The sequence below is a fragment of the Bacillus sp. T33-2 genome (assembly GCF_002860205.1).
In the GTDB taxonomy this organism is placed as follows: domain Bacteria; phylum Bacillota; class Bacilli; order Bacillales; family Cytobacillaceae; genus T33-2.
Map to the genome: position 1 here is coordinate 1 of NZ_PGVB01000025.1, position 115,343 is coordinate 115,343.

General features: G+C 40.3%; 96 protein-coding genes and 12 pseudogenes (1 of these 108 running past the window's edge). 26 read left to right on the top strand and 82 right to left on the bottom strand.

Translation table 11 applies throughout. The annotated features are described in order from the left end of the window. Nucleotides 1-149: 149 nt before the first annotated feature. The 4 genes and pseudogenes from CVD19_RS16540 to CVD19_RS16555 form a co-directional block, all read right to left on the bottom strand. Entirely contained in the window at nucleotides 150-1,220 is a 1,071-nt protein-coding gene (locus CVD19_RS16540; RefSeq protein WP_101583488.1) for a hypothetical protein, read from the bottom strand. Nucleotides 1,221-1,462: 242 nt separating this feature from the next. Then, nucleotides 1,463-3,413, bottom strand: a pseudogene (locus CVD19_RS16545) (DNA/RNA helicase domain-containing protein). A 6-nt stretch (nucleotides 3,414-3,419) separates the two neighbouring features. Next, on the bottom strand, nucleotides 3,420-3,719 hold the full coding sequence (locus CVD19_RS16550; protein WP_101583490.1) for a nucleotide pyrophosphohydrolase: 300 nt from the start codon (nucleotides 3,717-3,719) through the stop codon (nucleotides 3,420-3,422). 213 nt (nucleotides 3,720-3,932) lie between these two features. Continuing rightward, nucleotides 3,933-5,840 (bottom strand): RNA-directed DNA polymerase, encoded by a 1,908-nt coding sequence (locus CVD19_RS16555; RefSeq protein ID WP_101583492.1) that lies wholly within the window; start codon nucleotides 5,838-5,840, stop codon nucleotides 3,933-3,935. A 233-nt stretch (nucleotides 5,841-6,073) separates the two neighbouring features. On the opposite strand from CVD19_RS16555, the gene CVD19_RS16560 reads away from it, so the two are divergent. Next, entirely contained in the window at nucleotides 6,074-7,414 is a 1,341-nt protein-coding gene (locus CVD19_RS16560) for a reverse transcriptase domain-containing protein (RefSeq protein ID WP_101583493.1), read from the top strand. 664 nt (nucleotides 7,415-8,078) lie between these two features. On the opposite strand, the gene CVD19_RS16565 is transcribed toward CVD19_RS16560, so the two are convergent. The 10 genes and pseudogenes from CVD19_RS16565 to CVD19_RS25945 form a co-directional block, all read right to left on the bottom strand. Continuing rightward, a complete protein-coding gene (locus tag CVD19_RS16565; RefSeq protein WP_101583494.1) occupies nucleotides 8,079-9,668 on the bottom strand; it encodes a hypothetical protein in 1,590 nt (529 codons plus the stop codon). Then, nucleotides 9,637-10,236 (bottom strand): hypothetical protein, encoded by a 600-nt coding sequence (locus CVD19_RS16570; RefSeq protein ID WP_142383542.1) that lies wholly within the window; start codon nucleotides 10,234-10,236, stop codon nucleotides 9,637-9,639. The genes CVD19_RS16565 and CVD19_RS16570 overlap by 32 nt, the downstream gene beginning before the upstream one ends. Nucleotides 10,237-10,348: 112 nt before the next feature. Further along, complete coding sequence (locus tag CVD19_RS16575; protein WP_101583496.1) at nucleotides 10,349-11,008, bottom strand: nuclease-related domain-containing protein; 660 nt, start codon at nucleotides 11,006-11,008, stop codon at nucleotides 10,349-10,351. Further along, nucleotides 10,950-11,429, bottom strand: a complete 480-nt coding sequence (locus CVD19_RS16580; protein WP_101583497.1) for a hypothetical protein — start codon at nucleotides 11,427-11,429, stop codon at nucleotides 10,950-10,952. Before CVD19_RS16580 ends, CVD19_RS16575 begins: the two co-directional genes overlap by 59 nt. A gap of 448 nt (nucleotides 11,430-11,877) precedes the next feature. Continuing rightward, a complete protein-coding gene (locus CVD19_RS16585; RefSeq protein WP_101583498.1) occupies nucleotides 11,878-12,852 on the bottom strand; it encodes an ornithine cyclodeaminase family protein in 975 nt (324 codons plus the stop codon). Between the two features lie 36 nt (nucleotides 12,853-12,888). Then, nucleotides 12,889-14,049: pseudogene (locus CVD19_RS16590) on the bottom strand (MFS transporter); the annotation flags it as partial. A gap of 184 nt (nucleotides 14,050-14,233) precedes the next feature. Then, nucleotides 14,234-15,228, bottom strand: a pseudogene (locus CVD19_RS25940) (DUF4003 family protein). A gap of 320 nt (nucleotides 15,229-15,548) precedes the next feature. Next, nucleotides 15,549-15,767: a hypothetical protein gene (locus CVD19_RS16605; protein ID WP_101583501.1), complete on the bottom strand. Its 219-nt coding sequence runs from the start codon at nucleotides 15,765-15,767 to the stop codon at nucleotides 15,549-15,551. Nucleotides 15,768-16,070: 303 nt separating this feature from the next. Next, nucleotides 16,071-17,324 carry an MFS transporter gene (locus tag CVD19_RS16610; protein WP_101583502.1) on the bottom strand — a complete coding sequence of 418 codons (1,254 nt, stop codon included), beginning with the start codon at nucleotides 17,322-17,324 and terminating at the stop codon, nucleotides 16,071-16,073. A 202-nt stretch (nucleotides 17,325-17,526) separates the two neighbouring features. After that, entirely contained in the window at nucleotides 17,527-17,877 is a 351-nt protein-coding gene (locus CVD19_RS25945) for a transposase (RefSeq protein ID WP_180953673.1), read from the bottom strand. 216 nt (nucleotides 17,878-18,093) lie between these two features. Between CVD19_RS25945 and CVD19_RS16620 the strand changes: the two genes are divergently transcribed. Then, the gene (locus CVD19_RS16620; RefSeq protein WP_101583504.1) at nucleotides 18,094-19,311 is read left to right on the top strand and encodes an IS256 family transposase; all 1,218 of its coding nucleotides are present in this window, start codon (nucleotides 18,094-18,096) and stop codon (nucleotides 19,309-19,311) included. Between the two features lie 214 nt (nucleotides 19,312-19,525). Here CVD19_RS16620 and CVD19_RS16625 read toward each other — a convergent pair whose 3' ends face one another. The 7 genes and pseudogenes from CVD19_RS16625 to CVD19_RS16655 all read right to left on the bottom strand — a co-directional run bounded on the left by CVD19_RS16625 (nucleotide 19,526) and on the right by CVD19_RS16655 (nucleotide 26,433). Further along, nucleotides 19,526-20,950, bottom strand: coding sequence for an amidohydrolase family protein (locus CVD19_RS16625; protein WP_101583505.1), 1,425 nt, complete (start codon nucleotides 20,948-20,950; stop codon nucleotides 19,526-19,528). A 16-nt stretch (nucleotides 20,951-20,966) separates the two neighbouring features. Further along, a complete protein-coding gene (locus CVD19_RS16630) occupies nucleotides 20,967-22,505 on the bottom strand; it encodes a Na+/H+ antiporter NhaC family protein (protein ID WP_101583506.1) in 1,539 nt (512 codons plus the stop codon). Nucleotides 22,506-22,833: 328 nt separating this feature from the next. Next, the gene (locus tag CVD19_RS16635) at nucleotides 22,834-23,412 is read right to left on the bottom strand and encodes a helix-turn-helix domain-containing protein (RefSeq protein ID WP_101583508.1); all 579 of its coding nucleotides are present in this window, start codon (nucleotides 23,410-23,412) and stop codon (nucleotides 22,834-22,836) included. A gap of 290 nt (nucleotides 23,413-23,702) precedes the next feature. Then, the gene (locus tag CVD19_RS16640) at nucleotides 23,703-23,903 is read right to left on the bottom strand and encodes a cold-shock protein (protein ID WP_101583509.1); all 201 of its coding nucleotides are present in this window, start codon (nucleotides 23,901-23,903) and stop codon (nucleotides 23,703-23,705) included. Between the two features lie 174 nt (nucleotides 23,904-24,077). After that, nucleotides 24,078-25,068: pseudogene (locus CVD19_RS16645) on the bottom strand (LLM class flavin-dependent oxidoreductase). Between the two features lie 321 nt (nucleotides 25,069-25,389). Further along, entirely contained in the window at nucleotides 25,390-26,097 is a 708-nt protein-coding gene (locus tag CVD19_RS16650) for a M48 family metallopeptidase (protein ID WP_101583511.1), read from the bottom strand. A gap of 15 nt (nucleotides 26,098-26,112) precedes the next feature. Further along, a complete protein-coding gene (locus CVD19_RS16655) occupies nucleotides 26,113-26,433 on the bottom strand; it encodes a ribonuclease E inhibitor RraB (protein ID WP_101583514.1) in 321 nt (106 codons plus the stop codon). 24 nt (nucleotides 26,434-26,457) lie between these two features. Between CVD19_RS16655 and CVD19_RS16660 the strand changes: the two genes are divergently transcribed. After that, entirely contained in the window at nucleotides 26,458-26,946 is a 489-nt protein-coding gene (locus CVD19_RS16660; protein ID WP_101583515.1) for a helix-turn-helix domain-containing protein, read from the top strand. Between the two features lie 196 nt (nucleotides 26,947-27,142). On the opposite strand, the pseudogene CVD19_RS16665 reads toward CVD19_RS16660, so the two are convergent. The 13 genes and pseudogenes from CVD19_RS16665 to CVD19_RS16735 form a co-directional block, all read right to left on the bottom strand. Continuing rightward, nucleotides 27,143-27,532: pseudogene (locus CVD19_RS16665) on the bottom strand (MFS transporter); the annotation flags it as partial. Nucleotides 27,533-27,605: 73 nt separating this feature from the next. Then, nucleotides 27,606-28,493 carry a GNAT family N-acetyltransferase gene (locus CVD19_RS16670; protein WP_101583518.1) on the bottom strand — a complete coding sequence of 296 codons (888 nt, stop codon included), beginning with the start codon at nucleotides 28,491-28,493 and terminating at the stop codon, nucleotides 27,606-27,608. Between the two features lie 720 nt (nucleotides 28,494-29,213). Next, complete coding sequence (locus tag CVD19_RS16680) at nucleotides 29,214-29,399, bottom strand: hypothetical protein (RefSeq protein WP_101583524.1); 186 nt, start codon at nucleotides 29,397-29,399, stop codon at nucleotides 29,214-29,216. 246 nt (nucleotides 29,400-29,645) lie between these two features. Beyond that, the gene (locus tag CVD19_RS16685) at nucleotides 29,646-29,921 is read right to left on the bottom strand and encodes a hypothetical protein (RefSeq protein WP_101583526.1); all 276 of its coding nucleotides are present in this window, start codon (nucleotides 29,919-29,921) and stop codon (nucleotides 29,646-29,648) included. 9 nt (nucleotides 29,922-29,930) lie between these two features. Then, the gene (locus CVD19_RS25550; protein ID WP_257985176.1) at nucleotides 29,931-30,488 is read right to left on the bottom strand and encodes a hypothetical protein; all 558 of its coding nucleotides are present in this window, start codon (nucleotides 30,486-30,488) and stop codon (nucleotides 29,931-29,933) included. A gap of 323 nt (nucleotides 30,489-30,811) precedes the next feature. Continuing rightward, nucleotides 30,812-31,099 carry a hypothetical protein gene (locus CVD19_RS16695; protein ID WP_101583528.1) on the bottom strand — a complete coding sequence of 96 codons (288 nt, stop codon included), beginning with the start codon at nucleotides 31,097-31,099 and terminating at the stop codon, nucleotides 30,812-30,814. Continuing rightward, a complete protein-coding gene (locus CVD19_RS16700; RefSeq protein WP_219620105.1) occupies nucleotides 31,060-31,371 on the bottom strand; it encodes a hypothetical protein in 312 nt (103 codons plus the stop codon). The genes CVD19_RS16695 and CVD19_RS16700 overlap by 40 nt, the downstream gene beginning before the upstream one ends. 5 nt (nucleotides 31,372-31,376) lie before the next feature. After that, a pseudogene (locus CVD19_RS16705) lies at nucleotides 31,377-32,510 on the bottom strand (IS110 family transposase); the annotation flags it as partial. A 157-nt stretch (nucleotides 32,511-32,667) separates the two neighbouring features. Then, entirely contained in the window at nucleotides 32,668-33,444 is a 777-nt protein-coding gene (locus CVD19_RS16710; protein WP_101583532.1) for a recombinase family protein, read from the bottom strand. 663 nt (nucleotides 33,445-34,107) lie between these two features. Then, the gene (locus CVD19_RS16715) at nucleotides 34,108-34,503 is read right to left on the bottom strand and encodes an immunity 22 family protein (RefSeq protein ID WP_078989703.1); all 396 of its coding nucleotides are present in this window, start codon (nucleotides 34,501-34,503) and stop codon (nucleotides 34,108-34,110) included. A gap of 19 nt (nucleotides 34,504-34,522) precedes the next feature. Beyond that, nucleotides 34,523-36,631, bottom strand: coding sequence for a ribonuclease YeeF family protein (locus CVD19_RS16720; RefSeq protein WP_101583533.1), 2,109 nt, complete (start codon nucleotides 36,629-36,631; stop codon nucleotides 34,523-34,525). A gap of 322 nt (nucleotides 36,632-36,953) precedes the next feature. After that, nucleotides 36,954-37,307: a DUF5082 domain-containing protein gene (locus CVD19_RS16725; protein WP_101583536.1), complete on the bottom strand. Its 354-nt coding sequence runs from the start codon at nucleotides 37,305-37,307 to the stop codon at nucleotides 36,954-36,956. A 1,258-nt stretch (nucleotides 37,308-38,565) separates the two neighbouring features. Continuing rightward, complete coding sequence (locus CVD19_RS16735) at nucleotides 38,566-38,823, bottom strand: hypothetical protein (RefSeq protein ID WP_101583540.1); 258 nt, start codon at nucleotides 38,821-38,823, stop codon at nucleotides 38,566-38,568. A gap of 195 nt (nucleotides 38,824-39,018) precedes the next feature. Between CVD19_RS16735 and CVD19_RS16740 the strand changes: the two genes are divergently transcribed. Next, nucleotides 39,019-39,768, top strand: a complete 750-nt coding sequence (locus tag CVD19_RS16740) for a hypothetical protein (protein ID WP_101583542.1) — start codon at nucleotides 39,019-39,021, stop codon at nucleotides 39,766-39,768. Between the two features lie 158 nt (nucleotides 39,769-39,926). Here CVD19_RS16740 and CVD19_RS16745 read toward each other — a convergent pair. The 4 genes and pseudogenes from CVD19_RS16745 to CVD19_RS16760 form a co-directional block, all read right to left on the bottom strand. Beyond that, a pseudogene (locus tag CVD19_RS16745) lies at nucleotides 39,927-40,147 on the bottom strand (DEAD/DEAH box helicase family protein); the annotation flags it as partial. Between the two features lie 200 nt (nucleotides 40,148-40,347). Beyond that, nucleotides 40,348-40,743 carry a VOC family protein gene (locus CVD19_RS16750; protein WP_101583544.1) on the bottom strand — a complete coding sequence of 132 codons (396 nt, stop codon included), beginning with the start codon at nucleotides 40,741-40,743 and terminating at the stop codon, nucleotides 40,348-40,350. A gap of 238 nt (nucleotides 40,744-40,981) precedes the next feature. Further along, nucleotides 40,982-42,079, bottom strand: a complete 1,098-nt coding sequence (locus tag CVD19_RS16755; protein ID WP_101583546.1) for an L-dopachrome tautomerase-related protein — start codon at nucleotides 42,077-42,079, stop codon at nucleotides 40,982-40,984. A gap of 229 nt (nucleotides 42,080-42,308) precedes the next feature. Continuing rightward, complete coding sequence (locus CVD19_RS16760; RefSeq protein ID WP_142383543.1) at nucleotides 42,309-42,569, bottom strand: hypothetical protein; 261 nt, start codon at nucleotides 42,567-42,569, stop codon at nucleotides 42,309-42,311. A 271-nt stretch (nucleotides 42,570-42,840) separates the two neighbouring features. Here CVD19_RS16760 and CVD19_RS16765 point away from each other — a divergent pair, with 271 nt between their 5' ends. Next, a complete protein-coding gene (locus tag CVD19_RS16765; RefSeq protein WP_101583550.1) occupies nucleotides 42,841-44,286 on the top strand; it encodes a DEAD/DEAH box helicase in 1,446 nt (481 codons plus the stop codon). A gap of 76 nt (nucleotides 44,287-44,362) precedes the next feature. Here the strand turns inward: CVD19_RS16765 and CVD19_RS16770 are convergent, their stop codons facing one another. Beyond that, complete coding sequence (locus tag CVD19_RS16770; protein ID WP_180953674.1) at nucleotides 44,363-44,530, bottom strand: hypothetical protein; 168 nt, start codon at nucleotides 44,528-44,530, stop codon at nucleotides 44,363-44,365. A gap of 463 nt (nucleotides 44,531-44,993) precedes the next feature. On the opposite strand from CVD19_RS16770, the gene ahpC reads away from it, so the two are divergent. Together ahpC and ahpF are read left to right on the top strand one after the other, a co-directional pair. Further along, nucleotides 44,994-45,557 (top strand): alkyl hydroperoxide reductase subunit C, encoded by a 564-nt coding sequence (gene ahpC, locus CVD19_RS16775; protein ID WP_101583552.1) that lies wholly within the window; start codon nucleotides 44,994-44,996, stop codon nucleotides 45,555-45,557. 12 nt (nucleotides 45,558-45,569) lie between these two features. Next, entirely contained in the window at nucleotides 45,570-47,099 is a 1,530-nt protein-coding gene (gene ahpF / locus CVD19_RS16780; RefSeq protein WP_101583554.1) for an alkyl hydroperoxide reductase subunit F, read from the top strand. A gap of 320 nt (nucleotides 47,100-47,419) precedes the next feature. Here the strand turns inward: ahpF and CVD19_RS25555 are convergent. After that, a pseudogene (locus CVD19_RS25555) lies at nucleotides 47,420-47,575 on the bottom strand (AraC family transcriptional regulator); the annotation flags it as partial. 152 nt (nucleotides 47,576-47,727) lie between these two features. Here CVD19_RS25555 and CVD19_RS16790 point away from each other — a divergent pair. Beyond that, nucleotides 47,728-47,967 (top strand): hypothetical protein, encoded by a 240-nt coding sequence (locus CVD19_RS16790; protein WP_101583557.1) that lies wholly within the window; start codon nucleotides 47,728-47,730, stop codon nucleotides 47,965-47,967. Further along, nucleotides 47,954-48,523 carry a DUF6036 family nucleotidyltransferase gene (locus CVD19_RS16795; protein WP_101583559.1) on the top strand — a complete coding sequence of 190 codons (570 nt, stop codon included), beginning with the start codon at nucleotides 47,954-47,956 and terminating at the stop codon, nucleotides 48,521-48,523. Before CVD19_RS16790 ends, CVD19_RS16795 begins: the two co-directional genes overlap by 14 nt. Before the next feature lie 232 nt (nucleotides 48,524-48,755). On the opposite strand, the gene CVD19_RS16800 is transcribed toward CVD19_RS16795, so the two are convergent. From CVD19_RS16800 to CVD19_RS16810, 3 genes are all read right to left on the bottom strand, one after another. After that, on the bottom strand, nucleotides 48,756-49,241 hold the full coding sequence (locus CVD19_RS16800; protein ID WP_101583561.1) for a hypothetical protein: 486 nt from the start codon (nucleotides 49,239-49,241) through the stop codon (nucleotides 48,756-48,758). A 316-nt stretch (nucleotides 49,242-49,557) separates the two neighbouring features. Next, nucleotides 49,558-49,959: an NUDIX hydrolase gene (locus CVD19_RS16805; RefSeq protein ID WP_101583563.1), complete on the bottom strand. Its 402-nt coding sequence runs from the start codon at nucleotides 49,957-49,959 to the stop codon at nucleotides 49,558-49,560. A gap of 194 nt (nucleotides 49,960-50,153) precedes the next feature. After that, entirely contained in the window at nucleotides 50,154-51,668 is a 1,515-nt protein-coding gene (locus tag CVD19_RS16810; protein WP_142383544.1) for an insertion element protein, read from the bottom strand. A gap of 237 nt (nucleotides 51,669-51,905) precedes the next feature. Between CVD19_RS16810 and CVD19_RS16815 the strand changes: the two genes are divergently transcribed. Further along, nucleotides 51,906-53,141, top strand: coding sequence for an IS701 family transposase (locus tag CVD19_RS16815; RefSeq protein WP_101583569.1), 1,236 nt, complete (start codon nucleotides 51,906-51,908; stop codon nucleotides 53,139-53,141). Nucleotides 53,142-53,209: 68 nt separating this feature from the next. Here the strand turns inward: CVD19_RS16815 and CVD19_RS16820 are convergent, their stop codons facing one another. Next, on the bottom strand, nucleotides 53,210-53,416 hold the full coding sequence (locus CVD19_RS16820) for a hypothetical protein (RefSeq protein ID WP_101583571.1): 207 nt from the start codon (nucleotides 53,414-53,416) through the stop codon (nucleotides 53,210-53,212). A gap of 563 nt (nucleotides 53,417-53,979) precedes the next feature. On the opposite strand from CVD19_RS16820, the gene CVD19_RS16830 reads away from it, so the two are divergent. Together CVD19_RS16830 and CVD19_RS25950 are read left to right on the top strand one after the other, a co-directional pair. Then, a complete protein-coding gene (locus CVD19_RS16830) occupies nucleotides 53,980-54,216 on the top strand; it encodes a hypothetical protein (protein ID WP_101583575.1) in 237 nt (78 codons plus the stop codon). A 538-nt stretch (nucleotides 54,217-54,754) separates the two neighbouring features. Further along, nucleotides 54,755-54,853: pseudogene (locus CVD19_RS25950) on the top strand (hypothetical protein); the annotation flags it as partial. 307 nt (nucleotides 54,854-55,160) lie between these two features. Here CVD19_RS25950 and CVD19_RS16835 read toward each other — a convergent pair. Continuing rightward, nucleotides 55,161-56,084: an AraC family transcriptional regulator gene (locus CVD19_RS16835; protein ID WP_101583577.1), complete on the bottom strand. Its 924-nt coding sequence runs from the start codon at nucleotides 56,082-56,084 to the stop codon at nucleotides 55,161-55,163. A gap of 165 nt (nucleotides 56,085-56,249) precedes the next feature. Between CVD19_RS16835 and CVD19_RS16840 the strand changes: the two genes are divergently transcribed. Further along, complete coding sequence (locus CVD19_RS16840) at nucleotides 56,250-56,507, top strand: Atu4866 domain-containing protein (protein WP_101583579.1); 258 nt, start codon at nucleotides 56,250-56,252, stop codon at nucleotides 56,505-56,507. Between the two features lie 595 nt (nucleotides 56,508-57,102). Then, a pseudogene (locus tag CVD19_RS16845) lies at nucleotides 57,103-58,412 on the top strand (short-chain fatty acid transporter). 174 nt (nucleotides 58,413-58,586) lie between these two features. Here CVD19_RS16845 and CVD19_RS16850 read toward each other — a convergent pair. Next, nucleotides 58,587-58,949, bottom strand: coding sequence for a hypothetical protein (locus tag CVD19_RS16850; RefSeq protein WP_101583581.1), 363 nt, complete (start codon nucleotides 58,947-58,949; stop codon nucleotides 58,587-58,589). Between the two features lie 285 nt (nucleotides 58,950-59,234). Between CVD19_RS16850 and CVD19_RS16855 the strand changes: the two genes are divergently transcribed. The 3 genes and pseudogenes from CVD19_RS16855 to CVD19_RS25560 all read left to right on the top strand — a co-directional run. Continuing rightward, on the top strand, nucleotides 59,235-59,603 hold the full coding sequence (locus CVD19_RS16855) for a YciI family protein (protein ID WP_101583583.1): 369 nt from the start codon (nucleotides 59,235-59,237) through the stop codon (nucleotides 59,601-59,603). 338 nt (nucleotides 59,604-59,941) lie between these two features. Beyond that, complete coding sequence (locus CVD19_RS16860; protein ID WP_101583585.1) at nucleotides 59,942-61,630, top strand: S9 family peptidase; 1,689 nt, start codon at nucleotides 59,942-59,944, stop codon at nucleotides 61,628-61,630. A 358-nt stretch (nucleotides 61,631-61,988) separates the two neighbouring features. After that, nucleotides 61,989-62,272, top strand: a pseudogene (locus tag CVD19_RS25560) (alkyl hydroperoxide reductase subunit F); the annotation flags it as partial. A gap of 139 nt (nucleotides 62,273-62,411) precedes the next feature. Here the strand turns inward: CVD19_RS25560 and yeiL are convergent. Then, nucleotides 62,412-63,083 (bottom strand): transcriptional regulator YeiL, encoded by a 672-nt coding sequence (gene yeiL, locus CVD19_RS16870; protein ID WP_101583587.1) that lies wholly within the window; start codon nucleotides 63,081-63,083, stop codon nucleotides 62,412-62,414. An 80-nt stretch (nucleotides 63,084-63,163) separates the two neighbouring features. On the opposite strand from yeiL, the gene CVD19_RS16875 reads away from it, so the two are divergent. Further along, entirely contained in the window at nucleotides 63,164-64,339 is a 1,176-nt protein-coding gene (locus CVD19_RS16875; RefSeq protein WP_101583589.1) for an MFS transporter, read from the top strand. 612 nt (nucleotides 64,340-64,951) lie between these two features. On the opposite strand, the gene CVD19_RS16880 is transcribed toward CVD19_RS16875, so the two are convergent. The 8 genes from CVD19_RS16880 to CVD19_RS16910 form a co-directional block, all read right to left on the bottom strand. Continuing rightward, nucleotides 64,952-65,863, bottom strand: a complete 912-nt coding sequence (locus CVD19_RS16880; RefSeq protein WP_257985177.1) for an alpha/beta fold hydrolase — start codon at nucleotides 65,861-65,863, stop codon at nucleotides 64,952-64,954. Between the two features lie 743 nt (nucleotides 65,864-66,606). Next, nucleotides 66,607-67,596 carry an ornithine cyclodeaminase family protein gene (locus tag CVD19_RS16885; RefSeq protein ID WP_101583592.1) on the bottom strand — a complete coding sequence of 330 codons (990 nt, stop codon included), beginning with the start codon at nucleotides 67,594-67,596 and terminating at the stop codon, nucleotides 66,607-66,609. A gap of 49 nt (nucleotides 67,597-67,645) precedes the next feature. Beyond that, the gene (locus CVD19_RS16890) at nucleotides 67,646-68,932 is read right to left on the bottom strand and encodes an MFS transporter (RefSeq protein WP_101583594.1); all 1,287 of its coding nucleotides are present in this window, start codon (nucleotides 68,930-68,932) and stop codon (nucleotides 67,646-67,648) included. 284 nt (nucleotides 68,933-69,216) lie between these two features. Then, nucleotides 69,217-73,374 (bottom strand): phosphodiester glycosidase family protein, encoded by a 4,158-nt coding sequence (locus CVD19_RS16895; protein ID WP_101583596.1) that lies wholly within the window; start codon nucleotides 73,372-73,374, stop codon nucleotides 69,217-69,219. A gap of 739 nt (nucleotides 73,375-74,113) precedes the next feature. Next, nucleotides 74,114-74,392, bottom strand: a complete 279-nt coding sequence (locus CVD19_RS16900; RefSeq protein WP_101583598.1) for a hypothetical protein — start codon at nucleotides 74,390-74,392, stop codon at nucleotides 74,114-74,116. 485 nt (nucleotides 74,393-74,877) lie between these two features. Beyond that, complete coding sequence (locus CVD19_RS24895) at nucleotides 74,878-75,018, bottom strand: hypothetical protein (RefSeq protein ID WP_180953675.1); 141 nt, start codon at nucleotides 75,016-75,018, stop codon at nucleotides 74,878-74,880. Between the two features lie 312 nt (nucleotides 75,019-75,330). Further along, the gene (locus CVD19_RS24900) at nucleotides 75,331-75,909 is read right to left on the bottom strand and encodes a hypothetical protein (protein ID WP_180953676.1); all 579 of its coding nucleotides are present in this window, start codon (nucleotides 75,907-75,909) and stop codon (nucleotides 75,331-75,333) included. Between the two features lie 302 nt (nucleotides 75,910-76,211). Further along, nucleotides 76,212-77,117: a LysR family transcriptional regulator gene (locus tag CVD19_RS16910; RefSeq protein ID WP_101583602.1), complete on the bottom strand. Its 906-nt coding sequence runs from the start codon at nucleotides 77,115-77,117 to the stop codon at nucleotides 76,212-76,214. Between the two features lie 183 nt (nucleotides 77,118-77,300). Here CVD19_RS16910 and gdhA point away from each other — a divergent pair, with 183 nt between their 5' ends. Continuing rightward, entirely contained in the window at nucleotides 77,301-78,683 is a 1,383-nt protein-coding gene (gene gdhA / locus CVD19_RS16915; RefSeq protein ID WP_101583604.1) for an NADP-specific glutamate dehydrogenase, read from the top strand. Between the two features lie 106 nt (nucleotides 78,684-78,789). Here gdhA and CVD19_RS16920 read toward each other — a convergent pair whose 3' ends face one another. Then, complete coding sequence (locus tag CVD19_RS16920) at nucleotides 78,790-79,458, bottom strand: YdeI/OmpD-associated family protein (protein ID WP_257985178.1); 669 nt, start codon at nucleotides 79,456-79,458, stop codon at nucleotides 78,790-78,792. 249 nt (nucleotides 79,459-79,707) lie between these two features. On the opposite strand from CVD19_RS16920, the gene CVD19_RS16925 reads away from it, so the two are divergent. The 3 genes from CVD19_RS16925 (at nucleotide 79,708) to nspC (ending at nucleotide 83,309) form a co-directional block, all read left to right on the top strand. Beyond that, nucleotides 79,708-79,899 carry a DUF4177 domain-containing protein gene (locus CVD19_RS16925; protein WP_101583610.1) on the top strand — a complete coding sequence of 64 codons (192 nt, stop codon included), beginning with the start codon at nucleotides 79,708-79,710 and terminating at the stop codon, nucleotides 79,897-79,899. Between the two features lie 1,042 nt (nucleotides 79,900-80,941). Beyond that, nucleotides 80,942-82,180 carry a saccharopine dehydrogenase family protein gene (locus CVD19_RS16930; RefSeq protein WP_101583613.1) on the top strand — a complete coding sequence of 413 codons (1,239 nt, stop codon included), beginning with the start codon at nucleotides 80,942-80,944 and terminating at the stop codon, nucleotides 82,178-82,180. A gap of 1 nt (nucleotide 82,181) precedes the next feature. Beyond that, entirely contained in the window at nucleotides 82,182-83,309 is a 1,128-nt protein-coding gene (nspC, locus tag CVD19_RS16935) for a carboxynorspermidine decarboxylase (RefSeq protein WP_101583615.1), read from the top strand. 211 nt (nucleotides 83,310-83,520) lie between these two features. Here the strand turns inward: nspC and CVD19_RS16940 are convergent, their stop codons facing one another. The 4 genes from CVD19_RS16940 to CVD19_RS16960 all read right to left on the bottom strand — a co-directional run bounded on the left by CVD19_RS16940 (nucleotide 83,521) and on the right by CVD19_RS16960 (nucleotide 89,233). Continuing rightward, entirely contained in the window at nucleotides 83,521-84,729 is a 1,209-nt protein-coding gene (locus CVD19_RS16940; protein ID WP_101583618.1) for an MFS transporter, read from the bottom strand. Between the two features lie 15 nt (nucleotides 84,730-84,744). After that, nucleotides 84,745-85,158: a MarR family winged helix-turn-helix transcriptional regulator gene (locus CVD19_RS16945; RefSeq protein ID WP_101583621.1), complete on the bottom strand. Its 414-nt coding sequence runs from the start codon at nucleotides 85,156-85,158 to the stop codon at nucleotides 84,745-84,747. Between the two features lie 234 nt (nucleotides 85,159-85,392). Then, nucleotides 85,393-87,798, bottom strand: coding sequence for a M14 family metallopeptidase (locus tag CVD19_RS16950; protein WP_101583624.1), 2,406 nt, complete (start codon nucleotides 87,796-87,798; stop codon nucleotides 85,393-85,395). Between the two features lie 472 nt (nucleotides 87,799-88,270). After that, entirely contained in the window at nucleotides 88,271-89,233 is a 963-nt protein-coding gene (locus tag CVD19_RS16960; protein WP_101583629.1) for an alpha/beta hydrolase, read from the bottom strand. A gap of 380 nt (nucleotides 89,234-89,613) precedes the next feature. Here CVD19_RS16960 and CVD19_RS16965 point away from each other — a divergent pair, with 380 nt between their 5' ends. Both CVD19_RS16965 and CVD19_RS16970 read left to right on the top strand, forming a co-directional pair. Further along, a complete protein-coding gene (locus tag CVD19_RS16965) occupies nucleotides 89,614-91,053 on the top strand; it encodes an alkaline phosphatase PhoX (RefSeq protein ID WP_101583631.1) in 1,440 nt (479 codons plus the stop codon). A gap of 18 nt (nucleotides 91,054-91,071) precedes the next feature. Next, nucleotides 91,072-91,287 (top strand): twin-arginine translocase TatA/TatE family subunit, encoded by a 216-nt coding sequence (locus CVD19_RS16970; RefSeq protein ID WP_101583633.1) that lies wholly within the window; start codon nucleotides 91,072-91,074, stop codon nucleotides 91,285-91,287. A 163-nt stretch (nucleotides 91,288-91,450) separates the two neighbouring features. Here CVD19_RS16970 and CVD19_RS16975 read toward each other — a convergent pair whose 3' ends face one another. Then, complete coding sequence (locus CVD19_RS16975; RefSeq protein ID WP_101583635.1) at nucleotides 91,451-91,834, bottom strand: IDEAL domain-containing protein; 384 nt, start codon at nucleotides 91,832-91,834, stop codon at nucleotides 91,451-91,453. A gap of 221 nt (nucleotides 91,835-92,055) precedes the next feature. Here CVD19_RS16975 and CVD19_RS16980 point away from each other — a divergent pair, with 221 nt between their 5' ends. After that, on the top strand, nucleotides 92,056-92,682 hold the full coding sequence (locus CVD19_RS16980) for a nitroreductase family protein (RefSeq protein WP_101583638.1): 627 nt from the start codon (nucleotides 92,056-92,058) through the stop codon (nucleotides 92,680-92,682). A 372-nt stretch (nucleotides 92,683-93,054) separates the two neighbouring features. Next, complete coding sequence (locus CVD19_RS16990) at nucleotides 93,055-93,735, top strand: HoxN/HupN/NixA family nickel/cobalt transporter (protein ID WP_101583642.1); 681 nt, start codon at nucleotides 93,055-93,057, stop codon at nucleotides 93,733-93,735. 189 nt (nucleotides 93,736-93,924) lie between these two features. Here CVD19_RS16990 and CVD19_RS16995 read toward each other — a convergent pair whose 3' ends face one another. From CVD19_RS16995 to CVD19_RS17095, 21 genes and pseudogenes are all read right to left on the bottom strand, one after another. After that, the gene (locus CVD19_RS16995) at nucleotides 93,925-94,794 is read right to left on the bottom strand and encodes an ROK family protein (protein WP_101583644.1); all 870 of its coding nucleotides are present in this window, start codon (nucleotides 94,792-94,794) and stop codon (nucleotides 93,925-93,927) included. Between the two features lie 388 nt (nucleotides 94,795-95,182). After that, nucleotides 95,183-96,455 (bottom strand): annotated as a pseudogene (locus CVD19_RS17000) (IS110 family transposase). 213 nt (nucleotides 96,456-96,668) lie between these two features. Beyond that, on the bottom strand, nucleotides 96,669-97,145 hold the full coding sequence (locus CVD19_RS17005; RefSeq protein ID WP_257985179.1) for a LarC family nickel insertion protein: 477 nt from the start codon (nucleotides 97,143-97,145) through the stop codon (nucleotides 96,669-96,671). Nucleotides 97,146-97,161: 16 nt separating this feature from the next. Then, nucleotides 97,162-98,115, bottom strand: a complete 954-nt coding sequence (locus CVD19_RS17010) for a LarC family nickel insertion protein (RefSeq protein WP_101583646.1) — start codon at nucleotides 98,113-98,115, stop codon at nucleotides 97,162-97,164. Beyond that, entirely contained in the window at nucleotides 98,096-98,887 is a 792-nt protein-coding gene (larB, locus tag CVD19_RS17015; RefSeq protein ID WP_219620107.1) for a nickel pincer cofactor biosynthesis protein LarB, read from the bottom strand. Before larB ends, CVD19_RS17010 begins: the two co-directional genes overlap by 20 nt. Next, nucleotides 98,874-99,728, bottom strand: a complete 855-nt coding sequence (gene larE / locus CVD19_RS17020) for an ATP-dependent sacrificial sulfur transferase LarE (protein WP_101583651.1) — start codon at nucleotides 99,726-99,728, stop codon at nucleotides 98,874-98,876. The genes larB and larE overlap by 14 nt, the downstream gene beginning before the upstream one ends. Nucleotides 99,729-99,741: 13 nt before the next feature. Next, on the bottom strand, nucleotides 99,742-100,782 hold the full coding sequence (locus tag CVD19_RS17025; RefSeq protein WP_101583653.1) for a zinc-dependent alcohol dehydrogenase: 1,041 nt from the start codon (nucleotides 100,780-100,782) through the stop codon (nucleotides 99,742-99,744). A gap of 20 nt (nucleotides 100,783-100,802) precedes the next feature. Further along, nucleotides 100,803-101,627 (bottom strand): carbohydrate ABC transporter permease, encoded by an 825-nt coding sequence (locus CVD19_RS17030; RefSeq protein WP_101583655.1) that lies wholly within the window; start codon nucleotides 101,625-101,627, stop codon nucleotides 100,803-100,805. Continuing rightward, entirely contained in the window at nucleotides 101,624-102,601 is a 978-nt protein-coding gene (locus tag CVD19_RS17035; RefSeq protein ID WP_101583658.1) for a carbohydrate ABC transporter permease, read from the bottom strand. The genes CVD19_RS17030 and CVD19_RS17035 overlap by 4 nt, the downstream gene beginning before the upstream one ends. 147 nt (nucleotides 102,602-102,748) lie before the next feature. Next, nucleotides 102,749-104,038, bottom strand: a complete 1,290-nt coding sequence (locus tag CVD19_RS17040) for an ABC transporter substrate-binding protein (protein WP_101583712.1) — start codon at nucleotides 104,036-104,038, stop codon at nucleotides 102,749-102,751. 172 nt (nucleotides 104,039-104,210) lie between these two features. After that, nucleotides 104,211-105,113 carry a sugar phosphate isomerase/epimerase family protein gene (locus CVD19_RS17045; protein WP_101583660.1) on the bottom strand — a complete coding sequence of 301 codons (903 nt, stop codon included), beginning with the start codon at nucleotides 105,111-105,113 and terminating at the stop codon, nucleotides 104,211-104,213. A 22-nt stretch (nucleotides 105,114-105,135) separates the two neighbouring features. Next, nucleotides 105,136-105,819, bottom strand: a complete 684-nt coding sequence (locus CVD19_RS17050) for an orotidine 5'-phosphate decarboxylase / HUMPS family protein (RefSeq protein ID WP_101583663.1) — start codon at nucleotides 105,817-105,819, stop codon at nucleotides 105,136-105,138. A gap of 17 nt (nucleotides 105,820-105,836) precedes the next feature. After that, nucleotides 105,837-106,874, bottom strand: coding sequence for a zinc-binding dehydrogenase (locus CVD19_RS17055; RefSeq protein WP_101583665.1), 1,038 nt, complete (start codon nucleotides 106,872-106,874; stop codon nucleotides 105,837-105,839). 38 nt (nucleotides 106,875-106,912) lie between these two features. Next, nucleotides 106,913-107,977: a bifunctional heptose 7-phosphate kinase/heptose 1-phosphate adenyltransferase gene (locus tag CVD19_RS17060; protein WP_180953677.1), complete on the bottom strand. Its 1,065-nt coding sequence runs from the start codon at nucleotides 107,975-107,977 to the stop codon at nucleotides 106,913-106,915. Nucleotides 107,978-107,981: 4 nt separating this feature from the next. After that, the gene (locus CVD19_RS24905) at nucleotides 107,982-109,958 is read right to left on the bottom strand and encodes a hypothetical protein (protein WP_180953678.1); all 1,977 of its coding nucleotides are present in this window, start codon (nucleotides 109,956-109,958) and stop codon (nucleotides 107,982-107,984) included. Nucleotides 109,959-109,975: 17 nt separating this feature from the next. Continuing rightward, nucleotides 109,976-110,764, bottom strand: coding sequence for an HAD family hydrolase (locus CVD19_RS17070; protein WP_101583669.1), 789 nt, complete (start codon nucleotides 110,762-110,764; stop codon nucleotides 109,976-109,978). A gap of 52 nt (nucleotides 110,765-110,816) precedes the next feature. Next, nucleotides 110,817-112,004 (bottom strand): ROK family protein, encoded by a 1,188-nt coding sequence (locus CVD19_RS17075; protein ID WP_101583672.1) that lies wholly within the window; start codon nucleotides 112,002-112,004, stop codon nucleotides 110,817-110,819. Between the two features lie 104 nt (nucleotides 112,005-112,108). Beyond that, entirely contained in the window at nucleotides 112,109-112,951 is an 843-nt protein-coding gene (locus CVD19_RS17080; protein WP_180953679.1) for an MBL fold metallo-hydrolase, read from the bottom strand. Next, nucleotides 112,941-113,930, bottom strand: a complete 990-nt coding sequence (locus tag CVD19_RS17085; RefSeq protein WP_101583677.1) for an ROK family protein — start codon at nucleotides 113,928-113,930, stop codon at nucleotides 112,941-112,943. The genes CVD19_RS17080 and CVD19_RS17085 overlap by 11 nt, the downstream gene beginning before the upstream one ends. Continuing rightward, nucleotides 113,927-114,562, bottom strand: a complete 636-nt coding sequence (locus CVD19_RS17090; protein WP_101583679.1) for a D-sedoheptulose-7-phosphate isomerase — start codon at nucleotides 114,560-114,562, stop codon at nucleotides 113,927-113,929. The genes CVD19_RS17085 and CVD19_RS17090 overlap by 4 nt, the downstream gene beginning before the upstream one ends. A 206-nt stretch (nucleotides 114,563-114,768) precedes the next feature. Then, on the bottom strand, nucleotides 114,769-115,343 hold the 3' portion of the coding sequence (locus tag CVD19_RS17095) for an ABC transporter permease (protein ID WP_101583681.1). The gene runs 553 nt beyond the window's last position; 575 of the gene's 1,128 nt are visible here — the last part of the coding sequence; the start codon falls outside the window, past its right edge — the gene reads right to left on this strand; its stop codon occupies nucleotides 114,769-114,771.

Below are 115,343 nucleotides of genomic sequence, written 5' to 3' on the forward strand. Positions count from 1 at the left end.
AGTAAAATTTAGAGTCGGGGAAGTCTCAACTTTTTAAGAAAGAGCAATTATGAAATTGATTCACCTATATAATTTATTATATTAATGTTCCTAAAAGAAAACAGCTCATAATCAATTGTTATGAGCGTTAAGTTAAAATTAAGCTGATTCTATTTCCCCTTTGAATCCGGAGTATTTTTTAATATATGATATAACGTGTTAGTAATTTCTCTCATTGGCTCTATAAAGCTTTCATAATCTTTTATATCATTAGGTAATTCACCTTCATGAACCACATAATTACTGGCTCTATAAACTGCTTTTATTTCATTTGCAAAACCTATTGATATTACTTCGTTTTCTATTAGTATATGAATTATTCTTTGAACTGGTAATTTGGTATGTTCATTTTTTAATTTAAAATATAATTTACGTAATATGGTCTCTAGTAAAATTCTCTGCTCGTAAGTTGCTCTGATCTCATCTTTTTTTTCAAAATAATCATCAAATAATATTGGATCGTTTGTTTCGGTATTATCCTTATACTCTTTAATTAAAACATTATTACTACCATGTGATAAAATTTCTTTATTCCTAGTGACTTTATCTTTTCTTAGAATTTCTAATAAAGTCCATACTTTACTATCTAAAATCGGTTTAATTACTAATAGCAAAAATATCGATAATGCTATTATTAATATTGTTATTCCATTGTTAATGTTTAATTTAATTTTAGTAAACTCAGCAAATTGTGTAATTAAAATGTATGTAATTAAAGTAATTATTAGGGATATACGAGTGAATAGTGTAGATGAAATAAGATTTTCTTTAGTAATTTCTCCACTTTTTAAATCATACTCATATGTACTAATTAATTCGTCAATTTGTTTTAATAACTCTAATCTGGTTTCTTTTGTAATGTGCTCGTTTTCATAGACCCTTGCATATACCATTTTTGCAATGTCAACTGCATTAACATTTATATTGCAATTTTTAACTTTCTCAAACCCATTTATAAATGTATCAAAATCAATATGAGCAATTGGTACCCCACTATTAACATGATTTCTTATTACTAAGTTAGTTATTTCATCCTTTAGTCTTAGTATCTCTTTTCTTTGTTCCCTTCTGTGCTTTATTTCTTGATAAGAAAAGAAAATCACAGCTAATATTAAAGACAATATTGTGGCTGTATTAACTATTTCACTTGAGTTTACAATCCCATCTATAAATTTTTTCATTTAACATCTCCATTCTAATACCATCAATTCTTTTACATTATATTACAATGTATAATATAAAAAAACGAATGTTTTTTATTTTTTCAACTAACAAATCATTATAAGCACACCCTTTATTAATTTTATATCATTTGCTATTTTACAAATCGCTGTATAGTTTAAGTTGATTTAGCTTACCTGAAAATATATTCAATATGCGGAATAAAAAAAGGAAGGCTCTTTTCAAATAAGAGCCTTCCTCCTCAATTCTTATATTCCTCTTTCTCCTCCGCCACCCGCGGCATCTCCCTAAAAAACTCATTCTCCGCATATTCCTGCTGAATATCCCTAACCCGCTCGATAAAATAACCCTCTAACTCCTTATCCGTACAATAAACAAAGCAGCCCTTCTGTCCACGGGTCATCAATGTACGATAAGTATTACGGATAATCTGGTCAGCAAGCTTTTCTGCTTCCTCAGGATTTTCCTTCAGCATTTTCTTCAAACCTTTTAAGGAGTTGTCTGTTTTCGCGCGTTTGGAATGGTCGGTTAACACCTCTCCATCCCTGTAAACCAGATCGTCCCCGATGATGGCACCGACGTAATCGAATTCGAGTCCCTGGCAGGTATGAATACAGCCGATTTCATTGACCGAATTTTCATCAATGGCCCATGTCGCGGAGTTATCGAGATTCCAGCTCATGCTGAATTTATGCTCAGGCAGCTCTATGTCATGGATATTCGTGTTCGACTTCCCTTCTTTCAGCCAGTTCCAGCAGTAACCTGCTACCATCCGGGATTTGTTGTTCTTTTTATTCAATCTAGCAATCTCTTCCCGCATTTCATTTGGGTTTGTGAAGATCCGGAAATCATAATTAGTCCCGATATAATTGGAATTCGCCGTTTCGCGAATCTGCAGGACATCGTCAATCCAGCTTAAATAGCCATCAGAACCATTACAGCGGAACTGCGAATCAAGCTTCATCCTAGTCACATTCGCTCCCAATTCCTTCGCGAACTTTTTAATCGCCCCAATACTTCCGATATCCTTGAGAGTAACCCGCTGCCGTTCATCGATAAAAAAGACAGACAGCTTGGATGCATTCATGATTTCTTTTACCTGATTTTCACCAAGGTTGCTAAAAAGGCCAGACTTCTCATTAAGGCGGTGGGCTTCATCGACAATGAGGACATCGAACTCATTCGCAGGTGCATTAATATAGCTGCCTGACCCAACAAACAGATTATCAATATGGCCCTTGCGGAAGTTCTGTTTTAACTTGGTCGCGTAAATATTCCTCGGCGCAGCATTCTTCGTCACATACTGGGCCACCAAACTTCGGTTCGTCGCCTCAACCAGCAGGTTTATAGCTAAAACGGACTTACCGGTCCCTGGTCCTCCTTCAATGACCAACACCTGCTTCGTGTTTGTCCTTAACGATTCTTTGGCAAGGTGCAAAGACGTTTCATAGACGACTTTTTGGTCATCAATCATGACAAACTCCTGATTCCCCTGGAGCATGCTGTTCAGAGAATCCTGCAGCGATTTGGATGGACGAATCCTTCCTTTATCAATCGTATATAAAATTTCTTTATTATCACCGTGCTTAATATATCTTTTGATAAAATTGCGCAGCTTACCAGAATCTCCTTTTATAAAAACTGGCGCTTCCTCGATATAATATTCATAGACTGGGTCAGTCAGCGGATCCTGTTCACCCTGGTTTATGTAATTATGCAGATAAGCACACGGATAAAGTTGAATTTCTTCTTTTTGCGCATTCTCATTATAGTCCTTGATCAAAGCAGCATATGACCAGGCCTGGTAAGACGGATGAGTTGTCTCACGCACACCTCTGTTGATCACCGTTTTAACAATCGCCTCTTTACCCTCAATCTTCTCCACCGTTTCCCACTGCTTCAGCTCAACGATGACAATCGATTGGCGCACATACTGATCCGAGCCGGATATGAGGAAATCCACCCGCTTCGAGGTATGAGGAATCTTAAACTCAATCGCAACACCCGCATCATTAGGAATCTCGCTGTCACTCAACACCCGGTACATATACTGCATCGAGTTGTCCCAAGACCGAACCTCGCTCATTAATCCGCCCAATCTTGCTGTTATAATTGCTGACAATATTATTCACCAGCTCATCATCAAAAACATCCTTCAAAAACTCATCCTTCGTTGCTTCATAAACAATCAACTACCCTCACCCCTTCTGAACGGGATACTTCAGCTCATTCTTCTTCATCTTCTTCAAAACTTCCTCTTCCAGATCAATATCCATCTTGTCAGCTAACTGAACAAGGTAGATTAAGATATCAGCCATTTCTTCTTTGATATTCTGTTCTGATTGGCTTACCGCTTCCTCGCTGGTTTTCCATTGGAAGTTCTCCAGGAGTTCATTGGCCTCCAGAGAAATTGATATGGCTAGGTCTTTTTCATTGTGGTAGGGTTTCCATTTGCGGGCGTCTCGGAAGTTTAGGATTGTTTGGCCGATTTTGTCCATAGGTTGGTCACTCCATTAGTTTACTTTATTTGTAAATATCTGTTTTGATTCTATCATTCTTCTTTATGTTGTGAGATTATCGTTAAGTCCCAAGCAAGGAAAAAGAGCCAATTCCCTAAATAGGACCTGGCCCTCATTAAAGATTATTATAGAGGACGCTAGAACCTTCCCCGTGTCTCACAAGATATGTTAAGTTTGAAGCTTCCCTATTTTCTAGTCATACGCTTGCATATTGCTTGTAGTTTTTTCGACTAACATTTTTATCATCTCTTTTTTGGATGCGTTCCAATTCATAAATGGCTTATCAAAATCTTTTATATACTGAATAAAAACATTGAATAATACGTCTTTATCCCATTTTTCTTTTAAAATTCTATTTTTAATTTTCTCTATTTCTATTTTTGTATTTTTACTTAAAATATTACTCGAATAAAAATCATGAATTACATAAAATTCCTTACTATTAACTAATTCCTTTAATTTATTGCTATCTGTATTTGGAAGGATATACTTTTCATTTAGAAGGTGGATAATCATATTAATTTCACCATTGATAAATCCTCTCACCTTTTTATACCTAAAGGTCCTATTACCTTCACTTAAATAGTAAGTTATACATGATAGTGTAAAATAGTTCGGATTTTTCTTTAATATTTCAATTAATATATTTTCCGGGATTTCTTTTTCGAAGTCCTTTAATATAATAATTAAATTTAAAATTTCCGTGTTTTTATTATTGTGATATTTTATTATTTCTAATGTTTTACTAAAGATTAAATCATGGATAGAATAATCACCTATTTTAACTGCCTCATTAGAAATATAAACAGTCAGCTTCGAATACTTTAGTACATTTTGAGCAGTCAATGAAAATGTTAATACATAATGTGTTAAGTCTATGAATTTAAAAAGCAGATACCGCTTATATTCATTATTTTTCATTACATCAAAGGAAGTTGATATTAAACTTTTCCAGACCTTTTCTAAGGAAGAAAGTATGAATGAAACAATACTATGCTTATCATTTTCAAACTCTATAATTATCGCTCTTATCTCCGATAGGAAAGAATTTGTGGCACGCCTTATACTAGGTTTATCTAGGGATTTTGGTTCTTCAAAGAGACTAAAGTATTCCTTTAATATTTTTTTTAATTTAACTACCCATATATGTTTCTTTAAAAATGGGTTAGTTTCTAAAAATGCTTTTGATTCATTGATTGTAAGTTTATAGTCATTACTTGTTTCAATATAAATCTGTTTAATTAATGAAGCATCTTGGTGGGAATTAGTAAATATAAAAATATCATCAATATATCTTACTATCTCAAAATCTCGTTTATAAACAAGGTTCTCTTTCTGAATTCTTTCATACACAAGCTTATCTATTCTAGTTAATACGATTTCTGCTACTATTCGAGAAAATTCCGGTCCTACAATTATCCCATTGGTTTCCCCATAATTACTGCTACTCATTACCTTATCCAAAGTGGTTGAAAGTCTTTTTCCATTCCTGTTCTTCTTTGCAAATTCTCGACTACCTAAGTAAGCCCAATCAATACTGTGGGTATATATACTATAAAAGCAATTTGAAATATCTAGCTTTTGCAGTAAAGAGTACTTAGTTTCTAGTTTCTTAAACAAATTTGATTTATAGAAGTCTGTTATTTTTTTAAATCTTTTTTTGGAAAAGTAACTATCCATATATTTTTCATATTCATTATTATTGATCTCGTACTCTTCATTAAGAAGAAAATTCATATCTGACTCAATTTTATCTATTGGTTTTTTGCTAATGGAATTTATGTCATAGGGAAATCTAATGGAGAAAATTGTATGCGTATGAAAAAAACTAATTAATTCCTGATCATACTTTTCGATAAACTTTGTAGTTTGTAACTGCGCCAACGGATGCAATAAGCTTAGTAGTCTATTTGAAAAATCATTTTTATAAATATAAAAGTGATAAGGTTGTGTTTCATTTAATATAAGATTGTCAATACTCAATTCATCCCATTTAGGGTTATTATTAATATAATTATATAGTTCTTGGTTCGAATAAATTAGAGGTATTTCATACGGTAACAAATCTAATAACAGAGCAGTTGCTTTTGAAATATTCAATAAAATCTCCTCGGTTTTTGTAGAATTTTTTGGAAATCATGGTATAATTATAGAGCAAAAGCCGGATGCAGTACAGGAAATTCCTATAACTAGTACATTATAGGGGCATTACTGTATTAAGTATTCTTTGGAGTACTCAAAACTAGCTAAACTTAGGAGTTTAAAACTCTGGTAAGCTGGAAAAACACAACTTTAATATGTTATATCCGGCTCTTGCAAAGAAGGTGGATTAAATGAGAACAAATCTAAATAAGGAGTTATTAGAATTCTATTACTTGAAATCTTATAACACCTTAAGTACAGGCTTGGACAAGATTTCAGCTACGAAATTTACTAGAATTAAAGATGAAGAATTTAAGATTATTCTTAAAAAGATTGAAAACGGGAAATACCAATTTACAAGATTAAAACATATAGATTTACCTGATAACAGACGTGTTTATATTCCAACAATTCGAGATAGATTAGTTATAGATTATTTAAAAGATGCCTTAAATAATAAATATAAGATTAAATATAAAAATAGAGATGAAATAATACAGACCTTACAAGCAAAATTAACCATCCAAAAGGATTATTATATTATTCGGTTAGATATTAAAAACTTTTTCTCCTCTATACCACACAATAAATTACTATATAAATTGAAAAAAGGGGCACTTATTCCTCAGAGCGAATATATCTTAATAAAAGAGTTACTGAAACGTTCGCCCTCCGGAATCCCTCAAGGTATGTCTATATCAAATTCTCTATCAGAGATTTATTTAGAGCAATTTGATATGCAAATGAAAAGAATTGATCAACGAATTAATTATTATTGCAGGTATGTGGATGATATACTACTTATTTTCAATGGGGATTTTGGAAAAAAAGAAAAAGAAAATATCAAAAAGAAAATAGAGGAACTGTTAAATTTTTATGGGTTAGAGCATAACTCAGATAAATTTATCGAAACTCCTTCACAAAAAAACAAACCCATACAGTTTGAATATTTAGGATATGACTTTAGCCTTTTAAAAAATAAATTATATACTTCTATTTCTAGTAAAAAAGTAAATAGGTTAAAAAGAAAAATAAATTCATGTTTTGACTTATACATTAAAGATAAAAAAACTAAGAATATAGATAACATTAACTTACTAATAGAAAGACTAAATGTTTTAACTAAAAGTCAATTTTTAATCAAGAAAGAAAAGTATATAAGAATATCCACCTTAAAAGAGTATTACAAACTCCAATTTATAACTTCTGGATTTATTTCGTCATATAAATATGCTGATAAGTCCCAGATTGAAGGTGTTTGTCAAGAGATTGACAGGTTAATCATCAAACGTACAAATTCACTAAAAACAGTAATTACATCTAGAGACTCTAAAAGAATCTTATATAGCATATCAATGTACCGTAATTACAAAGAGAACAAGGTTATCCCAATTTCTAGATTTACAACCAATGAATATAGGAAAAGGATTCAATTTATTAACCCATCAATTAACAATAGATTCTTAAATAGCCTAAATTTCAACCAGTTAGAGAGGCATTATTTTCAACTCCTTAACATTGACAAAATGTAAATTTTAAATTTTAATAACTAAATTTTAGATACGGCATACAAGTATCCCTATAAAAAGAAGATCCTTCCTGCCAAAGTACAAGGAAGGTCTTCTTTTCTTCGGTTTAATTAGCTGTGTTATCTCACTAAACCATCCCCTACCATTACATACTTTCCTGTAGTCAGGCAATCCCAAATGCCCTCTAGCATGTAGCTTCTGAGTAGACATCCTAATCTCAGCATAACAACCCAATTTATGATATATTGCGGTTACAACTACAAGCTGCATGGATTCCTGGCGTGGTCTTTGTTCACAGTAATATTGGCTTCTGAGTGTTTTGTGCCGTACTGGTCGATGTGCTCGATGGCTGCATCGATGTGTATACCACCTTGACTGCGGTGTCGAGGCTCAGGTATTCGTCGGCCCAGTCGGTTTCGGTTGCTGGCACTACGTTTGGCAGTGCAACGGCTGCTGCTTGGTCTCCATGTACGGTGATGTCTTTTTCATGGAATGCAGCCGCTAGCTGGTCTTTCTTTTTCTCAAGCCAATCTCATGAACGATGAGTGTTTCGGCTGAAGATAGACACGGGGACGGTTCTCGTGTCTCATTCAGGAACCGCAATAGTCTTACTTGAGTCAATGACGCACAATGGAAAAAGATGTGGTATAAAGCCGCTGTCCCAGCGTTATGAAACGATAGCACTTAGTTCATTGACAAAATGTCTGTCTCTAAGAATTGATATTATTGCAAGGAGTTCCCACCACATATCATTTTTCAAACAAAAAGTTTCTTCGGCTTCCTCTTCTACCCCATCCCGCCAAGCTCTTTCAGAAGACAAGGAATCTTTAAACCTGATAACAGGTGTATATACTGAAGCTCCATTAAGCATATATTTATCTACTGTATCTTTTGTCACTATATTACACGGCAAAATTTCAACAGCTAATATATCATTCAGAATGTCTTCATATAAATCGTTCAACCCTAATATGGCAGTAAGGTCGATTAATACCGTCCCAAGGTAGGATTCCCGCCTTGCAGGAAGTTTGATAAAATCATAGGCATAACCTAACAAAGTGTTTATCTCATCCTCCTCAGCTGCATACGAGGATGCTAAGCCCAATTCAGAAATTTCATACCTATTGCAAAGCCAAATAGCCGTCCTACTAATTAGAGACCTGATAACTTCGTTGCGATCAAATTCATGAAGCAAGATGACCGCCGGAATCATGGAAACGGCAAATCTATCAGATATAGGTGAAAAGAAACCAGAATTCTTCTCTAATAAGGTAGCCAACAGGTTTCCTATTTCCTTAGCTTTCTCCATTTCATTTCTTCTCAGTTTCAATAAACCCGCTAATCCTAAAATCTCCATAGACTGGGAGCAAATCACTGGATAAGCAACAAAAACATGAACACCGCCTATGTGACGATTGAAAATAGACTCATCTTCTTCCTTATATTTCATTAAAGTTTCGATAAGATTCTCTGAGCAGCAAAGAAAATGATCATGAATTAAGTGAAAAACTTCATGGATCCACCTTGGAAGTCCCTCATTTTTTTCATGCAAAGCATGGACTATCGCTCTTATTGGAAACAGGCTAACATAACATGCCAATAAAGTTCTTCCGGTATTTTTTAATTCATAAGCAAAAATAGCTGATTCGAGCACCGCACCAAAGTAGGATCTTTTAGTACCATTCCGGCATTTTTCAAACCAAATCCTTGAGTATTGCTCGATTTCTTTAAAGGTTCCTTTTCCTTGCTTCATATTCACAACCATGGACAAGAATTCAGGATTTTCCTCAATCAGACCATAAGGGTTAGCACCTTCCTTCAACATCATACCTAAAAGGTAATCAACATCCCATACTTGAAATCCCATGTTTCCATGTTCTAAGCACCATTTTTTATATGTCTGTGCTGAAGCACTCGCACCACCTACAAGTCTTCCGGTAGTGACTAACACTACTCGTCTTTCAATTTCAGTATTAAATGAAGGATGCGCTATGGGATTCATTCTTGCTTCTTCCAGTTGCCATCTTACTTGTCCAAAGTCTGCTAAACCGATATTTCCTCCCTTCGATTGGAATACATATTGAATAATCTTATCTCCTTCTTGCTTTTTAGCTATGAAATCTTTTCCAAACTCAAATGCTCCGTGAAGGAAATGAATATCGAAAAATTCATTTTTTAGGAGAATGCATAACAGCGGTATATCAAAATCTCTTTCCCGTAATGTTTCAACGTAACCGGCGAGTACGTTTCTTAGCAAAGAAATCAGCTCTTTTCTTAGACAATATTATTTCTCTTCTTTTCAATTGTTCCTCTGTTGGCTTAATGTTCAAAATCTGATCTTTATTGGCTGGATTGATATAGAGAGTAGGCATAATAGGACTGCCATCTTCATTAAATCTGATATCCATTTTTTCCAAACCGTCCAACAAAGTGTCAAAGGTAAATGGCTGTCCTTCACCAGAGACTACCTGACCACTTGCTTCACAGACATCCAAAATGGAATTAAAAAGCTGTGGCATCAGAGATTGAATACCTGAATCGGAAGCATCTTCAACGGTTTCCATAAATGTTTCAACATCTGTATTCATGACCACCTGATTATGCAAAACAAAGTTCATCTCTACTTCCATTGGTTCCTTTTCAATTAGGATATCATCGGCTGTAGTCCTGATACGTGCTGGTCCTTCAAGTGAAGATTTATTTGATCCTGAATATAAGACATTCTTTAAATCCATGAATTGATTTACCGCATGCGAAAAGAAGTTAAAGTAAGCTGTTTGATATTCTGGTAACTCAGAGATTAATCTACGTTTTTCATTCTCCATCTTTATCACCAAATCCCCTAATATTGGTATGAATATAATACGAAATTTAAAATAATTAACTATCCCCTCTTTCGATTAGAAGAAGTATCTTTCAGTCTTTTTGAATCCTATATCAACCAGGTACCGTTTCCACCTCTATGTCTTCTTCGATAATTTTATTGACTATAGTAGAAACTTGCTTTTCTGTAAAGTGCTCTTTTCTATGGCTAAGGACACAATTAAGTAAATCAGGTAAATACAATACCATTTCTTTGTGTTGCCCCTTTATATTTAATTTAGCATTTCCTGTAAAAACAATTATTGAATAAATACCTGAATAAAAATCCAAATTCCCATCTGGCAACTTATTAATAAAATATGATTCATCAACAACTACCAAAACTTTTGCCTTAATCGCATATAAGTGGGTTGAATTTTGTATTATAGGATTAAAAAGCTTATGAACAGATGACTTATAGATTACATCCCAGTACTCATTATAAACGTGTCCTTCAATAATTCCAGAGTAATTCTTAGTTTCAATAACAAATAGTCCATATTTCGAAATTACTAAGTGGTCAATTTGTGTTGGTTTATAATCTTGATTGGATACAATTAGATTTAAATTTAATAAAACGTTGTAGTCATCAATTTGTTCTATTTTTAGTAATTCATTATGAACCATTAGCTCGCCCTTGTTGCCTTTATTAATGGCCCGCTTGGTTCTTTTGTCCTTATAATAAAAGATTCCATCTTCTATAAAAGGATTTTCGGAAATGCTTAACCGAATCATCCTTGGTATTGTTGATTTTCTTGTTTAGGACTTTATCTATTGTTTCACTGAAGTTTTTTACTTCTATGATTTTGTCATATGCTTCATTATCTAATTTATATGAAGGTTCAGGATACCTGTCTAAATTTGTATCCACATTTGATGTAACATTCGGAGAAGCTCCAGTTTGTTCATTTCTAAGATTTACAGTTAGTAAGATAATAAAAAAAATAAATACTAATATTATTATTGAGTATAAGGGATTTTTTTTAAATAAATAATAGGACAAGATTTCAAGTAAAGTCCCTCCACCACCTTCTATAAAACCTGCATAATATCCCTTCTTGTATATTATCTGTTCTTCTTCATTCAAGCCTCTTTTAAAATCGTCATAAATATAGTCTTCATAGGCAGCCTCATATCCTTCAAGATAGCCGTCCATGTATATCTCCTCTTGCATAGGCAGTAAAAGTACTTAGAGAGAACAAAGATAAAAATGTTATAAAAATCAATAAGAATTTTTTCAGCATTTCAGCTTCTCCATTTATAGTTTATATATTTAAATCTTACCAATTTTCAAGCAGCTTATATAGTAAATAATAGGAGATTTTCTAGTTTAACTGATGTGGTGCTATCCATGAAATGAATTAGTCTCATGCGGAAGATAAACAGCTATGGACCTATGTCCTAAGAGGGGTCAGAATAAAAGTAGTAAAGGATGAATCCTAGAGGGGCACAGATACGTGGAGTGGTGGTTTTTTATTCTTCTTTTAAAGGATTAGTGTGGTTGGCTATCAGGAATATTAAGAAATACTTGAAAAAATATTCAATGATTGAAGCAGTAACGAATACAGGGACATGAGATCCATCCCCATGTCCCACCTTAGACCCTACAAAAGAATCTCTTCCCCTTCATCCATCTCCTTCGCCTTCTCAAAAACCCCCTTCGCCACAGCCAAATCAAAATGAGCAGCCCCAACTGACTTAAATATCGTAATATCCTCAACTCCCCGCTCGACCGGATTCACATGAAGTTCCGCTAATGTACCAGATAGCTGATCAAATGACCATATCCCTCGTTGCACGGCATCAATGAATTCTCCGGCTTCCGATTTAAATCCCTCATAATCATCCGCATAGATCAATGCTGCTTTTTCAATCGCAACTAACGGGATTTCTCGCATTTCGGGTAAGTAACTGCCTACCCCGATGATATGGGTTCCTGCTTTTACATAATCAGCATCGAACACTTCTTCGGTTGACCGGGTTGCACAGCAAATGACATCAGACTGGGCGACGGCTTCGTTCCGGTCGACACCGGTATGTATCTTAGCGGCAATACCCGCCTCTTTGAGCTTTTCGCTGAATGTGTATGTCTTTTCGATGGAACGGTTGATTAAATAAATGTCTTGAATCGGCAGCACATTCACTATTCCTAATACTTGCTCGAACGCCATTCCGCCTGTACCAATGACGGTCAACACTTGGCTGTCGGGCCTGGCGAGATGGCGGGCTGAAATGGCACTTAATGCCCCGGTTCTCAATCGGGTCAAATACGAAGCGGACAGTAAGCTGATATGTCTTCCTGTTTCGAGTTCTGTGAGTAAAATGGCTCCTTGTGTGGTCGGAAGGTCAGCTGAGCTGTTATCAGGAAAAATCGAGACAATTTTGGTCGCTGCCATGGACGTTCCATCCGAACTTGGCATATAGAGAACCGATCCGTTGCGTTCCGGGACATTCAGTACCGTACGATGAGGATTATCAACACGGCCTTCATGAATGGCCACCAACATGTTTTCGACATCGCGAATGGCATCTTCGATTTTATAAATAGATTGGATCAGTTGTTCGTTCAGTATAAGCATATAGAATCTCTCCTTTTAAGTAAAAACTCGGCCAAATTATTTGGCCGAGCTAATTTTACCAGTGATCACAGTTGGTTCAACGCGGCTTTTCACTGCCCAGATGGCAATCAATGACACCAGAGCAGTAAACATGATGTAGAGTGCAACTGGGACGTAGGAATTATCGAATGATGCAAGCAGCGCAGTGGCAACGAGAGGTGCTGTACCACCAGCGACTGCGGCACCAATTTGATAACCTAGTGAGACCCCAGTATAACGAACCTTGGCATCAAAGATTTCGGAGAACATGGTTCCAAGTACTGCCGTAATCGGAGCCCAAATAATCCCCAGGCCGATAATCGTCGCCAAAACCAACATTAGTACACTGCCTTGATGAATCATCCAGAAATAAGGGAAAGCGAAAGCCATCATCGCCAATGTACCGGCGATATACATTTTCTTACGGCCAACGCGGTCTGATAAACTTCCCATGATTGGGATAAGGATCGTCGTAATGGCGGTTGAAACCATTACGGAACCTAACACAGCAGAGCGGCTGAATCCTAGAGTGCTTGTCGCATATGAAACTATGAACGTACTGAAAATATAGAATGGAGCTGTCTCCACCACTTTCGCACCGATGGTGATCAGCACTTCCTTCCAGTAATAGCGAAGTGTATCGACGATTGGCAGCTTTGGAGAATTTCACCTTTTTGCTGAACTTCCTTGAATCAGGAGTCTCATCGATTCCTTTTCGAATCCATAAACCAAAGACCACGAGCAATGCACTGAAGATGAATGGCACGCGCCAGCCCCATGACATGAATTGCTGCTCAGGCAATAAGCTCATGAGCCAAAGAGCAAGTGTACCCATCACCATTTCGATCGTCACACCCATCTGTGGAATTGAACCGAAGAATCCTCTGCGTTCTACTGGAGCATACTCAGTTGCAAGCAACAGCGCTCCTCCCCATTCCCCTCCGATTCCAAGTCCCTGGATGAGACGAAGTGTGATCAAAATGATCGGTGCAGCTATGCCAATTGCTTGATATGTAGGCAGAATCCCCGAGCAAATGTTGCAGCACCCATTAAGCTCAGTGTTAAAACGAGTGTCTTTTTCCGGCCGATTCGATCCCCGATATGATTAAAAATAATTCCTCCAAATGGCCGGATAAAAAACGAAAGTTCAAACGGTGCATACACTAATAGCAATCCTACGTACAGACCAAACCATCCGATTCTTAGTTGTCTCTTCCAGGTAAGAAACACAGGGACGATTCTTATGTTTCGTTAAGGATCCGAAAACAGAGGGACTGTTCCGCTGTCTCACAAAATCCATCTATCTTTATTATTGTATGACGCTGGAACCTACCCTCGCCCCTGGACAGCCTCTTTAAATATTCTATTCTCCTCCACTTGAAGAAGCTGCCACAGCGGCAGTTGATATGGCTGCCATAGAAGCTGCTTGCTGAGCCTGTATCAATGTTTCGATTGTGGTAGAAAGATTTGTCTGAAGCAGGGAAGAATCTTCGATTTTGTCACTGACTACGAAAGTAACGGCCATCATGAAATTGATGTCTTTTTTCCATTTGAATGGCTTCTCTGCGTTCAATTGCTCCCATATTTCTTTTATTTCCGTAAGGTTGTCGATTCCTTTTTCAATGAAGGTGAGCAAAGCCATTTGGGGATAGAACATGGATTTCGGTTTGATTCGTTCTTTTTTCATTCGGTCAAATATTTCTGTGGATTTCGCAACCAACTCATCTGAAGAGCTGTTTTCATGCAACGAAAGAATATGGCTCGTGCTTTGCAGATCATTTCCTTTCCGAAACCCATTTTGTGAAAGCTTGCTGTATAGGTCTTCAATATGGAAAATCAGTTCATCAGTCTGTCGGTCGTTTTGTGCCAGCATGACCGCAAGCGATAATCGCTGTGACCTGTCAAAAACAAATGCTCCTCCCTCATCTTCTTGTAGATGCTTCTTGCCCGTTTAGAAAGGGATCCAAGGTCTTTTGCATCTGTTGTGATCAGCAGCATTGCGGCAATATAGGTGAAAATATTTTTGCTGAATCCCCCTGAGACCAGCTCATCGTATGCAGCAATAAAGACCGGAAACATCTCCTTGGGATTTTCAAATCTGGTATCCAGCAAGGCTGCAAAGGTAAATCGGGACTGAGACCGTAAAGGCGAAAACAAGCCGGATTGATTTTTAATATATTCCGCAACGTCATTGAATCTTTCAATATCAAAGCTGCGATTGTTTGAAATATACAAAGATGCCACCATCATCAATACTGATTGATCGGAAACCTTCCAGCGAAACCTTTCTCTTAGCTCGGAATAGATTTGTGTATATCTTTCCATATTATTCTTAGGTTTTTCCATATGGACCTCCATTGAATAATTATTTACCTTTCATACGATTGAGGTTTAAAAAAGTTCTGTATGCAATATTTTTTGCCTTACATTCATTTTGAAGGAACAGCAAAATTATATTGGCCTGTAATTTGAAAATATGGATTCAGGAATGAGAAGTATTAGAGATAGGCCCTCCAATTAGTGATGGCTATACACCATTGTTTTGCAATTTAACGATCTGTCACGTTAATTTCGTAGATATATGGTCTTGTTTGTAAGAATGGAAAAATTCAATTTGGCGGTTCTCGTGTCCGAAGATTTCATTTCTAAAAATATGAAAAAAGCATCCCGAAGGATACCTAATCATAAACTCTAAGTGGTTCAACGTTGACTTTTAATACTATGGCTGCAGGATCATGAACCATATTTATTTTGTCTACCATATATTCCTTCTTGTATATCGTTACAGTATTACTGGCCCTCAAAGCTGCAATATATTGCTCCCAATGCTTTACATAGGAGCTTAGAAGACATTTGTCTTTTAGATAATAATCTACTCTGTTTGAAACGTGCTTCAACTCTACACCCCCTTTTGATAGAGTTTATGAAAAATATTATCTAATAATGACAAGCTGTTTATCGTTTCCTCAGCAACAAAAAAGGAAGCACGAGAACTAAAATTATAAGACAAAGGGACGGTTCCGCTGTCTCACAAAATAACATATTTTTATGATTTATGAGACACTGGAACCGTCCCCGCGTTTCGACTAATTGGTTATATAGTTTTATTGAATTTCAACTAAATATTGCTTAAGGTTATTTCTTCAAAAATAAAAAAGAGCTGCAAAAAACAGCTCTTCTCTCAGGAATTGAATATGCAACTAAACGGTCCCTGCTTCCTTCACCGCAGGTTCTCCCGCTGCAGTCAGAACTTTATCCCGGCTTAATAATATAGCCAGTATTAAGTTCAAGACTCCAGTCCCGATTAGTAGCCATTCGATGTCGATGAAATCTGCGATTGGACCGAAGAGCAGCATTCCAAGAGGCATCATTGAGGTGGAGATCATCCCCATTACACCAAAAACCCTGCCCAAATAATTTTCTTCGATTTTCTCCTGCAATAAGACCGTGGTCGGTGTATTAAAAATCGGCATGGCAACTCCGAACAACGCCATGAAACCTAAGTAGATCCAGAAGTTCGGAACGATTCCGAGCGCAAGCGTACAGATTCCCATTACCAGGCTAGCGAGTGTCATTGTGGTTATTTTATTTCTAAAGCCTCCCCAGGAAGCGATGATTCCTCCGCCTGCCATCATGCCAATTGAAAAAGCAATTTCGATAGCTGTCAGCTCCCACACATCGCCGCCAAAGCTGCGTGTCACTTGCAATGGCGTTAAAAACGCAGCTGGTGCCATCAGTACCAGGAAGACTGCAAAGAATAGAAAGAATCGCTTCAGAAACCCCTGGCTGTTGACATATATTAAGCCTTCTTTAAAATCGTTGAAGTAGCTCGTTGTTTGTTGTTGTGCTGCCTTCTCATGCACTGAGATTTTCAAAAATGCTAACAGAGTTATAATCGCAATTGCCGCCGTAATGACATCGATGAAAAAGATAATTTCAATGGATGCCATTGCTAATAATGCTGCGCTGACCATTGGAGATACAAACATGATGACAGCTTGGATCGTCCCATTTGCCCCATTCACCTTCGTGAGCTGATCCTTCGGGACAATCTGCGGTAAAATCGCACCGACAGCCGGCGTTTGAATGCCCGTTCCAAGAGCACGAATCGCTGCCATGGCGAAGAGCAGCCAAGTCGAGTCATATCCCATTAAAAAGAGAATCGCCAGGATTAAGGTAGCAAAGGCAATGAGGCCATCTGCTAAAATAATCAGCAGTTTACGATTGTAGCGGTCCGCCCACACCCCTGCCACTGGTGACAATAGAAAGGTTGGGATAAAACCGCAAATGATATACAGTGTCATCATCATCCCAGATTCCGTCTCTAACGTGATATACCACATAATCGCATATTGAACCAGGGAAGACCCGAATAGGGAAATCGTCTGGCTGCTCAAAAAGAGGATAATATTTTTTAACCAATTCTCCTTGAGGTTCTCATTTACAGTATTCATGGACTAACCACTCTTTTCTTTTAGTTTTTTATATGCTCCCCCTGCGTTCCTATGCATATTGCCGATCTATTTTTAAAGACAGAAAAAAGAGGGGCAGACTGGGGCTGTTGACAATGTGGGAAAGGATCTAAATTCCTTTCCCATTTTGTTTTTTTTCTATTTTTTAAGTATTTTTATATCCCTATTTCACCCTTTTTTGAAGCTAATTCAATGCCTTTACCATCCGTTTTAAGTTTAATGCCAACGCCGAAAAGAGACATTGTTCAAGAATTTTTTCAATGCCCCTCTTATTAGTTTTAAGTAAGTTGAGTTTCGTCTTCATGGTTCCGAAGGAACCTTCACACCAAACTCTTCTTAACTTTTGAATCCGTTTATATTCATCTGTTTTTGATCTTATTTTGTTTGCTTCTAATAATTCATGCGCAATTGGTCGTTCAATAGTTCTTTTACTTGCTGTTTTTCCAAAGCATTGCTCTCTAAATGGACAGACTTTACAGTCTTTTGCTTTCGCAGAATATACTTTGTAATACTGTTGTTCATCGGTTCGTCTCAAATGGGTAAAAGAAAGTTTTTGTTGATTTTGACAAGTGTATGTATCGTTTTCATCATCATAAATAAAATCTCGATAAGAAGTAGAATTATGAGCCGTGTTGGATTGAGTTGGACTAATATACCCCGTAATTTCCAGGGTTTTTAACCCATGATGAATTGGAGGATGTAAGAAATTTTGTGCAAATGGTTAAACTCACCATTAAGGAGATGATCATTTATGCAAAACGAAACAAACTGGTTGGCTAAAGAATTAGCGAAAGATTGCCGGACTGTGGAAGACATTCAGGAAAAGTTGAAGGATCTGTTCAAAAATACCATCCAACATGTGTTTGAAGCGGAAATTGACAATCATCTGGGCTACAAAAAACATGATAACGAAGGGGACCATTCCGGGAATAGCCGAAATGGATATAGCCAAAAAACGGTTAAAACCAAGTTTGGAAATGCAGAGCTAAAGGTGCCGAGAGACAGAAAAGGCGAATTTGAACCACAGATCATCAAGAAATATGAAACCACATCCAATGGGTTGGAAGACCAAATTATTGGCCTCTATGCAAAAGGCATGTCTACCAGGGACATTGAAGACCACATTCAGGACCTCTATGGAATAGAAGTATCGCCTGCGATGGTCAGTAAGGTAACCGATAAAATCATGCCCCTAATTGTGGAATGGCAATCACGTCCATTGGATCGGGTCTATCCGATCGTCTTTTTGGATGCCATCCACTTCAAAGTACGGAAAGAAAATCGGATTGTAAGCAAGGCTGCCTACAGTGTTTTAGGGATCAATATATCCGGTCACAAAGAGATTTTGGGCATTTGGATTGGAGAAAATGAGAGTGCGAGTTTCTGGCTGGGAGTCTGTAACGATCTTAAAAACAGAGGGGTGCAGGATATTCTGATTGCCTGTAAGGACGGACTTTCTGGCTTCTCTGAGGCGATTAGTACGGTCTTTCCACAGACTGATATCCAGTTATGTATCATTCACCAAATCCGTAATTCCATGAAGTATGTTTCGTATAAGGAACAAAAAGGCATTATGGCAGACTTGAAGAAAATCTATCAGGCCCTCACTCTGGAAGAGGCTGAAATGGAGTTCTCCAACTTCAAGGAGAAATGGGGCAAAAAGCACCCAATCATCATCAAATCATGGGAAACAAACTGGCTGGAACTGACCGCCTACTTTAGTTACCCTGCCGAAATCAGAAGACTCATTTATACCACAAATACGATTGAAGGCTATCACCGTCAGCTGAGGAAAGTCACCAAGACAAAGACAGCCTATCCAACGGATGATTCACTCAGGAAGATTATTTATTTGGCTACTATGGAAATCTCCAAGAAGTGGACTATGCCTGTAAGGGGATGGAAAGAATGTATATCACAACTGGCCATTTATTATGGGGAACGATTGGAAGCTGAGCTTTCCGCTTGACCGAAGTGTGGTGCCGGCTTGACATGGAGCCTCTGCGGGCATGATTTCCGGCGATTGGACGATACCTTCCAAAAGAAAGGCATCGCCCAGCTCAGAGCCTATCATGCCCGCCACTCCATATAAAGCCTTTACATATAATGAAGTGAAACCCCATTTACACAAAAAGATTTATACTCCCCATTGCGGGGAGTGACAGGCACTTTTTTAGAAGGATTTACAACAAACCATTTCTTACCATTGATAAAATATCACTTTCTGACTGAAGAATATCCTTTTCAGCTCTATCTGCAATAAGCTCTGCTGCAAGTTGAGCTTCTTGAATTGCCTCTACCTCATCGATGGTGAGAATTTTTCTATCTTCCATTATAACTTGACCATCAATAATTGATGTTTCAACCTCATGCCCCCGTGCAGAGTACACAAGATTTGGTACAATATTTCGAATCGGTTTTGTATAAACCGGAAAGAACGATGGATCCTGCAAATTATAGATAACCATATCTGCTTTTTTTCCTTTGCGAATGGAACCTACCATATGATCAATTCCCATTACCTTTGCAGCTTCAATCGTTGCCATTCTTAAAGCCAAGGTAGCATTAAACACTCTTGGATCTGACATCTTTACCTTGTTTAGAATAGCTGCTGTTTTCATTTCATTGATCATATTGTTGCAGTTATTACCCGGTGCTTGGTCCGAGCCTAGGCATGCAGTACCACCTGATTCAAGGAAATGATACACGGGTGGAACGAGACCATCGATGATTCCAATACTTCCAGGACAATAAATCATACTGGCACCGCTCCTGGCTACTCTTGCAGTTTCTTCGTTTGTTGCTTCTGTCAAGTGAACGGCTATTAATCTGTCATTTAAAATACCATTTTCATCCAGGAAGTCGATTGATCTTTTTCCATAGCGTTTATTCATTTGGAAGACTTCCCTGTCACCTTGGGCGACATGCATATGAAGTTTGGTGTTGAATTTCTCGCCATATCCCTTTATTTCATTGAGAAGTTCCAGACTCATCATATCGGGGCCATGAGGGCCCATAATGACTGTAATCCTGCCATTCTCACTCTCGTGATGGGTTTCATATAACTCTACGTTTCTCTTAAGTTTTGTATTTCCGATTGAAGAATCAAAAGGATATAACTCTTCAACAGGCAAGTCCCCTACATTTTCGGGAATTTCGTTTACAAGCTCTGCCAGACGGGCCCTGGCTCCAATTTTTTTGTAATTCTCGACAATTAAATCCATCCTTCCGTCATAATCGCAAAAGGTTGTTGTTCCCGATTTAATGCCCTCAATAATATTAACCATGGACCCTTTCACGCTTTCTTCCGGCTTCATATGCTTCATGAACGGCCATAGACCTTTTTGCATCCAATTTGACATATCCTGGGCTACTCCTCGGAAAATGGCAATTCCCGTATGGATATGGGCATCAATGAAACCCGGCACAACTAATTTATTCCTTGCGTCGATTTCTCGTTCGGCTTTGTAGCTGCTCTGTATTGCTGCACTGCCGACATCTTGTATGATATTTCCTTTAATGGCAACGGAACCGTTTTCAATAAAACCAACACCGTTCCCTTCCATCGTGAGTATATGTGCATTTTGTATAAGAAGATCTACTTTCAATCCTTTTCCTCCTTACCTAGACGCTTATATTGACAGGTTTTTGAGAGCTTTTTGCCTTTTTATTCAAGAGATAGAGAGCCAGGAAGGTTGTAACTGCTGTGGTGATGATCCCTAACCAGCCAGCTGTTAACCCGGATACCAAAAACCCTAAAAATGAACAGACAGCAATTAATATTGCATAAGGAAGCTGTGTTCTTACATGCTCAATATGGTCACAAGCAGCACCGGTTGATGCAAGGATCGTGGTATCTGATATAGGTGAACAGTGATCACCGAACAACCCTCCACTGATAACAGCTCCTATTACAAGCGGAAGCGAGATATCCATCGAAACACCCATTGGGATGGCAATTGGCATCATAATCGCAAATACTCCCCACGAACTTCCTGTAGAGAAGGCAATCAGGGAACCTAACAAAAAAATTAGTGCCGGGACAATGAATGCAGGGAGATAATCACCAACGATAGTGGACATATATGCGCCGAGTTCCATCTTCCCTGAAATTTTTCCAATCGACCAGGCAAGAACTAGGATCATCGGGACAATCATCAAGTTAATAATTCCCTGGGTAAACTCATCAAATGCTGTTTTAACAGTGTGGAGTTTGGATTTAACAGAAAGCACTCCGGCTCCAATCGAGCCTGCTAAAAATCCGCATGAAATGGCCAACACTATGTTCGCCTTAATAAATGATCCCCTAAATCCATTTTCCGCTATATTTCCTGTCCAGAATATCACAGTAAAAATCGTGGCAAACAGAAGCAGCATCGGAATTAAAAATTGGTGAAATTTAAATACATGGCCTTCTGGAAAATCTTCGGAGTTTTGTGAAGTGACCAAGGGTTTGTCATTCTCACCGATCACTTCCCCGGTTTCTATTGCTCTTTTCTCCGCAAGGTACATTGGCCCAATGTCTAACCTGGTATTAATGACGTATAAAACGCCAATCATTGCGAAAATCCCGTACAAATTATAAGGAATCATCTGTAAAAATAGCGTCCATGGACTTTCAGTTAGACTTAGAGCCGTAATTTGAGTAGCAATCAAACCAGTGATAAAAGGCCCGTAGCTACTAATAGGAGACATGGATGCGAGAGGTGCCCCCATTGAATCCAATATATAAGCTAATTTGACGCGTGAAACTTTTACCCTGTCAGTCAAAGGCCTCATGATCGTTCCCAGGATAAGAACTGGCTCTGTATAGGAGAATAGAAAAGCACTTCCCCATGTTACATTTTGCGCCTTTCTTCTGGTATTCACTTTTTTCGTGGCAACTTGGGCAAATGCCTGCGCAGCACCCGTCACTTTTAAAATATGAATAAAGCCGCCTGCTAAACTGACCAATATTAAGAGACTGGCATTCCAAGGATCTGCGATGGATGGAATCATGAAATCAGAAATGCTTTTGGCAAAACCAGAAAATGGATTCCAGGAGTTAATGATGGTAGAACCTACCCAAACACCAATGAATAAGGATAATAATGTCTGCCTGGTCAGTAAAGCGATGATAATGGCTATTAACGGCGGTAACAGTGATAAAGCACCATATTCCATAGTATTTCCCCCTTTTTTAATAACGAAATGGCAGAACTGGCTTGTAAAGATTCTGTTAAAGGTAAACTATCCCCCTTCTAAAAATGGTATTTTGAATAATGCGAATATTAGAAATACATATATTACATAACAAATATAACCAATAACGGTCCACATTACAATACAAAATATTAATTACACTTATAATTTTATTAGCTGTATTTATGTAGAGTCGTGATTCATGGTTTCAATCCCAAAAAAAAGAAGGCAGTTGAATAGTGGATTCAACAAACTTCTCTATCTATGTAAGCCTATTTTGAAATGCTTTACCCTATGACTCCCTAGAGCATTAGTCAATTGGTTCCCACGCCGTCCCTGACCATATTGCAATTGCCGGTACATCTCCTGGAGTTCGAAAAGCATGGGGATACGTACTATCAAAATAAATACTGTCCCCTTGTTGTAATAGATATGTTTCTTTTTCAATTATAACTTCCAATTCTCCCTGAATGACAATTCCCCCTTCTTCCCCTTTATGACCATAAAGTTGGAGTTCTTCTCCCCCGTCCGGGCTGACAGTAATCTCAAAAAATTCCAACTTCCTGCCATTTAAAGGAGCTAACACTCTATATTGAACATTTTTGTGTCTCATCTTTAATATTTCTTGTTCTTCTCGTCTTGAAACGATAACAGTCTGTTTATCAATTCCTTCAAAAAAATACGATAAAGAGACATCAAACAGAATGCTTAGCCTCCATAATGTATCAATAGATGGTTTCGCTTTTCCCCTTTCCAACTGGGATACCATACTTTGACTTAAGCCTATTTGATCCGCCACCTCATCTACAGTTAATCGAGCTTTTTTTCTTATGAAACGCATTTTTTCTCCAATTAGCTCTACTGGAAATTCAGATTTATGAATGTTCATTGTATACCAGTTTCCTCTCGGTTCTCATTTATTTCTAAGATCATCTATCCTCACAAATCCCTTTTATTTTAACATAGGCTGGAACATTTTTTGGACCAGAGCCATAGAAAAGCCAAAATGAAGTTTTGTCCATGAATTGAAAAAACTAATCAACTAGGGGGAACGCCTGCCACTCCTGCTTTACCGGTCCATCCCCCTACTCGTTCGTTGAGCAGGGGGTTTTTTATTGTGTTTTTTGAAAATAAAAAAACAGACCCTTTTGGAGCCTGTTTCGGTATGCTATATCAAAATTAAGCTTTTTTAACGTTAGCTGCTTGAGGTCCACGTGCACCTTGCTCAACGTCGAAAGTAACTTTTTGACCTTCGTCTAATGATTTGAAACCGTCAGATTGGATTGCAGAGAAATGAACGAATACATCGTCTCCACCTTCGCGCTCGATGAATCCGAAGCCTTTTTCTGCGTTAAACCATTTAACTGTACCTTGTTCCATGTTTGTTGCCTCCTAGTGCTAATGCACATTGTATTACTATCCTTGCCCAAAGTGATCATTAGAACGAAGAGTCGAACTTTACACCGAACAAAAATAATTCTTTCTAAAAATAACAGGAAATAGGAGTAATTACAAGGGACCTTACTTAGTAGGACGCCTTCCTCCTAAAAATAATCAAAGGAACGCGTCAGCTAATAAAGTGTAAGTTGTAATTTTGTCGTGAAAGTTATGTACATTGTTGATAATCATGAATTCCTCAGTCTTGTATATTTCACTCAATCTAAGAATTTCATCCTTAACGATTTGGGGTTTACCAATAATCATGCGTTTTCGATTTTCCTGTATCTTCATTCGTTCATCTTTTGTTAAGGGTATGTTTTTGGCCTCTTCGACGGAAGGGATCCTCGTGTCTCCACCCTTTTCAACTGATAACAGCCACATATCCTGGCTTAGGGCGATTTCTTCAGCTTTTTCCTGTGTTGGGGCACAAACAACAAACACACATATATTTGCTTTAGGCTCTGCAAGCATTGGCGAGGGTTGAAAGTTTTTATAGTAATAGTCCAGGGCCTGTTCTCCATTAATTGGAGTGATAAAATGTCCATAAGTAAAAGCTGTCCACTTTCTGCGGCCAGCCTTGCCCCCCGATGTGTAATCCCTAAAAGCCACATTTCCGGTATGCTGCCTGTCACAGGGAAGGCATTGACGTTATGGTAAGGGTGGTCTATGGGTAAATGGTTCACTAAAAAGCCTTGCAGGTCATTAACTTGCCGGGGGAATTCATTCAGGCTTTTCCTTAATCCATCTGTGAGTGCCAATCGGGTTGTAGCGGAACCGCCTGGTGATCGCCCAATTCCTGCATCAATACGGTTCGGAAACAAGGCTTCTAATAGCTTGAAGTTTTCAGCAATCTTATAGGGGCTGTACTGAGGAAGCAAAACACCGCCTGAACCTACACGGATTTTTCTAGTATTTGAAGCTATATGAGAAATCAGAACCTCTGGAGAGGACCCTGCTATTCCATTCGTATTATGATGCTCCGCTACCCAAAAACGAGTGTAGCCAGGTCTTCAGTTAGTTGAGCCAGTTTTACTGTTTTTTGTAAAGCGGTGCTTGCCGAATCCCCTTTACTTATTACTGATTGATCAAGAACCTTAATCTCAATAGGTAAACCTCCACAATTAAACAGGTATGTATAATTGTATTCTTACCCTTTGCCAACACTTCCTACTCAAAGCCAGTATCTTTTGCCAAACTGCTTTAATGCAAGGTGGAACATTACATAGAATGTATCTGATTTTGCTCCGGGAACACTTTGTTGGAAGCAAGCTTCTTTCCAAATGCCAGTATGAATATAAACATGAGGAAGGGGATGATGTAACTTACCAATTGCAACAGAAAAGAATGCTCATCTATCCTTTTTTAGTATAAGGATAATATGTTTGAAGTTTTTTGCTCCGCTGAGAGGATCTGTCACCCCGCTACACTAAACCTCCATCCTCCACCCCGACACAGCGAGCCAGCGCTCATACCGTTCATATTCAGGCATGATTTTTCCGACAAGCCGCCAAAATGAACGGTCGTGATTCATATGGACCATATGGCACATTTCATGGACGACAACATAATCAATCACTTCCATTGGTGCCATGGATAGCTTCCAATTGAATGTCAAATTCCTCATGGAATCACACGTTCCCCAGTTCGTCTTACTGTCCGTGATTCGAATCGAGCGCGGCTTTATTTTGAATTCGCTTTGATAAAATTTAACCCGTTTTTCGACTAATGCCTTGCACAGCTGATAGTAAAATCGCTTTAAAGCCTGTTTGATGCTCTCTTCATTTTGCTCTTTCACGTATACGTGGAGCTTGTCTGCCTCGAACACGGCATTGTCTTTTTCGATATCTGCATCCTGGGAAATCAGAATGCGATAGAGCCTCCCCAAATATAGAAATTGTCCGCCTGGTCCGTACTCTTTTTCCCTACCGGCTGAGGCCCGCTCTTTCATTTCCTTCACCCTTTGCAGGATCAAGTCCCATTGGCCTTCTAGGATTTGAAGCACACTTGCATCTGAGGTCCCCTTAGGAGCGTGGACTTCGACATGTCCGTACAAATCCATATAAATGCCGATTGTTTTCCGATTTTTATAAATCACACCATACCCGATTGTTTCACCCAAAAAAGTATGAAGCATGTCATCACCTGCATTTTATTCTATAAATACGCCCCAGCCATCAGAATGGCCGCCGTAAGGCTTGCTTATTTTATCCAGCTTTTCCTGCACTTTTTTTAATTCGCTATGGTTAAGGAGCATCCTTTTCGAGCAACTGCAAGCCCACTCATCTGTCTCATCATCCTGCTCGAGTAAGCCATGAAAGCCTTCTTCCTTCAATACGGGCAGAAGCTTCTCGCCAGTTGCCTTATCCGGCACAGCTATAAAAAACTCCACTGGCTGCGGCTTTTTAAAACTGACACCTTCATTAAACAAACTGCGCAATGCTTCTCCATCTGCGTCGTTTGGAAATTTCATAATCCATTCCAAGGTGGGAGTTCTATGCTCGGTGTACGACTGAAAGAAATCCGTAAAGAGAAAAAAATGACTTTGAAGGAACTTGCTGAAGGGGCCGGTGTATCCATTAGTTTTCTATCGCAGGTCGAACGGGGAAAGTCCAGTGTCACACTAGAGTCACTGCGAAAAATCTCAGAAGTACTTGGTGTCAATCCAAGTACATTCTTCTCAAGTAACAATGAACCTATAAGTGAGCCCTCATTTCATTATCAAGATTTGACACAACAAGTCCCACATGCTGATTTTCACCCAATACTTGTCACGCTCCCAGCAAACCAAAGTGACGGACAACCCTTTGCACATAGCGGGCATGAATTTGTATATGTAATAGAAGGAACTCTAACACTGCAAATAGGTACAAAAATGATCGAACTCCAACAGGGAGAGTCCTGGTTCTTTTCAGCCAGCGAAACGCATTATTGGTACAACCATACAGACCAAACCATCCGATTCTTAGTTGTCTCTTCCAGGTAAGAAACAAAGGGACGGTTCCGCTGTCTCACAAAATAACATATTTTTATGATTTATGAGACACTGGAACCGTCCCCGCGTTTCGACTAATTGGTTATATAGTTTTATTGAATTTCATTAAATATTGCTTAAGGTTATTTCTTCAAAAATAAAAAAGAGCTGCAAAAAAAAGCTCTTCTCTCAGGAATTGAATATGCAACTAAACGGTCCCTGCTTCCTTCACCACAGGTTCTCCCGCTGCGATCAGTACTTTATCCCGGCTTAATAATATAGCCAGTATTAAGTTCAAAACTCCAGTGCCGATTAGTAGCCATTCGATGTCGATGAAATCTGCGATTGGACCGAAGAGCAGCATTCCAAGAGGCATCATTGAGGTGGAGATCATCCCCATTACACCAAAAACCCTGCCCAAATAATTTTCTTCGATTTTCTCCTGCAATAAGACCGTGGTCGGTGTATTAAAAATCGGCATGGCAACTCCGAACAACGCCATGAAACCTAAGTAGATCCAGAAGTTCGGAACGATTCCGAGCGCAAGCGTACAGATTCCCATTACCAGGCTAGCGAGTGTCATTGTGGTTATTTTATTTCTATGAAACACAGGGACGGTTCTCGTGTTCCATTTTGGAACACACGAGAACCGCCCCTATATTTACCTATGTTTATAAATCGTAATAATCCATTGTAGAAGTCTCTACAAATCCGCACGATTTGTAAAGATTGAGTGCATTGGAATTTTCTGCTGCCACCTGGAGCATAATTTCCTTTGCGTTCGCTTCCTTCAATTTCCCGACACCCATAAGGAGGATCTCTCTGCCAAATCCTTTGCGGCGGTGTTCTGGTAAAACGCCCAGGCCAAAAATTGCACCAAGTTTGGATGTTAGCTGAAGGTTCACCTTGCCGACGATTTGCCCATCCATTTCGGCCAGATAGGCCGTCATCCCCCGCTTCTCTTCCTCTTCTGGCATGATCAGGTCCTCAGGATTTACCTCGACTTCTTGCTCATCGTTAAAATAAATCGCGTTCTGACGCGCTATCTCCATTGCGTCTGCATTGGTCGCTTTTCTAAAGGAGAGAGCTGACTGCTGCTGGGCTGGCTGCCCTTTCAGATACATTTCATATTCCGAATGTTTGTACCGTGCACCTGTTGCAGTGATGAACTTCTGCCCTGAATCGGACTGGCGATCACTTAATAACAGCATCCCTTTTGAATCTCTTCGTTTAGCTTCTGCCAGGACGAGCTCAAACAGTTTTGTAAAAACACCCTGCCTCCTGTACTCATGATCGACCATACCATTGACTTCCCACGGACCGCCAAAGCTGCAAACCCCTATGTAGCCAATCAGCCGTTCCCCGTCAAAATACATGAATTCATTGATATTCTGCACACCGTTCTTTTCGCCAGTAACACCCAGCTTATAATCCAGCTCCAGTTTTAGCGCAGTTTGGTCATGTTCAACGCACCGCTCCTGAAGCTGATGAACCAACTCATAATCCTCAGAATCAATATTCCCTTTAAGCTTGATCCAAGGTTTCACTATCTTTCGCATAATCCACACCCCCATCCTACTCTAATTCGATTAGATGGCCAAAAAATCCTCTATGAACATGGGGAAGGATCTCGCGTCTCATCCCGGAACTGAGACGGTTAAGAGAAGAGCCCTGATTATTGTGGTTTAAGTTCATGGTATACAAGACAAATAAGATAAAGCTCATTTCAAATGGATAAACGAGGATATGAAAATATCACTCAATTGACACTGTGCCAGATTACGTGGTAAAAACAATGATCTTAACACCAAAATTAACGATTATAGGGATAAATTAAAGAGGATAGCGAAATATCTATCCTCTTTCTTTTACACGTTTTATTATGTTTTATTTCTAAGTGCCACCATTACCCATGTTCCAGCAAAAGCCTAGAAATGGAGATTTTTTTAACAAAGACACTTTTCCAGTGATTTCGGACGGTACCGCTGCCTAATAAATAATATGAGACGCGAGAATCGTCCCCGTGTCTCAAAACTATCGTGATGACAAAATTAATTTAATCAGTTTATTTTCTGGTTGTGGTGGCGATTGCTTGCTTCAGGGTCCTCTTCACTAGGTCACCGCGGATAAATGCTAAGGCTGTTTCTCTTGCTCCTCTCAACGAGGTGAAGACATTTTGTTTGATTAAGTCCTTTAGATTATCAGTTTTGAAAACATTGTATGGGAACGGTGACTTAGGAAGCTTTGATGCCGTCGTAAGGGTGTTAGTTCCTTTGATTTTAGAAACCAACCTTCCCCAGTGATCCTGCCTTGCCTATTTTATCGAGCCCTTTCAGTGCAAAGATCGAGACCAATCCGTAGGAAAAGAATTTGGCCGTGCTTCGGACGTCGTCATTTACGACATCTCGTTCCCAGGCAGCTTCAATGGAATCCCATATGTATTTCCCTATATCGATAGGATTCATGATGATGTTTCCGATCCCCTAAAGGCACTAGTTTTGACAATAACCAGCATACTAGAATTACACGAAGAAAACACCTTGAGTGGTCAAGGTGTAATTTACTAAATATATTTAAATGTTCTGTATTTTCATTTTTTATGATTTCGATAGCTACTTTCTCTGTTATTTTGTACTATCACACGAAACGTTGAAAGGCACATTCAGCCAATCAAAGGCTACACAAAAATATAAAGGCTAGTAATATTAAAATTAATTTTGTAATAATTCGTTATACAATTTTTCCGCTTTATACAATTCTCCTAAAAACGGATTTTCATAGTCACTATAACTATCCATATAAGCACGAACGCCACCACTGATATTTATACTATTGATATCGTTGTTATTATTCAAGATTTCCAATGCATTCCTATATCTTTTATATATAAGTTGTAAAATACCATTGTTTATATCTGCACTATAATCTTTTTCAAGATTATTTATCACAACTTTTATTTGTTCAATTAATTGAGTTTTCTTATCCATTGTTTCCTCCTATTTACTTGGAACTGGCCTAATTTCCTTTATCCATTCAGAAGGCCACCCCTGAGGCAATAATATTTGATCACCATCACCCTCGAGTAATGCTCCTGTCTTTGTATATTGCTTTTCAACTCTACCGATATTTAAAACCTGTCCCTTTGGAACTTCTAAAACAGCTTCATATTGTCTAGAATTTTTCCAATCGGGCACTAATGCAGTTTTTATTTTTGCATTTATTCTATTTCCAGCCGGTCCAGAAGTGACAAATGCTCCATTTACTTTTGCCCCACCACCATAAGTTCTATATAGTGTAATATTTTCTTCTGTAATCACAGTTCTATAAACCCCATCAGTGAATGATTCTCTTATCCAACTGGGTAATTCTATTTTTTCAATTACTTTTACTTTATCATCGATATCTGTTGCATACTTACCAAAGGTTTCTACTTTACCCGTACCTCTAACCTCTACTACTGGATCAATTCCCTTATTATTTGGCTTAGGATCCCCAATAATCCTCACGATTGTATCTCTCGCGTCTTTTAATCCATCCCTTATTGTATAATCCATCCAAGGTCCGTCGGCTACGAGTCCTAGTTGTGGAATCCGCAGATCATCCATGGCGTCCAAAATTTAAATTTATCACAAAAAACAAAAACACCTGTTGCCTAAAAGGCAATCAAGTGCATTATAGTTAGCTATATAAAGTAATTCATTACTATATCTATCTTTAAACCAAGGAGCCTGTTTAACCTCGCTTATTTACCTATGATAATATACATTCGAAATATCATGGTTGAACCTAAAAACTCTTCACTACTTTAAAAAACTTACCCATCCTACCACCTAATGTTTACCCATATATAATTTCTTATTATTTCTTTCAGAGGTAGTTATCTTAGCTTCTTATATACCTCATATAAATCTAATAATTGTTTTCCAAGTTCGCTATTAAAATCCCACGAATCAGCAATAGCTCTTGGATATGATGGGATATGACTTTTGCTTTCAATCATTAGTTCTATATCTTTATAGAAATTTTTAAGTTGACTTATCGTCCCATCTTTACCTTGACCTAGTTCGTGAGCTTTAATTTCACACTCTAGCTTCATTTTCACTTTTTCAGCTTCCTTTATAAAGTTTACGGTTTTATTAAGCTGTCTAGGTTCGTTATATACCATTGTTCTACACCTCCAATATATTGATTTCCCATCTGAAACTGCAGACCTGCTTTTCCTTTAATTATAATTGTGTCTGGTTTAACTTGCCATTGTTGAATACCTGTCATTCTGTTCCAATCTGGCGGAAGTGCTAAATTACTTCTATTAACTTGTGGTGAAAATGTTTCAAACAAATATCTTCCTTTTGCATAAGCATTAATATTATCATAAAATCTTAACCCATAAGTATTTGAACCTGCAACATAATGTTCACAAGCCTTCTCATAATGCAAACCTATGCTTGTCCCTTTGTTTTGCCTTCTTTAAGCTTTCGTTGGTAGTAAGCATGAAACACAGGGTTCCTCGGTAGTTTACTTCCTTTAGCTACTTGCACTTGTTGCACTGCCAAGTTGTAAAATAAAGCATGCAACGCCCGATTCCCCTGTTTGCTTTTTTGTTCCTTGCCTTTCCCACCGGAGCCGAAGTAAACTGGCGCAATCCCCGCAAATCGTGCTAATTTGTTGGCATTTGGAAAACGTCTAACGTCACCAATCTCTGCAATTAAAGCTGAAGCTGTTACAAGGTCTATTCCTGGCATAGAGTCTAGCTGAAAGTCTAGTAAGCTCATTAACTCTTTTAATTCTCTTTCCACCTTGCCTATTTCCTGCTTTCCAAATAAAATGTGGCGCACAAAGCTTTCTACCAAAAAGTTTCGAGTTTCCTGATATTCTTTTGTTGTGTTCCCATCTTCTATTACTAGCTTCAATATTTCATTCGCTTTTTTCACCGAACAAGTATTATGGCTCACTTCTAATAAGAAGGTGGTCAATTGTTTTATACTCACACCTTCTAAACAAGACGGTGATGGGTATCGTTCCCAAAATGCTAAAGCTGTTTTCCCATCCACCTCGGAGAAAAACTTCTTATAGCTAGGGTAATGGTGACTCAATTGAATATGCAGTTGATTCTTCAAAGCACCTTGCGCCTTCACCAATGCATTTCTTCTAGTGACCAATTGTTGTATCGACCAATATAAATCATGTGGCTTAGCATCTGGCAAATGGCTAAGTTGTCTTACCAATATTCTAGCCACACATTCCGCATCCCAGCTATCACTTTTTTGTACGGTCACATGGCTTTTTCGTTCAGCATAAGAAAGAGCTGGGTTAACCTCTTTTACAACTTGTCCATGGTCCGTTAGATATTGTGCCAGCGCTCGACCGTAACCGCCCACATCTTCTAATCCAAATACAGGTGTCAACCCTTCTTCTGTCAGTTTATCCATATCTAGTAAAAATGTTGAGAAAGCGGACGGTTTATTTTCAACCTTTATTTCATCAAGCTTCTCCTGCCAACAATTAATAATCACTGCCACATGCTGCTGTTTATGCAAGTCTACACCCACATAAATGTGTTTCTGTTTTTCATGCATGGTTCATCCTCCTATTCAGTTGTCAATTATGGAATGAAAATGCCGGCAACCTTAGTTCGAGCGTTCACCAATTGGTGCGCATTGGTACGAAAGCCTATCCATTTTCATCGTTACATAGTAATTTATAAGAAAATGAGTCCCTTTTTTAAGTAACCTATTAAATTATTGCTTCATGTTTCCCATTTGCTTGTATTTTTCCGTATGTATAGATCCCTTGATAAAAACTTTCTCGGTCTAAAATTCTTTTCATTTGTACTTTTGTAAATGCTTTACCTTGTGTTGTTTGATAACCTTCATCATTTAATGCTTCTGCCAACCTAGACAGTGACCATTTTCTATGTATCTGTTTAAGCTCAAACAACCGTTTCACAACTTCTGCATGATTGTTATGTATCTTTAGTTCCTTTTCACCTTTTTGTTTCATATAGCCAAATGTTACCCTTCCCCCTGCATATCCACCTTCTTTTGCCTTTTTATTTCTTCCTTTCGTTAGCTTCAGCGCTATTTCAAGCCGTTGATATTGGTCTAATAACTCCATTAAGCCATTGACCAAAAAATCGTTTGGGTCTTTTTTGTGAATGCTGTAAAATGGCTGTTCAATGCTTTTAATATTACAGCCATATTTCTTTAGTTCTCGTTGAATCAGTACCTTGACAATATCTGACCGCCATAATCGGCTTGTATTGAGCACCACCACATTATCAATTTGGACAGAAGAAAGGTGAGCCAACATCTCCTGTAAGCCCACCCTGTCTATTTCGAATGCTTCTTCATTTAGTTTTGCGCCACTAATTCCTTCGTCTCTAAAAATATGTATCAACTTCAATCCATGCTCTTTACAATATGCTTTAATTTCATCTTCTTGATATTTCAAACTATATCCATCTCTTGCTTGCCCTTGAGTGGAGACTCGTATATACCCAACAACGTTCAACTTTTCACCCTCCCGTTACATAAATTGTAATTTTCGTAACGTTTTTTAACGAATAGCGAGTATTATACGACCGTCTCTTGTAAAAATACAACCATAAGTTAATTTTCTTATACAATAAAACAGCACCTCATTACGTTACCCATTGGTTATCGCCACGAGCTTTGTCATTGTCGTTAGTTTGTTAGCCAATCCATGTCATAACTACCCCTACCATATAAAATGTCATCTCGCCTAATTATCGTACTTTTCTTACTATCCAAGTATTAAAACGATACTCCATGATGGTACAACCATCATGAGCTTTCGATTCTCAAACAAATCACATTCTTATTGTCTCACTCAAAAATCTTCACTTTTTATTATTCACTATCTTTATGTATCCTTATCGATACCATCTTTAGCATTACGAGCTTTGTCATTCTATTTAATTTAAGTGCTTTGCAGTATCATAAGTATCCCTACCTTATAAAACATCATCTCGTTCGGTTCTCGCACTTTTCTCGATAGACAAAATATTACAAGATACTCCATGAGGTCTCTATTTTACATAAGTTATACTTTACTGTGTTCAACCAAACTTATTACATGCAAAAAGCACCTTTTGTCAACTAACAAAAAGTGCTTCGCGGCTTCAAATACTATATTAATTATCATATTCAGTTACTAATCTTCATAAATAACAGACCCCATATATTTAAGGTTCCTACCATCAAGTTTTGCTTCCTCAACAAGTTCCTCATATTCAAAATCATATAACCGAATAACAATATTGTACTTTTCTTCTAAACTTTCACCATAAAAGTCTTTAAGTTCACTTATAAGTGCGTCAGAATAAGAAGCATTCTTTAGTAATTCAGACAAAGAAGACGTAGGATATTCATTGTAAGTACATTCTAATAAATCTTGGTTATACTCAAGGAAGTCTATTTTAAAATCATTCATAAAGCTTGAAGGAATTCTGTCTCCCTCATTATCATATTTTATTTCTACATACTTGCTTAGCAGATCCTCATTACTACAATTTCCAAACCAAAGAGAAACAGCTCCTGGGTTTTCCATCTTAATCCCCCATTTCTAATTATCTAAGCCCTTCAGGTAATGAATCAATTCCGCCTTTCAACCTATAATGTGCCCAATTTCTTAATTTCCTTTTAAATGTTTCATAATCAAGTGAGTGATCAATCAGATCAAGAAGCTCTCTATGAGCTTTTCCAGAACCATCAAACCCATGTCTTCCTACTGGGTTTACAAACTCAACGTCTTTCGTTAACGTTCTCATTTCTGCTATATCTTCAGCCGTTACGCCCCACCGTTTAAAAATTGGTGCTCGAGATACTAGATGCCATTCATGGTAGCCACCGGGATAACGAATCCTACTCTCAATTATGGTCCTTAATTTTGGAGTAGACCAGGCTAGTTCAAATTCATCTATGCTCAATTCATTAAACCATTTTGCAAAATCTTTACTTCCTGGCATAGTTTCTGGTGTAAAGGTTCTAGTCCTAGAGGTTTCTTTAACAAAGTTGCCTTTTACAAGATTATTTAATTGCTCATTTGACAATCTTTTTTCCTTCTGTTTTTTACTAGCAGAAGGTTTCTCTCTTACCCCGGGTTTCACGCTACTTGCTTTAGGTCTTGCTGGCTTAGATATACTAGTTTCACCCGTACCCTTAGTATCTATTTCTGGATCAATTCCCTTATTATTTGGCTTAGGATCCCCAATAATCCTCACGATCGTATCTCTTGCATCTTTTAATCCATCTCTGACTGTATAACTAAGGGCCGGTCCGTCTGGCACAAGGCCTAATTGTGGAATCCGCAGATCCAGTACTTGTTTCATTTTCTTGTCTGCCCAGGTTTTTGTTCTCGAAATTGGGCCTTTCACTACATCATCCAGGGTCTTTTGCAGCGCTGTTTTAATTGTGGCAGGATTAAGAGCATTCTTTACTTGATGTAAGGTTTTGGAGTTTCGAATTGAAATTGCCGCTTGCTTCAGGGTCCTCTTGACTAAGTCACCGCGCATAAATGCTAAGGCTGTTTCTCGTGCTCCTCTTATAGAGGTGAAAACATTTTGTTTGATTAAGTCTTTTAGTTTATCAGTTTTGAAAACATTGTAAGGGACGGGTGACTTTGGCGTCTTAGATGCAGTCGTAAGGGAGTTAGTTCCTTTGATTTTAGAACCAACCTTCCCCAGTGATCCTGCCTTGCCTATTTTATCGAGCCCTTTCAGTCCAAAAATTGACACGAAGCCGTAGGAAAAGAATTTTGCAGTGCTTCGGACATCGCCATTCACCACATCACGTTCCCAGGCAGCTTCAATGGAATCCCAGATATATTTTCCCGTATCGATAGGGTTCATGATGATGTTTCCGATCCCCTTAAGGAAACCGATTGGATCCGTGAATAAAGCTTTCAGCGTCTCGAAAAGGCCAACCAGCATATCGACAACGGCCTGGATAATTCCTTCAATCACACCAATTATAGCATCGGCTACCTTTTCATACCAACGCTTATCCGCAGTAACCTCCGTTAAGACCGGCCATTCACTGGCAAGTGGCTCCGGATTACTGCTGTCTAAGGTGAGAGGGCTCAAATGGCTGTTTTTAAAAACAGTCTCGATGTATTTGATTTTTTGGGTTAAGGATTGGATGGAGTCTTCGATGGTATCGAGTGCTCTTGTCTGATGATGGTCGAACTCAAGCAGCCTGTCTACCGTCTGTGACTTGTTTTTTTTAGCAGTTTGTATTGCCCTTAAAAAGAGGTCATCCTGGAGTCTTGGCAGGCCGACAATATCCTGCACGGATTGCATCGTAGCGTTTGTGTCGTTTGTCAAACTGATAGTGGTATTACGTACCTTATTTAACCCGTTTTCCAGCTCATTTTCCAAAAAGCTCTGGCGAATAAAACCAGATCGTGCAGGTTCCAATGAATGGAGGGCATTTTTCATTCGCCTGAGGAGTGATTGATAATCTTGGAGGAAAGTCTCGTAGGAAGACAGAAATGGTATATGGTGGTGTTCATAAAAGGAACGTATCGCGTGACCTCCCTGGCCTTTTAGGGAGTCTTCTTGAGAGATGAGCCCTTCTACACCGCCTTTAATCTGCTTTATTTGTTTCGATTGAGATGACAGCTTTTCGATAACATCGTCGATTCCGGCATGAAACGCGTCCACGTCAAGCACTTTCATAGTCAGTTATACTCCCCCTCTTATCTTGCAATTGTGAAAGTAATACCCTGGTCAGACCTGCGCATCCTATGACCGATTGACCGTTTGCTTACTGGTTTTGTAGTAAGAGAACTTTATATGACTCTATTACAGACTGCAAGCTGCCCAATTTAGATCATTAAGCCTACCTTTAACATGCAGCTGAATTCTGACCACCTTTGGGACTAGGGATGTCGTTTCTAAGGAGCTGACTTCTTTTTTCATATCAGTCAATGCCTGTTCTACGTGACCAAAAAAAGTCACTTTTCCCACTACCTTTCCCAAATCAGACGACCACTATTTACTATCGCGGGCTATCTCTACGTTCTTCCGACTCCAATGCAGCAATCATTTGTCTAATTCGTTCAATTTCTTGTTCGATTTGTTCAATCGTTTTGGATAACACTCGGAAAACATGGTTAAACTGGCTTCCACTGAGACCTTGATATTCTGTAAGGACATTATTTTCACGAATCCTGTCAAACCAGCTCGCTAGATCACCCTCCCAAGTCACAGCAGATAACTCAGGGGTCGTACACAAACGTTCATGACGGATGAAATCCTGTTGATGCTGTGACAACTCCCCTTCACATCTAATCAGCCGCTGAAGATGCATCTGCTTTTTTCTTAATTTTGCATAAAAATAAGATAGAGACATTTTGACCTGCACCTCCTGCTGAAGATTTATAAAACATTTGTAAATTTATATCTATAAACGCCAATAATATCCTAAATTCCCAGCTAAATTCCTATTTACATATTTTATACTTTTGTACTAGGTGATTAAATAGGTAAATTGTATTGATTTTCATAAAATTACATTTTTCTGAAAACATAACACATTATGAAATTACTTGACTAATTCTGCAGAAAATCACATGAAAAAGAGAGACACCAAACATACAGAGATATGTCTATGTGACTCTGTATGCGGGTCTCTCTCCTTTTTTAAAATGAAATTAATTGGAGTGCAATTCCAGTTAAAAAGGGTTACTCAAAGTCAATTACAAAATTAGAATTTTTTGTATGCTCAATTACTCTTCTGGATATCGATTTTCCCAGTTTTATAGTATTCGTATTACAAAACCGTTGACAATCATTTCGCCATCAACCTTTACAGTTTTGTTGTCTTTTTTTTACTTTTATATAAGAAGATGTTACAGTAATTTTCAAAAGTATTCACCCTTATATTCACCAGGTTGAATTTTTTTATTTAACGATGAGCCAGGCACATTCGTTAAATATATACCAACGGTACGATAGCCTGCATTTCTACGGTGTAATTTGGGTCACACAGTCACAAGCGGTTCCTTTCCTGGAAGAATCACCGGTACTCACCAAAACAGCTAGCCAACTTTGTTGTCCTGCAATCCAATTCGCCGGCAGCATGCAAAATCGCTGAAACTCACTGCACTTTTTACGTCTGCATCGTACTACCGCATTAACAATAAATGCACCCGGGACAAATCCATTAACATACAAAGCATATTTTAGTAGTTTCACGAAGTCCCCGCTACTACCCTCAGATAATGTAGGTAGCAAACTTCTTGTTGTTGGCCCAGCAATACCAGTTTGATTTTCTGGAGCAATTCCTTCTTCTGTTTGAATACCGTATATTAACGCTTTGTTCGTATTCCTCTGGTATAAACCATCACAAGGGTTGAACACCCGCAGTTGTCAAATGTTAAAGTTCAGATCCTGCTTCATTTGCCGAATCCGAGAATCTCCTCCAGGTAGAAGCACATACTCATCCATTATTAAAAAGGCCTTGAAGACTTAATCATAAACTTTCCCTTCTCGAATAGTAGACCTGCATCGATTTGTAATTACATTTCGGCAGCTTCCGTTCCTTCACCAAAAGTGCCGGTAAAACCTGTTGGGTGTAGCCTTTACATTACATGCCACCTTGCAAAATTTTAACAATGTTTTGCCCTTTTTGCATCTGTCGGAACAAGTCCTCGAACCATTTCTCCCCATGCTCTGTATGCTGCTTTTATACCTTCGCCAAAGTTATCAGACGGCTTTGAAATGCCCAGCTCGATTTGTAGAGCCGTGGTTAATGCATACATCGTAGACCATCCTGTTTTTCCAGTTTCCGGGGCACGATTATAACCATACCTACCACTATAAGTTGAATTAACCCATTGTTGAACCTTTATTACCATTTCATCCATCAAAGATTTCTCCTTTCAATTTGTCTTGCATGCCTTTCCTAATGGATAACAAAAAGGAGGAAACTCTCAAAAAACTCCATTAAAAGTCTAGTAAAAAATCGTTGATGTGATGATGTGTAACAATAGAAAGGAATTCCTAGACATAGACCGAATAATGTGACTATGGAAAAAGGTAAGAAAAAAGGTGGGATGATCATGTGGATGACGGATGATGAGATAGAATATTACAAGGCACGCAGTAAGTTTATCTCGGGTGCTGGATGCTTCATTGCGGTTGCAGTTGTAATTTTGATACTCATTGTTTCAGTTTTTTCATTCGCCTCAAAGGTTTTGGATTTAATGGAGCCCAAAGATAGGCAGCTTTTTGTAAGTAAATCTCCTGATCAAACCCATGCTATTAAAGTAATTGAAAAGGGGCGTGGTTTGTCTTTTGCTGACCCAACCGTTTTGATTTCCTACAAAAAATATAAAATTGAACGCCAACTTAATAATGATCGAAAGGATCTGGCAGCTGACAACGTTTCTATTAATTGGAACAATAATGAAGAGGCAACGGTTATTCTATACGGCGACGAGCAATACCCGAGAGTAATTCAATTTAAAGTACCAGAGAAAGGGGAATATCCGTTTCAAGTTATTAAAGAAGATTTGGATATTATTACTTTGCTAAGCAGACAATCTCCTAACCATGTCAATGTCGTTGAATTGAGAAGAAAACGTTCATTGGGGATGCCATATGCTAATAATCCTCCTGTCGAGGTTTATTATGGCAAAATCGGAAGTAGCCTACAGAAATATGACGCACCCTATGCAGATCAGCAACACCGTATGGATTTTTTTGAAATAATTTGGCATGATGATCAACACGCGACGATTCATGCAAAACAGCACTTGGGCAAGGGTTCTACTCGACTAGTTTCTACATTGGAAATTACCTTAAATTAAGGTTATGTTAATATTCCACTGCATCCTAGCTCGTTCTAAGGTATCCATGCTTTTTCTTATCCCAAAGGATGTGAGCATGTTTTTAAATAGCACTTCTATTATCGGCGTGCTTCTGAATTCTTCATCAAAATGTATTTCGTTTTCACAAGAAAGGGTATTACACTTAGGAGAATTCTAGGTTGATAGTGACCAAGAAGCCCTTGATAAGAATCCGCTGCGGCATGGTGAAATTCATCCACTATAATAAAATCATAATAACCACTGGTCGTAGGCTCATACAGCTTTTTACTGTTAAAACTCTGGATACTTACAAACAAGTGATCAAGAGATTGGGCTGCTGATTTCCCACAAGAATATCCCCAAAGTTCGGGTCCTTTACATCACCCGATCCAGACTCTGGCTAGAAGTTTCTCTTGTCTCCATTATGGAAAGGGGGTGATTATCGTGGAATTTCTAAAAGAAGTGTTGAAAGGGGTTGTTTCCAGGCAATCTCATAGCTCTTTCTCAGCAAAGAAAACCACCCCGCGCAGGAAACAAAGGGTGGTTTCCCGATCAATCTTTAATCACCAAACATGGATCCTATTTTGCATTCTCATCAGCTTGATGAATTCCGAATATATTCCCTTCGGTATCAATATAGTATCCTTGCCACGCCATTCCAGGCAGTGCATATTTGGGCAATGCGACCTTGCCGCCATTCTCAAGAATTTTGGCTTCCGCTTCGTCATAATTATCGACACCCATTGTACAAGCATACCCATTAAGAGCTTGGCTTGCTTTCGGCGGAGGACTTTGACGCTGCATCAAAGCACCATTAATCCCAGGTTCATTCTCATCGCCAGTCACCGCTCCAAAGTAAGGCATTCCTGCGAAATCACTCCAATCTTGAAATGACCATCCAAATACCTCACCATAAAATTTCTTTGCCCGTTCCATGTCATCCACATGAATTTCGAAGTGAACTAATCTTCCCATGATTACCTCCTAGTTTTGTTCAAAATGTTTCTTCTTACCGTAAGTTGATACTTATGTAGCTTCATGCCTATGGTCTTTATTTATATTTTCAAATCTAAGATGCAGCAGGCTTTTCAATTTGAGTTAAGTCACCTCTTTATTATAGGACAGTTGCGGGAATATATACAATTTTACAAAAATATAATTTTAACTGACAAAAAAGGCAGCTCCCTGATGATGGATAGCTACCTTCGTTTAATTATGAAAAGGTAGGAGCAGGGAATTCATCAATTCTCATACGAAGTAAACTATATGGTTTTTCCCGCAGATCTCTTCCATAATGAAATCTCGCCTGCCGATGTAATTGATTCACAATGACATATAAGTATTTATCGGGGCCAATCGAAAAAGTATCCGGCCATAAAATTCTCGGGTCATGTGCGATGGTTTCCATTGCGCCATTCGGCAATATCTTCCGGATACTGTTGTTTTCATAGTCTCCTGCATAAACAGTTCCTTTTGCGCCGGTGATCATTCCATCAGACGCACCTTTTTCCCCCCAATACTGCACATAATGGGATAAATTCATGTCCTGTATCCTTCTGTCTCTTAGGGCTTCTGTTGAGATTGAGAACAGTTGACGGCTGGTTAGCGGAGCATAAAATAAAACCTTTCCATCAGGAGAAATCGCTAAACTATCGGAAGCCAATCGAAATGGGGAAGTTGAACCGTCCGGGTTGCGATTCATCAAAATTTCCCCTTCTACTTTTGGCAAAAGATAGGGATCGGGTGATGTTGATACTGCCCCATTTAACCGTCTAAACGTGTTCCCAGTTTCTAAATCTACGACAATAATGGCCCCTGGCCCTCTGGAAGAAGAATCCGTTATATATGCATAGCCTGCTCTTCCAACGCGAAAATCCAAACGGACATCATTCAGATAAGTTGTTGGCAAGACAACATCTTCTGTAAAGGTATATACTCTCCTTATTGTATTCGTGCTTAAATCAACAGCAACTAATTTTGCTCCCCCTTGAATAGGTTCAGAAAAATTTGGTGCCCCTGTATCTAGGACCCAAAGTGTTCCTCTTCCATCAGCAACGATACTTTGGACACTGACGAAAGACATCGCAATATTACCAGTATTAACCAAATTGGTTTCTAAACTGGGATAAGGCTGAAATTCACCCTCAACAATTTCCGCCACAGTAAATTGAACGTCGTCTCCCCATTTCGGAAAGCAAACAAAAATACGACCGGTTTCGGAAACGCTGACACCTGTAGGCATAGCCCCATAAAAAGCATGCACCAGTTCAAACTGCCCAAAATATTTTTCCATAGGTAACATAGGTTGCATGATATCCTCCTCATCAAATCCGAACGGATATCACCTATATATGATGAAAATTTTTTGTAGTGCCTGGTTCTTGTGAATTTTTTATCGTGATAGATGCTGTGGGTTTCAACTTCCCATTATTAAAAATGTTGGTTTTATTAACGCTAGAATGAAATTATTTAAGAACCTCATTTACTTATGATACAGTTCACAGTGATAAGTCTAAATGAGGTTTTTCCAGCTGAAGTAATTAAGACTCGAATTTTTCAAAGACAGGCTCTGTTAAAATTATTTTTTCCGGTACAACCGACCATACATAGAAGCTAGACTCAGGAAATACACCTTGTGAAGAAATTAATGATTCAAATTCATTCTGAACTCCAGTTTCTTTAGCCATTTCACCTAAAAAACTAATTGTATCCGTGTAGAAAAAACCTGGACTTAAACGTCCTTTTGACCTTTCAATGCCAAAAGCTCCTATAACACACAAGCTCCATAAGATAAATACCACCTGAATACTCGGTTCCTATGATTCTTGTTGCCCTACCATTACTAGGTCGCCATCGCTCGGGAACAACGGAATTATGAGTATTAGCCATCACTGCATCAAAGCATTATCAGTGTGGGGACAGGCACCTTACAGTGTTTTCTCTAAAACTTTTTAAAAAGCCGATTTCCCCCGCACTTTTCAAGTATAATGAACCATATTCAGATGATGTATATGATACTTCTTGGAGAGAATCCTATCCATATGACGAAAAAACAAATAAAGAGGTTGAATAATGAGTAAAAGAAGTTTTGAGGATTATCATGTAAGCGATGAAATCAAGAGAGCACTAGCTGTTTTAAAATACGAAACGCCAACAGAAGTTCAAAGTAAAGTCATCCCAGCAGCAATGGAGAACCAGGATCTTGTGGTAAAAGCACAAACAGGAAGCGGCAAGACAGCCTCCTTTGGTATTCCTGTTTCCGATATGATTGATTGGGAGGAAAAAAAGCCACAGGCTTTAATTCTTACCCCAACCAGGGAGCTAGCGGTTCAAGTCCGCGAAGATATTACGAATATTGGAAGGTTTAAACGCATTAAAGCAGTGGCCGTCTATGGAAAGGAACCATTTTCAAAACAAAAGGATGAATTGAAGCAAAAAACTCATGTAGTCGTTGGTACGCCTGGCCGGGTTATGGACCATATTGAACGAGAAACCCTCGATTTGGATCAAATAAAGTACCTTATTATAGATGAAGCTGATGAGATGCTTAATAGAGGTTTCATCGATGAAGTGGAAGCGATCATCAATGAGCTGCCTTCAAACCGAGTGACAATGGTGTTTTCGGCTACCCTGGCTAAAGATGTTGAAGATCTTTGCTACAAGTATATGAAAGATCCTCTTCAGATTGAGATTGAATCAACTGGAGTAACGGCAGATACCATTGAACATTCTTTAATCGAAGTGAGAGAAGAAGAAAAGATTTCACTCCTTAAAGACGTCACGGTTGTAGAAAATCCAGACAGCTGCCTGATTTTCTGCCGTACAAAAGAAAACGTTGATACGGTGTACAGCGAACTCGATAAAGCTGGATATTCTTGTGAGAGGCTCCATGGGGGACTGGAACAAGAGGACCGGTTCTCTGTTATGGAAGGGTTCAAACTGGGCAACTTCCGCTATCTGGTGGCCACCGATGTAGCTGCGAGAGGCATTGATATTGATAATGTGACACTTGTCATCAACTATGACGTGCCTATGGAAAAAGAGAGCTATGTGCACAGAACCGGAAGAACCGGCCGTGCCGGAAATAAAGGAAAAGCCATTACGTTTTCAACACCCTATGAAGGAAAGTTCATTAAAGCTATTGAAAAATACATTGGCTTTGAAATACCTGTTATAGAAGCACCGAGTCATATGGAAGTGGCGGGTGGAAAAGCTGCTTTCGAAGAAAAAATCAGCGGCCGTCGAGTTGTGAGAAATAATAAAACAGCCCGAATCAATCAAGATATTATGAAACTCCATTTCACCGGTGGTAAAAAGAAGAAAATACGCGCTGTTGACTTTGTCGGAACGATCGCAAAAATCCCTGGAGTCACAGCAGATGATATCGGCATTATAACCATCCACGATCAAATGTCCTATGTAGATATTCTGAATGGCAAGGGCTCGCTGGTTTTACAAGCCATGGAGAATGCGACTATCAAAGGTAAGAAGTTAAAGGTGAGCAAAGCAATTAAATAGATAGAAAAAGGAAAAGCATACACCCTTCTCATTATAGAAAGTGAAGGGGATGTATGCTTTCATTTTTGTCCCGCTTTTATAAATTGCTTATGGCATCTTTAACATCCGTAAATCTACTTACAACCTGAAATTCCTTCCCGATTGATGAATCATCCTCCAGACATCCAAAAATGACTTTGGCAACATCCTCACGAGGAACTTCTCCTCTTTCAACTTCACTTGCTATTTCCGGTTCCACTCTCATTTGTTAGTAATCCTGGGTGGACGATTGTAAAATCTAAGGCGGTTCCCCCCAGCACTGATCTGCATAGTGCTTGGCGACCACATAAGGCGAAGTGAATCAATTTGCCCTTTCTTTGGTTTGGCTCGCTTTGTACCTATATTCTTCAATCCTTCCGCCGGGCACAAGTTATTGCTTCTTTATTTTAGCTCAGGTCTGTTCCAACGAAAGTATTTTAGAGTTTGATGTTATCCACCTTATTTTACAATTACCTGCCTTTATACAGTATAAATTCAAGGCCCTACTCCCGTGTGCCAACTCAACACCATTTATACATAGCAAAAAACGTTCTATATAATCCCTTGACAAAACATCCAACTCTATACGATACTTAATATCTAATTAGAATAATTATATTTAAATAATAGTTTGTTAAAAATTTCGCAAACTATTAATATATAAAAACACATCAAGGAGGACAATACATATGTCTTTAATTGGAAAAGTAGTACAACCTTTCTCAGCAAGTGCCTACCATAAGGGAGAGTTTATTGACGTTACTGACGAGAATTTTAAAGGTCAATGGAGTGTCGTTTGCTTTTATCCGGCAGATTTCACATTCGTATGCCCTACTGAACTGGAAGACTTGCAAAACGAATATGCAACTCTGAAAGAACTTGGAGTTGAAGTTTACTCTGTTTCTACAGATACTCATTTCACTCATAAGGCATGGCACGACCATTCAGAAGCTATTGGCAAGATTGAATATATTATGATTGGTGACCCTTCACAAAGGATTTCTCGCAACTTCGACGTATTGAACGAAGAAGAAGGTCTTGCTCAGCGCGGAACTTTCATAATCGATCCAGATGGCGTTGTTCAGGCTATGGAAATCAATGCGGACGGCATTGGCCGTGATGCAAGCACGCTCGTTAACAAGATTAAGGCAGCACAATATGTCCGCAACAATCCAGGCGAAGTTTGCCCAGCTAAATGGCAAGAAGGTTCTGAAACTCTTAAGCCAAGCCTTGATCTTGTAGGAAAGATTTAAGGAGCGCTATAAATGGTACTAGAAGCAGATATTAAGGCACAATTAAACCAATACCTTCAGCTGATGGAAGGCGATATCGTGCTGAAAGTCAGTGCAGGTTCTGATGACGTATCCAAGGACATGCTGGCTCTGATTGACGAGCTGGCTTCCATGTCATCTAAAATCACTGTCGAAACAGCTCAATTAACGAGAACGCCAAGTTTTAGTGTGAATCGCGTTGGCGAAGATACTGGGGTAACTTTTGCTGGTATCCCTCTTGGACACGAATTCACTTCATTGGTGCTGGCTCTCCTCCAGGTGAGCGGACGAGCTCCCAAGGTTGAACAGAAGGTTATTGATCAGATTAAAAGCATTAAAGGCGAATATCATTTTGAATCGTACATCAGCTTGAGCTGCCACAACTGTCCTGATGTTGTACAAGCTCTGAACTTGATGAGCATTCTTAATCCTGGCATTACACACACGATGATTGATGGGGCTGCATTCAAGGAAGAAGTCGAACGCAAAGACATCATGGCAGTGCCAACTGTTTTCCTGAATGGCGAATCCTTTGGCAGCGGCCGGATGACCATTGAGGAAATCCTCGCGAAAATGGGAAGCGGCCAGGATGCATCAGAGTTTTCGGATAAGGATCCATTCGATGTGCTTGTTATCGGTGGCGGTCCAGCCGGGGCAAGTTCAGCCATCTATGCTGCACGTAAAGGCATTCGCACAGGTATTGTTGCTGAACGCTTTGGTGGACAAATCATGGATACTTTGGGCATTGAGAACTTTATCAGTACGAAATATACTGAAGGTCCAAAGCTCGCTGCAAGCCTTGAAGAACATGTGAAAGAATACGACATAGATGTCATGAACCTACAGCGTGCCAAGCGTCTCGAAAAGAAGGATCTCATCGAGATCGAACTCGAAAACGGAGCGGTTCTTAAGAGCAAAACCGTTATCCTTTCAACAGGTGCCCGCTGGCGCAATGTTGGCGTACCAGGAGAAGCTGAGTTCAAGAACAAAGGTGTCGCATACTGCCCTCACTGTGACGGCCCATTATTTGAAGGAAAACACGTTGCGGTTATCGGCGGCGGCAATTCCGGCATTGAGGCAGCAATTGATCTGGCAGGAATTGTGAAACATGTCACAGTTCTTGAGTTCATGCCAGAGCTGAAAGCTGATTTGGTCCTCCAGGAGCGCCTATACAGCCTGCCTAACGTCACTGTCCTGAAGAACGTCCAGACAAAAGAAATCACCGGCACCGACAAAGTGAACGGCATTTCTTATATTGATCGTGAGACAGGTGAAGAACATCACATTGAATTGCAGGGTGTATTCGTTCAGATCGGCCTTGTGCCAAATACCGATTGGCTGGGTGAAACGATTGAACGCACCCGTTTCGGTGAAATCGTAGTCGACAAGCACGGCGCTACCAACATCCCGGGAGTGTTTGCTGCAGGCGACTGTACGGACAGTGCTTATAAGCAAATCATCATCTCAATGGGGTCAGGTGCTACTGCAGCCTTAGGCGCATTCGATTATTTGATTCGAAATTAATGAATGAACATTAGCAGCACCACCGTCGATGCCAGACTTTCGCTGACCTATCAACAAAGGTTGCATAATTCTCTTTGTTGATCAGGTCAGCGTTAATGAATCAACCATTCTATATCTAAGTTCCTGAAAGTCGATTTGTTACCATTGGAAACAAATCGACTTTTTCTTTTGTTTCAATGTTGTTCGAGCCGACATCATTGAACGCAAATAAAATTATATTCAGCACATGATAAACATGCTAAACAAAAAATTCCTCTTCAGAAATCCGATTAAATGAGGAAAATAAAAAATGTAGCATTTCAAAAACAAAGATTCTCCTGCTAAGCTAAACAAGACTCACGAAGACGCTTAATATCGCTTAAGGGAGGGAGACCAAACATTCTCGCGTATTCTCGGCTGAACTGGGAAGGACTCTCATAACCAACTTGGAATCCAGCATTCGCCGCTTCCGCTATATCTGAAAGCAAAAGACGACGGAGACAAAGGGACGGTTCCGCCATCTCAAAAAATCACTATTTTTACCATCTGCGAGACTCTGGAACCACCCCTTTGTTTGCTTAAAAGAGCCTGCTTTATTCTTCCATGTACCATAAAAATCCTGTATTATAAAGGTAAGGTGGTGAGGGCTGTGAGAGCAATGACTTTGGGAAGAATTGACGAAGCTATTGAGTCGAATAAAAAGATTGCAAATCTTAAAATTAAGATTTCAGCCAGTCGGGAAAAGGGGCGAAGTAGGAAATTCCGTTCACGAAGCAAAGGAGAAGTTGAAGCCCTGACTCAAATTTCGATTTCACGTTGGAACAAAGCTGTGTCTGAGGGGAAAATTAAATCCCTTGGCGATCGGGTATTGTACTATGATTACAATTGATGATTTAAGAAAAGAATTGGAACTTATTAAAGATAAACCTAAATTCCAAAAAATGCTTGACTTCGCTTCAATCCTGACATCATTTTTCGAGCAGGAAAACATAAAGCCAATAGTCGTAGGCGGTTTATCTGTAGAAATATACACACGAAATGACTATACAACGCATGATATAGATTTTGTAAGTAGTGGATGGGACCGATTCGATCAAGTTCTTAGAGAAATCGGATTTACGAAGACCGAACGGGAATGGTATCATACTGAAGCAGAACTAGCTATCGAAGTCCCTGATAATTATTTAGACGGAGATTACGATAGGGTCATTGAGTTACATTTGCCAAACAGCAGGAAGCTGTATGTCATTGGAATTGAGGATATCATCATCCACAGATTAGAAGGAATTTTTCATTCGAATCCAGAAGATGATGTAGACTATGAATGGGCTATGCGGATGTTCCTAATCCACAAGGATGATAACATTGACCTGGATTACCTTATAAATGAAGCCAAAAGAACGAAAACATATCAAATAATTGAAAAATGGCTAGAATTAGGCTAAAGGAGATTGCTCCTTTTACCGGGTTCCGTTTCCTATCACAAAATGTTAATTTACAGCTAAATTTGTTAAGTAAAATGTATATCAAATTGCACCGCAATCTGCGGTGCTTTTTTGTATTCAACAAAAATAGCCCAGTCCGATATGATACGAACTGAGCTATTATCTCTATTTATTTTTACTTCCTATTCCACTAAAGCAAAGTGGTTAGTTGAAGAAAAAACAAAGTCAAATACTATTTATCGGTATCTAATTCAGGTCCCCAAGGAGCTGGTGCTATGGATTCTTCTTTGATATTTTGTCTCTTCAGCCCTAATTTTTTTGCATAATAATCAAGCGTTTCAAAAACAGTAAAACGGTGAAAACTGCCGTTGAGAAAATGCGGCTCATTTCGTCTGTTAGGGTCTATCTGCCCAAGAGGAATCGAGACTCTTCCTGTATTATCGTTAAACTCATTGATTGGGACACTGAAGTTGATATGTTCGTTATAGCCATTTGCAACTGCTATAACAGTAACCTCTCCCATATTTTTCATTGGAAACCTGGGGTCTTTAGGAACAGTAACAGGTATTATTGCTTCCCCTTGGGAATTTGTTAATTCTGTTGCTATTATATTCTCCAATGAATTTAATATAACTAATCGAGCGTTGCATATCGGATTACCTTTTTCTTCGGACGGAATAACAGTTGTCGTTACTTTAGCAGTCAATATTGCGGACACTGGTGTTATCACTTTTCTCCGCAAAAATTGATATTGGGGGATTGAAACAAAGCATAATCAACAATATAAAAAAACTCTTTTTGACCAAGGATACCACTAATTCTTTTCTTGTTTTATCCTCAGTATATTTTGATTTTTTATTCTAGATAAATACACTCGATGCTTGTTCCACTATGTGGCAGGTTAGCACAACAAGAAAAGGAGCCACCACAGCGACCTCCGCCTTTAACTCTTATACCCGTTATTTTAAGTGCAACTCATCATAATCTCACCAAAAAGACCTGCGTTTTAAATAGTGAAAGGAAAGTTATCCCTATTACTGTTTGTTGATTAATAACCGTTTGGTTTTTCGAATGGAATCTTTATATCCTTTAGGCAAATTAATTACTTCCAATCTCCCTAAATTTACCCATTTATATTCTTTATGTTCTTCACTAATAAAAATATTAGAAGGATTATCACACTTACAAAAATAAGTTACAATAAATACAAACTTACCTTTCAATACTTCAAATACATAAGAATCAACGATATTTTCCACAGTACAATTGATTCCAAGTTCTTCTTGTATCTCTCTTACCAAACATTCTTCAGGTTTCTCGTGTTCCTCAATTCTTCCGCCAGGCAATTCCCATTCATTTCTCTCATTTTTCAATAATAAAACATTTTCATTATTTAAGATGACTCCTTTAATTGAAATGGACAGTTTTAAACTCAAAAAAAAACCTCCTTTATAATGACAATACCTCTGAATTTTTAAAATACCTATTATCGTTTGTAAATAATATCCCGCCAACAATATGCCCTTTCCGCTAATCCAATTCTCTGTGCTGGAGTCAGTTCCTCTCCAAATGCTTTGAAAGGCTGACAAAAGTTATAGTAAGTTCGTAAAATGGTGATTGCCATTTGAGCTTATTTAGGATTGAAATTGCTATAGATATATGATTTTCCGTCACCCCTAGAAGTCACCAATGGGCGTTCCAAAATTGACAGGCTACGTCTAATTTCCTGCAAAAAGGCATTCACCGAATTGTCATTAGCCCTTACGATAAGTCTTGCCAAATGCTCATTTGATAACTTTGAGGTATCGGTAAGAACATCAATGTAACGGCTCCCACGGTCCGCCATCGCAATCGGATGCTCAATTTTATTCGATTTATGGACGGCATAATCGGTTCCATCTGGTGCAATTTTTGTTTCGTAAAACTTGTGTACAGCCAGTCTTCTTTTCAAATATTCTACTGCAACCTCATAGACGGATTGTTCCGATAAGAAATTGTCCTCCGCCCAATTTCTCAGGTACTTATTTGAATCAATAAATTCCTGGAAAGCAGCTTCTCTCGAAAGTGTCTTGTCGAAGGTGTTAATAAAATGATGCAATCTGCCTTGTTGAATCTCAACTGAAAAAGCCTTTTTTATTGCGGACTTCAATACCATATCGTCATCACTGAGCACACGCCACTTGTCCGTTTTTACCATATCTTTGATAAGGAACATTTGAGCCATCGCAGTATAGGTATGATTAACGTGTAATCCATCAACATATTTGCCTCTTAGCTGTAATTCCTTCATCTCAAGGTAGTATTCATTTTGGCTTTGAGTATCGTTTGGAGTCGGCTCCATTGGATAATACGAATACTTGGTATATTTAGCATTCTTCCTTAGCTCCATTGGCAAATGGTCGTCTTTATAGGTCTCAGTGTTCTGTTCCAATTGTTTGAAGTCAATTTCCCAATCATAAGCCACATCTGCTCGGAACACATAACGGGATGAGGAATCAGTAGAAACCACAGTTTGTGTTGGCAGTTGTTTTTCGGAGACAGTGCCTTTTGTCCTTGGTTGTCCCTTTTTTCGAACATTATTTAAGTGATACACCATCATATCAGTATTTAACCAGATGCGAGGAAATGTCATTTTGGCAAATTGTTTCGTTTCGTGTGTTTCTAAAAACTCCAAACAACAACGGTATAGCCATTCTAATTTACTGTAATAGGTGCTTCTTCCTATCCCCAAGATTTTACAGGTGCTTGAAACAGGAACCCGATTAATCAAATGTTCGGCAAATGAAGGCAAAATATCATTTCTCTTCTGAGCGTAGGTAGTTGATTGTGACTTGTTCGGTAAGAGATTTGTGTATTTTCCGCACGATTTACATTGAACTTTTTGTGCATTGGAACTCGCTTTTCCTCGCTTATAAAAAGTCTTCGGGTTATCAAAATAGGTATCATTGCTTAAACAGCCATCTTTATGAAATTCGTAATCAGGTTCTAGGGGGACAACTGAGTTAATTCGAATTAACCGTTCAATCTCAGTAGCCAGAGACCAATTAGAAAAGGTCTTTGTGTAACACCCCAAAGTTGGTACTCCGTTAATATCTGTTGGGTCGGGTACGCAATTGATTGTTCGTTCTTCTTCTTTTCCAGTCATTTTATATCTTTTGATTTTTCCAACACTGTAACTTATCTGCGGCTGATGAAAATTTTTACAAAACGGGTTGGAACAATAATTCACTTGAGTCTTGCAAAAATGCTGTCGTCTAAATCTGTCGGTTAATGACTAGTTTTGGTTAGTGCCAAAAAATAAGAATGACATCCCTTTTTTCGTGGAATTGGAAAGTTACCACACTCACCAAAAATCCCAGAAAAAAGGAGATGTCTTAGTGTTATGGTATCTTTCCACACTACTATCGTCAAGTTTGTTCTTGCCCTTGTTCTTGCCCTTGGTCTTACACTTTCAAAGCCGCAGATAAACCATCTGCTTTCTTATATGCATGGAATCATCCTTGCCGCTGGAAGAAAGAATGTAACCCAAATCATGAACAGCACTGGCAAGAAACGCGACTTGAGTTCCATGACCCGATTCCTTAAGGAATCCCCCTGGTGTCCCAACCGTGTGCAGCGTAGAAGGATGTCCTTCTTGATGGAGAAAATCCGTAAGGACCGCGAGAAAGCTGGAGATTCAAAACCTATCATCTTCTTTATTGTGGATGACGCTAGTTGCAGGAAAACTCCAGCTGCGAGGAAGATGGAACGTCTGGATTTTCATCATTCGCATGCGGATGGAAAATCAATATGGTCCCATTGCGTCGTTACCGCCCACGTGGTGGCCGAAGGCTACTCGTTTGCCTGGGATTTTCGTCCCTATTTCCGTGAATCATTCTGCGCGGAAAACGGGTTGGAGTTCAAAAGCAAGATTGAACTTGCCATGGAACTCATTAAGGCTTTTCCGGCAACTGAAGAGGAACAGGTCTATGTGTTGATGGACAGTTGGTATTCGAGCAAGAATGTAATTGATGCCTGTAACGCAAAAGGGTTCCATGTAATATGTGCATCTAAGAATAATCGACTGATTTGTCCAAAGGGCTACCGTATAAAGATTTCCGAATTCGCAAAAAAGGTTATCGACGAATCCGACCTTCGCACCGTTACAGTGAAGGGAAAGAGTCGATACCGGATATGTGAAATGGAAGGCCCACTGTCGGATATTGAAAATATCAAAATCCTGCTTTCCTGGGAGAAGAAGTTCAACCGGGAAAAATCTCCCTTCACCATCCTGTGCACCGACCTTACTCTGGATGTCGTTACCATCCTTAAGTATTATCAGGTCCGGTGGGAAATTGAGACAGGATATCGTTATTTTAAGGAGCTACTGGGTTTTGACCAATATCAGGTATTGTCCTTTAAAGCCATTGAAAGGTATTGGGTGATTCAGTATCTCACCCAGAATTTTCTAGAGTTCCAGCGACATGAATGGTCCAAATCCACACCCCATACTCTAGGTGATACGGTCCGAAGGATCAGGGAAGATGCCTTGGGACAGGTGGTTGTTTATGCCTACCAGGAAGGAAAGGCGAAAACCCCACTCAAAAAGGTGCTGGAACTCCTGAAATTGACCGCTTAAAAATGGCTATTGATAGGGACACCACCCGTTTGTCCTTTTTTAGGGATTTAAATAAAAAATGCAAGAGTCTAGTAATTCATTTGTATCTCATATGTTTTCCCTTTCCAATGCAAGTGGACGGGGCGAAAGGCGTAATGAATATATGTTGTTTTCATCTTTTTGTCGGAAAGGGTGTTATAACCTTCCTCACGCTGTTTCATTTCTGTGGATGTAATATTAGGGTCAATACGGCTTATAGAGTCGTTTTTAGTTGCTAGACGTTTTATTTTAGTCATCACTTAACCCCAATTCACGTTTCAATCTTATATTACTCCGTTTACTTTCAACAAATTTTATAAAGTCATCATCCTTTAGTAAATGTGGCAGCGTTTCTTCGATTATCTGAGCAGGAGTTAACCCTGTATAGTCCGAGTAATGCTCTAAAATTTTTCGTGATTGAAACGATAACCTTAGTGTTACATCCTCGGCATTGGGGTATTTTGGTTTAATTTTCACATCAACACATCTCTTGTTATTTGGTATATTTCTGTATGCCAATTTGTATGCAAAAATGTAATGTAATTTGTAGGGGTACAATGGCTATTGTACCCCTACATTTTTATATACAAATTGTACTAAAAATTCACTATTAATTATAACCAAAACCCCTTCATATCAAACAAAAATGACCTACAAATTAGTGTACAATTTATAGGTCATTTTTCATTACATTTTTAATGTTTGTGACAGGAAACGGAACCCGTTAGCCTCCTTTGGTCTTTTTTTATTTCCTCCCTCATATTTTCTGAATAAACGGTTAATGCTGACAGATAATGAGCTAGATATGGGATGTGAGGGAATGAGAAAAATTAAGCTGAGTGATTTGAATGAGGTCATAGAAAGAAATAGGAGTATGGTTAATAAACAAATAGCGAAACTTTCCAGCCCCAAAAGAAAGAAAAGGAATCGGGTAAGAAGCAAAGGGGAACGAGAAGCACTAGACCAAATCTCCGTTCGGAAATGGAAAAAAGCTTTAGTAAGCGGGAAAGTCAGAAAGATTAGTGATAAAGTTTGGTATTATGATTATCGGGATTAACCCTTGGGGAGCCAGAGGAACGGTTCTACTGTCCCAAAAATTACATTTTTACATTTTATCAGACGCTGGATCCGTCTTTTTTTCACATGGAATTAGTCCAGTTTTCCATTTTAGGTCTCCCAAGAAAAACAATAAGTGTCCAAAAATTATTCCTGTCTTTTTAATAAATCTTGTTTATATTCAATAGCGGAAAGGTAACGTCAATCCGCTAAGTTTCGGAATCAGATCCTCTATTGCAGAAACAACCTTATCCTTCTCCCCATCTTGAACCATTTCTTCCATTTTCGAAAAGCTTTCGATTGAAACGGGTGCCTGTCACTACCCGAAATATGTCGAATTTTTAATTAGAGTAACTGACCCAAGGATGTCGTTGCACACAAAAAATTAAGCTCCTGTCCCTAACTTCGATTATATAAAACTAAATTACAGGGTCATGCACCACCCTGGAATTTAATTGATAACGTACTTTTGACAGCGAGTCGAGGGGATAACTTCATCGTTCTTAGGCTTGGCTGGTTTTTCGCCTTTGTTTCACGTCAGTTTGAACCAGCAAATCATCATTTCAAAGGGATCAGGTGCTACTGCAGCCTTGGGCGCATTCGATTATTTGATTCGAAAATTAATGAATGAACATTAGCAACACAACCCTCGATGCCACACCTTCGCTGACCTATCAACAAAAGTTGAATAATTCTCTTTGTTGATCACGTCAGCGTTAATGAATCAACCATTCTATATCTAAGTTCCCGAAAGTCGATTTGTTACCATTGGATAACAAATCGACTTTTTCTTTTGTTTCAACGTTGTTCGGGCCGACATCATTGAACGCAAATAAAATTATATTCAGCACATGATAAACATGCTAAACAAAAAATTCCTCTTCAGAAATCCGATTAAATGAGGAAAATAAAAAATGTAGCATTTCAAAAACAAAGATTCTCCTGCTAAGCTAAACAAGACTCACGAAGACGCTTAATATCGCTTAAGGGAGGGAGACCAAACATTCGCGCGTATTCTCGGCTGAACTGGGAAGGACTCTCATAACCAACATGGAATCCAGCATTCGCCGCTTCCGCTATATCTGAAAGCAAAAGACGACGGGCTTCCTGCAATCTTACTTGCTTTTGATATTGCAAGGGGCTCATAGCGGTAACCTCTTTGAAATGAAAGTGCAATGATGATGGGCTCATGTTTGCGACCTTTGCCAACTCATCGATACGCAGCGGCTTAGCGAAGTCGCGGTTTATGAGATTAATCACTTTCGCGATCCGCTCAGCATGGCTGCCTGCCACGGCGAACTGCCTGACTGAAGCACCTCCCTGTTCATCCTGCAAAATCCAGTAAAGAATTTCACGAATGACCAACGGAGCAAGAACTGGAATATCCCTCTCCGAATCTAGAAGCCGAACTAATCTCAATACTGCGCCAAGAAGAGACGTGCTCGTTTGGCTCACGAAAAGGCCGCGTCCCGATCCTTCCTTTTGAATCCAATCCGAATGAGCCATTTTCATGATATCTACAATCTGATCAGTACTAAAATTTAGTTGGAGGCTTAAGTAAGGACGCTGCTGAGAAGCTTCAATGATATGCCCGGTAATCGGCAAATTTACGGAGGCGACCAAGTAGGACGCTGGATTATAGTGATAGCATTCTTGTCCTAACATCACCATTTTTGCTCCTTGTGCAACAATGCACAAAGCAGGATCATACACCGAATAGATCGGTTGCTTCTCTCCTTCATAGCGAAATAGTTTTAAAGAAGAAATAGCTGTAGAATGTACTCTAGCACCAGCTGTATGGCGATTGATAACACTTGCTAATTCCAGCTGTTGTCTTGTGATTTCGTCATTTATTTTCATAGTAATCATCATGCCCCTCCCTTTCTTTCGCTCCGATAATTCATACATCAATTTTATATATTTTGGACGATTGTGCAATAACTCTGTCGTAATCGGCTACCGTATCTGCCCCAATATGCTCCATACTGTTTGAGAAGTAACCTTCACAATCCACAGTTAAAGGAGAATATCAAAATGGAAAAAAGAAACAATGGAGAACAAACATCTTATGTAGGCATGTGGGTTACCCAGGACGGATATATCCGCCACGAGCTTCTGCCTAACGGACGTTACGACGAGGCGCGCGGCAATCGCAAAAGCGCCTATCAAGGCCGCTATATAATTAATGGTGATCATATTGACTATGTAGACGATACCGGTTTCACAGCTGACGGGGATTTTCGCAATGGCGTTCTCTATCACGCAGGGATGATTTTATATCGAGAAGAGTAAGTAAATGGGAAAAGGAATTGAACAACATGTCCAGCAGGTTATCAATTTATACATTAGCAGTTCCGAGTTTTCTGGTCGGGACATCGGAGACAGGGCTCCATGTCAAACGAACATATAAGACTGCACAATTTATTGATAACAAAAGGGAGCATTACCTAAGATAATTGCTCCCGGGGTTTTTTAAACTTCTACTTTTTTGGAGCTAGACGAAATGAACAGCCAAATGTTTGTAATTCCTTTGTTTGAAGCTACCCTTTCTGTGAAGGAAAGGAATCCAGCAATCTATTGCAGCCACATTTTAAACAAGCCTTCTGCTACCCCTAGATTATATATGTAAAAGGTACTTATTTCCAGTGGTCGTCTTCAATCATCTCCCAGTATAGCTGTATCCATAGTTATCACCTCCTTCCCGATAAGGAAAGAAGACTGCACAACCGACCACCCTCTCAAAATACAGCCAACTCCATTCTAGCATAATCTAAAACCCTATCAATCCTCGACAAAATTCGGAGAGTGACAGGCACCCAAAACCATTTGTCATATTAAACTTGTCCTCTCCATAGCATGTACAGACAAAATAAAGGAGAGTGATTGCATGTTAAACCGAATCGCAGGGCGTTTCTCGAAACTGGTTGAAAAGTACCTTCCTGATGCCTTTGTTATCGCTGCGCTACTGACACTGCTGGTGTTTCTCCTGGGCTTTTTTATGAAGCCATCTGAACCTGGTGAGCTGGTCAAATCCTTCGGAGATGGCTTCTGGGTATACCTTGCTTTTACAATGCAAATGGTCCTGTTGCTTATGACTGGAATGACATTGGCTTCAGTGCCAATGATTCAGCATCTGCTGACTGCGCTGGCATCAAAGGCAAAGACAGCAAACCAAGCTTATCTTTTAACATTTTTTGTTTCATCTGCTGCCTACTATATAAACTGGGGGCTCGCTGTTGTTGTGGGTGCGATTATTGCACGTGAAGTTGGAAAACGGAATCAGAATGCCCACTTTCCTCTTTTAGTGGCTTCTGCTTATACACCTACCGTCCTATATACAGCTGGGGTATCTAGTTCCATTGGATTGACAGTAGCAACAAAAGGACATTTCCTTGAAGAAATTGCAGGAGTGATTCCAACATCAGAAACAATCTTCCATCCCGGGACGATCACCATTTTACTGGCCCTTTTAATTACCATCCCAATTTTTATTATTTTGATAGCTCCCAAAAAAGACATAATCTCATACACTCCGCCAAAACAAGTAAAAGACGAGGAAAAGCGGAATGAGCCTGCAACACCTGCCGGCCGCCTGGAAATACACCGTTTCTTGGCATCTTAACTGGATTGATTGGATTAGTGTATGTTATCTATGAGTTTTTTAATGGAAGGGATCTGGACTTAAATATTATTAATATCACATTCCTGTCACTGGGGCTTCTATTGCATAAGTCACTAATACAGTATGCTATAGCATTTAAAGAGGCGGGTTCTGCTATTTCTCCCATTATCCTTCAATTCCCATTTTATGCCGGGATTATAGCCGTATTAGGCAGTTCAGGTCTTGCGGAGTATATCATTAATGGAATGACTTCTATAGCCAGTAAGGAATCTTTTGATATTTTTACGTATTGGACAGCAGGCCTCGTAAATATCCTGGCTCCTTCTGGCGGAGGACAGTGGGCTTTGCAGGGACCATTGCAAGTTCCAGCAGGTCTACAGCTCGGTGTGGATCCGGCCATAACTGCAATGGCGGTTGGTTGGGGAGATGCCTGGACAAATCTGATCCAGCCTTTCTGGGCACTGCCACTTTTAAGTGTAGTCGGACTTCATATCCGCCATATTATGGGCTATTGTGCACTATTATGCATTTGGGTGGGACTTATTACTACAATTCTGATGTTCTTTGTTTATTAACTAGTCATGGAAAAGCGGCCAATTTGACAGGGTTGGCCGCTTTTCCAAAAATTAGGGCGATGCCTTCTTTCACTTTTCCTACGCTTTCTGTACTTCGTGATTCATCTTAATTAAGACGGTTCGCCCCTACTAACCCTCCATTAAATCGAGTATGTCCTAATCCACCTTTGAAACCTAAACCTCTTTTTTATTAAGCTGCAATAGCCCTAAGATGGCATATAATTTATTGGTAAATTCATGGGCTTGGGCTCTTAAGTCGGCGGAATACTGTTTCACCTCAGAAAGCGCATCGATCATATGCTTGATCTCCGTCCGGTCCCGGAAGCTGGCAACAATTCCGATCCGCTTGTCTCTCTCCATTATCAGTTGTGTATTGACAATCATTATTTTCTCTCTATATTGAATTTCAACATCCATTTGTTTTTCATTGCAGCCTAGCAGCTGTAGCATATTAGGAGAACCAATTACTTGGGACACGTGCTGCCGTTCTGCCTTTTCATGAATTTCTAGTAAACGATGCGCAGATGAATTCATCATTGTAATAGACCCTTTATCATCTACCGCTAATATTACCTCTATTACTGCAAGATGGCACTTCTTTCTCGATACATAGCAGCAATCTGATATGGTTCTAAGTTAAGTGTGTCTTTTCGTATACTGTCAGCCAGAAGATAGCTTCCTAGTATAAGGCCCCTATTAAGTAACGAGTGAGTAGATCCAGGAGGATTAACGCCTTTTATGTTGAATTCCTTATTATGCTAACGGGCAGGTTAGTTGAAGAAGAAATTAAGGGGATTTGCCTATAATAAGGAGGGAATTTTAATGCTGTTTATGATGATTGTCAAAGCCTCGAAGAATTCAGAAGCCGGAAATCTCCCAAGCCCTGAGCTCATAGAAGCCATGACGAAGTACAATGAGGAATTAGTTAAGGCAGGCGTACGAGTTATGGCCAAAGGACTTCATCCAAGTTCGAATGGAATTCGCATTTCGTATATGAAACCAATGGAAAAGCCTGTGGTTACGGATGGCCCATTTACGGAAACGAAAGAATTGATTGCCGGATTCATTTTAATTGATGCGAAGTCGAGGGAAGAAGCCATAGAGTGGGCCATGCGGATGCCCGACCCGCAGGGACACGGGGAAGGCCAGATTGAATTGCGTCAAGTATTTGAGCTGCCGGAGTTGACCTAGAATCCGGAGATATTTGCCAAGGAAGGAAAAATAGAGAGAGAGAACTAACTAAAGGGTGCGTTGATCCGGGCAGGATTAACGGCCTTTTTTGGTGAATTCCTTATTGAACAAACGGGCAGTTTACTTTAATAAGGTGAATTTCATTTTGCTATTCTTGGAAAGTCCTTATTAAGTATATAATTACTATCAACTTTGCTATAACAAAAAAACGGAGAGGAATGTCTCCTCTCTGTTTCTATATCTATTATACCATAAAAAGGTAAACTGTTTAAGGCTGTTTTTATCTTTAATATCACTGTAAATTACATATGGTGGGACACTCTTAAAGGGGGCTTTCGATGTTTGCTGATTTTGATGTGAATGAAAAATCAAATCTCATTAGTATTCTCCAATTTCTACAAGATGGAACAAAAAAAATTAGAACTTATGACCTTATAACTAGAGAAGAGATTGGTGAAATAAGTAATGAATACCTGCCGCAAGGTCCACGGTTATCACCAAATAAAAATCAACTTGCTTTTTTTAGCAACAATAATCCTCTATATCTTTGGGATATGAAGAACGACACTGTTAAACCTATTTTTAATCGTCCTTTTCTAAATGCAGGATTCTGTGAGTGGTCATCTTGTGGAAATCAAATATGTTTTTCTGCATATTCAACAGACCCTAACAAGACAACTCCACCAGACATTTATTTAATGGATTTGGAAAACACTGAAGTTGTCCAACTTACAGATAGTGTAGGTGTCGATCGATTTCCGCAATGGTCACCCTCCAGTCAATTTATTGCTTTCCATAGACAATACCTCAATGAACAAAATACTCCTAAGAAGATTTGCATAGTAGATACTAAAACAAGAGTTTTCAGCACAATTCCTCAATCAGATAGCTCAAACCATCAAATTGGAAGGTATTGTTGGTCAAAAAATTCTGCTCATATTGTTGTGAAAGAAGTAAGTAATGATGGTGTATTATTAAAAGTATTTCGTACATCAGATATGGCATTGGAATGGACATATTCATGTCCTGAGATTGTTGGAGGTGCATTCTTAAACAATAAGCAAATTCTTGTTGTTTGTAAAAAGGAATTGTTGATCGTTTCATTTCCTGAGGGAGACATTGCTCAAAAGGTTAATCTACCAAATAGTATTTCCATCCAAGAAACACTACGGGGTCCAAGTATTTCATTAAGTTGTGATTCTGATAATATTTATTTTATAAATGAAGATTCTTGTTTATACAAATGGAATGAGGAAGGTTCTTTAGAGTTGTTAATCCAAAATTCTGAGGAACAACTACCTATTTTTACTCATCAGGAGTATACAGTTAAGTCGAAAGATAGTCGCAATATCCCAGTACATTCGTTAACTCCAGAAAACCCGAAGGATATGGGGATTTTATTTGTACATGGAGGACCTGGTGAAAAGTATGACCCGAAAGATCCTATGATAGTCCGATTATTAAAAGAAGGCTATGAAGTAATTGTACCCGCATATCGAGGTTGTGCCGGATATGGAGAAGAACACAGAGAGGCTAATATAGGAGAGTATGGACGTGCTGATGTTTGGGATGTTTTAGCTGTTGGTTTTTATTGGAAAATAATGACTCGTTATAAACGACCTTTAGCCATAATGGGATATAGTTATGGTGGTTTTTTAACTTTTTTAGCCTTATCTTACTCTAAAGTACCTTGGGATTATGGAATTACTTTATGGGGGGTAACGAGAATAGAACATATGGGATTACATCTTCTAAAAGCATATCCTATCGATTCAAATAACAGAAAGAGAGCTGAAAGAGAAAGAAATCCTTTAGAACAAGCAACTAAAATTAGGACACCGCTTTTAATTTTACATGGTGGGCAAGATTCGACAGCTAACAATGAAGAAGTTAAATTCATCCAAAAACAGATTCAATCTCATGGTGGAACGTGTGAATTGATAATTTATGAAAATGAAACTCATGGACTAGGTAAAAAACGTCCAGAAATGTTTGAGCAAGTTTTTTCCTTTTTGAAAAAATATTAGGTTAGCAAATGCTTTTTACGGAGTAATGTCGTGGAAGTATTCGCATAGGAGGATTTCTCGAGCAAATTCTGTTACCATCTGGGAAGCGTCCTGCGACTGCTAAGATTCTATTGTTATCTGAAAGAATTGTGAAGATATATACTTAAACTAAAGGGTGCGTTACTTGTATAAGAAATTTAAAAAAGCCCTGTATCAATGATTACTTGGTAATCTACGATATAGGCTTCATCTATCGATAACTAATTTTCCTTATATATATTTAACATACTGCGCAATTCAATGCGTAAGGGATCTAAGTCGATATCATTTTTTTGAACATTACGTAAGATTCGGAGTGAAATAATCGACAAATATAGAGAAATTCACTCGCACAGGTATAGTTGCTGAAGGCTTTGGTCGGCAACTCATGGACACTCTGGGCATTGAGAACTTTATTCAGTACGAAATATACTAAAGTCCCAAGATCGCTGCAAGTCTCGAAGAACATGGAAAGAATACGAGATTGATGTCATGAATATGCAGCGTCCCAAGGGTCTGGGAAAGAAGCATCTTGTCGAGATTGAACTTGAGAACGGTGCGGTTGGTTAAGAGCAAAACCGTTATCCTTTCAACAGGTGCCCACACTGGCGCAATGTTGGCGTCCAGGTGCCGGTCATGAACCACATATATGAAAGTCGCTTTGCTATCTGATTGATAGTAAAGCGACTTTATTTTTTACAAGAGGTACAGATTACATGTCTATTATTTAGCTGCCGGAATGCTCTAAATTAGAGCTATTATGTTATTCATTCTTCAACACTTCCGCCAGTCCTTGCAGAGCATTTGGCTGCCGAATGCGATAGTGACGTCCTTCCTTTTGCAAATATCCTTTATCACAAAATTGTGCAAGGACATGCAATAAATGGCGGTAGGATACACCCAAAAAGTCACAAACCGTTACGTGTTTTTCTTTATATACATTTCCATCTGCGGTTTGCAAAATAAAATCAGCCAGCCGATTTTCAAGCGGGAAAGCAAGGCTTTGTGTATACTTCGCAGCCATGTTCGTTGATTTCGCACTTAAAAACCTGGTCAATTCCCGCAGAAATTTCACATCTTCCAGCAATTGTCCACGGTAATGATGAAAAGGGATAGCAAAGCAGACGGTCTTAGTTGAGGTTTGAATCCCTTTTGTATAGTAAACATCATTTAACAACTCCATTTCCCCAATGTATTCATGCGCGTTAATGAAATTAATGAGGGATACCTTGCCGTTTTGATGCGTTACATAAATTTTTGCTTTTCCTTCAATGACATAGAATAAAAAATCCGGCCGCATGCCTTCATGGATAATCCATTCATCTCGTTGATATTCACGCACTTCTATAAATTCATCAACCGATAAAGAAAACAAATCTGCAATCGAGTGTTCATCTAAGTAATACTCTCTTTTTTCGTTTTTATAAATTTCCATAACCCACCTCAAAATATGAGATATCTCATATTAACATCTGAATCCCCATGATATCATGCAAGCATTGGGGGGATACAGAAATGAATTCACAACGCTGGATGAGCAGGCAGTTTTTTAATTTTTATATGACGTGGGGCATTTTTCTTCCCTTTTGGACGGGGTGGATGATTCAGACAAAAGGGGTTTCCATTTCAGAAGCCAGTTTAATCATGAGTTTGGGTTTGATCGCCCGGGGACTTTCCACACTGGTTGCCTACCCTTACTTATCGTTGAAATTTAGCAGCAAGGCCTTATTAAATATGATGGCTATCGGCACACTGATTGCCATTCTATTCTATATACCGGTCAGCTCCTTTAATGGATTACTTATGGTAACCTTACTGATCAATGTCATTTACCCCACATTGATGCCGGCATTAGACAGCGCAGCAGGCATTCTTGTGCAGAGTAACCAATTAAAGGATTATGGAAAAAGCCGATCATGGGGGTCTATTGGGTTTGTCGCAGCCGGGATTATTTTAACCTTCTTTACGGGGATGCTCGGGGATGAAGTGATTTTATATGGATTGCTGCTCGGCATGTTAGTATTCCTGTTTTTCGGCTTTTTGCAGGCACCAGTTGTTTTATCTGCTAAACCGAAAACGGAACATGCAAAAAATCACAGCATACGGGAATTATTTCGTATCAATCACTTTGGTTTGGTTCTCGTCATTGTGATTTTACTGCAGTCAGCACATGCTTCTTATTACAACTATGGGTATCTATTTTTACAAGAAATCCATGCTCCCAAATATTTAATCGGAGTAATCCTCAATATTGCCGTGATTGCAGAAATCATTTTCTTCTCGATCGCAGACCGGATGTTTAATAAATTTTCTGCAGGGTTCTTATTGGTGATCGCTGCTCTTGGTTCAACCCTGCGCTGGATATTGGTATTTGCCTTCCCAAATGTTATCGTGTTCTGTTTGGCGCAAACATTACATTCATTGTCTTTTGCGATGGGGCATTACGCCTTTATGAAATACTTAGTCAGAAATATTCCACATACACACATTCCAAAAGCCCAAGGGGTGTATTCAGCACTAGCCCTTGGCTGGGGTACAGCAGTGTTCACCATGTTCGGCGGCTATTTATTTGAAATAGAGCCAAGATACGCCTTTATCGGAATGATTGCATGTTCCATTCCATCCATGCTGCTTGCCCTTATTTATCAAAAAACGGATCATAAACAACAAGAAGTGGCCGTTATTAACTAAAGTGAACTATTCACCAACTTACTAAAGATGAAGGACACTCTCTGGAAATGTCCTTCATCCGGGTTTTAAAGGGACCAAAAAACGCCAAATTTGAAGAACCTACTCTATTTGTGGTATGGTTCTCCGTCATGTATCTAAATGAGGTTATAAATAGTAACATAAAAGGTTTTGAAAGATTAATCGAAGAGGTTGTTTTTTACTTTGATGCCCTTTATTAGGGGCTTTGTAATGACTTATAAACATAGAAATAGTTGGAAAACTTTCTCATTGATTAGAACTAGGTTAACAACTTTTATAATTGCTATGTAGCCCCACTGCATGATAAATTAAGGTTGGTTTTGCAAAGATTGTTGTTTTTCGTATTCATTCACACCCGAATGTATGGACAAGCAGCCCTCCTTGTTTTTCACCTTAAATAAATAACAATAGCCAGCAAAGTTTACGAAAAGAGTCTTATTAAAAATGTGAAAATCATCCATTTCAATCCAATTGACAGCCTTACATTGCAGTAAGGCCTTTTGTTAAATTCTTTTTCCATAAAACTACGTAACCAAAATAGGCTTGTTTTTAATTTTCTTTATACTCCCTTAACCCAGTCTTCATTTCTATCTCTCATCCCACTCTATTTGTCGTCATTTTTTGATTTATTGATGCACTTGCATTCATATGTTTGTATAATTCTTCTGTAACTAGGAGAGGATTATCGATCATACAGAAATGTCCGGCTTGAGGAATAATGGTGAATGTGGAATTTGGAACTGTTTCATTTAACCTGTAGCCCCAATAAGCCGGTAAGAAGGGATCATGCTGTCCCCATATGAATGACGCTTTTACTTTTATATTAGGCAGTTCGGGTACGATATCTTGTGTTTGGTGATGTTCTAGAGCAAACGAAGCCGTTTGTAACTCTTCCGCTCCCCCAGGATGATTATATGGAGCAACCAAAGCCGAAATGAGGTCTGGGGTTATCAGTTCTTGATGGTAAGTACCTGTCCTTAAAAATCTTTCGATGTAAGTTGGAGAAGGTTCGAACTCAGGTGCTGTAGGGTAACGGAGAGCCATAACTCTTCCAAGTGGCCAATTGCTAAAAGTAACTCCATCAGTTACAACAAAGCTGGCCACCCGTTCTGGATATTTGACAGCTAAGATTTGAGCGATTCCTCCCCCAAGGTCATGGCCCACAAAATGGGCTTTTTGTATTCCAAAATAATCAAGCAGCTTTATCATATATTCAGCTTGATGAGGCAAAGAGAGTTTTTCATATTCCGCACGTGGAACACGGTCTGAAAGTCCGTAGCCTAAAAGATCGGGAGCAATCACTCTACATTGAGTAGCTAACTGTTGAATAATTGGCATCCAAATAAAGGAATTAGTTGGGATCCCATGCATTAACACTACTGTTTCGTTTCCAACTCCAGCCACTCTACAGAATAATTGATACTCACCAATTTGGATGTTGCCTTGCCTCATTTGCACAATTACCACTTCTTTCTTGTAAAATTTCAGCATTTGTAATTTTAGCAATATGAAGCTGCTTTATACACGAAGCTAACAGTTTTTTCCTGAAGCAAAAAGAAAATAAACTGAATAGAGTCTTTTCTCATGCGTTCTGTTTTGCTATTCTGTTTTTAATTGAAAAAGTGAAATCAAACCACACCGTGAGATTTCAGTACTACAGATGGAACGATCATCTTATTTTTCAAAAAAATGGGTACCCTTTAAAAAATTTACTATTGAGATACCACCTTCTGAATAACTGTAACTATCAATACCTATAACAATAACCCATAGCCCACACAGTTTGAAACTCTTTTAAAGAGTTACTTTGTTAGCAGGGCATCAACCTTAAAATTTCTTCACCAGCTGCCTGTCAACTACTGAGCGTCTTACTTAGATTGGACTTTCCCAATTAGCAAATAACGGTTTGCGGTCACGCAATAAACAAGAGAAATACCAGGTTTTTTGACCTGGTATAGCTTTATGTCTTCCTCAAATTTATCATTACCCTATAGCTTTTACATTTTGTAAATAAAAATGAACCCGCTAAATTATGATTAGGACGCTACGCTTCAAAAATACTTCATTCCTGGGTATAGATGTTCTATACATTTTTTTGGAAGAATTCATATGATTGGTTATTTTAATCAAAAACCTCATTTAATTATGATACGGTTCTCCGTTATTAATCCTTATGAGAATAATTACTATACTTTCTGTCTTACTTATTCACGTGAGTCGCCAATTTTTTAATAAAATATCTTTCTATCTCACACATTCACATGTGTGCCCACACCAGCGATTATTGCCTTTTCATAAACAGCGGCCGCCACAGCAAGATCGAAATAGGCAATCCCGACTGATTTGAAAAAGGTAATCTCCTCATCCCTTTCCCTGCCACTAATCTGCCCCGCCGACATTTCCCCGAGTTCTCCATGCAGGTTTGAGAAACTCCATGTCCCCGCGTTTGCAGGGATGATGAAGTCACCCGCTTCATCCTTTACCCCCTCAATCGTATCAACTACAATTTTCGAACTCCTTAAGAGTGTTTTCTCATCCACTTCCTGCATATGTGGCAGGTACGAGCCTATGCCGTTAATATGGGTGCCTGGCCTTAATGCTGTCCCTGAAAAAACCGGAGATTCTGAGCGGGTGCTGCAGGTGACAATGTCGGCTTCAACAACAGCATGGTCCGGATCATCTGCTACCGAAATCTCGCCATCATAACTTGGGCAAAACTCTATAATTCTTTCAGCAAATGCCTCTGCTTTCTTTTTTGTCAGGTTATATAGGTGGATAATTTTTATGTTACGGACTGCAAGCATAGCCTGCAGCTGTTCCTCTGCCATTGCTCCACAGCCAATAATAGCAACGGATGATGCATTTTCTTTAGAAAGGTGTTTTGTCGCGATTCCGCTTGCCGCACCGGTCCTCAGCCTCGTTAAGTAGGTCGCGTTCATACAGGCCAGATGTTCTCCATCGTCGGTGCTGCTTAACAGAATAACGCCTTGTGTCGTCTTCTTCCCGACAACTCGATTGCCGGGAAAAATGGTAACCACTTTGACGGCCGCTTTCCCGACTGACTCCATTGCACTTGGCATATACAGCGCTGAAGCGTTTTTCTCGGGAAACTCGAGGACGGTTCGATGCGGATTCAAAATTTTTCCTGCAGTGTAATCTAGCAAAGCTTTTTCAAGATCCTGAATGGCTTCTTCCATTGAGTATATGGAACGGATTTGTTCCTCTGATAAGATAAGCATGTTTATCCTCCGAAAAAAGGAACCGCAGGTCGCGATTCCTCGTGTATTTTTAGGCAGCCTCTGAATCCAGTTCCTGGTTTTTGCGGTCACGGACATACGAGACGGCAATGAGCGATATTGCTGAAGCCAGCATGATGTACAATGCTACGGGCACATAGGAATTGTTATATTGCTTGAGCAGCGCGGTTGCGACGAGCGGGGCCGTTCCTCCGGCGAGGGCGGCACCAATCTGGTAACCAAGTGTGATTCCGGTATAACGGACGTTCGATTTAAATATTTCCGAGAACATCGTACCGAGTACAGCAGTGATTGGGGCCCAAATGATACCTAGACCCAGCACGGTAGCCAAAATAAGCAACACGGCTGATTCTTGCTGCAGCATCCAAAAATAAGGGAATGCATACAGGATCATCAGGACTGTTCCGCCAACATAAAGTTTTTTGCGGCCAATTTTATCTGAAAGATTACCCATTATCGGGATCAAGATAGTAGTGATAATAGTAGCGATTGTAACGGCATTCAAAGTGATCGTTCGAGAATATCCGAGATTGGTTGTAGCATATGAAACAATAAATGTAGAAAAAATATAAAATGGCGCAGTTTCTACTACTTTGGCTCCGACTGCGATTAAAACCTCTTTCCAGTGTGAGCGCATAGTCTCAAAAAACGGGACTTTTGCTATTTCCCCTTTTTCTTGTGCTTTTTTGAATGATGGCGTTTCATCGATACCTTTACGGATCCATAAACCAAAAATGATCAGAAGAGCACTCAATATGAACGGAACACGCCAGCCCCAGGTCATAAATGCACTTTCAGGCATCAGTGTCATAAGTGACAATGACAGCGTTCCGAGCAGCATTCCAATCGTTACACCCATTTGCGGAATGCTACCGAATAATCCGCGTTTGTCTTTGGGTGCATATTCCACCGCAAGAAGCAGCGCGCCGCCCCATTCACCGCCAAGCCCCAATCCTTGAATCAAGCGCAGGATGATCAGAAGAATGGGCGCCATCACACCGATAGATTCATATGTAGGAAGGAATCCCATCAATACTGTGCCTCCACCCATGAAGGACAATGTCAGGACAAGCGTTTTCTTCCTTCCGATCCGGTCCCCGATATGGCTGAAAATGATGCCGCCAAGCGGACGGATGAAAAATGCCAAAGCGAAAGAAGCATATGCGAGCATTAACCCGACTGTTGGATCTTTACTGTGGAAAAATAGTTCGTTAAATACAAGTGCTGCCACAGTCCCATATAAAAAATAATCAAACCATTCAATTGAACTCCCTACCAGACTTGCAACCAGCACTTTCTTAGAAACCTTATTTTCCATAGGTATCCCTCCTTTTTTACTATCATAATAATGATAACTAAGATAATATTATTTTACAATTTGTATATTTCAGAATATTAAATTTAAGAATTTATCCGATAAGAATCATCCGTCTTTCATTTCTGACTCACATCAGGAATGCCGAATTTAAGTCCGCGCCCATTCCATAAAGTAAGGAAACCCTGTGTAAAAGCAACTAGTTCCTCATAAACCTTTTGCATTGAATCAGGCATAACAGTAACTAAAAGGCAGCCCGGGATTCCTCGGGCTGCCTTTCTTCATTCTTAATCTTCATCTTCATCATCTTGGTCATCTTCATCTTCGTCTTCATCATCGGTGTCATTTTCGAAGTATTCCAGATTTTTAACCGTGAATTGGTCAATGGTTTCACCGTCAGAGGTGGTTGTTGTGAATGTAATCGTATCTTTGTCCACTGCTGCGTGCATGGACACGGCGATAGGATCCATGTTGACATAGTCGAATTTCTCATCGGCGACGGCATCATAATGTTTTTTGCCGGTTGTGCCAGCTACTACATAGACGGCGCCATTCGGATCTTCGACTCCAGCCTTCAATTTCTTCGTTCTGCCATAGGAATGGTCATGTCCGGAGAAGACGATGTCCATTCCTAGTTCATCCACGACTGGAGGGAGCTTTTCCTTCATTATCGCATTACCGCCGAACGGGTTGGTGTAATAAGGAGGCTTGTGGGTCACAAGGATCTTCCATGGCTTGTCCGAATTCTGTACATCCTGCTTCAGCCATTCGAGCTGCTGGTTCAGGACTTCGTTGCTGTCTGTGTAGCCCAGGACACTGATGTGCATATTGTTATACTCAACCGAATATGTGCCGCCTTTATCCACATCAGGGCCGTTTTCCGGTGAGTTGAAAATGGATTTTGCCACGCTTCCGTCCGGGTCTCCCATATATTCATGGTTCCCGAGAGCAGCGACAAGGTCTGTTGAGCGGATGGTGCTGAAGCTGCTCATCAGTACAAGTGCGTCATTCCATTGATTGAATTTTGCTGATTCATCAATCAGGTCGCCAACATGGATCATGAATGACAAATCGTTCTTGCTCTGGCTCTCCAATATCTTGCCAAAATCGCTCAGGTCGGAAGGTGATTGCGTGTCACCGAAGACGGCAAACTCGAAGCTTTGCTTCCTTTTAGCAGTAGTGAATTCCTCAATTGGCGACCAGTTCTTTCCGTCACCAACCTGGTAAACATACGTAGTATCCTGCTGCAGTTTGGTCAAGTTCACCTCGTTCACCCGGACGATTCCGTTCTTTGTGATATTCATTTCTCCTGAGAATACCTGGTTGCTTGAGTTGCCTTCAACGGTTTTCAGCACCCGCGCACCTTTTCTGTCAAAATCCTTTTTCTTGGCAAACTTGATTACAGCTTTTCCATCGGAAAGCGGGCTCGACATCCACGTAAAGCCTTTTCCTTTATAAGGATCTCCGGTTGGAGTGGAAATGATATTCATAATTTCTGTGGCATCTGCCAGGGCAGGGTATGTCTGCGTGTTCATTTTAAACGAATACTTGCCGTCCTTTGCCGCATATACAGAGATCTTTTTCACTTGATCGGTGATAGAGCCCGCGATTAGGGATCCTTGTTCATCCGTTTTTCCAAGTGAAATTGGGTCTGTGCTGCCATCAATGATGGCAAAAATCTCTGCACCGCTGACTAACTGGTTATTTATATCTTTTACTGTCATTGCAGTCGGCTTTCCGATTAGAATAGGCTCGGCAGTTACAGTGTAGGCCCCTTTTATGTCCATGCTCGCCGGTACCATGGAAAATGTCGGTACAAAGCTGCTATCAACCGGATTTCGGAAATTTAACACAGCTTCCGATATATCATAAGTCAACTTGCTTCCTTCTTTAGTCGATGATGGAATACGAACCTGTATGGTCGCTGCATCTGCAGAAGAAGCAGTTTCACTGCTATTGAGATTTAACGTTAGGTCCCCAGTTGCATCATCGTAGCTGTACGTACTTTCGCTGAATCCGTTCGAGAAGGTTACACCTTCAACCGGATAATTTTTATCGAAATTCATTGTCATAGTGGAGCCGGTTAGCTGAGCCGGGTTTGTTGCCTTCACAACAAGGTTGAACAGATCACCCAGAAATGCCGTTTCCTGCTGATTGACTACTTCCATTTTTGGGCCGCCAGTGTTTACCGTGAAATAAGCCGTTTTGATTGCCTGGTTGCCGAATTTGTCCGGGACAATTAGGGTAACTTTATGGGTTCCATCTCCCCATGTGAGTCCGCTTAGTGAAACGGATCCGTCCATATCATACGAGTAATGGCCTTCCATGTTGGAATAATTTACTCCATCAACAAAAATGCTGATTTTCTCCCAATCGATGCCGGTTTTGAAAGGGTCATCTTCATATTCAGCAACACTCGCTTTAAAATCGATTGAGTTTGTGTCAAAATTTTTCCCATCCACATTAATGGACTGGATGACAGGCGGATTCAAGTCATCCATCTTTTCGCCGTAGACGGCGCGGATATTATCGATGTAGACGGTTCCTTTTGTCATCGGCCCTGTAATTCCTGACTTTGTTGACATCATCCTGAATGTCTGGGTGCCTGATAACTTGAATGGACCCTTAAAAGTTGTTGGAATGGCGGCCTCGACGTATTTCCAGCCTGTCCAGTCAATCCCCGGTTTTTCCTTCGTAAGGTCGATGCTCTGGTTCTTTCCGCTTCCATCGACAATCAGCATCCTCAGCCAATAGCCCTGTGCTTCAGGGGTGGCATAGACCCACATTCCGATGCCTGTTGGGCTGTCGTTGATTGTCGTGTTGGCGCCAGGTCCGGCATATACCCCAAGGGTTGTTCCAGTTTGCGCACCCGTGAAATCGAAATCCAATTTCAATGACTGGCTGCCGAACCTCACCTGGTCCGGGAACTTTGAAGGGCTGAGGATTCCTTTTTCCCCGCGGCCGGCTGTTGCCGTTTTCCAGCCGGTAATGCCCTTTTCAAAATCGAAGATAACTTCAGGCAGCTTGCCAACGGAAACCTTCATCTCTGCTGAAAGGGATGTCCCTTTTAAAGTAGCCGTAATGGTTCCTGAAACGTTTTTGTCCCCAGTGTGCAGGACGCCGGAGTCATCAATAGTTCCCATTCCTTCAGGGATAGTAAACTCAATGTCCTGGAGATTCCAGTCGACAACCCTCTTTTGGAACTTTGCGATTAAATTCAGGTTGGCTTCACTGTTTCTCGCCACCGTCAATTCACTCGAAGAAAAACTCAACTCATCGGGCTGTGCTATTTCTATTATACTTTTGCCAACCTGCTGTTCCTGATAGTTTAGGAGAATATCAAATTGACCTGTTTTCCCGTTTGAAATAAATTTACCGCTTTGATCAATGCTGCCGAAGGACGGATCTGACACAGTCCATGTGAGGCCTCTTTGCGGCAGGGGCGCGGATGCCATCGATTTGTCCCGTCCTCTTGCCGAAAATTGGATTGTTGATCCAGGCGTGAACGACTCGTCATACGGTTCGATATGGGCAGATGAAAAAGCATGGTCGGATGGTTCCTTGGAAACAATCAGCCAGGAGTTTGCTACACTTCTTTCGTTTCGGTCGGAAGGTTTATTATCCACCTCAAGAGTATCGCCGCCAAGTGTGCGGGTTGTAAACGTCGAAGAGCCACCGCCATCCAGATTCAGGGCACTGACCGCACCGAGGTCAATCATCAATTGTGCCAAATCGGGCATGGAAATCCCGGCAGAATAGGGCTCCTGCCTTCCATCGATGACGACAAAAAAGACATCGCCTTCCTGCTTGATCCCAACAGCCGTCCGTGGCTCTTTATCTTGTCCAGTTTGAGGAGTTTGATAGATTTTACTGTCCTTTACGAGGATGGCGTTACCGCCCAATGCCTCCTGGAGCTGATCCTTTATGCCTTCGTATACCACAGCATCTCCAATAACCGCTTCCCCGGACTTTGTGATTCCGAAGAATTTGCCAGAACCGCCATTGGCCGCTTTAACTGCTTGTCCATCCTTGTAAACAACACCAATTGGTTCCCCCGTAGCCATATTATAAAAATCGGCGTTTACGGCAGCCACCACGGTATGGTTTTCGCTATTTGCCGCAGTTGCCTGCTGCCTGACAGGCTGGAGTCCGTATGCCGTGCCATCGTTCGGTGTCCCCGCTTCAATGGAGATAGCTGGGTTTTGTACATCTACATCGACTACAAAACTTTCAATCTTCTTGCCGTCTTTCCCTTCAAAGCTGTAATGCTTTTCCTTTATACCTGGTGCAAGGTCAGCCTGGTACTGATTGATCGGAGTTGGAGCAATAACAGACTGCAAATCAAACGTGCCGAGAGCCGATGTAAGGCTTGGTGCAATAATGCTGCTTGCCAGGGCCAATGACATGGTGACCGGTAAAATCCTTTTCTTCCATTTTGAACGCATGTGGAGCCTCCTAGATTAAATTGTAAAAAAATTACGGCAGCAAAAGACCATACCATTATAGTTCTGGAATATTAGGCAGCCATGACAGGAATGTTAAGAATTCACAAAATTTTCTAGCATAAAGGTCCCGGAGATAAAAGTGGGTTCTAATGCTACTTTTGAAGGAGATGTGCAAAAAACTGAACTGTGCCAGTTATCCCATGCTGCTCAATGTTATGCTTCTATTAATTTTTGTTAAACCAGTACATTGCAGAAACATGTTTTAGGAGCACTGTTTGTGGTAGATCGTACGAAGTTTGTCCGAATGGATTGGTGATTTTTCAGTTTCAGCAGTATGTCTGATTTTCAACAAAAAAAGACTTCAAAAATGAAGCCCAGTAAGGCAGAGTTATTTGGTTGTTCCCGCAAATGGGGTGAAGAATAGTGGCATTCCTCCTCGATAATAAAGGACTTCATTCGGGATTTAATTAACTATGTTACGAGTTGGATCATATCGTTGTGTCTAGTCGATGCGCGCATCCTGTGAGTAAAGAATGTGGTTAGATTTTCACTTCTAAGTTGGTAATTCTTAAGTGGTTTCGCGGAGCAGTAAATACTCTATCCTATTGTTCGTTCCAAGTTGACGTTCTGTGTACGGGTGGCACGGGCGTTCGTGCGATACACAGTTGGAGATCCTGGATATTCGGTTTTTGCTGTGCCTGTTATTGTCATCCCTCCTTTCTACTGGTGGAGTTTATACTCAATCACCCGGACCGATAAAATCTAAGCTAGCCGGAGAATATACCTCATATGCTTCCTTTTTGTCCTCGGCACTGATTCGGATTGGACTGCCCTTTCCCTTTTCATTGACGGTTTGACTTGTCATGCTACTCATTTTTTGGCCCCCCGCCATTCGTAACTGTGGGTCTCCAGTTTGCTCATAGATTCTTTGCAGCTCCGGAATCCTGACTTTTCGCATCTGGCTAACAACGGTGAACAGCTGTGTCCTGTGCATTGGAAGCATGTTTGAAACAAACATAACTTGTCACTACCTTTCCGAAAAGTTTAGGTTGCCCTATGCCAATAATTTTCCACGCCACTTAAGCGTATCCCTTCCTTATAGAACGGATATTTACCGTCAATATGTTTACTTATATACGGCATTCCTTCTTTTGTTGAGGGTTTGTGCCTTTTTTCAGCATCGAAATAACGAGATTGCCGATTATCCATGGAATAAACTGCAGATTTTTTTCGGTATGAAAAGGAACTCCTAGTGATGACGTTTATGTGGGTCTATAAATAGTTTCTTTCGTTTCATACATTGCATTAGGAAATTTGAAATACTGAATCCCGACTGATTTGAACAAGGTTATCTCTTCCCCTGCCTGTTATGCGTCCTGATGACAAATCTCCGAGTTCTCAGTGAAGGTTTGAGAAAGTCCAAGTTCCGTTTTTGGCAGGGATTATAAAACATAGTTGATGCTATTTTGAAAATTAAAACCCCGGGCATATTAACCAACGGGGTCATTCGCTATTTACTACAGAACTCAGTAAAAATATTTCTTGCTGGATAATCTCTTTGTATGCAGCATCCGGGAATCTATTAATATCATCCAAAAGCCGACCGATCTCTCTAAGCAACACTAAGCGTTCATCTTCTTGCATACCTTACCTCACATTTGTAATTGAGTATATTTGCCTATTATCTATTTTAATAATAGGATAAAAGTATGTAAATCCAAAACCATAAAAATGCCCACAAGTATGTTCAAAATGAAAAAGTGAAACTTGTGATCGAAATACCGCTTTTGGTTTACTATTGTTCTATATATGTTTAGAAACATATATTTTTTTACACAAAAAATAGACATTGAAGAAATTAGAAGAGTAAATTTATATTCTCCTTGAGTATCAATTGCAGATAAAAAAGCCTATCTTGATTGGATAGGCCATTATGATCTATAACTTATCATCTATTCACTTATCCCTATGTCCTCGCCTGTTCGAATTCCTGTGCCTTGACCTTGATCTTGATCTTAATCTTGTTCTGAAATTTGAACCTTGAGCTTCAACTTCGTTCTCGTCTTCATCTTCATCTTGAGTTTCAGCTTCGTCCTCGTTTTCATCTTCATCTTGAGCTTCAACTTCGTCTTCGTCTTCATCTTGGTCTACATCTTGGTCTTGGTCTTGATCTTGGTCTTGATCCTGGTCTTGGTCTGATTCTTGATCCTGTTCGGCATCAGCACGGGCGCGTGCTCTTGCTCTGGAATCGGATTCAGATTCGGATTCGACATCAATATCGATGTCAACGCAGGAATTTCCACTGTTTTCGATTTCCGCACGGTTAGTATTTCTATTCCTGTTCTTTAACTCATTATCATTCTCGTTATCATTTTGATTATCGTTATGAACGTCTACATTTACGTCATTTTCAAAATCGACCTGGGATCTTGAATCGTTCTCAGAATTAGAATTATTATTCCTGTTTTGATTGCTCCTTGAGTTGCTGTTAGAGTTAGAATTTCGTCTGCTCCTGCTTCTCCGTCTTTGTCCCATATTTATCCTCTCCTTTCTTTTCATATTATCCAAATTATGCATTTTCCTATGACCAGGTATGGACAAAAACCACCCCTCATTCACACATTTTGTTAATTTCATGCAATGTGTAATTATTCGTCATTTTTTATTTTCGGGGTTATTTTTCGTCCCGGTGGGTAACGTTTTAATAGCAGGTGGATTCCCCCCATCCATCTCTCCATACCTTTTGTCTTCTGTTGCTTTAGGCAGCAGTTTTTTTGAACAAAAAAAGCCTGTCCCACTTTTGAATGTTCACAGGCTCAACTAAAGATCAACATCCCTTATTTTTTAAATCTATCCAATATAGTAAAAAACTCCCTGATAAAATCGTAGAATAATTTCTGTGCTGGAAGCAGCTTGCGTTCTACGGGAATAACCACACCGACCGTACGGGTTACCTGTGGCTCAGCTATAGGCAGCCTTACTGTTGCGCGGGGCAGGCTGTCAGCTAATGTAACTTCAGGAATAAGCGTCACACCCAAACCCGCCGAGACCAACCCTTTAATCGCGTCAATATCGTCTCCTTCAAATGATACATTGGGCTGGAAGCCAAGCTGCCTGCAGGCATTATCCACGAGCTCACGTAAAACAAACCCCTTGGGGAACAAGATAAATGAATGATCTTTTAACTGGTTCAGGTCCAGTGACGGTTTATCCGCAAGGGAATGGCTAGCTGGCAGTAGTGCAACAATATTTTCTGTAAATAGAATATGCCCTTTAACCTTATTTTCCTGCTTTGGCACCGGACCAACAAGTGCCATATCAATTTCTCCTTTCACCACTCCATTAATCAATTCATGGTAGGAACTCTGTTTCAGTTCAAATTTAACTTGAGGATAGCGCTCGCGAAAGGCAGAAATGACAGTTGGCAATGTATAGGCAGCCAGGCTGCTTGGGAATCCAATACGAATTTTGCCTTGCTCAGGGTCTAAATACTCCTGAACCTCCCGCCTCGCATTTTCGACGACATTGATGGCTTCTTCCATATGTTCCAGAAACATTCGTCCAATGTGCGTTAATTTGACATTCCTTCCTTCCCGGATAAAAAGGTCAACACCCAGCTCCGCTTCCAGATTAAAAATCTGCCTGCTCACAGCGGATTGTGCTACATTTAACGCCAAAGCGGCCTCCGTCACATGTTCCCGCTTGGCCACTTCAATAAAATATTGTATCTGTCTTAGTTCCAATATCAGCACCCCCTATCTCCAAATCATCTAATATCGGCATCATTATTATCTAATTTACATATTGTTTAGATTATTTTTTAATTATACACTAAAAAAATCTTACATTTATTAAAGCGTTAAAGTCTGTTTCTGTCAGATGAGCCTGGATAATACATTTTTATAGCAAGGGGTGCTGAAAACAAAATGGCAATTACACAAGAACCTAAAGAAACGGGAACAATCATTGCAAAAGATTATGTGAACGAAGTATATGAAACTGTAAAAAAACGCAATCCTAATGAAAGTGAATTTCATCAGGCCGTCAAAGAAATTTTTGATTCTCTCGTACCTGTATTTGCTAAGCATCCTAAATATATGGATCATGGCATTCTTGAAAGAATTGTGGAACCTGAAAGAGTGATAACCTTCAGAGTGCCATGGGTGGACGATCAAGGCAAAGTACAGGTAAACCGTGGGTTCCGTGTCCAGTTTAACAGCGCAATCGGGCCATACAAAGGCGGCTTGCGGTTCCATCCGTCCGTTAATGCCAGCATCATCAAATTTCTGGGCTTTGAGCAGATTTTCAAAAACTCTCTCACCGGCCAGCCGATCGGGGGCGGCAAAGGCGGATCGGATTTTGACCCTAAGGGAAAATCCGATGGTGAGATCATGCGTTTCACTCAAAGCTTCATGATGGAACTCAGCCGACATATTGGACCCGATATTGACGTGCCAGCTGGTGATATTGGTGTTGGTGCAAGAGAGATTGGATTCATGTTTGGACAGTATAAGAGAATTCGCGGGGCATATGAAGCCGGAGTATTGACAGGCAAAGGGCTTGGATACGGTGGAAGCTTAACACGGACCGAGGCTACAGGCTATGGTACTGTTTACTTTGTACAGGAAATGCTCAAAGACAAAGGCCTTGACTTTGAAGGCAGCACAGTCGTTGTATCCGGTTCTGGCAATGTCTCCATCTATGCGATCGAAAAGGCTGTGCAGCTGGGTGCGAAAGTTGTGGCGTGCAGCGATTCCAACGGCTATGTTTATGATCCAAACGGCATCAATCTTGATACAGTAAAACGGATAAAAGAAGTCGAAAGAAAAAGAATCAGTGAATATGTGAAGGAACACCCGGAGGCACAGTACGTTGAAGGATGCTCCGGCATTTGGTCCATCCCTTGCGATATCGCCCTGCCATGTGCGACGCAGAATGAAATTAACGAGGAATCCGCAAAAATCCTGGTGTCCAATGGAGTGAAAGCCGTTGGTGAGGGGGCAAATATGCCATCGACACTGGAAGCAATTGACGTGTTCCTGAACAGCAATGTTCTCTTCGGCCCGGCAAAAGCCGCCAATGCAGGTGGTGTAGCCGTTTCTGCACTAGAAATGGCCCAAAACAGCGCGCGATTGTCCTGGACGTTTGAAGAAGTGGATACTAAATTGCATCAAATTATGGTAAACATCTATCAAAACAGTGTGAAAGCCGCCGAAGAGTATGGCTATCCCGGCAACCTGGTTGTTGGCGCCAATATCGCAGGATTTTTAAAAGTAGCCGATGCAATGGTGGTGCAAGGAGTTATTTAATTTAAAATCCAGGTGACGAAATACGTCATCTGAATAATTAAGGGTGATTGCTTTAGAACTTTCTTGAACAATCACCCTTTTAACTTATGACCTTTTAAAGTACTAATCAATTATCCCTACGATAAAGATCCCTGCTCTTGTACCCCGCGCCAAGAATCATCTTCATTTCCTCACGCCGTTTTGCTTGAGTGGCCTCTTGTTTGGCACTATATACAAAGCGGGCCCAATCCTTACGGTAGCCAGGGGTCAATGTTTGATAAAATGCAAGTAAGTCCGGCGTATCTTGCAAATCTTTTTCCACCTGTGGAATCAAATCGATATAATCATCCACACACTGGCTGGCTTTTGTAGATGTTTGGTTTTTACGAGCCTCTTCTTTCAGGCCGACAACCGTAAATACGTCATCCAATCCAACCATGCGCGCAAATTTAATGTTGCTTGACCCGATATACCCATCTTCACCGGCACCCAGCCCGGCCAGCAAATCATCGCGGTGGATGAAGGTCGGATAAACTTTATTCCCTTTTTTAGGATAGGCCAAATAGATATAGCCATTTTTGATTAGAGAATCCTTTTCGATCACCTTGTCCACAAGTGCCTTTAAAGAATCCATATCCAGCATAAACGCAAAAATGAGGTCATATTTGCTGTCGGTCAGCTCTGTATCATAATCTGCTAACTCGGTTAAATAATCTGCGCCATCCGGCAGGTTCAATACCGCTCTCTTATTGTATTTTTTCAAGTTCAGTTTTTCGACTATTGTTTTAGACACCATCAATCACCCGGTAGTATTTATTCCATTGCTAAACCCAGTGTAGAGCTTTTCTTTTTGATTGGCAACAAGTGAAACCAGTCGATGTGCGAGCCCCTCAGGGCGAAGACCGGGGCATATTTGCCCTTATACTTGCCAGGATAACATAAACATTCCTAATCTATTAACACAAAAAAATCGTTTATTTCATTTCCTGGAACTTTTTCTCTTAGAGGCCGTATATAAAATATTCGAATTAAAGGAGAAATCGTGATGTACGAATACAAATTTGTCGAGGTTACCATAGGTTCTTTTAGTGGAAATCCAAAAGATGATTACCAAGATATCATTAATGAACACGCACGGAAAGGATGGAGGCTTCACCAAATCTTTACTCCACCGTTCGGCCCAAATGGCCAAGCTTACATTATGGAATTGATTTTTGAAAAGAAGATTAACGATTAAGCTGGATGCAGGCCTGCTTTATCTTTGAATACTAATTTTTTGCCATGGGATCTTTAACGTAAAGTCAAAGTTGGACATTGGGATGTAAATTCGGTCACATGGTGGATGTTATAGAATCATGGAATAACTCTTTTAGGAAAACCAGTACATAGTGATGATTTTGAAGTTCACAGGTCAGATTTGTTCCAGTACATGCAGTGTAACTTAAACAATTATTGGGCTAACAAATCCGGGAAATGGTTTTTATTTTTAATAGAAATTTAAAACAAGCACTGTCAGGATGAACGTACGACAGCATTTTCCACCTCTTTCGTACTGCTAAATATAGGCTGTTTGACTTGATTATCAAGAATCAAATAGCTTTTTTACATGTTTCATATGGAACTTTTTTTAAAACTAAGAACAACTTGGTCTGTGGGCCCTGTTTAACGTTTTAATGAACTATATTGGGCCATAACTGGATAAACTGGTTTCTTGAACGCATTTCTTTACCGCGGACAGGATTTTCAACAATTTTTTTAAATTGCTCATTGCTATTTTTATAACATGCTGATAATATAAAGAAGCATTAATTTGGAAAGCTAATATTCTGTGTATCTTGAAGAGTCTTTCCAAGCAGATAATTTTTGACCACTTCCACAGGGAGTCAAGGCCATACGGACAGCCGGGTCAAATGCCGATTGGCAACTTAGTTGCCTTATTGATTGAGTTAAAAGCTCAAATTTTATAAGTTGGTTACTTTACAACCAGTGCATAGGCACACAACTTGTGAAACGGTCAATAAGAGTGGTAAAAGTAATTATTTGCTATATAGACTCTGATCCTATTAAGATATATTTTGAATATTAAAGAGCTTTCTGCCATCATGTCCCGGGACTTTTATCGTGTCTATTACATATGTCCTGCAGTCATGGCTGTGCTTATTTTTAATATTGAATATATCAAAGCAAGTGTTGTGCGCGAATATGCGTTATTGCACTTGCTTTTTCTATTGTGCAAAACTTTCAGTTTTACAAAATCTATTTGGTCAGGAGATAAGAGAATGGCAAAAGCACTTATCATTGGCGCTGGCGGAGTGGCATCAGTTGCCGTCCATAAATGTGTCCAAAACAGCGAAGTATTTGAAGAGATTTGCATCGCAAGCCGTACAAAATCCAAATGTGATGAGTTAAAAGCGAAGCTGGATGGCGGCAAATCAAAAATCACGACTGCACAGGTTGATGCTAATAATGTGGACGACCTGATTGCTTTGATTAATGAAGTAAAACCAGATATCGTCATGAACCTGGCGTTGCCTTACCAGGATCTCACAATCATGGATGCTTGCCTTGCAACCAAGACACATTACATGGATACAGCAAACTATGAGCCAGAAGATACAGCAAAATTTGAATACAGCTGGCAATGGGAATACAAAGAGCGTTTCGAAAAAGCTGGCATCACTGCTCTATTGGGCAGCGGCTTTGATCCAGGCGTAACTGGCGTATTCTCTGCGTACGCACTGAAGCATTATTTTGATGAAATCGAATATATCGATATTCTTGATTGCAACGGCGGCGACCACGGCTACCCATTTGCAACAAATTTCAACCCTGAAATCAATATCCGTGAGGTTTCTGCCAACGGACGTTATTGGGAAAATGGCGAATGGATCGAAACGGAACCAATGGAAATCAAGCGTGTCTATAACTTCGCTGAAGTTGGCGAGAAAGATATGTACTTGCTTTACCACGAAGAGCTTGAATCTCTTGCGAAAAACATCCCTGGCCTTAAGCGTATCCGTTTCTTCATGACATTTGGCCAGAGCTATTTGACTCACCTTAAGGCGCTTGAAAATGTCGGCATGACTTCAATCGAACCAATCGAATTTGAAGGAAAGCAAATCATCCCGCTCCAGTTCCTTAAGGCGGTATTGCCAGATCCAGCATCCCTTGGACCGCGTACAGTCGGCAAAACAAACATCGGCTGCATCTTCAAAGGGAAAAAGGACGGGAAAGATAAAACTTATTACGTGTACAATGTTTGTGACCACCAGGAATGCTACAAAGAAGTCGGCTCCCAGGCGATCTCCTATACAACAGGTGTCCCTGCCATGATCGGTGCAGCAATGGTCGTGACTGGCAAATGGAATAAACCGGGCGTATTCAATATTGAAGAATTTGATCCAGATCCATTCATGGAAGAGTTAAATAAATGGGGACTTCCATGGGTAGAAGATTTCAATCCAGTTCTTGTCGATGCTCTGCCTGAAGAAGCTAAAGAGCCGGAGCTAGTTCGCTAAAATGCGTTTTGAAGAACTGCCAACACCTTGTTATGTAGTCGACGAAAAGCTTGTCGAAAAAAATCTTCAGATCCTGAACGGCGTCATGCAGCGCACAGGGGCTAAGATTGTGTTGGCACAAAAAGCTTTTTCGATGACAGCAATGTATCCCCTCATTGGTCAATATTTAAGTGGCACGACAGCAAGCGGTTTATTCGAGGCACGCCTAGGCTACGAGGAAATGGGCAAAGAGAATCACGTCTTTGCCCCTGCCTACCGCGATGATGAAATAGATGAAATTATCTCAATCTGCGATCATATTATCTTTAATTCTTTTTCACAGCTGGAAAAATTTAAAGATAAAGCTCTTCAGGCAGGCAGGAAAGTCGGCCTGCGCATCAATCCTGAATGCTCGACACAGATTGGGCATGCGATCTACGATCCATGTTCACCAGGCTCCAGGTTCGGTGTAACGAAAGAGCATTTCCGCCCTGATTTGCTTGAAGGTGTTTCAGGTTTGCATTTCCATACACTTTGCCAGCAAAACTCTGACGACCTTGAAACCACTCTGAATGCTGTGGAAGAAAAGTTTGGACAATGGCTTCCGCAAATGGAATGGATCAACTTTGGCGGCGGCCACCATATTACAAGAGAAGATTATGATATTCCAAGACTGGAAGCCTGCATTAAGAGAATGCAGGATAAATACGGTCTGGAGGTCTATCTTGAGCCTGGTGAGGCGATTGCTCTGAATGCAGGATATCTGATTACCTCAGTGCTTGACCTGCATGAAAACGGAATGGAAATCGCAATTCTCGACACATCCGCTACCTGCCATATGCCTGACGTGCTGGAAATGCCGTACCGCCCTCCTCTGTTGGGATCAGGAGAAGCCGGCGAAAAGCCTTATACATACCGGCTTGGCGGACAGACCTGCCTGACAGGTGACATCATCGGCGACTATTCCTTTGATCAGCCATTAAAGAGCGGAGACCGGCTGGTTTTTGGCGACATGGCCATCTACACGATGGTGAAAAACACCACGTTCAACGGAATGCCGCTGCCTGCCATCGCCATTCAGGACAAAGATGGAGATTGCAAGGTAGTGCGTGAATTTGGCTATGACGATTTTAAGATGAGATTGGCGTAATTACTTTTTAAAGAACCAGGTTCTGAAAACGGATCTGGTTCTTTTTTTTGCTAAAAGTATGTGGCAGCACTTAATAATTGGTGGACTGTGCTGGGGGCTAATCATAAATAAATATAAGCCTGACATAAAATGTCAGGCTTGAAGTTTTCTGTGGAAAGTGTTTTTAAAACAATATAAAGTGGCGGCTAGATATCTTCAGTGGAACGATGTTTTAAGACAGAGCTTCCCTTTCCTGCTTCCGCCCGCGGTGCTTTCGTCCATGCAGCACATAGTAAATCGCGATTCCGAGCAGGACATAGCCGGAGCTGTACAAATATAATTGGCTGAAGCTCATTTTGGCTGCTGCCAGCCCGACGATAAACGATCCAAGCCCTATCCCCGTATCAAAGATGGACAGGAATGTGGCCGTGGCCATTGCACTGCGTTTTGGATGGGCTGCCTGGATGGCAATCGTCTGGTAGGTTGGAAACAATGTGCCCCATCCCAACCCGGCAAACGCTGCAGACAACAGGAACATCTGTGCCGAATTTGCCGTGCCCAAAATAAACATCCCTATCGCGAAGAAAATGATTGCCGGGTACACTATGACACCTGGGCCGTATAGGTCATACAGTTTCCCTGTAAAAGGCCTGGACAGCAGCAGCACAACGGCATACACAACAAAGAAGTAGCTTGAAACGTAGCCGAGCCCTAATTCATTGGCGTACACAGAAACGAATGAAAGAATCGATGAATACACAATCGCAAAAAACGCTCCTGTCAATGCAATTGGAAGTGCGGCGGCCTCAAAAAGCCCTTTAAGGTTGAACGGTGCGGCCGCTGCCCCGGCTCCTTGTTCCTCCAATTTCTGTTTGCCGGCCGTTATGAACAATGCTGCCAGCAAGCCGGCGAATGCAGATGCAGCTGCTATTTCAAGCATTGGCGTAACACCCCATTTCTGCATGACGGTAAGCCCGAGAAATGGCCCCAAGACCATTGCAAAGGTTGAAGACAAAATGAAGTAGCCCATTCCTTCACCGCGCCGCTGCCCAGGAATGATATTTGCTGCAGTAGAGCCAGTTGCAGTAGTCGCAATCCCAAAACCAATGCCATGCAAGAAACGGATGAGCAATAACGCTGCTATTGTATTTGCAAAAAAGTATAGCATGGTCGCGCCTAAAAACAGACCCAGTGCAAAAAGCAAAATTGTGCGTCCGCCCCATTTTTCAATCCATCTTCCTGCAAACGGCCGGATAATAATCGCTGATACCAAAAAAACGGTCGTCATCAATCCTGCCTCCAAATTTTTGCCGCCAAGCTCGCCAACAACATAAATCGGCATCGTGACGAGCAAAAAATAAAAGGCCATGAATAAAAACAAATTACTTAATGAAATACTGATGAAATCCTTTGTCCACAATCTAGGCTGGTTGTTTTTCATGCTCCTCTGTCCCCTTTATATATGTTTAAGCCATACTGTAACCAATAGCTGAAGCTGTTTCTGTGATGCTTCTGGCACGCGTTCGATCACTCCCTGTTGGGCTGTAAGAACCGCCTTCTCCCAGTTAGCAAATTCCACTTCAGCCTTTTTTGACAGTTGAATATATTTTTTCCGCCTGTCTTCCCCGGAATGCCGTTCAATATATCCGTGCCTGGCCAGCCTTTGGATCGTCCGGGTCATTGGCGGCGCTTCAACCGCTAAATAATCGCACAGCTCTGTTTGTGTCAGTTTTCCCTTTTCTTTTAATACGTAAAGCACCGACCATTGAGAACTGAAAAGCCCGAAAGGCTCCAATGCCTCATTCAAGTGCTTTGTCAGATGCCTGGAAAGCTGATGGATCGAATGAAAGAAAACATGGTTATTTTCCATTGGTCATCACTCCAAAAAAATAATCTTTTTCATTATACCAAAATTAATTACCTAGGTAATAATTATATTCAACTTTTCCACATTGTGAACGAGACATATAAAAATCCATCCCTTGACATTGCGTAATTGAGGCGCAACCAAAAAAAATGACATGGCGCCCCCTGCATGAAGTGGCAGCCTGCCATCTAAAATCAGACGGCAGGCACATTCAAACGTGCCTGCCTCGTAGTCCAACTATTCGATTGTAATGGTTACCGAATTAAAATTGCGGCCTTTGCCTAACGGGTTGTAGTTCCTCTCGATATTGCCTGCTGCGTCTACCCCAAACCACTTGATTGTCGTGGTCTTATCAATTTTAAGCGTTTCGGCAGCCTCTCGTGTGCCGCTTAATTTCAGCTTTTGTGATTCAAATGTTGGACGGCTTCCATCCAGAGTATAGTAGATTGTTGCCGGTTCACTCGTTACAAATCTAAGATCGACCGGTTCTGAAAATTTACCTTTTAAAGGTACAGTTATCGTGGCAGGCGGCTTTTTATCTTTTGATTGGTTGTATGCGACTTTAATCAAGCCAATCAATCCGTTCGCAAATTCCATTGCTTCCTCATGGCCTTCACTATAAGGCGGCTGGAAGCCGACAGGCCGCCACCTGTTTGCCTGGCTGTCCCAAAGATCTGCCCCTACCTCAAAATTCCACGCATAGATACCCTTTTCGTACCATAAATAGTCCGCGGAATTTCCGGCAGCGGAATATAGCACGTCCGGAATTGGACCCGTACGGCTTGGCAGAATGACCGTACCACGGTGATCCTGGATGTCATTTAAAATTTCAGTCGATGCTGCCCAGTAGAACGCCTCCTCACCGGCGGAAGGACGCGGCAATGTAGTGCGGGTCGCGTCATACGCACCCGGCGACCACATGAAGTATCCGCCGTAGCTATGGACATTCATCGCAAATTTAATATTAGGATTTTGATCCGCCAGCCACACTAGATTCTTCGCTTCAGGCTCCGAGTGCTCAGCCGGTCCGGCATAAACGTCACTCAGGCAGTTTGTCGCTGTCGCCCCGATAAATCCGTCAAGAGCCGAACCGATTGAATGGTTGCGGTTCAAATCCACGCCCCACTGGTTTCGGTAACCTGGGTCTGACTGAGACGGCCCGCAATGGTTTGTCATATTTCTCCTTTGCCAATTATAGTCGTAAAAACTGTAATGTGCACCGTCAGGATTCATTGATGGCACCAGGAAAATATCCAGGTTATCAACGAGACGTTTTGTTTCGGCGTCGTGAGCGTAGTTTCGCAGCAGCCGTTCAGCAGTTTCAATCGTCACTAGCGGAGTTACCCACTCACGGGCATGCTCCTGCGAATAGCCAAGAACGCCAGGTTTCGAACCATCACGCTGTTTTCCAATGCGGATGGCCTTGACAGTAAACGGATCGCGGGAAACCTTGTCAGGCGCTTTGAGATTGTCCGTCAGCTTCGCCGTTGCCGGAGAAACAGCTTCTGCTCCGCTGCTGCCACGATATGTAGTGGCGTAGACAAGATCGCCGGCACTGTCATTCAAAGCATTGACAACTTGGTAAGCGGTGCTGACAATATTCCCGGAGCCATCTGTTGCAAGCTCTGCGACAATATTTTTCCCATCAACAGAAACTTTTAGCGGGGCATAAGCAACACCAGGGTTTTTAAATGCGACTGTAATGTTATTGCCGCCTTCATGGCCCCACGCTTTCGAGCTCACAACAACAGCGTCACCGGATGTAGTACCCAATGTGGCTTGGGCAAGCCGGCGGTATCCATTCGTTTTATTCGGCATGTCGATGATTTCAACAAGCTCCGGAAACTCGGTTGCAAGCTGTTCTGCCCGTTCGTAAAGTTCAGTCGGATCCATGTAATGGTCAACGAATTCCTTTACGTAATGCTTTCCGGGATTGTCCGGTTTGCCGCCACCAAGCCATTCCGTTACGACCTCGCTTGCAATCCCGCCAAGATTGCTGCTAATTTGCACCGTCTTAGGGACACTGTCAATCGGCAGCAATAAGTAGTGGTATAGGTACTCCCCATAATCTACTTTTCTTGAAAGTGTTGCTGATTTCTCAGCGCCATTTTCAAGCCAGCTTGCTGTGAGCACAGTACTTGCCGAGGTACCAGCGCTCGACTTCACTTCAATATAAAGGAATGTGCCAGACTGATTCGTAAAATGGTTGGCCCTGAGGATTTTGATTGTATCCTCTGCAGCGGCAACGCTTGCTTCTTGTTTTACCGCTTCATTCCGTTCAGTGACTCTTTGCTTCCATTGTGTTTCATTAATGAGCGTATCTTTGACATTTATTCCATGTTGTTTTAGCAGTTTGATCTCGGATGGTGTGACAACCGCGTCGACCTCCAGCTCGCCGTCATGTTCATGGACGCGGTGCGCAAGGTCAATGCCAAGCTCCAGTAGCTTGTCCATGGCTTTTTTGTCAGGTACCTCCAACTGGACAATCGACGCGGCCTCTTCCTTGGATAAAGGTTCGGACAATTGTTGTTCGGCAACAGCAACACCTGGTGGGTTCATTGCAGGGTATACAGCCGAAAACCCGAGGGCAGCAACAGCCGTTATCATGACAAAACCTTGCATGATTTTTTTCCTTTTCTTCATCTTTAATTCGACACCTCCTAATATTCACCCTGTAAGGCGAATTTAAGAAGATTATAGATTCAATGCTATTAGTTTTTTGTCGATACTCGCAGCGAACAGGTAACCAATGATACTACATGATTCTACAACTGAGGATTTATATTATTATTGTTGTTTATCGGCATCACCCACAAAAGCATCAGCGTTTTATTTAAAATGGTGTGTAGTTCATCAAAAACGTTTTGTATCCTGTTATTTTCGAATAATGCCACATGCAGGAATACCGACATGACAACACAGAAGACGTTAATGAAAAAACAAAAAAACGGGCGATGAAGCCCGTTTGTTGTCGAAACTTTTTCGTTCCTGTTTGCATGTACAGAAAACGTCCTGTGCTGCAACTGTCCTAAAAAAAGGAAGAAGATCTCTTCCGTTTCACAAAACACAGTCGGCCATTCACCAATGGAAACCATTCATACTGAATAGCTGCACCTTAATTGATAGTATTTTCCCAAAATGCCTTCAGCCGCTCCTGATATTCAGCTTCTGCAACCGTATATGCCTCGATGTGTCCCGCGCCTGGGACGATCCATAGCTTTTTGTCGCCATTGGCAGCATCATGAAGGCGGTGAGCCATTTCAGTCGGGACAAGTTCGTCGATGTCCCCATGTATGATGAATAGTGGAAGATTGTTTTTCTTGACGCTTTCCAGGGCAGACGCTTCGCCAAACGTGTAACCCGCGCGAATATCTGTGATCACACTCGTGACCTGCATGATCGGGAAGGCTGGCAGACGGTACAAGTATTTTAATTGGTGGGACAATTCATCCTGCACGGATGTATAGCCGCTGTCTGCAATGACTCCCTTCACTTCAGGCGGCAGCTGTTCACCGCTTGCCATCAGCACGGTGGCGGCTCCCATCGAGAATCCGTGAAGGATGATGTTTTCATCTTTCTGTTCATCAATCAAGAATTGCACCCACTGTACGTAATCTTTTCGGTCATGCCAGCCGTAGCCGATATAGTCGCCTTCACTTTCTCCGTGTCCCCTGGCATCCGGTTTCAGGACATCAAACCCCTGGTCATAATAGAATTTGGTGATGCCTGGCATTTGTTCATTGTTGCCTTTGTAGCCGTGTGCCAAAATGACAGCATTCCCGTTTGAGTTTTCATTTTTTAAAAATCTTGCGCTTAGCTTCAGGCCATCGTGAGACTGGATTGCAACTTTTTCAAAATGCTGCTGTTCCGTCCATTTTAATATCTCTGCCAGCTTTGCTTGCTGTTCCTCTTCACTTTGCATACTCGCAGCCTGCGCACTTTCTCCCCCGCCGTGCAACTCGGGTGTTTCATGGCTCCGGTTGATGGCGACATTATAAAAGTAATTACCACCTCCGACAAGGCCGAAAGCTACCAATAAAACAATGCTGCTTGTAATCATCATCATTCGTTTCTTCACTCTTTATCCCCTTAAATTTTATCTAAAATTTTTATCTGTATTTTACCAGAAAGCCAGCCACCATTGGTCAAACTTTGTATATTCCAGTTTGTGCCATTCTTTACACCATCTTAATAATTGCATGAGTGATTCTATCAGTCTCCCGGACGATACTCTTAGTCTTTATTCACTATTTTTCATTTCACTTATCCACTTATATTGCCAACGGCTCAGAAACACCTGCCAAACTTCTGTTTCACAAACAGCCAGCACCCTTCTTTCGTTCTATTTTTTCGCAGTGGGAGAATCCTTACATTATCGTAACACAACTTAAAGAATTATCTGTTAATTTCATTTATGGAGATTGTTTTTCTAAAAACATGAATGTGGAGGTATGTTTGATGAATGGCAATAACGGGCTGAACAGGCGTGATTTTTTAAAAGTTGGCGGAATGAGCACTTTGGCTCTGACCTTGAGTGCAACAGGCGTATATGGACTTGGCGATGCAACAAAGAGTCTGGCAGCAGCAAACAAACCGGCGCGGAGTTTTGGCGGTTACGGCCCCTTGGTTAAGGATCCGAACTGCCTGCTTGATCTGCCACAGGGATTTCAATACCGGATCATTTCACAAACTGGCGACAAAATGCCAAACGGGGACCTCGTTCCTGAAAACCTTGATGGAATGGCTGCGTACCAGGGCCCGAAAAATACGACGATCCTTGTACGGAACCATGAAATTGGCACAAATGCGCAATATCCGGTAAACGGAAAGAATCCGTGGCGCAAGGGCGCAGGCGGCGGGACAACTGCTCTTGTTGTCGGGGAGAACAGAAAAGTGCTCCATGAGTATGTGACCAACTCAGGCACGATTCGAAACTGTGCCGGCGGCCCATCCACCTGGGGGACGTGGCTGACATGTGAAGAAACTCGCGATCTTGGCCATGGTTTTGTTTTTGAAGTGAATCCGTTTGACCCTGAGAATGAAATGTCAAAGACGCCAATACGTGACATGGGCTACTTTTCCCACGAAGCATGTGCCGTAGACCCGGCCACAGGCGTATGGTATTTGACCGAAGATAACAGCCCGAGTTTTCTTTACCGCTTTACGCCAAATGACCGCAGCCAAAAGCTCGGTTCCCTTCAAAAAGGCGGCATCCTTGAAGCAATGGCGCTTGACGAGCTGCCTTCCTCATCGGCTAGCAATTTTAAAACCGGACAAACCTTTGGCATCGTCTGGAAGCAGGTTAAACCAGAACGGGCAAAGGAAGACGCAAGGGATCTCGGCTGCATCCAGTTCAGCCGGCTGGAGGGGGCTTGGTTCAATGCAGGAGCATTTTGGTTTGATGATACAAGCGCAGGCGAACAGGAAAAGGGCCGGATCTACCGCTATTTCCCGGCAACCAATACGCTGGAGCTGTTCTATGAATCTGCTTCCTCGAATGAATTGGAAATGCCGGACAACATTACAATTACTCCTTGGGGTGACCTATGGATTGCTGAAGACGGGCCGGGCAATGACCGGATTGTTGGCCTGACCCCTGAAGGCAACGTTTACCCGTTTGCCGAAAACCAGCTGAATGGTTCGGAATTTGCCGGGCCTGCGTTTTCCCCGGACGGAAAAACACTTTTTGTGAATGTACAGGATCCTGGCATCACCTTCGCGATTTGGGGGCCGTTTGCGAGAAGGAATGCTTCACGCCAGCGTGCGATGAACCATGCAGCACCTCCTTCAAGCCTTGCACCTGTGGTTTCCCAAAAGCTTGCCGCATTTGCGGACAAGCAAGGCATGTCCGTGCTGGAAGCGGCTGCACTGGAGCGCCATGGGATGCCAATCATTTAATAGCGAGGAGGTATGAACATGTTACAGAACATCGGGATTCCAGGGCTGATCCTCATCCTGGTCATTGCCTTAATTATTTTCGGCCCATCAAAGCTGCCTGAAATCGGCCGGGCCTTTGGCAATACGCTGAGAGAATTCAAAAAGGCAACGAATGATTTAGTCCATGGCGACCAAGAACAAAAGAAGAACGCCGACGAAAATATCAAGCTTCAGGCTGTTGAAAAGCGAAATTAAATCAGGACCTTTAAACGTGCCTGACCCCCGGTACGTTAACGCTGTACCCACAGGGATCAGGCACTTTTTAACATGTTTGATGCGAAGCCGTACAAAACTGGCCCTGTCAAAAATTTGACGGGGCCAGTTTTTGTTTGTTTTTCGCCGGTTTAATCAACACTTATCACAGTTTCCCAATCCCGTGTTCTCCTTTCAGGATATCCTGGCCAGTGCTTTCATTTTTTTCAGAATCCTGCCTAATGGAATTTAGTTTTGCTGAGAGTTCCATAAACCATTCCTTGTCCCCGGTTGCCAGGGCCAAATCGATTAATGTAATAATTTGCCCTTCCAGGTTGGTGTCTGCATCATGAAATTTTTCGACCCATTTGTTCAGCGTCACAATGCATTTCCCAATCGTTCCTTTATTATCACTTGCCACTACATTCACTTTCACTGAGCCGCGCAAAGCATCGATCGTTTCAATATAACCGTGTATCAGTTCCCCGTGTTTGGACTTGCCTTTAATCCAGTCGCCTACTTCCAAATGGTCTTTGTCGTTCGTCACCATCTATAATCACCTCTTATATCAAATTTATATTCGTTATGATTAAATCGGCATGAAAGTTGACTATAAAATTTCTATACTATCCTTTACCCAAAAATAAAGAGATAAAATATTTTGGGCAGAAAAAATGCAGGCACTTCTTTTGAAAAAGAAACTTGCAAATGGTAATCTAAATTTCATTACTTACTAAAAGTAAGTTCATATACTTCAGGAGGAAAGAGCATATGGCAATATCAGCGCAAACCTTGTCCACTGTCATCCGGGAACGCCGTTCTGTCAGGAAATATGACCCAAACCATAGAATTTCAAAAGAAGAAATCGAAGAAATATTGAAACAGGCGATTCTTGCACCATCTTCTAGCAATCTGCAACCCTGGAAATTCATTGTCATCCAGGATGCGGAAGTGAAAAAGGAACTCCGCGCTATCGCGAATAACCAGGAGCAGGTTGAAACATCCTCTGCGGTGATTGCAGTTCTGGGCGACAGGGAAATGTACAAAAATGTTGAGAAGGTTTACCGCAGTGCCAATGAAGCAGGTTACCTGGATGAGGCAAACATGAACCGCCTGATCGAGGGAACAAATAAAACATATCCTCAAATTCCAATCGAGGGGCGGGAAAACATTGCGTCATTTGATGCCGGCCTTGTATCCATGCAGCTGATGCTGGCCGCAAAGGCAAAAGGCTATGACACGGTGCCAATGGGCGGTTTCAATAAACAGGCGTTCGCTGAAAAATTCAACATCTCAGTTCGATATTTCCCGGTAGTTTTGATAGCGGTAGGAAAAGCTGCAGCACCCGCTTTCCAAACAACCCGGCTTCCTTTGGAAGATGTTGTGAGCTATATCTGATTAATATATATATTTAGTATTCTGTCAGCCTCACGTTCTTGTGGGGCTTTATCTTTAAAAACCATTCGTTGCCTTTTTTTTATCGTAACACTGCAGCATTTTACTTCCGTACTTTGGCCGGACTGTACACCTAATTGAATCATCCTATAAAATTTCAGTTTATTGTCATTTAACAACGCTCCAATCCATTCTATATCTTCCTATTCCGCCTCAATAAACAATTGTAAAGCCGTATTATTTTATCTCTTGAAAATTAGCTGTTACATATGAATAAAGTTATTTAATCGGAGAAGTTCATCACAAGTAGTGTTATCCTTTCTGTAGGTAACTTATAATAAAGATAAAAAATCGAATGTAGTTGGAGGAAATAAATTGGAGATTAGTTTCTTATCTATATTAACCCTAGGATTCCTGCTTGGAATTAAACATGCGATTGAACCGGATCATATTATCGCTGTTTCTACAATTGCCAGCGAGAGCAAAAAACTGAGCAGGTCCTCATTGGCTGGTGTTTTTTGGGGGATTGGCCATACATCGACCCTGCTGGCTGTTGGTATCATTGTTATTGTACTCAACGGGGCAATCCCGGAAATATTGTCAATGTCGTTAGAATTTACTGTTGGTATAATGCTTATTTATCTTGGAGTAAACAGAATTTATAACTTTAAAAAGAAAATCAACTCTCAATCTGAGAACCATCACCGTCACCACCAAAACCAAAGCAAAAAATTTCCATATTTCAAGTCTATGATTATTGGACTTGTTCACGGTTTGGCCGGAAGTGCTGCAATGGTTCTCTTAACCATGAGTACTGCCCAAGATGTTGGGGAGGCGGTATTTTATATTTTTATCTTTGGTATTGGTACGATCGTTGGAATGTTATTTTTCACTACCATTATCGGTGTCCCATTTGTCTTAAGTGTCAACCATCTAAGTGCCCATAATGCACTTACACTTTTCACTGGAGTAATTAGTACAGTCTTTGGTGTTTACTATATGTACAAATTAGCGTTTATTGAAGGCCTTTTTAAACTTTGGTTGCAAGCTTTATAAAAAATTGACCTTTAAACGGCTTATGAAAAAACATATCTTTCATTCTAATAAAATACGTTTATCATACATAATAAAGTGTTATACCTGATTCTTAATCGGTCGTTTTTCACTAAGGCTCGCTGTTAAATGGCTATCTTCGAAAAAAGGGGAGGCCCAAAGGACACTTCTTTTGGGCCTCCCCCTTCGTTATTAAAGTTCCTTTTTAGCCAATGCAAGTGCACCAACCAGCCCGGCATTATCTCCCAAACCAGGTGGTACAATATACGAATCAATATTTTCTACAATTGTACTGGAGTGAATGTATCCATTTAAATTCTTTAAAACTTTTTCACGGATTAACGGGAAAAGCTGCTCTTGTTTCATGACTCCTCCGCCAATTATGACCTTATTGGGAGAAAGAATTAAAATATAACTTGTGATAGCTTGAGCAAGATAATACGCCTCTAGTTCCCACACATTTTCCTCTTGCTGAAGATCTACACCTTTTTTGCCCCACCTTGTCTCGATCGCAGGACCCGATGCCATTCCTTCTAAACAATCATTATGATAAGGACAGTTGCCTTCGTAATTGTCCTCAGGATGTCTTCTTGTTAAAATATGACCCATTTCAGGATGGAGCAACCCGTGAAGAAGGTTTCCCTCTGCTATGGCGCCAACACCTATGCCGGTTCCTACTGTGATATAAATGCAGCTATCTAGCCCTTGTGCAGCCCCCCATATATTTTCACCTAATGCGGCTGCATTAACATCTGTATCAAATCCTACAGGAATGGGAAAGTGCTTTTGCAGCTCGCCAACAAAGTCAAAATTATTCCAATATGGTTTAGGAGTACTAGTGATAAAGCCGTACGTGCCGCTATTCTTGTCAGGATCAATCGGTCCAAATGACCCTATCCCAATGGCTGAAACATTTTTATCCCTAAAGAAAGCAATGACTTTCTCCATTGTCTCGGCGGGGGTGGTCGTAGGAAAACTAACTCTTTCATAGAGCTCTCCATTTTTCCCGCCTATTCCACACACAAATTTGGTGCCACCTGCTTCTATAGCCCCTAACTTCATTTATAAACACTCCCTCTATAAATATCGATTTATCAACGGTTTGAGCCGTTGTTGGGGGTGTCAAAAAAATATTTTTCGACACGAACACTAACATAATTTTCTAAATATGTGAATCTGTTACAGTTGATTGGTGCGCTACGCGGTCACTACTGGTTAAATCTGGTGGTAGTGAAGTGATCTTTATTCGATGCACCCTGGATCTCTGCGTTGCTTATGATGACGTACCCTCCCATGTCTCTTGGCATCTTTGCGCCTACATTCCTTCGTTCGGTCTAGTCATAAGGCAGAGGCTGGCTAAGCTCCTATAGGGACTCAAGGTCGAATGGAATAAATTCTGCCGGCTTCTCCGTGTCATCCTGTTGTCTAGTAAAACGGGGGAATGTGAACGTCAGGCTGCCTTTTCGAGCTTGGGAATGTCCTCTATCATTCGCTGCGCGTCAAACGCCAAGTGTTTTGTACTTATCGCATGTAATACCTTCAGTAACTTCCCGCATAACACCACAATCGACTGCTTCTTTTTCAAAGGGTTTTTCGTTCGATTCGTATAATAATCATTTAACTGTCGGAACGCTTCGTTATGCCGGATCAGTGGCATCACGACACGGAACAGGAGGGCACGCAAGCGCCTTCTTCCACGCTTGGAAATCTGTTTTTGGCCTTTATGCTCCCCTGAAGAATTTTCCCGTAATGTCAATCCCGCAAGTTTTAGTAGTTGGCGTGGATCTTGGTAGTGGGAAAAGCTTCCGATTTCAGATAGTAAATCTACAATGGTTGCGTCCCCTAAACCAGGGACAGTCTTAAGCCATTCATATTCTACGGATGTTTGGACAAGTTCTGTTAACTTCTGGGTCAGTGACTCAACTTCTTCTTCGAGTTGCCGAAAACGGCGCACAAGTGTGGCATTTTCGATACGGGCCATCTGTTGTCCTTCCTTGACGCCAATCGAGGTTTGAGCGAGTTCAATTCATGGCTTTAGGCTTTTGTAAAGATTTGAGCCCTTCGCTTTTTCGGTATAGATTCATGATTCCCTCGGCTTCTTTGCCTGCAAGATCACTTGGGAATGGCGTGTGCTCCAAAGCAGCGAGTGCCATTTTTCCGAATGATGGAAACACCTGCACAAACTCTGGAAAATAGCGATCCAGCCAGCGAATCAACTGGTTGCGCACGGAACCACTTTCTTCTACAAGCTTCGCCCGGAGGGTAGCCCCAACCCGAAGGTCGGCTTCCATTCCTTTCAGGATGCGAGGGTAACTGAACCGGCCGTCCTTCACCAGACGTGCGATGACCAGGGCATCCTTTGCATCATGCTTCGTTGGAAGATTGTCATCCAACTCTTTGGAACGCTTGACATGCATCGGATTAGTCATGACGAGAGGGATGCCTCTATCATCAAGGAAGTAGGCTAGATTCAGCCAATAGTGGCCAGTAGGTTCAATGCCGACAATGACCGACGATTTGCCATATTCCTTCATGGACGCCAGGATTCGCTGATAAAACGCTTCAAACCCTTCTTTCGATTGTGAAACAGGAATAGCTTTTTGGAGCACCCGCCCCCGTTCATCCACAAAGCAGGCATAATGCGTACGCTTTGCAATATCCATCCCAATGACGAGAGTTTGTTCGGTGACTTGATTAATTTTGTGATTTTGAGTAAAATTCATGGGAGTCCTCCTTGGTTCTAAGTTAGGGGTCAATTCGTGTAGATTTGACACCCCGCATCATACCAAGAGGGCTTTTTTTGTTCAAGTCCCCGAAAAAGTTTCTAACAGGAATGCTCCTATTTTAAACGATTTCGTGACTGCCTTATACATGACCTCTTACATTTAAATGTGAAAGCTTTAACGCCTTAGATAGATAAATGCTTTACCACATACTCAGCTTTTTGAATGGATTTTCCCCCAGACCTCTTGAAATACTACTTTTAACGGGATTTTTTCTCTTTCAGCAATTTTTTTGCAATCTTCATATTCAGGTGAAGCCTGTGTCATAACGCCGCTATAATATCCTTTTTTAACATTCACTGTTCCCCATGGCGTCTCAACCACACTAAAGGTTCTTTCCAGTCTGTGAGTATGAATTGGGAAGTATCTGAGACCGAGTGTTGTTGTCTCTAGGAAGATAACTTCTTTCACTTTTTCTAGTTTTTTAGAGTGACAGAGCACATGGAGCAGAATTCCAGGTCGGTTTTTCTTCATATAAATAGGAATATAATACGCTTCATTTACACCAGTATCGAAAAGCTTATCCATTAGATATCCAAGCCATTCAGCCGAAATATCATCTAGATTCACTTCGAGCTTCATCATGCCTCCATCAATATGTTCATCTTTATGCTGAAAATGGTCAGCCAAAATTAAACTACCTCCTTCACAGTTCACCAATAAGGACGCGTAATACATTGGGATGATTATCAAAATCCTTTGTACCCGCGCCGTAGCCAATTTCCTCCACGATCATTCCTGGAATCGGCCCAAATTCCTGAGCTAGCGTTGCTGCAATTCCTGCACCTGTCGGTGTAGTCAATTCACCGTTAATGTCTGATTTCGCTAAAGGGATTCCTTTTAAAATATCTAATGTTGCAGGGGCGGGGACTGGATAAAGCCCATGGTCGATCATGATTTTCCCATTCCCAACTGGTATCTGCGAACATACTACTTTGTCTATATTTAAGGAATCTATCGCAATAGCAGTCCCTACAATATCAACAATCGAATCAACTGCACCCACTTCGTGAAAATGAACCTTTGATAGTGGAATCCCGTGTATTTTCGCCTCTGCTTCTCCAATTTTTGTGAAAATGCTGATAGATATCTCTTTTACACGATCATTTAGCTCTGAGGATTCGATTAACCGGACAATCTGGCTATAATGACTATGGCCATGGCTGTGATTATGATTGTGATCATGACTGTGGCCATGGCTGTCACTGTGAGTGTGATCATGACTGTGGCCATGACTTTGATCATGACTGTGATCATGACTGTGGCCATGACTGTGATCATGACTGTGGCCATGACTTTGATCATGACTGTGATCATGACTGTGGCCATGACTGTGACTGTGATTGTCATTTTGACTATGTACATGTTTGGTCTCATGATGATTTTTTGTCGTATGATGTTCTTTTATGATTACGTCGAATTTCGTCGCGGTAATTCCCTTTTTGTTAACCTTTTTCCACGCTAATTCAACTTCATTTTCGAGCTTTAGTTTTTTAATCCCAGCTATTATAAGTTCTTGATTGACCCCTAAATCACTTAAAGCTCCAACTGTCATATCTCCACTTATCCCGGAAAAACAATCAAGATACAGTATTTTCATAATTATCACCCATTGAATTTACTCGTTTATAAAAATTGTAGTTGAGCAGAGCACTATAATAACCTGCTCCAAACCCATTATCGATATTAACAACGGTTACACCAGGAGCACAAGAATTCAACATCGTTAATAATGCAGACAGACCATTGAAACTTGCCCCATACCCCACGCTCGTAGGTACTGCAATTATCGGATTATCTATAAGCCCCCCTACGACTGATGGAAGAGCTCCCTCCATCCCAGCAACAATAACCGTTGATGTAGCACCCTTTATCACATCAAGCTGTGAAAATAAACGATGAATTCCCGCTACACCCACATCATATATTCGTTTTACTCTGCAGCCAAATGCTTCTGCGGTAATCGCGGCCTCTTCAGCAACACGTAAATCAGATGTTCCGGCACATAAAATGGCAATATAACCTTCGTATTTATGTTCTGGTTCATCCTTATGAAGCCACAATAACGTTTGAGCGACCTCATTATAAGAAACATCTTCTAATGTACGGGCAATTTTTTTCCCTTTTTCAGAATCGACTCTAGTAACCAGGATTCTTTTCATTCTCGTTCTAAGCTTGTCTAAGATTTCAATAATTTGTTCTGTTGTTTTTCCTTCACCATAAATAACCTCAGGGAAACCTGTTCGCTGTTCCCTTTCATAGTCAATTTTTGCATACCCCAAATCAACGTAGGATAAGAGTTGAGATTTCGCATTATCAATTGATACGGAACCCTCTTTTACTTGTAATAATAGATCTTCAAGATTTGACATGTTCATCCACTTCTATCCCCTTGCTGTATGTCTCCACATTATGAAGTGCCTTATTCATACTGCCGCTCTTATATCCAAGTAAATCAACCGTAACGTATTGATAGCCAAAATTAATGAGCTTTTCAGAGATGAACCGACGCTTTTCTAATACTTTCTCTATCTCATGCGGTTCTACCTCTATTCTCGCTATATCTCCATGTGTCCTCACTCTAACTTGCTTAAGCCCTAGATTTTTTAATAACTCTTCAGACTGGTCAACCCTTGTTAATTTTTCTGCCGTTATCTGTTCCCCATAAGCAATTCTGGAGGATAAGCAGGCAAAAGAAGGCTTATCCCAAGTTCTCAGATTTAATTTCTTGGACAAAAATCTGATCTCTTCTTTATACAATTGAGCTTCTTGTAAAGGTCCTCTTACACCGTGTTCCCTTGCAGCCAGGACTCCTGGTCGGTAATCACTCATATCATCTGCAATTAACCCAAATATTATATTTTTATACTTATACTTTTTTAAAATAGGTTCCAGTTCAGTAAATAATCCCTTTTTACAAAAGTAACAACGGTTTAAGTCATTTTCTACGTAGCCTGGGATCGCCAATTCTGAAGTTGAAAGGACTTTATGTGTTATCCCCATTTCCTTTGCTATGGAAATGGATTCGTTTAGTTCACTTGACGGGTATGTTTCAGAATCAGCAGTAACAGCTATTACTTTGTCAGGTCCCAAAACATCCAATGCAACCTTTGCTAGAAAAGTGCTATCCACCCCGCCTGAAAATGCAACAACAACACTATCAAGCTCCTGGAGGATATGTTTTAATTGATTGTATTTTTCATAGACGTCCATTGATATCACCTCTTTACTGGAAATCATTTAATAATACGGCTTTAATCAACGTTTCATCGCGGCGTTCCATCATTTCGAATACATTTTGTAATTCACTCATTTTTAAAGTATGGCTAACAATATCTGTAGTGTTCACTTTTTTTGAAGCTATTAACTCTACTACGGTATCCCATACACCAGGACTGCTTATCGACCCCAATATGTTCATTTCACTGGTTACAACTTTATCCACATCAAGACTTGCCCTCCTACCACCGCAAACTCCCAATAGGCAAAGCGAAGCTCCTAGGTCAGCTGCAGAAACCATATTTTCCAAAGCAACAGGATTGCCACTCGCTTCAATTAAAACAGAGAATTTTTCAGATGTATCCAATGCCTGTTCAGATAGATTAATTGTTTTATCTGCGCCAATTTTCTTACCCACCTCAAGACGGTTCTCCAGCATATCGAACAGAGTCACTTCCTTTGCACCGAACAACTTAGCCATTTGGACAGATAATAACCCGATCGGACCTGCACCAAAAACGGCTACACGGTCTTTAGGGGTTATGTTTAATAATTTAACTCCACGATAGGCAACTGCGGCAGGCTCAATGATACAGGCTTCTTGGAAACTGATGTCAGGGTGGTATTTATACAAACCTGAAGCTGGGTATACAAGAAACTCTGCAGCTGCACCATCTTTACCTAAAATTCCTGTTTCTAAGCGATTTGGACAGACATTATATTTTCCAGACTTACAAAATTCACAGCGTCGGCAAGGGATTGTAGTTTCACCAACTACATGATCCCCAATTGCAAAACTGCTCACTTCGTCCCCAACAGCAACAACCACACCTGCCCACTCATGGCCTGGAATAATTGGAAACGACGCTCTTCCATCTTGTAAAAAGCTTAGTACACCGTGGTAGATTTCCAAGTCGGTCCCGCATACACCAACCGCTCCTATTTTTACTAGAACCTCATCTGAATCAATTTTTGGAACTTCCACCTGAATCGATTCAACCTTCTTTATGCCACTTATACTTATGGCGTTCATTGTCGCTGTTACCAATAGATAAACCTCCCCAAAACTTATCCTTTTACCGATCCAGCAAGCATGCCGCGAATAAAATATTTACTTAAAAAGATATAGACAATCATTGTTGGAAGAGCAGCTAGAATCGAACCAGCCATCTGCAAATTCCAATAGGTCACTTGGCTTCCGGCTAAACTTTGTAATGCAACCATAATAGGCTGTGTTTCTTTCCCAGTTACTGTAACTGCCAGTAGAAAATCGTTCCAAATCGATGTGAATTGCCAAATACCGGTGACGACAAAGGCAGGAATCGACAGTGGCAGGATAATCCAATAGTAGCTACCAAGGATACCGCAGCCATCTGACTTCGCCGCTTCAACCATGGAAGTTGGTATTCCTGCATAAAAGTTCCGGAAAATTAATGTTGTAATTGGCACTCCGTAAAAGGCGTGAACCAGAATTAACCCGGGAATCGTGTTATAAAGACCAAGCTTTTGTAATGAAGTGACCATTGGAATTAAAATACTCTGATAAGGGATAAACATCCCAAATAATAGTAAAGTAAAGAGGATTTCTGACCCCTTGAACTTCCACTTCGAAAGGACGTAGCCATTCAGTGAGCCAAGGATTGACGAAATTAACGTTGCTGGTATTACTAATAAAAACGTATTTATATAATGGGGACCCAGAATAGAGAAGGCCTCTTTATACGCTGAAAAATCAATACTGGAAGGAAGATTCCAAATGTTATCAAGTGTTGCTTCTGATGCAGTTTTTAAACTGGTCATCACAATGACGTACAGTGGTATTAAATAAAAGATCGACATGAGGATGAGAATTAAATATATCAGGAGCCTATTAATCCTTATTGTATGTGTCATTCTTCCACTTCCTTACGGCGATTTGAAATTAAATAAGGGATGATTAATAAGGACACGAATAGCAGCATAAGCATAGCAATTGCAGCACCTTGACCGTAGTGGTGACCTCTGAATGTGGTCTCAAACATATAAACTCCTGGCATATCAGTTACATAACCATTTCCAGGTCCTGTCATAACATAGATTAAATCGAATATTTTTAAGGAAATGTGACCGACGATAATTACAGCACTTATCGTAATAGGTCTTAATAGCGGGAGAATGACCTTAAAGAATATTTGCAGCTCAGTGGCCCCGTCAATTCTCGCTGCTTCCTTATAGGAATCATCGATCCCCCTCAACCCTGACAAATACATAGCCATCACGAATCCTGACATTTGCCATAATGCGGCGATCACCAGCGAAATTTGAGCAACAGGTATACCAAATTCTATGTCACCGAAAGGGAAGCTAAGTAACACTTTTGGATTAACGTACCATAAAGGGAGGTTTTCAACTCCAAAGAATTGTAGAATCTTGTTATAGCCTGTTGATGGATTTAACAGCCATTGCCAAACTGCACCTGTGACGATAAAGGACATCGCCATGGGAAAAATAAATAAATTTTGAAAAAAACGGCTCCCTTTTATTTTTGAATCTATAAATGCAGACATTACTATTCCTAGCACAATGGAAGTAATAACAAATAGTATAGTAAAGACGAGTGTATTTCGAAAATCTGATTGAAATCGAAAGTCATCAAATAAAAAAAGATAATTTTTCAGTCCTGCAAAGCTCATATCCATAGCGGCTGTGTTTGCATGACTTAAAGATAAATATCCCGTCCAAAAAATAAACCCATATACAAATATTCCTATGCCTATTAAAGAAGGCAGCAAAAATATCAAAGAAACTATACGATCTTGTGTGAAAACTTTCTTTTTCTTGGTATTTATATTAAGTTGCATATTGGTCTTTGTCTCAGGGAGACTCATTATTAACCACCTACTATACCTAGACTTTGTTAGAAAAGAGGATGACTCAAAATAATGAGTCAGCTCACCCCCGTCAATATCCTTTATAGAAATTCGCAATGTTGACCGGCGGGAGTCAGACCATTATGAGTCAGCCTCTTAGTGCAGTTATTTTAGATTATTATCCGCTGCTTCTTGCAACTTTTTAGCAGCGTCATCGACATCTTTCTGTGCTACGAACGTATTGACAATTTTATTTGCTTCAGTCACAAAGCCTTCTTTAGCTGCAGAACCATGTGCAATACTTGCTGTTAGCTCATTGGTTTTAAATTCTTCCATTTGATCCTTTAAGTACTCGCTATAGTCACCTTTTCCTGCGTCAATCCTTGCAGGAATAGAACCTTTCTTTGGATTAAATGCATCCTGTCCTTCTACTGAGCCGAGAACTTTTAAAAACTCACGGGCTGCGTCACTGTTTTTTGCTCCCTTTGGCAAGGCGAAAGTATCAGATACAACCATAAAAATGTTCCCATTGTTTGGTGATGGGGCATAACCGTAATCCTTGTTAGCTTCCATTCCAACTGAAGTATAATATCCTTGTAACCAGTCACCCATAATGGTCATTGCGGCTTTATCTTCTTGAATTAAAGTCGCTGCATCTTGCCAGCTCCGGGCAGGATGGTCTTCATTTGCGTATGAAAGCATTTTCAAAAATGTTTTCAGTGCATCCTTTACTTCTGGACTATCAAACTTCTGTTCACCAGTCCAAAGCTTGTTGTAATTATCCACTCCTAGAGTCCCAACAAGAACAGTTTCAAACACATGCAGAGATTCCCAGCCTTCTTTACTGCCAAATCCAAATGGAGTAATCCCTTTTTTCTTTAAAGCATCAGCTACTTTAAAGAAGTCATCAAACGTTTTAGGCACTTCCAACCCATTCTCATCAAATAATTTCTTGTTATACCACAATTCATTCCCTCTATGGATGTTCACCGGAACCGAATAAATTTCGCCATCGCTGCTGATCATGCTGATTAACGATTCAGGGAATTTATCCATCCAGCCTTCTTCTTCATATAGGTCAGTAAGTGGCTCCATTTTTCCTGATTCAACCCAACTTCCATTTAACTCAGCTCCTGCATGAACCTGGAACAGATCCGGCGGGTCTCCACCTTGCATGCGTGTGGCTAAAACCGCTTTCGCGTTTGAACCTGCGCCGCCAGCAACAGTAGCGTTCACAACTTCAATATCTTTGTGCGATTTAGCAAAGGAGTCAATAATGGCATTCAAACCATCCGCTTCTCCGCCGCGTGTCCACCAGCTAAATAATTCTACTTTTTTACCATCAGTTTTTTTATCTTCTTTGTCTTTAGATGTTGTTTCGGAATCTGCACACCCTATTAATAAACTAGACAAAACTAACATAAGCGTGATCAACATGAACACCGATTTTTTCATTCTCAAGCGATTTTCCCCCTTAATTTAGTAAGATATTCACTATCTGGAATTGCTAAGAGCCACGTCTGTTTACTATCACCCCCTTTTATTATTCGCGGAAATATCACAATCTTTTATTAAGTATAAATTTTCAAAAAACAAAATTCACACGTATGTCTCTTTTATATTGTATTTACTGGAAATACTGATTCCTTTTCTCCTTTAAAAATTGCAATGATTTTCTTAAGTCTTCTTTGCCGTTTATGCCATCTTCAATTGAAATCCAGCCAGTAAACTGGTTTGAATGTAAAATCTCAAAAATGGCATCATAATCAATTAACCCTTCTCCAATAACTCCGTGCTGTAGTGCCTTCGGGTATCCCTCTACTGGTTGATGCTTCAAGTCAGAAAGAGAGTATCCAGCTACTAAATAGCGGTCACTTGCATGCATGGTTATTAATCTATCTTTTACTTTATCCAGAAAATCAACATGGTCACAGCCTGCGAACATAGCGTTTGAAGGATCATAATTCACTCCGAACCATGAGGAAGAGATTCCATTTACAATCTCGAAAAATATTTCTGCGTTTAGAGCAAACTCTGGGTATGTCCAAAAACCGTCTTTATAGTGATTTTCAATTAAAAGATGCACTCTCTTCTCCATTGCATATGGCAGTAAGGCTTCTATACATTCAACCGTCCATTTGATTCCATTTTCCCGTGATATTTCTGGGCGGTCTTGACCTGAAAGAACACGGCAGCTTCGAAAATCCTCAGGACCCAAGAAAGCCATTACATCGATCATCTTTTTCATTTTCGCTATTTCTTTTGCCCTATATAATGGATCAGGATGGGTAAAATCAGGCGAAGAACACATCATAGGAATTTGCAGGTTATACTCTAGGCAGGCATCCTTGATTTTTTGCAAGTATTCTTCATTCGTTTTTTTCAAAAATAGCGGATATAACTCCAGTCCCTCACTTCCAAGTTCTCCGGCCTCTTTTATCCAGTCAAAAAGAGACATTTCACCATTTGATAAGGCATCCATATAGCCCTTTGGGAATAAGGCAATTTTAGGTTTTAATAAAAGTTCCATGCAAAATCTCCTTTATTTATGCTTAGCCTACTTTGGACGCCTTTACTTTATTCACCAAATTAGTTAAAGTCTCCTTCAATTCTTGACAATTTGTGCTTGGTTTAAACTCTTTATTGTCGATTACAAGAGGTGCTCCTACCACTACTAATGGTGCTCCATGCTTTGGCATTTCAGCTGCCTGGTCCAGTGATAAACCTCCAACGGCCTGAACCGGAATGGAGACAGCATTAACGACTGGCTCAAGATCATCATAGGGTGATTTCTCCGGCGCTTCGCCTCGCTCATCAAAACCAGTATGAACGATTATATAATCTACTCCATTAGCCTCAAGCATCTTTGCACATTCTACTTTATCCGGGGCAGCCATGATATCTCCCATTACTTTAATGTTGAACTCTCTTGCAGCTTTAATTACGGCTCTGATTGTTGCAGGATGGGCTACTCCCATGACTACCACATGTGTTGCTCCTGCTTTTGCCATCATTTCAGCCTCAAGATAGCCGCCATCCATGGTTTTTAAATCCGCCACTATTGGATGTTCCGGAAACTCTGCCCTCAATCTTTTTACGGCATGCAAGCCCTCCGCAAGCAATAACGGCGTTCCAGCTTCAATCCAATCGACTCCAGACTCTACTGCTACCTTCGCCACTTCTACGGCTTCTTCAATATTTGTTAAGTCTAATGAAACTTGTACAATCGGCTCCATTTGTTATGGCCTCCCTTTTATTGGTTTGGTAATAAAATAGATTTTGCCTGCTCAAGAGAATCCATCTCGTTAAAAGCCTTTTCCCAATCCGAAATAGGATACTGCTTTGCAATTAAGAGCGGATCAATATCTCCCTTTTCCATCATTAGTAACACTTTTTCCCACATTGGATAGTTGTGGCTGAAGGATCCTTGTAATCTTGCTGCTTTTTGAATCAATGGATCCAGTGAAAAATTAATTGGTTTTGGCCCCCAGCCGATTTTTGTAATTTGGCCTCCAGGTCGTACCGCCTCTATACTTTGCTTCAACGTAATACTGATTCCGACTGCATCTAAAATTAGGTCTGGGCCAAACCCATCTCCTCTTGATAAGATCTTCTGAACCACATCTGCTTCCTCAGAAATAAGTACTTCATCTGCTCCAAATTGTTTAGCAAGCTCTAATCGATTTTGATCTTTTCTTGTACCAACAACTAACAGCTTCCCTGGTGAAAATAATTTAGCTATTTGCGTACACATTAAACCAATCGGACCTGGCCCAAAAATGACTACATAATCTCCTGGTCTTATCTGCGAATGATGTGCAACAGCATTATAGGCGACACACGATGGCTCTGTTAATGCTGCCTTCTCAAACGAAACATTATCGGGAATTTTATGCAGAATGGCTTCTCTTGATTTTACATACTCTGCCATAGCTCCATTTTCCAACACTCCAAATCCTCGGCGATTGGGGCAAAGGTTATAATCGCCAGTACGACAATAAATACATGTTTCACATACATAAGAAGGTGTTTCACTTACTACTCTGTCACCTGGCTTAAAGCCTTTTACATGAGAACCGACTTCCGCAATCACCCCTGAAAATTCGTGTCCTAATGTTACTGGCCTTTTCACTTCAAATCCTTGAATATCATGGTACATATGTAAATCACTTCCACATACACCTGCAGCCTGTACGTTAATTAAGACATCTTTCGGTCCTAATTCTGGTATTTCAACATCCCGAAGTTCAACCTTCTTATTTCCTGATTCATAATTTACAACTGCTTTCATAGAGAACCTCCAAATCTATTAATTTTGTCCAAATACAATTACCTTTCTCTTGAGAAAAGCTCGACTATTTCACGAGGTGAGGCTGTACCAGTTTGACCGAGCTTCTTTATTACAACAGCCGAACAATACTGGGCAAACTCTGCCGCTATGTTTCCAGGATGACCACTCCCAAGAACTGACACAAAACCTGACAAAAAGCTGTCCCCTGCTCCAACAATGTCTGTTGGGGGCGTTACATGTAAGGGGGGAATATGGAGATGGCTGTTTTCATTAAACCAGATCGTCCCTCGATCTCCCAATGTCAAGCAGCAAGGTCCCTTAATTTGTTCGGATAGCTTAAAACCTGCATCAAGATAATCTTCCAGATTGAGCTCATTCGTTTTATCTCTTTCTTCCTGGATTGACCAGTTCATTATTTCGACTTCATTTGGTTTTACAATTACGTTTCTAAACGTTGCTATTCTCTCCCTGCTATCAACTACAAAAACCTTTCCCCTATCAGCCCAGTATTCCATTCTGTCTTTTATTTCTTGAACAACAATACCGTTTTTTAATTGATCAGATACTGCAACAATATCAACCGCTTGAACGAATAGGTCGAATTTCTCGAGGAGGAATTCCATACAATGTGGTGCCATCGTCTCATAATTATAAAAGTCGAGCCTCGGAGCTTCCTGTTGTGATTGTCCATGACCGATTAGTATCGGCTTACAATAAGTTGGTGTAATAAAGGATTGATCTAAAACAGTGTAATCCAACCTCACGCCTATATCTTCAAGGTCCTTTTGCAGAAGAGTCCCTCGCCAGTCGTTTCCAAATATTGTACATAAATACACAGTTCCTGCTCCTAAATCAACTAAGTTAGCTGCGACATTCCCTGCTGCGCCTGGTGAGTGAATTTCCCGAACAACCGGAAGCGGATAATGAGGGGTTTCCCTGGATAATTCACTTAGCCTCATATCCGCATGCCAGTAAATATCCAGACAGGCATCGCCAATGACTCCAATTTTTAATTTCGGAAAGTTCGCCAGAATTCGTTCAGCATCAGTTTGAGTTAAAGTGCTTTCTTTTGAATTTAGTTTATGTATATCTGCCCTTACCATTGATTCACCCCTTTCCATGTACCATTTTTAACTTGGATAATTCACGCCAGATGGCAGGTATGGTTTCTTGATGTAACCCTTCAAAGTGAAAGCCTATCCCGCCAAGGCTTGTCGGACGGTGAATAATATTTTTTCTTGGACGATAATAATAATCCCAATCCTCATATCCAACCTTTTTTTGATAGTTTCCCAGTTTTACAATATCAAAATTCGCAGTTGTGATTTTTTGAATAGTGAATCTTAGGTTGCGGCCAATTGAAAGCGCTTTTAAAAAAACTTCTGGTCCGGTAACTGTTGAACCGAAATTGACAAACACTCCACCTTCTAATTTTGAAACTGTTGTGCAGTACCGTTGGAAATCCCTTCCGCTTGCACCGCCTTGTATGCGAAAGTTTGACTCTGGATGAAGCTGTATATCATCAGTGCCTAAAGTTATATGACATGTAATTGGGACCTTTAATTTGTTACAGGTAAACAAGATACTATTGTGCCGGAAAGGAAATTGGGTTTCATGGCATTCTATATAATCCATGAGACTCTCACCATATCCTAAACCTTTCTTATATCCTTCTCTTAAAGCCTTGTGGAATAAAGATCCAGGTTCCGCCCACATTCCTAACGTGCCTTTTTGAAAAGAATCATCTACATTTTCTGCCGTTTCCCCAAACGCTGCCAGTTCAAAGTCCTGATAAGCTGTTGAACCGGTTGTGGCAATATGTGTAATCAGCCCTTGTTCTAACAGTTGAATAATATGATTACTTACCCCTGAGTCAATAATATTTCCACCAAGAGAAACCAATGCTTCTTTATTAGATTTTCTTGCTGATACCAGATGATTGATAAAATCCCTGAATTGCTCCGATTCCTCTCCCCAGCTGGTACGATAATCAATGGGTAGTATATTTGCGATTCGAAAGTCACTTCTTCTTTGGTTAATAGAATATAGGGTTGGATCTTTCTTTATGTTCTTGGGCTTTCCCGGGTTATGAAAGGTTAATCCTAATTCTTTTTTTCGTTTTAAAAGTGCATGAAATAAGTGCGGGATGGTAATTTGATGAAGTCCTTGGAATAAGTATCCTGTTCCTTCTGTTTTTTGAAGCAGATCTATGAAGTTTCTTCGAGGTCTATAATGATAATATGGATGATGTCGCTTATATTCGTAAGATGCTTGAACAGGAATAATATCATAATTTGCGGCTGTAATATTTTTCATTTGTAATCCTTTATTTTTCGCCTGGCTAACCGCCTTTAAAAATAGTTCCGGTCCTGAAATAGCTGAACCAAAATTCAGAAAGACACCACCCTCACTTAAGTTTAAAAATGAATTACATAAAATATCAAAATCTTTTCCGCTTGTTTGCCCTAATCGTTCAAAATCAACAATCGGGTGTTGATGGATGATATCTGTGCCTATTGAGATATGGCACGTATAGGGCACACCATGAATTTGGCATTGTACAAATACACAATCATCATAATGAGGAAACCGGCTTGGATTATCGGATAAATACTTGTATAAGCTTTCACCGTAGCCTAGTCCTTTTTCTGCGCCAAGCTGGATCGCTTCATTCATATATCTGCCTGTTTCTTCCCACATTCCGAATGATCCATCCTCAATAGCTGTCGCTACGTCCTCGGATGTTTCACCTAAAAATGCAAGCTCAAAATCATGGATGCTTGTTGCACCATTACCCGATACGTGAGTCAGGAATCCTTCCCTAACCATTTCGATAATGTACCTTGATAAACCATTTTTAATAACATGGGCACCCATAGACCAGATGACTGGTTTCCCTTCGGTTCGGAATTGCAGGATTTTATCAACAAGTTCATCAAACTCTTTCGGCTTATCCCATTGTTTTAATTCATCTTCATAGGGGCGTGCCATGTTAAGAATGGTCACCAGATTCTTCCGCTCAAAAACAGAATTTGTCTTAATATTTTGGAAGGAAAGTCGGTTTTTTCGGTCTATATTTTTCATGGAGACCCTCCTTAAATTTAAACAATTTTTAAAGCCTTTTTCCATTCGTCGATGTTTTTATAGTCACCAAACACGTAATCTGCCCCGGCTAATTTTAATCGTTCTTCCTTTGTTGGATTTAAACCCTCTCTGGCATCCTCATCGCTAGCCAACCCAATCGCTAGAGCCCCATACTCTTTTCCTAAGCCAATTTCAACTTTACCATCTCCTATCACTGAAAATTGGTTTGGAGAAAGACCCTTATCCTTAATTAAGTCCTCTATCACCTTTCGTTTAGAGCAGCCAGACCCTTTCACCTCTGCGCCGGCAATATCTTTAAAAAATTCATCAACTTCCAATAATTTTGCTTCTCTTACAACATCCGGGTGATCCGTACCACTTGCAAGATACAAATCTATTTTCTGCTCTCGCAGTGTTTCAAGAAATTCTCTGGCACCCTTCATAATATATTGTTCTATTTTTCTGGTTTGCCGTACTCTCTTTTTCCTCTCATCAACAGTAAGCATCAGTTTTTCATTGTATTCATTCTTATAATCCCACTTATCAAGAACCTGTTTATTCAGGCCTTTACGTTTCACTTGCTCAGCTAGCCATTCCATTTGTTGTATGGTTTGGATCCCCGTTGAGTGCTGGATATAATCCTTTACTTCTTGTTCTATCCGGCTCATTTCCTCGTCTGAAATATGCGCGTCACCAACAATTTTCTCTATCATTAATGGGACCATTACTTCTTCCCATCCATTTCTTAAAGTTGAGATCGTGCCGTCAAAATCAAAGATGACAGCCCGCATTTGAATTATTGTCATTACTTCACCCCAGCTTTTATTTGCCCCATTTGTTTTCAGTGATCGAGGATAACTATTCAGGTCTTGTTAACAGACTGATTGGATGGTTAAGCAGTTCATCAAATATGATGGCCACTGCACCGATGGCACTTTGAGAGGCTCCGAATGTTGAAGGTAAAATTTTTATTATATTTTTATCAAAATGAAATACTCGCTCTTTCACATTTTTCTCAATCCTGTGTAAATAAGTGGAGAGATAAGGAAATAGTCGCCCTCCTATAACAATTTGATCGATGTCATACATATTAAAAATATTAACCATTGCCTGTTCATTGTAAAAGAGCATTTCTTCAATACATTTTTGTGCCTGTTTGTCGCCATTCATAATTCCTTTAAAAAGGTCATCAATACTCCCATTTTTATTCCAGCTTCTTAATAATGGAGGTATTGAACAAATTGTCTCCCAACAGCCAAAATTTCCGCATTCACATTGTTCTCCGTTTGACAAAACCGTCATATGTCCCACTTGGCCATACAACCCATTACTTCCTCTAATTAGTTTTCCATTTGAAATGACCCCGGAGCCGATTCCCATTCCAATCGTAATAAAAATGAAATCGTTTCCATATTTTCCTATTCCAAACCATCGTTCAGCAAGTGCGGCTGCCCTTGCGTCATCCTCAATCATTGTTAAAACACCAAATTTCTCCTCGAGCATTTTTTTTACAGGGTAATTTTCCCACCCAGGAAAGTTAGGTGCTTTCTTTAAAACCCCTTCTTCCTTATCCATTGGTCCAGGGATAGAGACACCCATTCCGAGTAATTGATAACCGCCATTTCTTATTTGGTTAATAAAATTCTGTATATAGGGTGTAATTAATTCTAAAATGTCCTCAGGACCATTAAAACCTCTATAATCAACCTCTATTGATTTTATTTGTTCTCCAATTAAATTTGAAATGACAATTTCAAACGATGTACGGCCTATATCAATGCCAATAATTCTAAATTGCTTTGAATTAAATCCAAGCATGATTCTCTTTCTGCCCACTGTATTAGAAATAGGTTCAAACTCCTGAATAATATTCTTTTTGAGCAATTGTTGAGTTAAGTTAGTTATGGTTCCAGAAGTTAACCCTGTTAAATCTGATAATTCAACCCTGGAAATTGGGTGCCTTGACCAAATCTTATTGAGGATTGCAGACATATTCTGTTCTTTAACAAGTGTTAGATAGTTTTTTTCGGAGTTTATGTTAGACATCTCCTTGAATTACCTTATTGATTAAATTTAATCATTAAATTAATTAGATTATAAAAAATTAGCATTGCTGTGTCAAATGAATCTTTTGGATTTTTCAGACATCACTAACGCACATAATAATATTTTTCCCCGGGTACCATCATTTTAAATTTCTGTGTTCTGTCCTTTTGATATAAGTAATCAACTAAATAGGACGGGTTTTCGTAGTTATGCTCAAATAAATCGTAATGACATGGTATAAAGACATTTACATGAATCGATTGAATAAAATGAACGGCTTCCCGATAATTCATATTTCCTAAAAGGTCGATTTCATTTCTAAAATAATCTCTTCCATTGATGGGAATGTAAGCTGCATCAATTTGATGGGATTTCACTTCGTTTATCAGCTCAGAATATACCAATGTGTCACCGGCATGATAAAAACAAATACCATCAAGATATACGATATATCCAACGTAAAAATGGTTTCCATCAGAATCTGTTTCAAACTCCTCATGTTTACAGGCCAACACGTGGAATTTAATCCCATCAATAATATAGACTTTACCTGCATTAACAGGGAAAATACGAGAGTCATTAATCCCCAGATTCTTTAGAATTGAAACATGTGCTTTAGGAATGACAAATATGCACTTTGGAGATGCTTTCGAGACTTCTTTCACCGTTACAGGATCAAGATGGTCAAGATGGTGATGTGTAATAAAGTAGTAGTTAGCATTGGATATTTCAGCTGGCAAAACTGGCGGCGGAAAATTCCTAGGACAACTTTCTGGATCTACTTCTTTCACATAATCACTTAAATACAAGTCAAAATACAGCACGCGTCCACTTTCTCCCTTAATCGCAACTCCTTCCTGACCCATATGAGTAATTAATAATGAATTCTTTTGAACATTGCAGCCGTCTATTTGTTGAACAAGATTCGTCCTAGTTTTATTTTGCATATCCATGATCCCTTTCCAATAGATTTAATGCGACTGAAAGACTGGCATAATCCCCAATCCGCTCTCCTAATCCGGCCGGCTCAATTTTGCAGGAAGAAGCAGAGAGCTCTAGTGCTTCCTTAGAAACTACTTTCCTCATAGACGGTTCTAATAACTCGCTTTGCCGAAGGTATATACTGCCCAAAATAATCTTGTCTGGATTTAACATATCAATAATTATAGAAAGGCCTAAACCGAGGTATTCACCAACTTTATGGAAAATGTTTATTGCTTCATGATCTCCCTGTTTTGCAAAGGTACCTACTCTTTCTGCAGTAATTAACCCAACATCTTCAAATGTTTGGCAGTATTTTGCTGGGTTCCCGTCCGATATTAATTTTTCAGCATGAGCCTTTGCCAGCTGTGCTATCCCTCCGCCGCTGCAGAACCCTTCAAAGGATCCCATCTTGCCAAAACCAATTGGCCCTTCATTAGCAAGCCGAATATGACCGACCTCTCCAGCCATATCATTCTTACCCTCATAAAGATTTCCGTTTAAGATCAATCCAGCCCCCATGCCTGTGCCAAATGTTAGAAATACCAGGTTCTGGCACCCTCGTCCATTTCCCCACTTCCATTCTGCTAATGCGCATGCATTTGCATCATTTTGCAGCCCAACTGGAACAGTGTATTTCCGCTTAAATATTTGAACTATTTTTACACGATTCCAGTTCTTTAAATTGGGTGGAGAAAGAATTACCCCTTCTTTGCTATTTAGTGGTCCGCCACATGATATCCCAATTGCTGCAACGTTGTTTACTAAATCATGTTTAACTAATAATTTATCCAGTGTATCCATCATTAATTGAATGGTCTCACTCGGTTGTTCGGGAGTCGGAAATTTTTCCTTGCACTTTATATTAATCGTATTTTCGCTGGGAACTCCGATCGACACTGCACATTTTGTGCCGCCTATATCCAAACCAACTAATACCTTCATACTGAGAAAATCTCCTTTTCAAGCATGATACATAATGCATGGTATATAGGCAGATGTCTTTCTTGAATTCTTGGTGTATCTTCGTACGGGACACAAATTGTGGTATCACAATAAGCTTTCATTTGCCCCCCGTCTTTCCCGGTTAAGCCAATTGTATGAATCCCCAGTTCTTTTGCAACCATTATTGCATTAATGATATTCTCGGAATTCCCTGATGTACTAATTCCAATAAGGACATCGCGTGCATTCCCATAACCGAATACTTGTTGGGCAAAGACCATATCGGCACCTACATCATTTGCAAAGGCTGTAATAAGTGCATGCTGGCTTACCAAAGAGATTGCCGGAATGGCACCCTGTAAATGGTCAGCTATGTAATTTCCACGTTTGCCAAACCTTTTAAAGAACCTCTGGTGTAATGCAGGCTCAATGGGTCTCTTTAACTTAAAACCTTTCATTAATTCACCCACAATGTGCTCACTGTCCGCAGCACTGCCGCCATTACCGCAAATCAAATATTTGCCACCTGTTCTATAGCTTTCTAGTAACAAAGTAAATGCCTTATCAATCTCCCCCACGCACCCTTTTAAGTCAGGATAACTGTCTAAAAGTGATTGTAATTCATTATTCAAAAAATGTTCCCTCCTCTTTTTTATTATTTTTTTAATGATTAAGATAATTATAATAGCGCGTGCCCCTACTTTCAATAATCAGAAACATTATATTGAACTTTTATAGCAAACCATATTCTGAAAAACCCCCGATGCTTTAATGCATTACCACTCTGGGGGTCTGACCCCCGTTGCTTTAACGCGTTACCGCTCTGGGGGTCAGGCACCTATCTGAATTTCATTTTCTTCAGTCCAATTATAAAGAACACAGCTGAGAACCCGATAAGGGCTAGAACTGCCTGTACCATGGCCGGTGAATACAGGCTGCCGCTTATAATTTCACGGAATCCTGTCATCATCCAGCTCTGCGGAACGGCTTTTGCGATTTGCCTCATCATTTCCGGCACGATATCAAGCGGCCAGTATACGCCTCCGAGCATGCATGTGCTTACAATCAGGACGGCACTTACCGCCCCAGCCTGCTGTCTTGTCTTCACCAGTCCGGCCATCATCAATCCGAATCCGACTATGGACAGAATCGCAAGGGAAGCAAACGGGATAAAATAAGCCAGGTTGCCCCAATTTGCCCCAAATATCAGCTTCATGCCCGTCATCAAGACTGCCAGCTGAATCCAGCCCATGATAAAGTATGAAAGCAAATATCCGATCATAATTTGGGCTTTCGTCGCTGGTGTAACAAGGAGGCGCGGCCATGTTCCAGCCGCCCTTTCATCCAGGATAGCTGATGCTGCTCCAGATATTCCGAACATCATAAACATGATCGTAAATCCGACCGATAGCA

Excerpts from the sequence above, each read along its gene's own strand:
- CVD19_RS16540 (WP_101583488.1), bottom strand. The coding sequence starts at position 1,220 with ATGAAAAAATTTATAGATGGGATTGTAAACTCAAGTGAAATAGTTAAT.
- CVD19_RS16550 (WP_101583490.1), bottom strand. The coding sequence starts at position 3,719 with ATGGACAAAATCGGCCAAACAATCCTAAACTTCCGAGACGCCCGCAAA.
- CVD19_RS16560 (WP_101583493.1), top strand. The coding sequence starts at position 6,074 with ATGAGAACAAATCTAAATAAGGAGTTATTAGAATTCTATTACTTGAAA.
- CVD19_RS16570 (WP_142383542.1), bottom strand. The coding sequence starts at position 10,236 with ATGGAGAATGAAAAACGTAGATTAATCTCTGAGTTACCAGAATATCAA.
- CVD19_RS16575 (WP_101583496.1), bottom strand. The coding sequence starts at position 11,008 with ATGATTCGGTTAAGCATTTCCGAAAATCCTTTTATAGAAGATGGAATC.
- CVD19_RS16580 (WP_101583497.1), bottom strand. The coding sequence starts at position 11,429 with ATGGACGGCTATCTTGAAGGATATGAGGCTGCCTATGAAGACTATATT.
- CVD19_RS16585 (WP_101583498.1), bottom strand. The coding sequence starts at position 12,852 with ATGCTTATACTGAACGAACAACTGATCCAATCTATTTATAAAATCGAA.
- CVD19_RS16610 (WP_101583502.1), bottom strand. The coding sequence starts at position 17,324 with ATGAATACTGTAAATGAGAACCTCAAGGAGAATTGGTTAAAAAATATT.
- CVD19_RS16620 (WP_101583504.1), top strand. The coding sequence starts at position 18,094 with ATGCAAAACGAAACAAACTGGTTGGCTAAAGAATTAGCGAAAGATTGC.
- CVD19_RS16630 (WP_101583506.1), bottom strand. The coding sequence starts at position 22,505 with ATGGAATATGGTGCTTTATCACTGTTACCGCCGTTAATAGCCATTATC.
- CVD19_RS16635 (WP_101583508.1), bottom strand. The coding sequence starts at position 23,412 with ATGAACATTCATAAATCTGAATTTCCAGTAGAGCTAATTGGAGAAAAA.
- CVD19_RS16640 (WP_101583509.1), bottom strand. The coding sequence starts at position 23,903 with ATGGAACAAGGTACAGTTAAATGGTTTAACGCAGAAAAAGGCTTCGGA.
- CVD19_RS16650 (WP_101583511.1), bottom strand. The coding sequence starts at position 26,097 with ATGCTTCATACTTTTTTGGGTGAAACAATCGGGTATGGTGTGATTTAT.
- CVD19_RS16655 (WP_101583514.1), bottom strand. The coding sequence starts at position 26,433 with ATGAAATTTCCAAACGACGCAGATGGAGAAGCATTGCGCAGTTTGTTT.
- CVD19_RS16660 (WP_101583515.1), top strand. The coding sequence starts at position 26,458 with ATGCTCGGTGTACGACTGAAAGAAATCCGTAAAGAGAAAAAAATGACT.
- CVD19_RS16670 (WP_101583518.1), bottom strand. The coding sequence starts at position 28,493 with ATGCGAAAGATAGTGAAACCTTGGATCAAGCTTAAAGGGAATATTGAT.
- CVD19_RS16680 (WP_101583524.1), bottom strand. The coding sequence starts at position 29,399 with ATGAATCCTATCGATATAGGGAAATACATATGGGATTCCATTGAAGCT.
- CVD19_RS16685 (WP_101583526.1), bottom strand. The coding sequence starts at position 29,921 with ATGGATAAGAAAACTCAATTAATTGAACAAATAAAAGTTGTGATAAAT.
- CVD19_RS25550 (WP_257985176.1), bottom strand. The coding sequence starts at position 30,488 with ATGGATTATACAATAAGGGATGGATTAAAAGACGCGAGAGATACAATC.
- CVD19_RS16695 (WP_101583528.1), bottom strand. The coding sequence starts at position 31,099 with ATGGTATATAACGAACCTAGACAGCTTAATAAAACCGTAAACTTTATA.
- CVD19_RS16715 (WP_078989703.1), bottom strand. The coding sequence starts at position 34,503 with ATGGAAAACCCAGGAGCTGTTTCTCTTTGGTTTGGAAATTGTAGTAAT.
- CVD19_RS16720 (WP_101583533.1), bottom strand. The coding sequence starts at position 36,631 with ATGAAAGTGCTTGACGTGGACGCGTTTCATGCCGGAATCGACGATGTT.
- CVD19_RS16725 (WP_101583536.1), bottom strand. The coding sequence starts at position 37,307 with ATGTCTCTATCTTATTTTTATGCAAAATTAAGAAAAAAGCAGATGCAT.
- CVD19_RS16735 (WP_101583540.1), bottom strand. The coding sequence starts at position 38,823 with ATGGATGAAATGGTAATAAAGGTTCAACAATGGGTTAATTCAACTTAT.
- CVD19_RS16740 (WP_101583542.1), top strand. The coding sequence starts at position 39,019 with ATGTGGATGACGGATGATGAGATAGAATATTACAAGGCACGCAGTAAG.
- CVD19_RS16750 (WP_101583544.1), bottom strand. The coding sequence starts at position 40,743 with ATGGGAAGATTAGTTCACTTCGAAATTCATGTGGATGACATGGAACGG.
- CVD19_RS16755 (WP_101583546.1), bottom strand. The coding sequence starts at position 42,079 with ATGCAACCTATGTTACCTATGGAAAAATATTTTGGGCAGTTTGAACTG.
- CVD19_RS16765 (WP_101583550.1), top strand. The coding sequence starts at position 42,841 with ATGAGTAAAAGAAGTTTTGAGGATTATCATGTAAGCGATGAAATCAAG.
- CVD19_RS16770 (WP_180953674.1), bottom strand. The coding sequence starts at position 44,530 with ATGAGAGTGGAACCGGAAATAGCAAGTGAAGTTGAAAGAGGAGAAGTT.
- ahpC (WP_101583552.1), top strand. The coding sequence starts at position 44,994 with ATGTCTTTAATTGGAAAAGTAGTACAACCTTTCTCAGCAAGTGCCTAC.
- ahpF (WP_101583554.1), top strand. The coding sequence starts at position 45,570 with ATGGTACTAGAAGCAGATATTAAGGCACAATTAAACCAATACCTTCAG.
- CVD19_RS16795 (WP_101583559.1), top strand. The coding sequence starts at position 47,954 with ATGATTACAATTGATGATTTAAGAAAAGAATTGGAACTTATTAAAGAT.
- CVD19_RS16810 (WP_142383544.1), bottom strand. The coding sequence starts at position 51,668 with ATGACTGGAAAAGAAGAAGAACGAACAATCAATTGCGTACCCGACCCA.
- CVD19_RS16815 (WP_101583569.1), top strand. The coding sequence starts at position 51,906 with ATGGTATCTTTCCACACTACTATCGTCAAGTTTGTTCTTGCCCTTGTT.
- CVD19_RS16820 (WP_101583571.1), bottom strand. The coding sequence starts at position 53,416 with ATGACTAAAATAAAACGTCTAGCAACTAAAAACGACTCTATAAGCCGT.
- CVD19_RS16830 (WP_101583575.1), top strand. The coding sequence starts at position 53,980 with ATGAGAAAAATTAAGCTGAGTGATTTGAATGAGGTCATAGAAAGAAAT.
- CVD19_RS16835 (WP_101583577.1), bottom strand. The coding sequence starts at position 56,084 with ATGATTACTATGAAAATAAATGACGAAATCACAAGACAACAGCTGGAA.
- CVD19_RS16840 (WP_101583579.1), top strand. The coding sequence starts at position 56,250 with ATGGAAAAAAGAAACAATGGAGAACAAACATCTTATGTAGGCATGTGG.
- CVD19_RS16850 (WP_101583581.1), bottom strand. The coding sequence starts at position 58,949 with ATGATGAATTCATCTGCGCATCGTTTACTAGAAATTCATGAAAAGGCA.
- CVD19_RS16855 (WP_101583583.1), top strand. The coding sequence starts at position 59,235 with ATGCTGTTTATGATGATTGTCAAAGCCTCGAAGAATTCAGAAGCCGGA.
- CVD19_RS16860 (WP_101583585.1), top strand. The coding sequence starts at position 59,942 with ATGTTTGCTGATTTTGATGTGAATGAAAAATCAAATCTCATTAGTATT.
- yeiL (WP_101583587.1), bottom strand. The coding sequence starts at position 63,083 with ATGGAAATTTATAAAAACGAAAAAAGAGAGTATTACTTAGATGAACAC.
- CVD19_RS16875 (WP_101583589.1), top strand. The coding sequence starts at position 63,164 with ATGAATTCACAACGCTGGATGAGCAGGCAGTTTTTTAATTTTTATATG.
- CVD19_RS16885 (WP_101583592.1), bottom strand. The coding sequence starts at position 67,596 with ATGCTTATCTTATCAGAGGAACAAATCCGTTCCATATACTCAATGGAA.
- CVD19_RS16890 (WP_101583594.1), bottom strand. The coding sequence starts at position 68,932 with ATGGAAAATAAGGTTTCTAAGAAAGTGCTGGTTGCAAGTCTGGTAGGG.
- CVD19_RS16895 (WP_101583596.1), bottom strand. The coding sequence starts at position 73,374 with ATGCGTTCAAAATGGAAGAAAAGGATTTTACCGGTCACCATGTCATTG.
- CVD19_RS16900 (WP_101583598.1), bottom strand. The coding sequence starts at position 74,392 with ATGTTTGTTTCAAACATGCTTCCAATGCACAGGACACAGCTGTTCACC.
- CVD19_RS24895 (WP_180953675.1), bottom strand. The coding sequence starts at position 75,018 with ATGCAAGAAGATGAACGCTTAGTGTTGCTTAGAGAGATCGGTCGGCTT.
- CVD19_RS24900 (WP_180953676.1), bottom strand. The coding sequence starts at position 75,909 with ATGGGACAAAGACGGAGAAGCAGGAGCAGACGAAATTCTAACTCTAAC.
- gdhA (WP_101583604.1), top strand. The coding sequence starts at position 77,301 with ATGGCAATTACACAAGAACCTAAAGAAACGGGAACAATCATTGCAAAA.
- CVD19_RS16920 (WP_257985178.1), bottom strand. The coding sequence starts at position 79,458 with ATGGTGTCTAAAACAATAGTCGAAAAACTGAACTTGAAAAAATACAAT.
- CVD19_RS16925 (WP_101583610.1), top strand. The coding sequence starts at position 79,708 with ATGTACGAATACAAATTTGTCGAGGTTACCATAGGTTCTTTTAGTGGA.
- CVD19_RS16930 (WP_101583613.1), top strand. The coding sequence starts at position 80,942 with ATGGCAAAAGCACTTATCATTGGCGCTGGCGGAGTGGCATCAGTTGCC.
- nspC (WP_101583615.1), top strand. The coding sequence starts at position 82,182 with ATGCGTTTTGAAGAACTGCCAACACCTTGTTATGTAGTCGACGAAAAG.
- CVD19_RS16940 (WP_101583618.1), bottom strand. The coding sequence starts at position 84,729 with ATGAAAAACAACCAGCCTAGATTGTGGACAAAGGATTTCATCAGTATT.
- CVD19_RS16945 (WP_101583621.1), bottom strand. The coding sequence starts at position 85,158 with ATGGAAAATAACCATGTTTTCTTTCATTCGATCCATCAGCTTTCCAGG.
- CVD19_RS16950 (WP_101583624.1), bottom strand. The coding sequence starts at position 87,798 with ATGAAGAAAAGGAAAAAAATCATGCAAGGTTTTGTCATGATAACGGCT.
- CVD19_RS16965 (WP_101583631.1), top strand. The coding sequence starts at position 89,614 with ATGAATGGCAATAACGGGCTGAACAGGCGTGATTTTTTAAAAGTTGGC.
- CVD19_RS16970 (WP_101583633.1), top strand. The coding sequence starts at position 91,072 with ATGTTACAGAACATCGGGATTCCAGGGCTGATCCTCATCCTGGTCATT.
- CVD19_RS16975 (WP_101583635.1), bottom strand. The coding sequence starts at position 91,834 with ATGGTGACGAACGACAAAGACCATTTGGAAGTAGGCGACTGGATTAAA.
- CVD19_RS16980 (WP_101583638.1), top strand. The coding sequence starts at position 92,056 with ATGGCAATATCAGCGCAAACCTTGTCCACTGTCATCCGGGAACGCCGT.
- CVD19_RS16995 (WP_101583644.1), bottom strand. The coding sequence starts at position 94,794 with ATGAAGTTAGGGGCTATAGAAGCAGGTGGCACCAAATTTGTGTGTGGA.
- CVD19_RS17010 (WP_101583646.1), bottom strand. The coding sequence starts at position 98,115 with ATGAAAATACTGTATCTTGATTGTTTTTCCGGGATAAGTGGAGATATG.
- larB (WP_219620107.1), bottom strand. The coding sequence starts at position 98,887 with ATGTCAAATCTTGAAGATCTATTATTACAAGTAAAAGAGGGTTCCGTA.
- larE (WP_101583651.1), bottom strand. The coding sequence starts at position 99,728 with ATGGACGTCTATGAAAAATACAATCAATTAAAACATATCCTCCAGGAG.
- CVD19_RS17030 (WP_101583655.1), bottom strand. The coding sequence starts at position 101,627 with ATGACACATACAATAAGGATTAATAGGCTCCTGATATATTTAATTCTC.
- CVD19_RS17035 (WP_101583658.1), bottom strand. The coding sequence starts at position 102,601 with ATGAGTCTCCCTGAGACAAAGACCAATATGCAACTTAATATAAATACC.
- CVD19_RS17040 (WP_101583712.1), bottom strand. The coding sequence starts at position 104,038 with ATGAAAAAATCGGTGTTCATGTTGATCACGCTTATGTTAGTTTTGTCT.
- CVD19_RS17045 (WP_101583660.1), bottom strand. The coding sequence starts at position 105,113 with ATGGAACTTTTATTAAAACCTAAAATTGCCTTATTCCCAAAGGGCTAT.
- CVD19_RS17050 (WP_101583663.1), bottom strand. The coding sequence starts at position 105,819 with ATGGAGCCGATTGTACAAGTTTCATTAGACTTAACAAATATTGAAGAA.
- CVD19_RS17055 (WP_101583665.1), bottom strand. The coding sequence starts at position 106,874 with ATGAAAGCAGTTGTAAATTATGAATCAGGAAATAAGAAGGTTGAACTT.
- CVD19_RS17060 (WP_180953677.1), bottom strand. The coding sequence starts at position 107,977 with ATGGTAAGGGCAGATATACATAAACTAAATTCAAAAGAAAGCACTTTA.
- CVD19_RS24905 (WP_180953678.1), bottom strand. The coding sequence starts at position 109,958 with ATGAAAAATATAGACCGAAAAAACCGACTTTCCTTCCAAAATATTAAG.
- CVD19_RS17070 (WP_101583669.1), bottom strand. The coding sequence starts at position 110,764 with ATGACAATAATTCAAATGCGGGCTGTCATCTTTGATTTTGACGGCACG.
- CVD19_RS17075 (WP_101583672.1), bottom strand. The coding sequence starts at position 112,004 with ATGTCTAACATAAACTCCGAAAAAAACTATCTAACACTTGTTAAAGAA.
- CVD19_RS17080 (WP_180953679.1), bottom strand. The coding sequence starts at position 112,951 with ATGCAAAATAAAACTAGGACGAATCTTGTTCAACAAATAGACGGCTGC.
- CVD19_RS17085 (WP_101583677.1), bottom strand. The coding sequence starts at position 113,930 with ATGAAGGTATTAGTTGGTTTGGATATAGGCGGCACAAAATGTGCAGTG.